Raw genomic sequence first — 112,308 nt, 5'->3', positions numbered from 1 at the left:
GGATCGCTCGCGATCTTCCGCAAGCCGCGAAACGGGTTGTCCTACGAGGAATTACTGAGCCTCGTCGAGGAACGGCTGAGCCTGGTGCCCCGCTACCGGCAGAAGGTGCGGGAGGTGGCGCTGGGACTGTCGCGGCCGGTGTGGGTGGACGACCAGGACTTCGACATCGAGTACCACGTCCGGCGGTCGGCGCTGCCGAAGCCCGGATCGGATGCCCAGTTGCACGATCTGGTCGCGCGGCTCACGTCCCGGCCGCTCGACAACACGCGACCGCTGTGGGAGATGTACCTGGTGGAGGGGTTGGCGAACAATCGCTTCGCCATCTTCACGAAGTCCCATTCCTCGCTGGTCGACGGCGAGACGGCGCTCGAGATCGGCCAGGTGATCCTGGACCCGGCGAAGACTCGGCGGCCCATGGCCGAGGAACTGTGGATGCCGAGCCCCGCCCCCAGTGAGTCCACGCTCATCGCCGGAGCGCTGGCGGAGATGGTGGCGCGGCCGGGCGAAGGGCTCGCGGCGCTGCGGATGACGTTGGGCGACATGGCGTCTGCGCTCGGCGAGACCGTGCGCGCTGTCGGCAAGGTGGCCGCCGTCGTGCGCACCGCCACGCAGGTGGCGCCGGCGAGTCCGCTGAACGCGACCATTTCCCGCAATCGGCGCTTCGCGGTGGTCAAGACCGAACTGGGTGACTACCGGAAGATTCGCGCGCAGTACGGGTGCGAGGTCAACGACGTCATCCTCGCGGTCGTGTCGGGTGCGATGCGGTACTGGCTGCTCTCCCGCGGCGAGCCGGTGGCCGAGTCGACCACGGTCCGGGCGATGGTTCCGATGTCCGTGTACGCGACGGATCCCGAGGCCGACGACGAGGCGTCACGCCGCGGCGAGTGGGCGGATCCGCGGAGCATGGTGTCGTCGTTCCTCATCGACCTGCCGGTCGGGGAACCGAATGCCGTGGTGCGGCTGTCACACGTGGCGCACGCCATGGAGGCGCACGCGAAGCAGAGTCAGCGGGTCACCGCGGAGACCTTGGTGCGTTTGTCGGGGTTCGCGCCGGCCACCCTGCACGCGATGAGTGCCCGTGTCGCGAGCAGTTTCTCGCAGCGGATGTTCAACCTGATGATCACCAACGCGCCCGGTCCGCAGCTGCCGCTGTACGTCGGGGGAGCGCGGATGCTCGAGATGTATCCGGTGTCGCCGCTGCTGAAAAACCAGACTTTGAGCATCGGTCTGACGTCCTACGACGGCAACGTCTACTACGGTTTGAATGCAGACCGTGATGCCATGGCCGACGTGGATGTGGTGGCGGCGCTGCTGTACGAATCTCTCGAGGAGTTGTTGGATGCCAGCCGGTGAGAAGTCCGCGGTGCGAATGACGGGTGACGCATGACGAGGGTGTACGTTCCCGCGACGATCGAGATCCTCCAGCGGCTCGTCGCCGACCGGGAGTTCGATCCGATGAGCCGTACCGCGTTCGCCGTCACCCCCACGCTCCGCGAGGCGTATTCGTCGGGCGACGACGAGGAACTGGCCGAGGTCGCGATGGCCGAGGCGGCCCGGGCCTCGCTGCGACTGATCGCGGGCCGGGTGGGGGAGAGCGGGAGCGACGGGGTTCGGTTCCGTCGCGCCGTGGTCGCCGCGGACGTGGACGACGTGACGCCGCGCCCGGACCTCGACGACGCCGTGGTCCGGTTGCCCGGTCCGGTGACGATCGGCACGGTCGCGTCCGTGCACGTGGATCTGGCGGAGGCGGAGCCGGACATCGAGCGGGCCGTGTCGGCGATCGACGAGGCGGATCTCGGGGACCCCGATGCCGAGTTCGTTCTCGGTGACGCGGAGGATCATGTGCTGGCGTGGTACGCCACTCAGGAGCTTCCGTTCCTGCTCGAACTACTCTGACCGGTACACCCGCTTACCTCGGGGTAACCTACGGTACCGTAACTTGATAACCTTCGGTAGCGTAGGTCACGACGGAAAAGGTGGAGGTCGGATGGGTCTGAAGGATTGGATCGAGGCGCCCGCAGCAGCGGTCGTGCCCGCCAAGCGGTCCAAGCTCAATTGGTTGCGTGGCGCGGCGGCACGGCTCACGACGCCGTTGCTGCCCGACGACTACCTGCATCTGGCCAACCCGCTGTGGTCGGCTCGCGAACTGCGTGGACAGATCGTGGAGGTGCGCGCGGAGACCGCGGACTCGGCCACGATCGTCATCAAGCCGGGCTGGGGATTCGATTTCGACTACGAGCCCGGCCAGTACATCGGCATCGGTCTGCACATCGACGGGCGCTGGCACTGGCGCTCGTACTCCCTCACGTCGCCGCCGAACTGGGACGACAAGCTCATCTCCATCGCCGTCAAGGCGATGCCCGAGGGATTCCTGTCGAGTCACCTCGTCAACGGTGTGCCCTCGGGGACGATCGTGCGGCTCGCGACCCCCACGGGCAACTTCGCGCTGCCCGACCCGCCGCCGGAGCGGATCCTGTTCCTCACCGCGGGCAGCGGCATCACGCCCGTGATGGCGATGCTGCGCACCATGAACCGGCGCGGTCAGCTTCCCGACGTCTTCCACGTCCACTCGGCGCCCACCGACGCCGACGTGATGTTCGCCGACGAACTCACCCAGCTCCACGAGGAGCACGACGACTTCCGGTGCAAGATCCAGCTCACCCGTAGTCAGGGCAAGTTCGCGTTGTCCTCGCTCGACGAGGTGTGCCCCGACTGGCGCGAACGGCAGACGTGGGCCTGCGGCCCGCTGCCGATGCTCGACGAGATCGAGACGTTGTGGCGCGACGAGGGCATCGAGAACAAGTTGCACCTCGAGCGGTTCGCCGTCTCCCGTGCGGACACGTCCGGCGAGGGCGGGACCGTCACGTTCGCCAAGGCCGACAAGACCGTGTCGATCGACGGTGCCACCACTCTCCTCGAGGCCGGTGAGCAGGTCGGGGCACTGATGCCGTTCGGCTGCCGGATGGGTATCTGCCAGACCTGTGTCGTGCCGATTCTCGCCGGGCATGCCATCGACCTGAGGTCGGGTAAGCAGCACGCCGAAGGTGACCGAGTCCAGACTTGTATCTCCGCGGCGGCAGGGGACTGCACGCTCGACGCGTAAGCGTGAGCGTGTTGTTCACCTGACTCCGCTATTCTCGGACTCTCACCAGACGGAGGAGCACGGTGGCGATCACCGACATCAAAGAGTTCGCGCATCTGACCGAAGCGGACATCGAATCGCTCGGGCGTGAGTTGGATGCGATCCGGCTCGACGTGGAGGATTCGCGGGGCGTTCGCGACGCCCGCTACATCCGCCGGGCCATCAGGGCGCAACGGCTGTTGGAGCTCGGCGGCCGGCTTGCGTTGTTCGGAAGCCGCTACCGCCCGGCCTGGCTCGCGGGCACCGCGATGCTCTCCCTCTCGAAGATCATCGAGAACATGGAACTCGGCCACAACGTGATGCACGGCCAGTGGGACTGGATGAACGATCCGGAGATCCACTCCATGTCGTGGGAGTGGGATCAGACGGGCCCCTCGGAGCATTGGAAGCGGGCGCACAACTACTCCCACCACACGTTCACCAACATCGTCGGAATGGATTCCGATGTGGGGTTCGGCATCCTCAGGATGACCCGCGACGAGGAGTGGCGGCCGATCAACCTGCTGCAGCCCTTCGCCAACATCATCCTGGCCGCCACGTTCGAGTGGGGGATCGCGCTCCACGACCTCACGTTCGCCGCCGAGCTCGAGGGTGCGGAGAAGGGGCAGCTCAATTCCCAAGCCAACAAAGATTTCGGGCGCAAGATCTTCCGCCAGGTCGGCAAGGACTTCCTCCTGTTCCCGGTGCTCGCGGGACCGGCGTGGAAGTCGACGCTGACGGCCAACGCCACCGCCAATCTCGTGCGGAATCTGTGGGCCTACGTGGTGATCTTCTGTGGGCACTTCCCGGATGGTGCCGAGAAGTTCACGGTGGACGAATACGAGAACGAGACCCGGCACGAGTGGTATCTCCGGCAGATGCTCGGCAGCGCGAATTTCGATTCCGGCAAGATCATGGGTTTCATGAGCGGGAACCTCAGCTACCAGATCGAGCATCACCTGTTCCCGGACCTGCCGAGCAACCGGTACCCGGAGATCGCGGTGAAGGTCCGGGCGCTGTGCGAGAAGTACGACCTGCCGTACACCACGGGTTCGCTCGCCAAGCAGTACCTGCTGGCTCTGCGCACGATCCACAAACTCGCCCTGCCCGACCGGTTCCTGCGGGCGACGGCGGACGACGCCCCGGAGACGTCCTCGGAACGCAAGTTCCGCGACGCCCGTGATGCGGGCGCCGCCATGGTCGAGACGTTGCGTACGGATCCCGTCACGGGGCAGCGGCGGGGTCTGCTGTCGGCGTTGCGCGCCCGCGCGGAGGCCAAGATTCCGCGACGTCGACGGTGATTTCACTCACACCTACACCCAGGTAACCTACGGTGTCGTAACTTACGGTACGGTAGGTCGAGTCAGCGCCCACGGGTGTGAACTGTCGACCCAGCCAGGAGGAGGTCCCCCATGGCGATTGCAGACGTCAAGGAATACGCACATCTCACCGAAGCCGACATCGAGTCGCTCGGACGCGAGCTCGATGCGATCCGGCGCGATATCGAAGAGTCCCGCGGGGAGCGTGACGCGCGGTACGTGCGAAACACGATCAGACTGCAGCGTTCCCTCGAAATCGGTGGCCGAGCCGTCCTCTTCGCGAGCAAGCGGCGTCCCGCCTGGCTGGCGGGCACGGCCATGCTTTCCCTCTCGAAGATCATCGAGAACATGGAACTCGGCCACAATGTCATGCACGGCCAGTGGGACTGGATGAACGATCCCGAGATCCACTCCACCTCGTGGGAGTGGGACGTGACGGGTCCGTCCGCTCACTGGAAGCAGACGCACAACTACATTCACCACAAGTACACCAACGTCCTCGGCATGGACGACGACGTGGGATACGGACTGCTGCGCGTCACGCGCGACCAGCGGTGGAAGCCGTTCAACACCGGCAATCTGCTGTACAACACGCTGCTCGCGCTGTTCTTCGAGTACGGCATCGCGGCGCAGCATCTCGAACTCGGCAAGGTCGCCAAGGGGCGCGTGCCGAGCGAGGAGACCCAGCGCAAGCTCCGCGAGGTCGGCGAGAAGGTCGGCAAGCAGATCCTCAAGGACTACGTCATCCACCCTGCGGTCACGGGTCCCGCGTGGAAGAGCACTCTCACCGCCAACATCGCCGCGAACATGATCCGCAACGTGTGGACCAACGCGATCATCTTCTGCGGGCACTTCCCGGACGGCGCCGAGAAGTTCACCAAGGCGGACATCGACAAGGAAACGCAGCCCCAGTGGTACCTGCGGCAGATGCTCGGTAGCGCGAACATCGAGGGCGGCAAGCTGATGGACTTCATGTCCGGCAACCTCAGCTACCAGATCGAGCACCACCTGTTCCCCGACCTGCCCAGCAACCGCTATTCGGAGATCGCCGTGCGGGTGCGGGAACTGTGCGACAAGTACGACCTGCCGTACACCACCGGGCCCTTCCTCGTGCAGTACGCGAAGTCGTGGCGCACCATCGCCAAGCTGTCGTTGCCGAACAAGTACCTCAAGGCGACCGCGGACGACGCGCCGGAGACGGCGTCGGAACGCAAGTTCGGTGGAAACACCACGGCGACAATCGATCCCGTGACCGGCCGCCGTCAGGGGCTGAGTACCGCGATCAAGCGCACCCGCAAGCGCCGCGGTCTGCGCGCGCTGCTGTCCCGCTAGAAAAGTTCCGCTACAGACGCGGTTCGTCCCTCACCAGGCTTCGTTGGATGCGATGGCCGTGAGGAGGTGACGGACCGCGTCGACGCGTTTGGCGGCCTTGCCCTCCAGTAGGTCGAGCGCGCATTCCGGGTCCGCGGGCGGGCCGAGGTGGGTACACCCTCTCGGGCAGTCCTCGATGGCCGCGGCCAGATCGGAGAACGCGGCCACCACGTGCTCCGGGGAGATGTGGGCCAGTCCGAACGACCGGATGCCGGGAGTGTCGATCGCCCAGCCGCCCGTCGGAAGCGGCAGCGCGACCGATTGCGTGGACGTATGCCTGCCCTTGCCGACGCCGGAGACCACGCCGACGGCCCGGTCGGCGTCGGGCACGAGGCGGTTGACGAGAGTCGACTTCCCGACCCCCGAATGGCCGATCAGCGCGGTGAGCCGGCCCGACAGCATCGACAGCACCTCGTCGACGGGATCGTCGCGACCGGCCACGACGACGGGAACGTCGAGGTCGGCGAACGCGCTCGCGAACTCCTCGGGCGGCTCGAGATCGCTCTTCGTCAGGCACACGATGGGACTCAACCCGCCCGCGTACGCGGCGACGAGCGCACGCTCGACGAATCCCGTCCGTGGCGGCGGGTCCGCGAGCGCCACGACGATCAGCAGCTGCTGGGCGTTGGCCACGACGATCCGCTCGCACGGATCGGTGTCGTCGGCGGTGCGTCGCAGCACCGTGGAGCGTTCGGCGACCCGCACGATCCGCGCCAGGGTGTCGGGCTTGCCGGACAGGTCACCGACGACGCTCACCTCGTCGCCCACCACGATGGGGGTGCGGCCCAGTTCCCGGGCGCGCATGGTGACGAGGGGACGTTCGGGGTCGCCGCCCAGCACGCAACCCCATCGGCCGCGGTCGACCGAGACGACCATCGCCGACTCCGCGGCGAGGTGTTCCGGCCGGGTCTTCGTGCGCGGGCGCGTTCCTCGGCCCGGGCGTACCCGGACGTCGGACTCGTCGTACTGCCTGCGACTCAGAAGCTCGCCTTCCGCTCGGTGCCCGCACCTGCGGACAGCATTGTGGCCCACAGGTTCTCGAAACCGGGCAGGGTCTTGGCCGTGGTGCCGACGTCCTCGATCCGGATGCCGTCGACCCGCAGCCCGACGATGGCGCCCGCGGTCGCCATCCGATGGTCGGCGTACGAGCGCCACGTTCCACCGTGCAGGCCTGCCGGGACGATCGTCAGGCCGTCCTCGGTCTCGGTGACGTTTCCGCCCAGCGAGTTGATCTCGTGTGCGAGCGCGGCGAGCCGGTCGGTCTCGTGACCGCGCAGGTGCGCGATGCCCCGCAGGTGCGACGGCCCGTCCGCGAGTGCGGCGAGCGCCGCGACGGTCGGGGTGAGTTCGCCCACGTCGTGCAGGTCGATGTCGATGCCGGTCAGCTGTTGCGGCCCGCGGACGGTGAGGTTCGCGCCGTCCAGTCGGACGTCCGCGCCCATCGCCAGGAGGATCTCGCGGATCGCGTCTCCGGGTTGCGTCGTCCTGCTCGGCCACAGGGGAACGGTCACCTCACCGCCGGTGACGGCGGCGGCCGCCAGGAAGGCGGTGGCATTCGACAGGTCGGGTTCGATCGCGCGGTCGACGGCCCGGACGACACCGGGGCTCACCCGCCATGTGTCGGCCTCCCCGCCCGTCGCCGGGGTCGTGACCTCGACGCCCGACTCGCGCAGCATCTCGACCGTCATGTCGATGTGCGGCATGGACGGGACCGTCTTGCCGTCGTGATGCACGGTGACGCCCTCGTCGAATGCGGCCGCCGACAGCAGCAGCCCGGAGACGAACTGTGACGAGCCGGACGCGTCGATGGTGACCTGTCCACCGCGCAGCGAGCCCGCACCGCGGACCGTGAACGGGAGGGAGTCGCCGTCGATGTCCGCGCCGAGACCGCGCAGCGCGTCCAGGATCGTGTCGAGGGGCCGGGTGCGCGCCTGCTCGTCTCCGTCGAAGTGAACCGTTCCGCTCGCGAGTGCGGCGACCGGCGGCAGGAACCGCATGACGGTGCCGGCCAGGCCGCAGTCGACCGCACCACCCTGGAGCGGTCCGGGGGTGACCCGCAGCGTCGTGTCGGCGCCGACCGTCTCGATGCTGATGCCGAGCGTGCGGAGAGCCTCGATCATGAGGTCGGTGTCCCGGCTGCGCAGTGCCCCGGTGAGGGTGGACGGACCGTCCGCGAGTGCGGCGAGGATCAGCGCGCGATTGGTGATCGACTTCGATCCGGGGAGGGCGACCGTCGCGACGACGGGCGCTTCGGCGCGGGGGGCGTTCCACAGGCTCAGGCTCACGGTCTCCATCTTCGCCTATCGGGCGGGTCACCGGGCGGGGTGGGCGGCGTGTCGCGGGTGTCGGTGGTTCGTGCCACTCTGGTGGGCATGTGCGGCAGGTATGCGACCACTGCGAATCCGGCGACACTCGCCGCCGACCTCGATGCGATCAACGAGGCGGGCGAGGAGGAGAGTCCGCCCGACTACAACGTGGCGCCCACCACGCAGGTCCTGACGGTGGTCGACCGTCACGACGCCCGGCGGATCCGGCGGATGCGGTGGGGGCTCGTGCCGTCGTGGACGAAGGAGCTCGGCAAGGGGCCGGTGCTGTTCAACGCGCGAGCGGATTCGGTCGACAACAAACCGGCATTCCGGAACGCGTTCAAATACAAGCGCTGCCTCGTTCCGATGGACGGCTGGTACGAGTGGCAGACCGAGGTCGATGCGGCGGCCGCGGGGAAGAAGTCGGGTAAGGCGAAGAAGATCCCGTACTACATGTCGCCGGAGGACGGCTCGCGCCTGTACATGGCCGGGCTGTGGTCGGTGTGGCACGATCCCGCGGTCGCGGAGTCGCACCCGGTCCTGAGCTGCAGCATCATCACCGTCGACTCCGCCGCCCAGCTCGAGAACGTGCACGACCGGATGCCGCTGGTGATGCCCCGCGACCGCTGGTCCGCGTGGCTCGATCCCGAGCATCCCGCGTCGACGGATCTGCTCGAGGTGTCACCCGACGCCATCGCCGACATCACCGTCCGGCGGGTGTCCACGCTGGTCAATAGCGTGAAGAACAACGGGCCGGAACTCCTCGACCCCGATGCCGCCGGTCGTGACGAGGCTCAGGTGGGGGAGCAGATCAGCCTGCTGTGACCGCCGCGGTGACGGCTCCGCTGAGCCGCACCAGGTCGGCGGGCGCGAGTTCGATCTCGAGTCCGCGCCTGCCCGCGCTGCACAGCACCCGGTCCCAGTCGAGCGCCGACGCGTCGACGACGGTCGGGAGTGCCTTGCGCTGTCCGAGCGGTGAGATGCCCCCGAAGACGTACCCGGTGGAGCGCTCCGCCTCGGTACGGTCCGCCATCACGGCCTTGCCCGCGCCCAGCGCCGCGGCCGCCGCCTTCAGCGACAGTTTCTCCGGCACCGGCACGACCGCCACCGCCAGCTTGCCGGTGTCGAGTTTGATCACCAGCGTCTTGAACACCTGATGGGCGGTGACGCCGACCGTCTCGCCCAGGGCGTCGACGGCCTCCGAACCGTACGATTCCGCCCGCGCATCGTGCGCGTAGCTGTGCACGGTGTGGTCTATGCGGTGTTTCACGAGCAGCTTCGTCGCGGGAGTGGCAGTTCCGGCCATGGACAGACACTCTGCCACGCGGTCGGGAACACAGCGGACGGGAGGCGTGTTGGTACCTGCAGAAGAACAGAGTGCATCGAAGGGAGTGGTCCGTATCGTGATGTCCTCGGTGATGGAGCCCACGTCGCGTCTGCAGTTGGCGGTAACGTTGACGCCCACGGCGACCGAAGGGATCAGCGTGCAGGAACATGACCGTCCGACGGCAGACCAGGCCGAGCCACAGGACGAGTTGATCGCGCGTTTCGAAAGGGACGCGCTCCCACTTCTGGATCAGTTGTACGGCGCTGCTCTGAGGATGACCAGGAACCCGGCGGACGCCGAGGACCTCGTCCAGGAAACGTACGTGAAGGCCTACACGGCGTTCCGTTCGTTCCGTGAGGGCACCAACCTCAAGGCGTGGCTGTACCGGATTCTCACGAACACGTACATCAACTCGTACCGCAAGAAGCAGCGCCAGCCCGCGCAGTACCCCACCGACGAGATCACCGACTGGCAGTTGGCGGCGACGGCGGAACATTCGTCGACCGGTCTGCGATCCGCCGAGGTCGAGGCCCTGGACGCGCTGCCCGACGACGACATCAAGGAAGCACTCCAGGCCCTGCCGGAGGAGTTCCGGATGGCCGTCTACTACGCCGACGTCGAGGGATTCCCCTACAAGGAGATCGCCGAGATCATGGGCACCCCGATCGGGACCGTGATGTCGCGACTGCACCGCGGGCGCAAGCAGCTCCGGGGTCTGCTCGCCGACGTCGCACGCGAACGTGGATTCAACCGTGGGGGCACCGACGACGTGCCCGGCGACAGTGTAGTGAGCGCGGAACAGGAGGTTTCTCGGTGAGCGAGCAGGACGAATTCGAGCAGCTCGACTGCTCCGCCGTCATCGCGGACGTCTGGCTGATGCTGGACCGTGAATGCGACGCGGCGTCGCGGGCGCGGCTGCAGAGGCACCTCGACGAGTGCGGGTCGTGCCTCGAGGCGTACGGCATCGAGGAGAAGGTGAAGTCTCTCGTGAACCGCAAGTGCGGCGGGGAGCACGCACCGGAAAGCCTCCGTCAGAGGCTCTCCATAGAGTTACGGCGGACGATCCTCATCACGAACACCGAACCCGACGCATAACTCGTCAGAACAGCAATCAGGGGCCGGAAAGCATCGCTGCTTCCCGGCCCCTGGTGCGTTCTACGGCGCGTCAGGCGTTGGGACGCTTGCCGTGGTTTGCGGCGTTGCCCTTGCGACTGCGCTTCTTACGACCACGCTTACCCATGAGTAGATCTCCCTTCTTTTCACCACAGTCTTCCACGTGTGGTTGGGTGTCCTTGCAACAGGGCTTTCTCGACACCCGGGAGTGAAGGATCACAATGGCAGAAGACGTGCGCGCCGAAATGGTTTCGACGGTGTATCAGGTTGTGGTGAGCGCGGGCGACGAGGTGAAGGAGGGCGACACCCTCGTCATCCTCGAGTCGATGAAGATGGAGATCCCCGTCATCGCCGAAGAACCCGGCACGGTCACCTCCGTGGACGTCAAGGTCGGCGACGTGATCCAGCAGGGCGACCTGATCGCAGTGATCTCCTGAGCTGACAGCCACCGACGATGTCCACACTGAGCGACCTGCTCGCCGAACACACCGACCTGCCCGGCGAGGCCGTCGATCATCTCCAGCGCGTCGTCGGTGAATGGCAGTTGCTCGCCGACCTCTCCTTCGCGGACGTTCTGCTCTGGGTCGGAACGGATTCCGCGGCCACCAACCCGACCGGCACCGTGATCTGCGTCGCGCACTGCAGGCCCACCACCGCGTCGACCGCCTTCCCGGAGGACGTCGTCGGGACCGTCGTGTCGGAGTCGGAACATCCGCAGGTGCTGCAGGCGCTGCTCGAGGGCCGCGTCGTGCGACCCGAGGACGGCGGCGGGCACGCCGGTCTGCCGCCGCGCGGGGAAGCGGTCCCGGTGCGGTGGAACGGCGAAGTGATCGCGGTCCTGAGCCGGGACACCAACCTGTCGCACCAGCGGGCGCAGAGCCCGCTCGAGGTCGCGTATCTCGATTGCGCCGAGGATCTGTGCCAGATGATCAGCGACGGCACCTTCCCGATCCGGGAGGCCCGGTCGGATACCAACTCGAGTCCCCGCGCCGGCGACGGCTTCATCCGCCTCGACACCGACGGCCGCGTCGTCTACGCGAGTCCCAATGCGCTGTCGGCCTATCACCGGATGGGTCTCAGCTCGGACCTGATCGGCCAGAACCTGGCGGCCACCACGCGGTCGCTCGTCACGGATCCGTTCGAGTCGCAGGAGGTCGCCGGGTACATCCGCGACACCATCGCCGACAAGCCGGGCCGCCGCATGGAGATCGAGGCCAGGGGAGCGACCGTCCTGCTCCGGGCGCTGGTCCTCAAACCCGGCGGGAAGCGCGTCGGCGCCGCCGTCGTCGTGCGGGACGTCACCGAGGTGAAGAGGCGGGATCGCGCCCTGCTCAGCAAGGATGCGACGATCCGCGAGATCCATCACCGGGTGAAGAACAATCTGCAGACCGTGGCGGCGCTCCTGCGACTGCAGGCCCGCCGCACCAACAACGAGGAAGCCCGGCAGGCGCTGAGCGAATCGGTGCGCCGCGTCACGTCGATCGCCCTCGTGCACGACACGTTGTCGATGTCGGTGGACGAGGAAGTGAACCTCGACGAGGTCGTCGACCGTCTGGTGCCGATCCTGTCCGATGTGGCGACGGTGAGTACGCCGATCAAGGTCCGCCGGGAGGGCAGCTTCGGGGTGTTCTCCGCGGAGCGGGCCACGCCGCTGGTGATGGTGCTGACCGAACTCGTGCAGAACGCGATCGAGCATGCCTTCGAACCCGGCGCTCCGGGCACGGTCACCATGAGGGCCGAGCGTTCTGCGCGGTGGCTGGACGTCGTGATCCACGACGACGGCAGGGGATTGCCGCCCGGTTTCAGCCTCGAGCGGTCCGACCGTCTCGGTCTGCAGATCGTCCGGACTCTGGTGGCCGCCGAGCTGAACGGTTCCCTCGGGCTGCACCCCGGGCCGGAGGGTGGAACGGATGCCGTGTTACGCGTACCGCTGGGCCGTCGTGGGCCGCGGTACTGATCGGCGGGCAAGCAAAAGGCCCGGCACCATGTGGTGCCGGGCCCGTCTCCTTCTGAAGTATCAGACGGTGGTGCGGGCACGCGTCCGAGCGTTGCGGCGCTTGAGTGCGCGTCGCTCGTCTTCGCTCATGCCGCCCCACACACCGGCGTCCTGGCCCGACTCGAGTGCCCACGAGAGGCATTCGGCGGTCACCGGGCAGCGGTTGCAGACAACCTTGGCATCAGCAATCTGCGCGAGAGCCGGACCGCTGTTTCCCACAGGGAAGAACAACTCGGGGTCTTCGTCGCGACAGATTGCCTTGTGGCGCCAGTCCATCCTTCTGCTCCTTAACTGGGTGCGTAATGCACCGTTTCGTCTTCATGAGTTCATGTGTGCGTAGAGAATGTTTCCGCACTGTTGCTTGTGAATGCTTTCACGAACTGGCGGGATGTCAATAGAAAACCGCCGCACCGTGGGGGAGCTCACGTTCTTAGGCTGCCCTTCGAGGTGCGCCGTCCTTTGTACCCGGTGCAGGCACTTCCCGCTAGGTGAAAACGGCAATTCTCGAGAATTGCTCAGGGTCGCGCCGGCGCGACCACATCCAGCGCCTCGGGCACCGACACGAACTCGACGACTTTGCGCAGTCCGATGTAGTCGCCGTCCATCTGCAGTCCGATGGGCTCCGACGCGGATATCCGCACGGACGGCACGTCGTCGACCCGGACCAGCTTCTTCGCCTTCGGACGGGTTCCGGGGGTCAACAGCTGGCGGGCCACCCGCAGCGTGGTGAGAATCGCGGTGGACCGCATCGCGAAGACGCCGAGGCCGGTGTCGTAGGTGGTGTCGGGATTCGTGTGGACCTCCCGCTTGTTCAGATACGTCCAGGGACTCGCGTTCGACACGAATGCGTAGTGAACGCCCTCGACGGGATCGCGATCGGGGACCTCGACGGTGAGGGTCGGCTCGGCGTATTTCGATCGGAAGAACACCCGCACCGCCGCGCGGACATATTGCGCCGGTGTGGCCGGCCGCCCGTTCTTGCGGTGCATGTCGACCGCCTCACACACCTGGGCGTCCCAGCCGAGACCGGCGTTGAACGTGAACCAGCGGCTGTCGCAGTGCGCGAGCCCGATCCGGCGCCGCTGCCTGCGGGCGAGGAGATCGATGAGCTGGTTGGTGGCGTCCACCGGGTCGGGCGCGATGCCGAGCGAGCGGGCGAACACGTTCGCCGACCCACCGGGGACGACGGCGATCGGGGGAATCGGCCCCACCGTCACGGCGCTCATCGACTTCGGTGCCGGGGTGCCGAGCAGTCCGTTGACCACCTCGTTCACGGTGCCGTCGCCGCCGTGGACGATGATCAGGCCCATCCCGTCCACGCAGGCCTGCTGCGCCAGTTCCGCGGCGTGACCGCGGTGTGTCGTGTGCGCGACCGTCAACCGCACCCGGCTCGACAGCGCGTGGGCGAGGAGATCACGCCCGGCCGGAGTCGTCGATGTGGCATTGGGGTTGACGATCAGCAGCGCGCGCACGGGGCCCAAGCCTAGCGGGGGCGGCACGTGTCACCATCCGAGGCCGCCGGCGACGGGGTGTTCTAGGCTGGCCGACGTGCCGAAGCCGTCTCTCAGCAAGTCCACGCCCACCACGGTCCGCGCGGCGGGCGCCCTGGTGTCGCTCGAGGGCGCGGTGGCGGTCGGTGTCGCCGTGGTGCTGGTCATCAGGGGACTGCTCGGGCACGACCAGAGCGTCAGCAGTGGATACGGCACCGCAGCCTGGTTCGCGATTCTCGGTGGCGCCGTGCTGGCCGCCGGGCTCGCGCTGATCTTCGGCCGGCGCTGGGGGCGGGCGATCGCGATCGTCGCCCAACTTCTCCTGCTTCCGGTGGCGTGGTCGCTGCTCACCGATTCGCACCAGCCGTTCTTCGGTGTGCTGCTCGGCGTCGTCGTCGTGGCGGCCCTCGGGTGCCTGTTCAGCAGTCCCACGTCGAAGTGGATGGCTGCCGAGTACGGCCAGGAGGCCGACGCCGACAACCCGTCGGACCGCTAGCCCACCTCGGACGCGAGGCGGCCGAGCGGCTCCCCGGTCAGCCGGTAAGTGGTCCACTCGTCCTGCGGGTGCGCGTCCAGCGACTCGTAGAACGCGATCGACGGCTTGTTCCAGTTGACCACCGACCACGACAGTCGGGTGTAGCCGTTGTCGACGCACTCCTTCGCGAGTGTGGCGAGCAGGGCCTTGCCGTGCCCGGCGCCGCGCTCGGACGGGCTGACGAACAGGTCCTCGAGGTAGATGCCGTGTGTTCCGTCCCAGGTGGAGAAGTTGCGGAACCACACCGCGATCCCGACGACCCGGTCGTCGTCGTTCACCGCGACGTGGGCGAACGTGGATGGCTGCGGGCCGAACAGCGCGTCGTCGATCTGGTCGGCGGTGACGGTGCACTCGTCGCGGGCCCGCTGATGTTCGGCGAGTTCGTAGATCATCGCGGTGATCGCGGAGACGTCCTCGGGTACTGCGCGTCGGATCATCGGGCACCTTCCTCGCTTGTGACGTTGTGGCTGACCACCTGTTGCGCCCCGTGCTCGAAGCCGAGGACGGAATACGCGCCCGGCGACATCGCGAACCGGCGCCCCTCGCTGATGGGAAGCTCCGCCCAGCGGGCGATGAGCGCCCGCGAGAAGTGGCCGTGCCCGACGAGGATCACGTCGCGGTCGACGAGTTGCGAATGCGCGACGGACAGTACGAGGTCGCACCGGGTGTGCACCTGCTCGGCCTGTTCGCCGCGAGGGCACGGATGCGTCCACACGGTCCAGTCCGGCACCTGCTGCCTGATCTCGGGAGTCGTCATGCCCTCGTAGATCCCGTAATCCCATTCGGCGAGTGCGTCCCAGGTGCGCTGGATCTTCAATCCCGCCAGCTCCGCCGTCTCCTGGGCGCGTTGCCGCGGACTGACGATGACGAGGGGGTCGCGCAGTTCGAGGGCGTCCATCGCCGGGCCCACCCGCCGCGCCTGGGCTTCACCCAGTTCGGTGAGGTGAACGTCGGTCCGACCGGTGTGTTTACCCCAACGGGCCCATTCCGTTTCGCCGTGTCGGAGGAGGACGATCCGACGGCCGCGCGGCGAATCACTGGGTGGCATCCATCCATCATGTCAGTCAATCTGCGTGTATGGCTCGCCTCCGGGGACGAAGTAGGTAAGGATCGAGCCGTGACAACGGTTCTTGCAGTGGCAAATCAGAAGGGTGGGGTCGCGAAGACCACCACGGTAGCTTCTCTCGGCGCAGCCCTCGTCGGGCTGGGCCAGAAGGTTCTGGTGGTGGATCTCGACCCGCAGGGATGTCTGACGTTCTCCCTCGGGCACAACCCGGACCGCCTGGACGCCTCCGTCCACGAGGTGCTGACGGGTGATCTGACGGCGCAGGAGGCCGTGATCGACACCGAGGACGGTGTCGCCCTTCTGCCCGCGACGATCGACCTCGCGGGCGCGGAAGCGTTGCTGCTCATGCGTCCCGGTCGTGAGTTCGCTCTCAAGCGCGCTCTGGCGCCGCTGCTGGACGACTACGACACGATCATCATCGACTGCCCGCCGTCGCTCGGTGTGCTCACGCTCAACGGGCTCACGGCGGCGCAGTCGGTACTGGTGCCGCTGCAGTGCGAGACGCTCGCCCACCGGGGTGTGGGGCAGTTGCTGAGGACGGTCACCGAGGTGCAGCAGATCACCAACCCCGACCTGGTGCTGCTCGGAGCGCTGCCGACGCTGTACGACGCCCGCACGACGCACAGCAGAGACGTACTCTCCGACGTGTCCGACCGCTACAACCTGCCGGTCCTCGCTCCGCCGATTCCGCGGACGGTGCGATTCGCGGAGGCGACGGCGTCGGGTGCCACGGTGCTGGCGGGGCGGAAGAACAAGGGTGCCCAGGCGTACCGGGACCTGGCCGAGAACCTCGCCAAGCACTGGGCGGGATCCGAGCTGGCTACATTTTCGCCTGGAAGTGCCGAGTAAGTTCTTCCGGCGTCGGATTCCACGCGGCGGGCCAATCCTGTTGGCGTAACTGGGCGTCCGTGCCCCCGTCGGCGAAGACGACGCTGCCGCAGAACAGTGTCGACCCCGGTCCGAGCAGGAACTCGACGAGCGTGGCGATCTCGTCCGGGCGTCCGCGCCTGCCCAGCGGGACCGGATAGAAGTCCAGCGCCTTCGCCAGTTCGGGGTCGAGGTCGTCCCCGCTGGTCATCGGTGTGTCGATCATGCCCGGCGCGATCGCGTTCAGTCGTATGCCGCTGCCGATCCACTCGGGCCGTACCGCTTCACGCCGAATCCACCAGGCCAGTGCGAGCTTGGACGCCGGGTATGCCGGGATGGCGGTCACCTGGTCGCCGATGCGCACCGCCTCCGCCTCGTCACCGTCGAGGCACGCGGTCACCAGCTTCTCGGGAATCCCCGGCTGCGTGGTGGTGCTGCTCGACGAGATCACCACCACCGAGGCGCCGCCCGCGCGCTCGAGGGCGGGCTTCAGTGCGGTCACGAGTTCCACGGCCCCGAAATAGTTGACCGCGACGAGTGTGCCGCCCGGGACGTGCGACAGCGACCCGAGTCCGGCGCAGCAGACGAGACCGTCCACGACGCCGCCGCTCGCCTCGGTCACGGCGTCGGCCGCCGCGGTTCGTCCGCCGGGGGTCGACAGGTCGGCGGTCACGTCGGTGTGTGCGAGGTCGACTCCGATGACGGTATGACCGCCGGACTCGAGTGTGCGGCGGCTCGCCGCCCCGATGCCCGAGGCGGCGCCGGTGATCACGTAGGTTGCCATGCCGTGAATTAGAACACGTTGCAGATCGCGGTGATGCGGACTTCGGCCTCCGATTCGCATGTGCCGGAATCCGCGTCGGCATAGTGGGCGCGCAGTCCCGTGACGCCGGGCGCCCGGTCCTCGTGCAGCACGAACCGGGCGTCGTAGTCGCCGCCGTTCTGGGAGCGGAAAGGCAACGGCGCGTCGGTGAACAGGCCGGACAGGCGATCGATCAGCCGGGCCGCGACACCGGGGTAGTGCTCGGCGGGCAACCGGTCCGCGCTGTCGATCAGGACCGGTGGCAATACGGACATCCCTGTGTACCAGAAGATTCCGTGGTGGATCGGGAACAGGACCTCGTCCATCTGGCCGTTGATCCCGCGTGGGCCTGCGCTGTCGGCGCTGCCGCCGAAACTGACGACCGTCATCGCCCGCTTGCCGGCCAGGGTTCCGTCGCCGTACCGCCGGGTGGAGCCGTCCTCGCGGCGCAGTCCGTAGCCGTAACCCTCGACGAAGACCCGGTCGAACCAGCCCTTGAGGATCGCGGGCATGCCGTACCACCACAACGGGAACTGCACGACCACCGCGTCGGCCCACGCGAGTTTGCGTTGCTCGGCGCGGATGTCGGGGGCCAGGGTGCCCTCGGTCAGGGCCTGACCCGACCGCGCGCCGACGAGGAGGCGGCGGTGGGGGTCGTGTCCGAAATCGTCTGCTGTCACCACCGGGTTCCATCGCATCGCGTACAGGTCCGATGTCCGGATGTCGTGGCCGGCCCCGCGCAGTGCCGCGAGGGCGTCGCTGCGGAGTGCTGCGTTCAGGGACTTCGGTTCGGGATGTGCCGATACCCACAGGATCTTCATGGTTCGCCTTCCGCTCGGTCGTCCTGACCTCTCCGATCATGGACGCGTTGCGGTGGCCGCGACAGTGGCCGGTGGGACGATATGTGAAACAATCGGGCCATGTCCGATTCGAGAGGCAAGCGGACGCTGCGTCGTCATCGCGTGGTCGTGTTCGTGCGCGACGGTCTGCTCCCGATCGAGTTCGGAATCGTCCACCGACTGTTCGGTGAGGCGCGATCGCGGGAGGGTGAACCGCTGTACGAGGTCCTCACGTGCACCCTCACACCCGGCGCCGTCCGGACCGACACCGACGTGACGATCACGGTCGAGCACGGCCCGGCACTGCTCGGCACAGCCGACACCGTCGTGATCCCGGCGTCCGATCAGGACTACGACCCGCCGGAGGACGGGCGCCTGCCCCGTCACCTCGCGGACGCCCTCGCGCACATTCGCCCGGGCACTCGGGTCGCATCGATCTGCACGGGTTCGTTCGTTCTCGCCGCGGCAGGCCTTCTCGAGGACCGGCGTGCCACGACGCACTGGAAGTCGGCGGACGCGTTCCGGCGGCTGTACCCGGACGTGCACCTGGACCCCGGCGTGCTCTACACGCACGACGGAGCCGTGCTCACCGCCGCCGGCGTCGCGTCCGGAATCGACCTGTGCCTGTACATGATTCGTCTCGACCACGGTGCGTCGGTGGCCAACGAGGTGGCGCGGGGGACGGTCGTGCCGCCTCATCGCAGCGGTGGTCAGGCGCAGTTCATCACCGAACCCGTCCCGGACGCCGACGGTGTGTCCACGGCGCGAGCGCGAGCCCGGGCGCTGTCGCATCTCGATCAACCGCTGTCGCTGCGGGAGCTTGCCGCGTGGGAGTCGATGAGCGTGCGCACGTTCACCCGGCGATTCCGGGCCGAGACGGGGATGTCGCCGACGCAGTGGATTCTCGAACAGCGGATCATCCGCGCCCGCGAACTGCTCGAGAACACCGACCTGCCGGTGGACGACGTGGCGGCGGCCGCGGGATTCGGCACCGCGACGTCTCTGCGACAACACCTCTCGCGCACGGTCGGCGTCTCACCGTCCGCGTACCGCGCCACTTTCCGTTGACGGCATGCTCATTCGTCCAAGTGCGGGGGAGAGCACGGCGCTAACGTCGGGGCCATGACAGTCTCGGATACGCCTCGAAGCAACACCCTGACGATGCGGGCTCAGCCGCTCCTCGCCGTCGACGACGTCGAACGCGCAGGCGAGTGGTACCGGAAGGTCCTGGACGCGCGCCGCGGCCACGGCGGACGGGACTACGAGCAACTCCTCGTCGACGGGCACATGATCCTGCAACTGCACCGGCTCGACGAGGGCCACCACCACGGCCCCCTCGGCGATCCTTCGCTCCCGCGGGGAAACGGGGTGGCGATCTGGTTCGAGACCCCCGACTTCGACGGCACCGTCGCGCGGGTGCGTGAGGCGGGTGCCGACGTGGTCATGGACGTGCACGTCAATCCCAATGCAGGACATCGCGAGATCTGGATCCGCGACCTCGACGGCTATCTCGTGGTATTCGCCGAACCTGCGTGAGGGGCGACCTCAGCGCAGCGCCACGACAGCATCGCCGCGCTGTTCGAGGACGACGTCGCCGGCCACCGTCGTGAGGATCGGCCCCGCCGCGGCATCACGCGTCACCGGAATCGTGCGAAGCAACGCGCCGGTCGACAGGTCGAGCACGGCGATGCCGGATTCCACCGGAACCAGCAGGTTTCCGGCCATCACCGCTCCCGGGCCGAGAGCGCCGGGGAAAATCCAGTGCGGTGCGAGATCGGAGGTGCCGAGCGACACCACGTCCGAACCGGTCCACCAGGTGACCACCGAACTGCTCGTCGACGTGACGGGATCCGGGCCGACCCCGAGGGTGAGCGCGTATTCGGACACGGCATTGCCGGTGCCGTCGAACAGGCCGATCCGCGGTCCGTACGACGGGCCCGCGGGTAGGTAGACGGCCGTGGTCTCGCCGGACACCCCGAGGATGCGGGCGCCCTCGACGCCGGCATCCACCCCCGCCAAGACGCTCGACCCGTACTCCTCAGGTTCCTGATTGTCCTTCGGCGACGGGTTCATGACCGTCAGACGATCGGCCACCTCGCCGGGGCAGCGCTCCAGAACAGACAGTCTGCTGCTGCTCGAACCGACGTCGATCAGCGTGCATCCGCTACGCGGCTGCTTCCTGGGATTCACGGGCGCGTCCACCCGGCCGTACTCGACGGTGCGGACGAGGTCGGAGCGCCACAATTCCAGCCGGCGGTCGCCGAGGGACGCCACATACGTACCGTCGGCCTTCAGCGTCACATCGGAATCGGCGTCGCTGCTCCGCTGCGCCAGGCGCTCGCCGGTGCCGCCGTCGAGTTCGGTGACCTGGGAGCAGCCGCGGTCGTCACGGTAGACGGCCACGACCTTCCCCCACGACGCCGTCACACCGCACAGGTCGAGATCACGCTCGTACCGCCACAGTTCGGTACCCGACATCCGGTCCCGTCCCACGACGTCCCCACCGTCGGCGGTGACGACCGCACCACCGACGACGAGGGGTGCGGAGGTGGCGGAACTGGCGGAGTCCCAGATCGGGCGCAGCGTCTCCGGAACCATCAGGGCGGTGACGAGCGCAGGCGGCGGCTCGGCGGCGGTGACCGAGGTGGTGCCCCGCGCATCGCTGCGGAACCACACCACGGTGAGGGCGACCACGACCGCAACGGCGATTCCGGCAGCGACGACGTGATCGGCGCGCGAGCGCCGCTCAGGTGCGAGCACGGTGGATGTTTACTCCGCGTTCGTCGCGGCGGCGCCGACCTTCGTGGTCCGGCGGCGGCGACGCCGGCGGGGCTTGGAGGCACCCTCGCCGTCGGTGTCCCCGCTCGGAGCGGCAGACTCGGGTGCCGTCGGCTCCGGCGACACGGACTTGGGGCCCACGGAGTCCGCGGGGCGGCCACCACGGGTGCGGCGGCGGGTGCGGGTGCGTGCCGGACGCTCCGTGCGCTCGGCCTTCTCGCCCTGCCCGGTATCAGTGTTCTCGCTCCGCTCGGCGCCCGTGTTCTCGCTCCGCTCGGCGCCCGTGTTCTCGCTCCGCTCGGGTGCGACCTTCTCCACCCGGGGGCGCTTGATCGTGCCGGTCGTGCCGGCCGGGATCGACAGCTCCTCGAACAGGTGCGGGGAGCTGGAGTACGTCTCCGCCGGATCGGGGATGCCGAGGCCGAGAGCCTTGTCGATGAGCTGCCAGCGCGGGATGTCGTCCCAGTCCACCAGCGTCACCGCGATGCCGGTGCGGCCCGCCCGGCCGGTGCGGCCGATCCGGTGGACGTACGTCTTCTCGTCCTCGGGGCACTGGTAGTTGATGACGTGGGTGACATCGTCGATGTCGATACCGCGGGCCGCGACGTCCGTTGCGACCAGCACGTCGATCTTGCCCGTGCGGAACGCCTTCAGCGCCTTCTCGCGAGCGACCTGATTGAGGTCGCCGTGGACGGAGCCGACGGAGAAACCGCGCTCGGCGAGATCGTCGGCGACCTTCTGGGCGGTGCGCTTGGTGCGGGTGAAGATCATCGTCGCGCCGCGGCCCTCGGCCTGCAGCACGCGGGCCACCATCTCCGCCTTGTCCAGCGCGTGCGCCCGGTAGATGTGCTGGCTGGTCCGGTCGTGCACCGCCGAGTCGTCGGCCTGCTCGGCGCGGATGTGCGTCGGCTGGGTGAGGAACGTGCGGGCGAGCGTGATGATCGGACCCGGCATGGTCGCCGAGAACAGCATCGTCTGGCGCTTGTCCGGCACCATCCCGAGGATGCGCTCGATGTCGGGCAGGAACCCCAGGTCGAGCATCTCGTCGGCCTCGTCGAGAACGAGGACCTCGACCTTGCCCAGGATCAGATGGCCCTGGTTGGCGAGGTCGAGCAGACGGCCCGGGGTGCCCACGACGACGTCGGCGCCCTTCTGGAGCGTCGCGATCTGCGTCTCGTAGGGGCGGCCACCGTAGATGGCGAGGACCTCGAGCTTGTTCTTCTCGCCCTTCAGGTACTTCGCTGCGCCCTCGAGGTCCTTGGTGACCTGGATGCACAGCTCGCGGGTGGGGACGATGACCAGTGCGCGGGGAGTGCCGTCGAGTGCGGCCGTCCCGGTGGTGCCACTGGAGATGCGGTGGAGCAGCGGGACGCCGAAACCGAACGTCTTGCCCATGCCCGTACGGGCCTGACCGATCAGGTCGTCGCCGGCGAGGGCGAGGGGGAGCGTCAGCTCCTGGATCGCGAACGTCCGCTCGATGCCGATCTCGTCGAGAGCGCGGACGATCTCGTCACGAACTCCGAGCTCGGCGAAAGTGGGGGCAACGTGCGTGGAGTCGAGTTGCGCCGACAGCGTGGTCTCGGTTGCGTCGTCTTCATGGTCGACAGTGATCTTGCTCAGGGGACTGGCCTTCCTCGTAGCTGCACGCACGCACGAGGTAAGGGCCAGGCCGCTGGTCGGCCCGATTTCCCAGTCGACGCTCGTCGATGTCCTCTTCCGAGTCGATCCTGCCACTGCCTCAGCGCTGAAATCGAAGATTTCGGCGAGGCGCGGCTGGGACCGTCGATCAGGTGCGCGCACATTATCGGTGGGAACCGCTGATCGGATCGTGATCGATCATCACTCAAACCGCGTTCTCCGTGGAGGCGAACGTGGTGACGAGCGGTTGCCCACGATCATTGTAGCCGGAGAACGCCCCACAACCGGTTCGCATGGCAAACATCACTGGGCAACCCACTAGGCTGTGGCGCCATGGAGCCCAACACGCCTGCATCCTCTGATTCCACCATTCCCGCTGATCACCCCGGCGTCAGTGAACTCTTCGCGGTCCTCGCGTACGGCGAGATCTCCGCGTTCTACCGGCTGTCGGAGGACGCGCAGATGGCGCGGACCCTGCAGGGCAAAGTGGCGCTCGCCAGCATGGCCGCCGCCGAGATGGGCCACTTCGAGATGCTCGAGAAGGCGCTGACCGCGCGTGGGTTCGACATCTTCGAAGCGATGGATCCGTTCGTCCGCCCCCTGAACAACTACCACGCGTCCACCACACCGTCGACGTGGCTCGAGGCATTGGTGAAGGCCTACGTCGGTGACGGGATCGCCGCCGACTTCTACCGCGAGATCGGGCACTCGCTGCCCGCCGAGGTGTCGCGGACGGTCGAGGAGGTGCTCTCGCAGACCGGCCACTCGGAGTTCGTCGTCCACGAGGTACAGCAGGCGATCAAGGCCAGCAACCGCGACAAGGACCGCCTCATGCTCTGGGGCAGGCGACTGCTCGGCGAGGCCATCACCCAGGCACAGTTCGTCCTCGCGCAGCGGGAGGCGCTCACCGAACTCGTCATCTCCGCGTCCGGCGACCTCAACGGCGTCGTCGCGCTGTTCGACCGCATGCAGGAGATGCACGCCGAACGCATGGCCGTGCTGGGTCTCGTGTGACGGCACCGCCGTCGTGCCTGGTGTGACGGCATGTTCGCTCAGGGCACAGCCCACAGACGCGCACCGGCGGCGGCCACTGCATTAGCCTGGCCAGGACAGCTGATGTTTCTCGGAGAGTTCGGAGGTTGACCGTGGAGGTCAAGATCGGTGTAATCGACAGCCCGCGTGAGCTCATCGTCAGCAGCGAGCAGACCCCGGACGAGGTCGAGACATTGGTCTCGGACGCCCTCACCGGTGGCGACGGGATCCTGTCTCTGGAAGACGACAAGGGACGCAAGTACCTCGTGCAGTCCAGCAAGATCGCCTACGTGGAGATCGGCCCGTCCGATATCCGCAAGGTCGGATTCGCTCCGACCAAGTGAACACACGGGAAGGGGCCCGCAGTCGACTCGACTGCGGGCCCCTTCCCATGCGCGGTGTCAGCGCTGTTCGGGATGCAGCGGCACGCGGGACAGACCGCCCCACGCGAGCGTGACCGTCGTGTCGACCGCTTCTTCCTTCGGGATCGGGCGCGACGCCTCGAGCCAGTACCGCGCGGTGAACTGGCTGGCGCCGACGAGGCCGACAGCGAGGATGCGGGCGCGGTAGGGATCGAGACCGGAGTCGTGGCTGACGAGGTCGAACACCGCGTCCACGCACGCCTCGGTGGCCTGCTCGACGCGGCTCTGCACCTGCGGCTCACCCATGAGGTCCGACTCGAACACGAGCCGGAAGCCCTGCGAGTCGTTGTCGACGAAGTCGAAGAACGCCTGCACCGCGGCGCGGACACGCTGCTTGTTGTCCGTGGTCGAGCGCAGTGCCTGCCGGACGCCGGAGATCAGGCTGTCGACATAGCTCTGCAGCACCGCCACATACAACTCGAGCTTGCCGGGGAAGTGCTGGTAGAGGACGGGCTTGCTCACACCGGCGCACTCGGCGATCTCGTCCATACCGGCAGCGTGGTATCCGCGTGTGACGAAGACCTCGCTGGCTGCGGCGAGTAGCTGCAGTCGCCGGGCGTCACGGGGGAGTCGCGTGCTGCGACGGGCCCCGGTGCCCTTTCCGGGCGTGGCATCGCGATCGGAGTTCGTCCGATCCGCGAGTTCAGTCATAGCGCTTCCAATCTGCACAAGTATTCCGCGTCACATTCTGTGTAACTGTCTGAACGATACCCGCGCGTAGTGAACCGTTCATGGTGGACTCGCTGGACTCGCCCGGTCAAGGATATTGCCTGACCGGTAACTGGGGTCCTGTGGGGTTCGGGGGCGCCTGGTGATCCGGGTAGCCGCGACGTTGCGGATCGCATCTGCGTGACACGCCGAATGACCTGCGGACGGTGCGGTGGGACGAGGCGGTGCCGGACTGTGAGATTCTGGGCTGCGTGACTGACCGAGGAGGACCGCGGGTTCGCGGCCGGGCTCCCCAGAGCTCCGAGGACGGGGAGCGACGATCGCGCAGCATCGACCAGCGTGACGTCCGTCCCCGCGCTTCGCAGTCGGCACCGCAGGCGCAGTCGCATCAGCCCCTCCGTGCGCAATGGGACCCGACCAGCCGCGACGTCGGCAGGCCCCGGAACCCGCGCCCCGAGCGGCAGGCGAGGAAGCAGAGCCGCATCGGCCGGTTCGTCTCCACCTACGGTTGGCGGGCCTACGCGATCCCGATCCTGCTGGTGGTCACCGTTCTCGTGGTGGTCGACGCGGTCCGGGACACCGGCAGTGGCAGCGAGACGACGGCCGAGACCGACACACCCGGATTCGGCACCCTGTCCCGCGACACCGACGGTTCGAGCGTCATCGGGATCCCGCCGGAGGCCGACGGTAACTTCGCCGCCGAACTTCCCTCGGGCGCGCTGCCCGAGGGAGGCCCGTTCACGGCGGTCGGCGCAGGCACCTGGCACGTGGTTCCCGGAAGCGGGACCAAGATCGGGCAGGGCACCGAGCGCGAATTCACGTACAGCGTCGAGATCGAGGACGGGGTCGACACGTCCGGGTTCGGCGGCGACGAGTCGTTCGGCCGGATGGTCGACCAGACGCTGTCGAATCCGAAGAGCTGGACGAAGGACCCGCGGTTCGCGTTCCGCCGCGTCGACCAGGGCGACCCCGACTTCCGGGTGTCGCTGACGTCGCAGATGACCATCCGTGAGGCGTGCGGCTACGACATCCAGCTGGAGGTGTCCTGCTACAACCCCGGCATCGATCGCGTGGTCCTCAACGAGCCGCGCTGGGTGCGGGGGGCCATTGCGTTCCAGGGCGACATCGGGTCGTACCGGCAGTACCAGATCAACCACGAGGTCGGGCACGCCATCGGCTACCAGGACCACCAGCCGTGCGAAACCGAGGGCGGACTCGCGCCGGTGATGATGCAGCAGACGTTCGGCACGGCCAACAACGACATCGCGCAGCTCGACCCCGAGGGTATCGTCCCGATGAACGGTCTGACCTGCCATTTCAATCCGTGGCCGTTCCCGAGGGCGTGAGCAGGGGCCGCCCCGCGCGACTGCCGGCGGGAGGGGAAGAATGGACCCCGTCGGAGCGTTGAACTCAGTGCTGTCCGACGCATCGGAAGCTGTCGCGCAATTGTCAGGAGTGGACCGTGTCGCTTGACCGTTCTGTGAAGACCACCGAGGCACTGCCGCCGCTGGTGGAACCGGACGCCGAACTTTCCCGCGACGAGGTGGCGCGGTACAGCAGGCACCTGATCATCCCGGACGTCGGCATGGCGGGGCAGAAGCGCCTGAAGAACGCGAAGGTCCTCGTCATCGGCGCGGGCGGCCTCGGCTCACCCGCCCTGCTGTACCTGGCGGCGGCGGGTGTCGGGACGCTCGGCATCGTCGAGTTCGACGAGGTCGACATGTCGAACCTGCAGCGGCAGGTGATCCACGGCCGGTCCGACGTGGGCCGTCCCAAGGCAGAGAGTGCGCGCGACTCGATCCGCGAGATCAACGACAACGTCGACGTCCGGTTGCACGAGTTCCGGCTCGAGCCCGACAACGCCGTCGAACTGTTCGAGCAGTACGACCTGATCCTCGACGGCACCGACAACTTCGCCACCCGGTACCTCGTCAACGACGCCGCCGTCCTCGCGCACAAGCCATACGTGTGGGGCTCGATCTACCGATTCGAGGGCCAGGCGTCCGTGTTCTGGGAGGACGCGCCGAACGGTCGCGGACTCAACTACCGGGACCTGTACCCGGAGGCGCCCCCGCCGGGAATGGTGCCGTCGTGCGCCGAGGGCGGTGTGCTCGGCGTGCTCTGCGCGTCGATCGGTTCGATCATGGCCACCGAGGCGGTCAAGTTGATCACCGGCATCGGGGAGTCGCTGCTCGGACGGCTGATGGTCTACGACGCACTCGACATGACCTACCGCACCATCACGTTGCGCCGGGATCCGGCGCGGACCCCGGTCACCGAACTGATCGACTACGACGCGTTCTGCGGCGTGGTGTCCGACGAGGGTCAGGCGGCGGCGGCCGGTTCGACCATCACGGCCACGGAGCTGCGTGATCTCCTCGATTCCGGCAAGGAGATCGAACTGATCGACGTGCGCGAGCCGGTGGAGTGGGACATCGTCCACCTGCCCGGTGCCGTGCTGATCCCGAAGGACCGCATCCTGTCGGGGGAGGCGCTGTCGGAGCTTCCGCAGAACAAGCCGATCGTGCTGCACTGCAAGACCGGGGTCCGGTCGGCGGAGGCGCTGGCCGCGCTGAAGAAGGCGGGATTCTCCGACGCCACACATCTGCAGGGCGGCGTGATCGCATGGGCGAAACAGGTGGACACCAGCCTGCCTGTCTACTGACCTCCGCCACGGCATGATTGCCGTCTCCGGGCCAGCGCGCCTTGCAGTGCCACCGGCCCACCCGGCGGTAGCGTTGAGTCCGTGAGCACAGGCCAACCCCCTCAACACGTGTGCTCCACGTTCGGCCTCCGGGAAGTCGAGCCCATCCCACTCGGTGCGGACTGGGACGGCGGGTGGCTCTGTGGAGACGTAGTCCTGTCAGCCGTCGCCGACCACGCGCGCGCCGCATGGTCGGCGAAGGTCCGCGAGACGCTCGAGGTGGACGGGGTGCGGCTCGCGCGTCCCGTGCGGTCCACCGACGGCCGGTACGTGGTGTCCGGGTGGCGCGCCGACACGTTCATCGAGGGCACGCCCGAACCGCGTCACGACGAGGTCGTGTCGATGTCGGGTCGGCTCCACGCCGCCACCTCGCAGCTCGACCGTCCCCGGTTCCTCGTGCAGCCCCCGGTCGCGCCGTGGGCGGAGGTCGACGTGTTCGTGGCGGCGGATCGGGCCGCCTGGGAGAAGATCCCGCTGCGCAGCGCGAAGGGTGCGGAACAGCTCGAGACGCCGTCCCCCGACGGTCGCAAGAGCCTGGAACTGATCACCGGACTCGCGACGCTGCGCAAGCCCGTCACGAGCCCGGACCAGCTGGTGCACGGAGACCTGTTCGGCACCGTCCTGTTCGCCGGGGCGCTCGCGCCCGGGATCACCGACATCACTCCGTACTGGCGTCCCTCGTCGTGGGCGGCGGCGGTGGCCGTGGTGGATGCCATTTCCTGGGGTGGGGCCGACGAGGCCCTCATCGGACGTTGGGAAGATCTGCCCGAATGGCCGCAGATGCTCCTGCGTGCGGTGCTGTTCAGGCTCGCCGTTCACGTGCTGCACCCACGCTCGACCGCGGAGGCGTTTCCCGGACTCGCCCGCACGGCCGACGTGGTACGCCTCCTGCTCTAGGTGAGCAGCTCCGCGAACAGATCGCGGGCGGCCGCGGTCGCGGCGGCCTCGTCTCCGTCGACCACCGCCTGGATCAGCCGCCCGTGCTCGTCGTGGAACCCTGCACCGGTCGCGTGCACGTGCCGGTCGACGGTCTGGGCGATCGAGGGCAGTAGCGAGTCGTAGAACTCCAGGTACACCGCGTTGTGACTCGCTTCGACGATCGCGCGGTGCAGGCTGATGTCCGCAGCGACGGCGGCCTCCGTGTCGGATTCGGCCCAGCACCGGGAGCGCTCGTCGAGGAGGCTCTGCAGGCGTGTGACGTCGTCCGGGGTGCGGCGCCGGGCGGCGAGAGCGGCGGCGGTGACGTCGAGCGCCTGCCGCAGTTCCGTGACGTCGCGCTCGTGCGCGCCTGCGAAGTACTTGCCGAGGGTGCCCCCGACGTCGGAGGTGGCGACGACGTATGTGCCGGATCCCTGCCGCCGTTCGAGCAGGCCGGTGTGGACGAGGGCCTGCACTGCCTCGCGGACGGTGTTGCGTCCCGTTCCGGTGAGTTCGGACAGCGCGGTCTCGGTGGGGATCTTCGCGCCGACCGCCCACCGGCCACTGCAGATCTCGTCGCGCAGCTGCTCGGTGACCTGTGAGATCAGACTCGAGCGGCGCACGGGTTTTCCAAAGGTCATCCTGTCATCCTATGATTTCTCATGTGACTCTTCTACGCGGCCGCCTCCTCGTCTTCTGTGCGATCGCCATGTCGGCTCTCGTCCTGAGGCTGGCGGTCACCTCGTTCACCCCACTTGCCTCGCAGATCCGGGAGGACATCGGATTCTCACCGACGGTCGTCGGGGTGTTCGGAATGGTGCCGACGGCAATGTTCGCGCTGTTCGGACTGGGGACGCCGCTCATCGCCAAGCGGTGGGGCCTGGAACGGACCGCCCTCGTCGCGATGCTGATGGCCGCGGTCGGCATGCTCACCAGAGCCCTGATGAGCGACACCTGGTCGTTGCTGGCGCTGTCGGCGCTCGCGCTGGCAGGCATGGGAATCGGCAACGTGGTGATTCCGCCACTCGTCAAGCGTTACTTCTCCGACCGGCTGGCCGTGATGAGCTCGGTGTACATCGTCGGCGTGCAAATCGGCACGATCGCGCCCGCCTTCGTGGCCGTCCCGCTCGCCGAGGCATTCGGCTGGCGGTTCTCGATCGGCGTGTGGGCGCTCCTCGGCTTCGTCGCGGCTGTCCCGTGGATCCTCCTCCTCACCCGTGAACGACGTCGCGTTGTCGTGACGGCGCAACCGCCCGCGGACGTTCCGGCGGACCGTCCCCACGGGAAGGCCTGGCGATCGCCCGTCGGCTGGGGAATGGCCGGCATGTTCGGGATGACGTCGATGATCACGTACTCGATGTTCACCTGGATCCCCGACATCCTGTCCGACGCCGGCGCGAGTGAGGCGTTCGGCGGTGCCATGGTGGGACTGTTCTCGTTCATGGGACTTGTCGCGGCGTTCGGCGCCCCGACGCTGTGCGCGCGTATGCGCAACCCGTTCCCTATCGTGATCGGCTGCGCGGTCTGCTACCTCGTGTCCTTCAGCGGACTGCTGCTCGCCCCGATGAGCGCGCCGATCCTGTGGATCGTGCTGCTCGGGCTCGGGCCCAGCACGTTCCCGATGTCGCTGACACTGATCAATCTCCGCACGCGCAGCCACGTCGGCTCGGCGACGCTGTCCGGTTTCACCCAGGGTGTGGGTTACGCCGTCGCGTGCCTCGGCCCGTTGCTGTTCGGGGTGTTCCACGATGCCTCCGGCGGGTGGACACTGTCGTTCGGATTCTTGACGTTCGGCGTGGTGATCCTCCTCATCGCAGCGTTCCAGGCGTGCAAGCCACGCATGCTCGAGGACAGCTGGCACGTCGATTCGGAGCCGCAGGACGCTCTTCGACACGTCTAGGAAACATGCGGGAAACCTCACATCGGCCCAGCTGAAAAGTGAGGATCAGTTGACGCTGCGGTCACCGACCGCAGCACCGCCGCAACACCGGTTTTCTACCTTTGGGTCTCCCACACAACGAGGAGGCCCGGGTGAAGAAGCACTACATCGAGCACTGGGACGCGGAAGACGTCGACGCCTGGGAGGCGGGCGGCAAGGACATCGCCAAGCGGAACCTGATCTGGTCGGTAGTCGCTGAGCACGTCGGCTTCTCCGTCTGGTCGATCTGGTCGGTCATGGTGCTGTTCATGCCGACCGACATCTACGGCATCGACGCGGCGGGCAAGTTCTTCCTCGTCGCGGTCCCGACCCTCGTCGGCTCGATTCTGCGAATCCCGTACACGGTGGCGACGGCCCGCTTCGGCGGCCGAAACTGGACGGTCTTCAGTGCCCTGGTTCTGCTCGTGCCGACGCTGTTCACGCTGTACCTGATGATGAACCCCGGCGCGTCCTACACGACGTTCATTCTCGTGGCCGCCCTCGCCGGCGTCGGCGGCGGCAACTTCGCCTCGTCGATGACCAACATCAACGCGTTCTACCCGCAGCGCCTCAAGGGCTGGGCGCTCGGCCTCAACGCAGGCGGCGGCAACATCGGCGTCCCGATGATCCAGGTGATCGGCCTGCTCGTGATCGCCACCCTGGGTAACACGGAGCCGTGGATCGTCTGCGCCGTCTACCTGGTGTTCATTGCCGTCGCCGCGGTCGGCGCCGCCCTGTTCATGGACAACCTCGGCAACCAGAAGTCCGATCTCCGGTCGATGGCCAAGGCGCTGAAGTTCTCCGACTCGTGGGTCATCAGCTTCCTCTACATCGGAACGTTCGGATCGTTCATCGGCTTCAGCTTCGCGTTCGGCCAGGTGCTGCAGATCAACTTCCTCGCCGGTGGCGCCACCCCCGCCGCGGCTGCGCTGCACGCCGCGCAGATCGCCTTCATCGGACCGCTGCTCGGCTCCATCGCGCGGCCGATGGGCGGCAAGCTCGCCGACCGCATCGGCGGCGGCAAGATCACGCTGTACACGTTCGTCGCCATGGCGCTCGCCGCCGCAGTGCTGGTCACCGCGGGGACCATCGACGACGGCACGCCCGGCGCGGCCACGGCCGGAGTGCTGGTGGCGTTCGTGTTCGGCTTCATCACCCTCATCTTGCTGGCGGGTATCGGCAACGGCTCGGTCTACAAGATGATTCCGTCGATCTTCGAGGCCAAGGCGCAGGGACTCGAGGGACTGAGCCGGGACGCCAAGGCGGCGTGGTCGCGGGCGATGTCCGGCGCCCTCATCGGGTTCGCGGGCGCCATCGGTGGTCTCGGCGGTGTCGGCATCAACCTGGTGCTGCGCGCGTCCTACGGCGGCACCGCGAAATCGGCGACCATGGCGTTCTGGGTGTTCCTCGCCTTCTACATCGCGTGCATCTTCGTCACCTGGTTCGTCTTCCTGCGCCGCCCGTCCGTCACTCGTGGGCTCACCGTCTCCGACGGCGACGACGAAAAGGTGTCGGTTTCGGCGTGACCTCGCGCAGTACCGCATGAACTCGAGTAATTCAGCTAGAAGGAGCGACGGCATGAGCCGCAAGTCAGCAGTGGTCATCGGGCACGGAATGGTCGGACATCGATTCGTCGAGGCGTTGCGTGCGCGCGACGAGTCGGACGACTGGTCGGTGACGGTGCTCTGCGAGGAGCCCCTCCCCGCGTACGACCGGGTGGGACTGTCCTCCTACGTGGGGGCGTGGGACCCCAAGGAGCTTGCGCTTGCGGGTAGCGACTACCCGGACGACGCTCACGTCGATCTCCGGATCGGCCGTCGGGCCGCGACCATCGATCGGGAGTCCCGCAAGGTCACCACCGATTCGGGCGAGGTCGTCGCGTACGACGCTCTCGTGATGGCCACCGGTTCGTACCCGTTCGTGCCGCCGATCCCCGGGCACGACCGGCCGGAGTGCTTCGTCTACCGCACGCTCGACGACCTCGACGGCATCCGGAAGCGTGCCGACGCGGCCGGTCCCGGCGCCGTCGGTGTCGTCGTCGGCGGTGGTCTGCTCGGACTCGAGGCCGCGAACGCGCTCAAATTGATGGGCATGACACCGCACGTGGTCGAGTTCGCGCCCCGGCTGATGCCGCTGCAGGTGGACGAGGGCGGTGGAGCGCTGCTCGCCAACCTGGTCACCGACCTGGGTCTCACCGTCCACACGGGTGTCGGCACCGCGGGCATCACCGAGGGTCCGGACGGGATCAGCGTCGAACTGTCCGACGGTTCGGTGATCGAGGCCGCGCTGCTGGTGTTCTCCGCGGGTGTGCGGCCGCAGGACCAGCTGGCCCGGGACGCAGGCCTCGAGGTCGGCGAGCGGGGCGGGATCATCACGGACCTCGGCTGCCGCACGTCGGACGAGAACATCTACGCGGTCGGCGAGTGCGCCGCGGTGGAGGGACGGTGCTACGGCCTCGTCGCTCCCGGCTACACCACCGCGGAGATCGTCGCGGACCGGCTGCTCGGCGGGACGGCGGAGTTCCCGGGCGCCGACCTGTCCACCAAGCTCAAGCTGATGGGCGTGGACGTCGCCAGCTTCGGCGACGCGCACGCTGAAACCCCCGGCGCCCTGGAGGTGGTGCTCAGCGACGCGGCCAAGGGCACCTACGCCAAGCTGGTCGTGTCCGACGACGCGAAGACGCTGCTCGGCGGCATCCTCGTCGGCGACGCCTCCGCATACGCGTCGTTGCGCCCGCTCGTCGGCCGTGAACTGCCGGGCGATCCGGCCTCGCTCATCTCGCCGGCGGGGGAGAAGCCCGGCGCCGGGTCCCTGCCCGACGACGCCGAGGTGTGCTCCTGCAACGGCGTCACCAAGGGTTCGATCTGCGGCGCCATCGCCGACGGTGCCTGCGACATCGCGCAGGTCAAGAGCTGCACCAACGCCGGAACGACGTGCGGCGGCTGCCTGCCGACGATCAAGCAGCTCCTCGCGTCGTCCGGCGTGGTGATGTCGAAGGCGCTGTGCGAGCACTTCGAGCAGTCCCGCGCCGAGCTGTTCGAGATCGTGCAGGTCACCGACACGCGCACGTTCTCCGCGCTCATCTCGAAGTACGGGAAGGGTTCGGGCTGCGACATCTGCAAGCCCGTCGTCGCATCGATCCTGGCGTCCACCGACTCGGACCACATCCTGCACCGTAACCAGGCGGGCCTGCAGGACACGAACGACCACTTCCTGGCCAACATCCAGAAGAACGGCACCTACTCGGTGGTGCCGCGGATGCCCGGCGGCGAATGCACGCCCGAACAGCTCATCGTCATCGGCGAGGTGGCCCGCGACTTCGGCCTCTACACCAAGGTCACCGGCGGTCAGCGCATCGACCTGTTCGGCGCCCGCGTCGAGCAGCTGCCCGCGATCTGGAAGCGTCTCGTCGACGCGGGCATGGAGTCCGGTCAGGCCTACGGCAAGTCGCTGCGCACCGTGAAGAGCTGCGTCGGATCCACCTGGTGCCGGTACGGCGTGCAGGACTCCGTCGGCATGGCGGTCGACCTCGAGAACCGGTACCGCGGCCTGCGGTCCCCGCACAAGATCAAGTTCGGTGTCTCGGGTTGCGCCCGCGAATGCGCCGAGGCGCGCGGCAAGGACGTCGGCGTCATCGCCACCGAGAACGGCTGGAACCTGTACGTCGGCGGCAACGGCGGCCAGTCGCCGAAGCACGCCCAGCTGCTCGCCGGCGGGCTCGACGACGAGACCCTGGTCCGCTACATCGACCGGTACCTCATGTTCTACATCCGGACCGCGGATCGTCTCCAGCGCACCGCGCCGTGGGTCGAGTCCCTCGAAGGTGGGCTCGACCACCTCAAGGCCGTGGTGTGCGAGGACAGCCTGGGCATCGCCGCCGATCTCGAGGCTGCCATGGCCAAGCACGTTCTGGGATACAAGGACGAGTGGGCGGGCGTGCTCGAGGACCCGGAGAAGCTGTCGCGGTTCGTGTCGTTCGTCAACGCGCCCGAGGAAGCCGATCCGACCGTCTCGTTCGACGACACGGGCGTCCGGAAGGTCCCGGTGTTGATGGGAATGCCGAAATTCGCAGCTTCTACATCGGAGTAATCCCCACTTAACGCTGCGGAAACACCGACCCCGAACGATGTATCCAAGCACGGATACACACCAGCCCGAAGGAGGACTGTGATGACCGTCGTCGACATGAATGTGCACAGTGCCAGTGGAACCAGGCGTGAGAGCGTCAAGTCAGGCCGTCTCGAATGGACGTCCGCGTGCCCGCTCAGCCAGCTGATTCCCGGTCTCGGGGTGGCGGTGCTGCTGCGGGGCGGTGAGCAGGTGGCACTGTTCCTGCTCGAGGACGGATCGCTGCGCGCCGTGGGCAACATCGACCCGTTCGGGCGCGCGGCCGTGATGTCCCGCGGCCTCGTGGGTGACCGGGCAGGCGAGCCCACCGTGGCGTCACCGCTGCTCAAGCAGGTGTTCTCGCTGGTCGACGGTCGCTGCCTCGACGACGAGTCGGTGCGGTTGCCCGTGTACGACGTGCGGGTGTGGGCCGGCGTCGTCCAGGTTCACAGCACGAACGCGTGAACGACGACACGCCGCTGTGCGGGTTCACGATCGGGATCACGGCGTCCCGGCGTGCGGAAGAGTTCGCCACACTGCTGACGCGGCGTGGTGCCACCGTGGTGCACGCTCCGGCGATCCGCATCATCCCGCTGGCCGACGACACCGAACTCGAGCGCGTCACCCGCCAGATCATCGACAACCCGCCGGAGATCGTCGTCGCGACGACGGGGATCGGCTTCCGCGGCTGGATGGAGGCCGCGGACGGCTGGGGTGAAGCGGAGGAACTGGGCCGCGCACTGGCGGCGAGCCGCCTGCTGGCCCGCGGACCCAAGGCGAAGGGCGCGATCCGGGCCGCGGACCTGCGGGAAGAGTGGTCACCCGCCTCGGAGTCCTCGGCGGAGGTGCTCGATCACCTGCTCGGTGAGGGCATCGAAGGCAAGCGCATCGCGGTCCAGCTGCACGGTGCCACCACGGAATGGGAGCCGGTCGCGGACTTCTGCGAGGTGCTCCGCTGTGCGGGCGCCGACGTGATCGCCGTCCCCGTCTACCGGTGGACGCCGCTCGAGGACCAGGCCCCGATGGACCGGATGATCGAACTGATCGCCTCCGGCGGCCTCGACGCGGTCAGCTTCACCAGCGCACCGGCGGTGGCCTCGCTGCTGACCCGCGCCAAGGAGACCGGAATGATCGAGATGGTGCTGCACTCGTTCCGGCACCGCGTGCTCGCGGCCTGCGTGGGGCCGGTGACCGCCGGACCGCTGCGCGAACTCGAGGTGCCGACGACGATGCCGGCGCGCTCGCGGCTGGGTGCGCTCGCGCGGCACATCGCCGACGAACTGCCCAGGCGGGCGAACAAGATCCAGACCGCCGGACACGAGCTGAGCATCCGCGGCGGCTGCGTCGTCGTCGACGGCGAGGTGCGGCAGCTGCCCCCCGCCGCGATGTCGCTGATTCGCACGCTCGGCGCCCGGCCCGGCCGGGTCGTGCCCCGGGACGAACTGCTCGCGGCGCTGCCCGGCGGTGGCGGCGACACCCATGCCGTGGAGACGGCCGTGGCGAGGCTGCGGGCGTCCCTGGGTGCACCGAAAGCCGTTCAGACGGTGGTCAAGCGGGGATACCGCCTCGCTCTCGACCCCGTCGACTGCGTCGATTCACGTGAGGAGGGACAGCAATGAACGAGACAGCACTGGTACTGGTGGCACACGGAACGCGGAGTCCCCGGGGCGTGGAGATGATCGCCGCGCTCGCCGACGCCGTCGCCGAGCAGGTCGGACCCACCCGGGTGTCCTTCGTGGACGTTCTCGGGCCCTCACCGGCCGAGGTGCTCCGCGACATCACCGGGCCCGCCGTCGTGGTCCCGGCGTTCCTCGCGTCCGGCTACCACGTCCACACCGACGTTCCGCGGGAAGTCGCGGACAGTGGTCACCCCTCGGTGGCCGTGACCCGGGCGCTGGGACCGGACCCCGTCCTCGCGGAGGTCCTGCTGCGGCGCCTCGTCGACGTGGGCTGGCGGCCCGGCGACGCGGTCGTGCTCGCCGCGGCCGGATCGTCCGACCCGCGGGCCCTGCGTGACGTCCGGCGCGCCGCGGCGTTGCTGTCGGAGCTCGTCGCGTCGCGGGTCCGGATCGGCTACGTGGCGACAGCGCAGCCGCGCGTCCCCGACGTGGTGGCCGGATTGCGTGCGGGCGGCGAGAAGCGCGTGTTCGTCGCGTCGTATCTCTTGGCCCACGGACTGTTTCACGCGCGCCTCGCCGATGCCGGTGCGGACGGAGTGGCCGAGCCGCTCGGTGTCGATCCGGCCATCGTCGACCTCGTGGCGGAGCGCTACCGCAGCGGAATTCCGGCCGCGCAGCGAACCCTGTCGTTCCAGCGCTGACCCGTCAGCGCGGTAGCGGCACCAGTTCGGCCAGATCACCGTCGGCCGCACCGGCAGGGACCAGCGCCAGCGCTTCGCGGTCGATCAGGCCCGCGAGATGCGCGGTGCGGATTCCGGGGTCGACGCGCCACGTGCCGTCCGGTTGGGGGACCGCGGGCAGGATGCGGGTGGCGTCACCACTGACCTCGGACGCATTCGCGATTCGCGCCAGCTGACGCGGTGCCGGGCCGCGGCCCGTGAGTGCGGCCGCGATGGACGGAACCGTGGTCAGGAGCGTCACGACCGCGGCGTACGGGTTCCCGGGCAGCCCGACTACCACCCGCCCGTCGGGCAGCAGCGCGGTGACCTGTGAACCGCCCGGGCGGCACCGCACCCGCCCCACCACGATGCGGGCCTCCGCCCGGTCGAGCGCCGCACGCAACTGGTCGGCCGCGCCGCCGCCGGTGGCCCCGACGATCACGATCAGATCCGGCTGGCGGACTTCCCTGAACAGTTCGTCGAAGCTGGCGGACGTGTCCCGCAGGTGGGTGTCCGCGACCGTCCGGATCCCGCACCACGAGAGGAACTGGGGGAGAACGGGTCCCAGAGCGTCCCGCGTCTGCCCATGGCGCAGCGGACCGTCCCGCCGGATCTCGTCCCCTGTCACCACCACGTGCGCGCGGACGGGTCCGCGGACCCCCGCGGTGGTCACCTCCGCGCTCGCAGCCGCGGAGACGAGGGCGGGCGTGACGGCCGTGCCCTCCGCCGCGAGCCGATACCCCTCGTGCCAGTCCTCTCCACGCCGCCGCGCGTCGTCGCGCACGGGGGCGTCTTCCCGGCGGGACAGTCGCGGCCCCTCGGAAGTGTCTGTGGCCACGGCGAATTCGTCGCGCACGACGGCGGTGGCGCCGGTGGGGAGGTGCGCACCCGTCGCGATCCGGGCCGCCTCGCCCTCCGCCAGTTCGAGTTCCTCGGAGCTTCCCGCGTAGCGGATGTCGTCGCGCAGCATCCACGGACCGTCGCCCGCGACGGCGTATCCGTCCATGGCGGAGACGGCGATGCGCGGGAGAGCTTCGGCGGCGAGCAGCGGCTCGGCGAGGGTGGCGCCGAGCGCTGTGCCGAGCGCCGCGGACCGCGGCGGGAGCGGGGGGACGACAGACAGGATCGCCTCCCTTGCCTCGGTGATCGTGACCGGTGCCGCCGCGGCCCTGCTCCGGGCCCACTCGACGTCCTCCGGTGTGTCGCAGTCGGTGACGCCGCGGAACAGGACAGTGTCGAACGTGTCCGGAACGAGCGCCTTCATCGGCTGGTTGACCGCCGACCCGAGCGAGCGCACACGGTCGGTCAACGCACCGACACGCCACGCGGACAACAGGAACTGCAGGCGGCCCGACTCGTCGATCGCGAACACGGTGTCGGCGTCCTGCACGGCGGCGGCGAGGGCCGCCACCATCGTGGGTTCCGCGAACGGCAGATCCGACGCGAGCAGAATCACCCGGTCGTCCGGTTCGGCGTCGAGCACGGCGAGTCCGGCGGCCACCCCCGCGACCGGCCCGGCGCCCGGCGGCGTCTCCTGTGTCTGGAGCACCGTCGAATCGAGGTCGGCGCGCCGAGGTCCCACGACGACGATGCGCTCACAGTCGTCGACGGCGTCGAGGGCGGTGTCGAGCATCCGGCGTCCGCCGACCACCACGGCCGGCTTGTCGACGCCGCCCATCCGAGTGGCTCGTCCACCGGCGAGGACGATCGCGTGAACGGGTGCGGCAGAGTTCATTCCCTCATGCTGCCGCACACCCTCAGTCGCTGTGCAGGTGGCTGCGCGGAGGTCCGGCGAGCCCGGACCGTCCGCCGCGCGCCGTGCTGACGCAGAGCCAGGCCACCGACGCCAGGCTGAGGGTCAAGAGGATTCCAATTACGAGCATGTATCGATTGTCGGGGCAAAGTGGACCGCGAATTCCAGTCCTCTGTGGAAAAGTGGCCTGTATGAGTGTCGAACCAGTCCGAAGCGTCTCGGCAACCGAATTGGCGGTGCTGCTCGGGGCGGCGCCCACCGGCGGGCAACCGCTGTACCGCGGGCTCGCCGACGCCCTCCGCGAGAGAGTGGCGGACGGGTCGATGGCCGTGGGAGTCCGGCTGCCCGCCGAACGGGCCCTCGCGGAGGAGCTCCGGCTCAGCCGGGTAACCGTCAGTGCCGCGTATCGCGAACTCCGCGAGTCCGGTTGGGCGTCGGCGCGACACGGATCGGGAACCTTCGTGGCGATGCCGTCGGGACCTCCGGCGTGGGGAAGCATGGTGGGCGCGCCGGTGGACGGTGTCATCGACCTCGTCAATGCCGCGCCGGCGGCCGCCCCCGAACTCAGGGAGGCCTACCTGGACGCCGTCGACGAGTTGCCCCGCTTCATGCCCCAGCACGGATACCACCCCGGCGGACTGACAACGCTGCGGGCGGCGATAGCAGGCCACTACACCCGCAGGGGTCGCCCGACCACCCCGGACCAGATCCTCGTCACGGGTGGCGCGGGTGATGCCACCGAAGTGGTCTTCGAGGCGCTGGTCGAGGCGGGCGATCGCGTCCTGGTCGAACACCCGACCTACCCCGGCGCGGTCGAGTCCGTGCAGGCGGCCGGCGGCAGACCCGTTCCGGTGGCGATCGATGCGACCGACCCGGACGCGTTCGTCGCCGAGGTCGACCGGGCGGCGCGGCAGAGCGCCCCGACGGTGGCGTACCTGATGCCGGACTTCTCCAATCCCTCGGGAGCCAGGGCGACCCCGGAGGGCAGGCGGCGACTGGCCGCGACCCTGGCGCGCCACGGCGTGGTGACCGTCGTGGACGAGGTGGCGGTGGAACTCGTGCTGGACGGTTCGGACGACCTCGAGCCGTTCGGCGTCCCGGTCCCGGAATCGGCGGCCGTGGCGATCGGCAGCCTCAGCAAAACCGTGTGGGGAGGTATTCGCATCGGCTGGGTGCGCGCCGAGGCCGCCCGCACCGCGCAGATGGCCAAGATCATGGCACGCAGGCAATTGTCGGTCTCGGTGCTGGATCAGCTTGCGGCCGTGCGCTTGTTCGCCCGGCACGACCGCCTGGTCGCGCAGCGGCGCCGCGACCTCCGGGTGCAGCGGGACGCGCTCGCGGCGGCGGTCGACGATCGGTTGCCCGGGTGGAACTACGTGCTGCCTGCCGGGGGACTGTCCCTGTGGTGCGCGCTCCCGGCCGGAACGGGTTCGACGGATCTCGTCGCCGCGGCACGGTCGAGGGGCTTGCTCCTGGCGCCCGGGCCCCGGTTCGGCACCGGCCATCTGTTCGACGACCACCAGCGGTTGCCGTTCACGCGGCCGGTGTCCGAGCTGACCGCGGCCGTGAATATCCTTGCCACCCTGGTCGTGTCCGGCGACGCGTCGATGTCCGCGTCGCCGACGCTCGTCGTGTGACGCGCGGGTGTCCGACGAGAAAGTACCTGTGAATCCAAGTATCAGTCAGAGACCAGTTCGGTACCGGGAAAGGGGCTGATCTTTATCGACGCTCTGGCATAGTGATGCCGTCGACCGCTCGCTGAATTGTGGGGTATGTCATGGGCTCGTTGTTCCGCAGATCCTTCGGCACCGCTGTACTCGGCTCGGTCCTCGCGCTGACTGCCGCCCTCGCGGGCGCAGGCACCTCCACGGCACAACCCCCGTTGCCGTTGCCCCCCTTGCTGTCCCCACCCGCCGCCGACGCGATCTTCCCCGTCGCCGACCCCGACCCCTTCTACATCCAGCCCGCGGACGTCGCCGACCATGCACCGGGCGAGGTCCTGAAGATCCGCCAGCTGCCGCCGTCGTACTACTTCCCCGGCAGCGCGATGTGGGAGCTGCTCTTCCGGACCACCGACTCCGAGGGCAAGCCGATCGCGGCGAACACCACATATGTGCTGCCCCCGAACCACGTCCCGGACGGACCGCTGGTGTCGTACCAGCACATCATCAATTCGCTGGGCAACAAGTGCAAGATCGTCACCGAGCTCTACACCACCGACCCCCTGCACCAGATCCGCGAGGCTGCGGGACTCAACATCGCACTCGCGCGCGGGTGGGCAGTGGCGCTGCCCGACCATCTCGGACCGAGGATGGCGTACGGCGCGGCGAAGCTCGGTGGCCAGATCACCCTCGACGGCATCCGCGCCGTGCAGCAGGTCCCGGAACTGCAGGTGCAGAACAGCAAGGTCGGACTGGGCGGATACTCCGGCGGCGGCATGGCCACGGCCTGGGCGGCGGCGCTGGCGCCGAGCTACGCCCCCGAACTGAATATCGTCGGTGCCGCCGAGGGCGGAACCCCGATGAACCTGGTGAAGATGGCGGAGGCACTCGGCACCAACCCGCACCCCGCGTTCGGTCTCGCGATGGCCGCCGCACTGGGCCTGGAACGCGAATACCCGGACCGCATCGACGTCAGCGGCCAGCTCAACGACGAGGGCCGCTGGATGAAGCAGATGATCGGCAACGGATGCACCAACGAGATCATGCTGTTCGGACTGGGGCGCAGCGCGTCACAGATGACCGACAACAAGAACTTCATGGACGATCCGGAAGCGTGGAAGGTGATGGAGGAGAACAGCTTGGAGCTGTATCCGGGCGTGCCCACCACGCCGATCTTCGAATGGCACAGCCCGACGGACGCCCTGATCCCGGTCGATTCGATCGACACCACCCTGCGGCGGTACTGCGACGCGGGCACACCGGTGCAGACGCTGCTCACTCCGACCCCCGACCACCTGTCGGCGGCGGCGCTGGGACTGCCCCAGGGGCTGGACTGGATGGACGCCCGGTTCCGCGGTGATCCTGCGCCGAGCACCTGCTGAGGCGGGCGGGACGTCAGCCGGACCGATCGAACCGGTGCCGGGCCGCCGCGAGATCCACGCGGCCGTCGCGGATGGGAACACCCTCGAGTTCGAGCTTCGCGATCTGCCGGTGCGCGAGGTGCGGTGCCGGTCGTCCCGACGCGCCCAGCACCCGGTGCCAGGGGAGGTCTGCGGAGTCGGTGCGCATGATCCAGCCGACCGTCCGCGCACTGGACAACCCTGCCGCCGAGGCGATGTCGCCGTACGTGGCCACCCGCCCGGGCGGAATCGACGCGACCAGCGCGCGGACCGCCTCGACCTGTTCCTCCGTCGTCGCGACCATCACACGACCATCAGAGGAGTGTGCGGACGAGCTCGGCGACCTCGTCGGGCCGGGCCTGCGGCACCATGTGATCGCAGTCGAGGTCGACGGCGGTGAGGTTGTCGCCCAGATGGTCGGTGAGAGCCTGGCGGAACTCGGGTGTGACGTACGGCGGTTGCACCCTCGACGCCTGCACGAGGACGGTCGGCAGGTGCGCGGGCGGCAGGACGGCCTCGCGTGCGAGCTCACCCCACGCCGTGACGACGGCGGGGGTGGACAGCCGCCAGTTGACCCGGCCGTTCGCCAGCGGCACCAGGTGTTCGGCGATCTCGTTCTCGAGGACGTCGCGGGCCACTTCACCCCACGAGCCGTGCACCTTCTCGGACCGGGCCTCCGCGACGTCGGTGTAGTCGGGGGAGGAGATGGTGAGATCCGCCACCGATTGCATCAGCTCGGGATCGAGCCCGATCGCGGGATCGAGCAGCACGAGTCCCCGGACGCGGTCGGGGACGGCACGCGACAGGTGCAGTGCCAGGGCGCACCCGAACGAGTGGCCCACCACGAGCACGGGTCCCCGGGCGTATGCGTCGAGGGTGTCGACGAGACTCGCGACGTGGGCCTCGAGATTCCACGGCGGCGCCCACGTGGAGCGGCCGTGGCCGAGCAGGTCGGGGGAGATCCAGCGGGCGTCCGGCAGTTGGTCGGTGGCCAGCGCCTCCCACCGTCTGCCGTGACCGGTGAGTCCGTGCAGGGCGAGGATCTCCGTGCCGTCCTCGGCGCCGAACAGGTACGTATTCAGTGCTGACACGTGACCCATGATGCCGGATCGGGTCGCCGCACGAGATGTCGGACCGTTCTGGTGGAATGCCACCCATGACGGAATCGGCGGTGCGCACCAGGACGTCGGTTCCCCGTGCCCGGCTCGTGCACCGCCAGAACCCGGTCCGCGAGGCCCGGGTGTGGGACGACGCCACGCAGCAGGTCCTCACCGCACCGCCCCTCGGCCTGGGCTGGAATCCCTGGCAGGTGCTCGGCGGCCCGGGAACGGGCAAGACGTCGCTTCTCGTCGACGTCGCGGTCGACCGGATCGCCGGCGGCGAGGACCCGGAGTCGGTGCTGGTGCTGACGCAGTCGAAGCGAGCGGCGGGGCGGGTGCGCGAAGAGGTCACCGCCGCCCTCATCGGCCACGACGAACACCACGGCCCCCGCGCCACGCGCGAACCGCTCGTCCGCACCGTCCACTCCTACGCCTTCGCGGTGCTGAGACTGCAGGCCGCCGCCCACGGAAATCCGCCCCCACGGCTCATCACCGGCGCCGAACAGGACGCGGTGCTGCGCGAGATGCTGCACGGCGACATCGCGGACGGCGGCGAGATGTGGCCCGAACGTCTGCGTCCCGCACTGGCGCTGGGCGGCTTCGCCGTCGAACTACGCGACCTCATGCTGCGCTCGAGCGAGCGCGGACTCGGCCCGGAAGACCTGATCAGGCTGGGGCAGCGGCACTCCCGTCCCGAGTGGGTGGCGGCAGGAATGTTCGCCGCCCGGTACGAGCACGGGATGCTGCTGCGCGGAGCCGTCGGTGTCGAGGCCCCCGAGGCCACGGCGCCCGCGCTCGACGCCGCCGAACTCATCGGTGCGGCCCTCACCGCGTTCGCCACCGACCCGGACCTGCTGCGCACCGAGCGGGCCCGGGTTCGGCACCTGCTCGTCGACGACGCCCAGCACCTCGACCCGCAGGCCGCGGAACTCGTCCGGCTCCTCGGCACCGGCACTCGCACCACGGTCGTCGCCGGCGACCCGGACCAGTCGATCTACGGCTTTCGCGGAGCCGACCCGACGTTCCTCGCCGACCTGGCCGACAAGGGCGATCCCCGGCAGGTGTTGCTGCCGGTCAACTTTCGCAGTTCGGCGGAGGTCGCGACCACGGCGGCCCGGATCACGTCCCGGCTTCCGGGACACCTGCCGCATCGGATCTGGAGCCCCGCGCAGGACGGTGGACGGACGTCGGTCCGGGTGCTGAGCACGGTGGCGAAAGAGGCCGCGCTCGTCGCCGACACCCTGCGTCGCGCCCACCTCCTCGACGGGGTGCCGTGGTCGGAGATGGCGGTGATCGTGCGCTCGGTGCCGCGGGCCCTGGCGCCGCTGCGCCGCGCCCTGCTGGGTGCGGGTGTGCCCGTCACCACCGCGGCGTCCGAGTTGCCGCTGGCCCGTCAGCACGGGGTGTCGGGATTGATGCTGGTGCTGCGGGCCCTGTCGGGTCAGGAATTCACGGGCGAGGACGCGCTCGCCCTGCTCGCCGGCCCGGTCGGCGGCGCAGAACCCGTGGCGCTCCGGCGTCTTCGCCGTGGTCTGCGGCGCGCCGAGCTGGCGTCCGGCGGCGACCGCGACTCCGCGGAGCTCCTCCGTCTCGTGCTGGTGGGCGAGACCGACAGCACCCGCAGGGTCACGGCCAAGCTGACCGACGTCGAAGCGGCATCCCTGAACCGGGTGCTGTCCGTGCTGCGCAAGGCGAAGGTTCCCCTGGACCGCGGGCGCGGCATCGAGGACGTGCTGTGGGCGGCATGGCAGGCCACCGGACTCGAACGCCGCTGGTCGGCGGCCTCCGCCCGCGGGGGTCCGATCGGCGCACAGGCCGACCGCGACCTCGACGCCGTGGTCGCCCTGTTCGATGCCGCGGCGAGTTACGTCGACCGCCTCCCGCGCGCACAGCTCGCCGGGTTCGTCGACTACCTCACCGGGCAGGCCATTCCCACCACCCGGAACGTCTCCGCCGTCCCGGTCGACGCGGTCTCGGTGCTCAGCGCCCACTCCGCTGCCGGCCGCGAATGGGACGTCGTCGCGGTCGCGGGTGTGCAGGAAGGGCTGTGGCCCAGTCTGCGGGCTCGCGGAAGCCTGCTCGGCACCGAGGCGCTGATCGACCTGACGGCCGGAGTGTCCGACGGCAGCGAGACGGCCGCCGACCGGATGTCGCGCACCGCACCTCTCCTGGCCGAGGAACGCAGGCTCTTCCTGGTGGCGTGCAGCCGGGCGCGGCGGAGTCTGCTCGTCACCGCGGTCGACTCGGCCAGCGGCGACGCCGACCTCGTCCACTCCCGGTTCGTCGACGAACTGCTCGCCGGAGACCAGGATTCGGACGTCGAGGAGGCGGTCGTGCAGGCGGAGGATCCCGCGACCCGGGTCCTGGCCCTCCCCGCCCTGGTCGCCGAGTTGCGCAGCGTGGTCTGCGATCCGGACGTCGCGGAATCCGACCCCGCCCGGCAGGAACGCGCGGCGCGCCAACTCGCCCGGCTCGCCGACGCCGGAGTGCGTGGTGCACACCCGGACCAGTGGTACGGCACCGCCGAACCGAGCACCGGCGTGGCGTTGTGGAACGAGGAGGACGGTCCGGTGTCGTTGTCGCCGTCCACCATCGACCTGCTCAACACGTGCCCGCTGCGGTGGCTGCTCGAACGCCACGGCGGGACGGACGGCGACAACACTCACGCCATCGCCGGAACGCTCGTGCACACTCTGGTGCAGGCGCTCGCCGGGCGGATCCCGCCCGATCAGGTGGCACGCGCGCTCGAGAATGCCTGGGATTCGATCGATCTGGGATCTCAGTGGTACTCGCGGCGTGAACTCGACCGCACCCGGGACATGCTCGCCACGTTCACCGCCTGGCTCGGTAACACCCGGTCCGAACTCACCGAGGTCGGTGTCGAGGTGGCAGTCGACGGCGTCCTGGAACCGCGGGAAGAGGGTTCCCCGACGATCCGGCTGCGGGGGCGGATCGATCGGCTCGAGCGCGATGCGGAGGGCAGGCCCGTCATCGTCGACGTGAAGACCGCCCGCTCACCGGTCACCAAGGACGACGCCCAGCAGCACGCCCAGCTCGCGGCGTACCAGGTGGCGGCGGCGGTCGGCGCGATCGACGGGGAGCCGGCGTCGAAACCCGGTGGGGCGCGGCTGGTCTTCGTCGCCAAACCGCACAGGAAGGAAGGCGCGACCCAGCGGGTGCAGGCACCGCTGTCGGACGAGGACCTCGAGACGTGGCTAGCGGTCATCCACGCGGCAGCGGCGGCCACCAAGGGGCCCGAGTTCCTCGCCCGCGTCAACGACGGTTGCCGGCACTGCCCGGTGCGCACGAGTTGCCCCGCGCACGACGAGGGACGGCAGGTGACGTCGGAATGACGATCCGTATCGATCCGGTGGAACTCGCTGTCGGCCTGGGGCAGCACCCACCGACCCCGGAGCAGGCTGCCGTCATCGCGGCACCCCTCGGCCCGACCCTCGTCGTCGCGGGGGCAGGCGCGGGCAAGACCGAGACGATGGCGGCCCGCGTCGTGTGGCTGGTGGCCAATGGTGTCGTCGACCCCGAGGCGGTGCTGGGGCTGACGTTCACCCGCAAGGCGGCGCAGCAGCTGACCGCCCGGATCCGGAAACGCCTTGCCCGGCTTGCAGGTTCGGACCTGCTCCGCAGGGTCGATCCGAGCGGTGACCTGCGATCGCGAATCCTCGCGGGCGAACCGGAAGTCAGCACCTACCACTCCTACGCCGGGCGACTGCTGTCCGAGCACGGGCTCCTGCTGCCCATCGAGCCGTCGGCGACGCTCCTGTCGGAGACGGAACTGTGGCAGCTGGCGCACCGGGTGGTCAGCTCGTGGGACGGCGACCTCGACACCGACCGGAATCCGGCGTCCGTCACCGAAGCCGTGCTCGCGCTGTCCGGGCAACTGGCCGAGCATCTCGTCGAACCGGACGATCTGCGGGAGGCGCACACCGAGCTCGACAAGCTCGTTCACACCCTGCCCGCCGGACCACGGCAGCGGGGCGGCCCCGGCAAGGAACTGCTCGACATCCTCGACACCCAGCACCGGCGGGTGAAACTCCTTCCACTGGTGCAGCGTCTCGCGGACACTCTGCGCCGGGAAGGTGCGCTCGACTTCGGCAGCCAGATGTCGCTGGCGGCACGGGTCGCCGCAGACCACCCCGAGGTCGGACTCGCCGAGCGCACCCGCTTCCGGGTGGTGCTGCTCGACGAGTACCAGGACACGGGACACTCGCAGCGGGTGCTGCTGTCGTCCCTGTTCGGCGGCGGTCTCGACGGCGAACTCGCGCTCACCGCGGTGGGTGACCCCATGCAGTCCATCTACGGCTGGCGTGGTGCCTCGGCGGCCAACCTGCCCCGCTTCGCAACGGATTTCCCGCTGGCGAACGGAGATCCGGCGCCGACCCTGGAACTGCTCACGAGCTGGCGTAACCCGCCGGAGGCCCTGGCGCTGGCCAACATGGCGTCGGCGTCCCTGCGCGAGCGGGGCGTGTCGGTCAGCACGCTGCGGGCACGACCACAGGCCGTCCCGGGTGATGTGCGGCTGGCCCTCACCGGTGACGTCGTGCAGGAACGCGAATGGGTGGCCGACCGCATCGCCGAACAGTACGCGGACGCCACCAGTAGGGGCGAGGATCCGCCGACCGCCGCGGTGCTGATCCGTCGCAACGCGGACGCCGCACCGATCGCGGAGGTCCTGCGGTCCCGGGGGCTGCCGGTCGAAGTGGTCGGGCTCGGCGGGCTGCTCCACACCCCCGAGGTGGCCGACGTGATCGCGATGCTCCGGGTGGTCGCCGACCCGATGGCGGGCAGTGCCGCCGTGCGGATGCTGACCGGGGCGAGATGGCAGATCGGGGCCGCCGACCTGACGGCGCTGTCGCGGCGAGCATCCGAACTGGCCATCGGAACCGGCTACGGCACCACCGGCGCCGTCACCGATTCGTCCGCTCTGGCCGACGCCGTCGGCCAGGCGTTGCCCGGTGAACACGCGGAGCAGGCCGGGCTGGCGGATGCCCTTGCGGATCCCGGCCCCGCCGAACGCTATTCGCAGGTCGGCTACGCCCGGATCACCGCCGTCGCGGCGGAGTTGGCGTCTCTGCGTGAGCGGATCGGGCAGCCACTCACCGAGCTGGTGGCCGAGGTGGAACGGGCGCTGGGTATCGGCATCGAGGCGCAGGCCCGGACACGTCGGTCGGCGCGGGGCAGTGCCGGCCGTGAACATCTCGACGCCTTCGCCGACGTCGTCGCCGGGTATGCGAGCCGCACGTCGGCCACCGTCACCGGACTGCTCGCCTTCCTGTCGGCCGCGGAGTCGGTCGAAAAAGGTTTGGCGCCGGGCGAAGTCGAGGTGGACCCGCACCGCGTCCAGGTGCTGACGGTGCACTCCGCCAAGGGGCTGGAGTGGGAAGTGGTGGCGGTACCGCACCTCACGGCAGGCGTCTTTCCGTCGCGGACGGCCTCCGGATCCTGGCTCGGTGCCGTCGGTGAACTGCCGCCCTCACTGCGCGGAGACCGTGCGCGGCCGGGGGAGTCGGCAGACGGCGTGCCCGTTCTCGAGCTCGAGAACCTGTACGACCGGAAAGACCTCGAGGAGGCCGTGAAGGCGCACAAGGCGGCGCTGGCGGCGCGCAAACTCGACGAGGACCGCCGGCTGTTCTACGTCGCACTCACCCGCACCGAACGGGTGCTGTTCGCGTCGGGTCACCACTGGGCAGAATCCGGAACCGAGCCGAAGGGTCCCTCGGAGTTCCTCACCGAACTGCGTGACACGGTGACCGACGAGGAGCACGAGGGAATCGGGATCGTCGACATCTGGGCGCCCGCACCCGAACCCGACGAGCAGAACCCGCTGACGAGTACCCCCAAGTCGGCTGTGTGGCCGCGGGATCCGCTCGGGCTCCGCCGGGAGTCGGTCGAGCGGGGCGCGGCGCTGGTCGTCGCGGCGCTGAAGCGTGCCGGCGCGCCGACACCGGCAGGAGAGGACGACGATCCCGAGAACTGGGCAGCCGACGTCGACGCGCTTCTCGCGGAGCGCGAGGCGCGGGCGAACGCACGCACCGAGGTGGTGTTGCCCGGTCAGTTGTCGGTGAGCCAGCTCGTCGAACTGGAAGCCGACCCGGACGCCCTGGCCGCCCGGCTGCGGCGTCCGCTGCCGTTCCCGCCGAATCCGCTCGCGCGTCGCGGTACCGCGTTCCACGCCTGGGTGGAGCGCCGTTTCGGGGCTACCCGGCTGCTCGACCTCGACGAGCTGCCCGGTGCCGCCGACACGGACGCGGGCCCCGACACCGACCTCGCGACCCTGCAGGATGCGTTCCTTCGCTCGTCCTGGGCCGACCGCAACCCGACCGAGGTCGAGGTGCCGTTCGAGACGTCGGTGGCGGGCACGGTGCTGCGCGGCCGGATCGACGCGGTGTTCACCGACCCCGACGGCGGGTGGACGGTGATCGACTGGAAGACCGGCGCCGAGCCGAGCGCGGCCAACGAGAAGGCCGTCGTGATGCAGCTGGCCGCGTACCGGCTGGCGTGGGCCGAACTGATGGACGTTCCGATCGAGCGGGTGCGCGCCGCGTTCCACTACGTGCGGACCGGGCGGACGATCGCGCCGGACCACCTGCCCGACGCCGACGCGCTCGCCCGTCTGCTCCGTTCCGCCGGTTCTCCCGACGAGGAGATCAGGCCTGACGCCGAGCCTTCAGCGACTCGGTGACCAAGGGGATCTGCAGCGGAAGGCGCAGCAGCACACCGGCTTTCTGTACATTCGTCGTCTTGGAGCTCGTCAGCCAGTCCACTGCCATGGTGACGTTGGCGGGGAAGACGGCGACGAACAGGAGAGCAGCGAGGCCGCCACCGAGCCTGCGGGTTCGCGGCACGGCGAGCGCGGTGCCGATGGCGAGCTCGGCGACCCCCGACACGTACGTGTAGGTGCGGGCCTCGCCCGGAAGTTGGGTGGGGACCGTGGAGTCGAAGAACTTGGGGGCGACGAAGTGCATGGTGCCGGCGCCGAGCAGCAGCGCGGCAAGGCGGAGTGCGGGCTTCTGGCTCGGTCGTGGTGTGTGGCTCTCTCGTTGCATGACGTCAGCTTGCCCGAGCAACTCGGTTCGCGACAACGAGGCTCCGACGTGTCACCGATGGGACAATCGGGGTTAGGCTGCCAGCCGATGTCGGAGTTCAGTGCAACGTGGGGACGAACATATGGCCGGTAGGCTGCGTGAGAGATTGACCAGGTCGGACACCCTGACCGACCGGCCTGACTTCGCGTTGGTGGGGGTGCTCCGGATTCCGGAGCTGCAGACCAGTCCGGCGCGGGCGATCTACCGCCGCGTGGGTATCGCCCTGGCGGCGTTGATGTTGGCGGTTCTCATCGTCTACATCGACCGGGCGGGCTACCGCGACGCGCAGGACAACGAATTGTCGCTGCTCGACTGCATCTACTACGCGACGGTGTCGTTGTCCACGACGGGCTACGGCGACATCACGCCGTTCACACCGTCCGCGAGGCTCGTCAACGTTCTCCTGATCACGCCTCTTCGAATCTTCTTCCTCATCGTCCTCGTCGGTACGACTCTCTCCGCGCTCACGCAGAGCTCCCGGCAGGCGTTCAAAATCCAGCGTTGGAGGCAGCACGTGCGCAATCACACCGTGGTGATCGGCTACGGAACCAAGGGACGCACCGCGATCGACGCGATGCTCGGCGACGACGTTCCGCCGTCGGAGATCGTGGTGGTCGACACCGATCATGCGGTGCTCGACTCGGCGGCCAGCAAGGGGCTCGTCACGGTCCACGGGTCCGCCACCAAATCGGACGTGCTGCGGTTGGCGGGCGCGCAGAACGCGTCGGCGATCATCGTTGCGGCCAACCGTGACGACACCGCGGTGCTGGTGACGCTGACGGCGCGGGAGATCGCACCGAAGGCGAAGATCGTCGCGGCGATCCGCGAATCCGAGAACACGCATCTGCTCCGGCAGTCCGGCGCCGATTCGGTCGTCGTGTCGTCCGAGACCGCGGGCCGGCTCCTCGGCATCGCGACGAAGACGCCGAGCGTCGTCGAGATGATGGAGGACCTCCTGACTCCGGAGGCGGGTTTCGCGATCGCGGAGCGCCCCGTCGAGCGGGACGAGATCGGCGGCTCCCCACGTCACCTCGCGGACATCGTGCTCGGTGTGGTGCGGGACGGGCGGCTGATCCGGGTCGGCTCTCCGGAGGTCGATTCGATCGAGGAGAACGACCGACTGCTGTACATCCGTCGGGTCGCCAACTGACCGGCAGTAGTGTCGAGGGCGTGACTGAATTCCGGCTCAACGACACCCCGCTCCTGTCCCGCTCCGCCGTCGGGCGGGCCGAGGAATTGCGTTCGGACACGGACGCCCTTCGAGCGGGCTGGCGGGATGCGCTGCTGCTGCGCGTCAATCACCGCGGACAGGTGCGGGTGGGGGACGACGGCCTCGTGTTCGCGGAGGCCACCGAACTCGGCCCCGAACCGCAACGCGGGGCGGTCTTCCTCGGCATCCGCAAGGACCGGCACGTATGGGCGGTGCGGGTGCAGGCGCTGACCGGCGAGCTCGCCGATCTCCGGATTCTGGGCGGGACGCTGGACGACGCGGACGCGGGCGTACTCACCGGGGCCCTCGCGATGCTCAACTGGCACGACAGCGCAGGCTTCAGCGCGCTCGACGGCGCGCCGTCCGAACCGACGATGTCGGGGTGGTCGCGGATCTCGACGAGCACCGGGCACGAAGAATTTCCCCGCACGGATCCGGCGGTCATCTGCCTCGTGCACGACGGCGGAGACCGCGTCCTGCTGGCCCGGCAGCCCACGTGGCCTGCGCGGCGGTTCTCGATCCTGGCCGGATTCGTCGAGGCCGGTGAATCGCTGGAGACGTGCGTCGTCCGGGAGATCAAGGAAGAAGTGGGTGTCGACGTTCGTGACGTGCGCTACCTGGGCAGCCAGCCGTGGCCGTTTCCCCGGTCGGTGATGATCGGGTTCGCGGCCGTCGGCGATCCCGACGCCCCGCTGACGTTCGCGGACGGCGAGATCGCCGAGGCCCGGTGGTTCACTCGGGACGAGGTGCGGACGGCACTCGAACTCGGCGACTGGGCGTCGGACACCGACGCCCCGCTGCTGCTCCCGGGCTCGATTTCCATCGCGCGGGGAATCATCGAGTCCTGGGCGGGAGCAGCGACGGAGTCCTAGGCGTCGAGGAGCTGCTTGACCTGCGCCAACGACGGGTTGGTCGCGGTGCTGCCGTCGGCGAACTTGACGGTGGGGACGACGTGGTTGCCGCCGTTGACGCTGCCGACGAACTCCGCCGATGCCGGGTCGTCCTCGATGTCGATCTCCACGTAGCCGATGCCGGATTCGTCCAGCTGGGTCTTCAGGCGCCGGCAGTAGCCGCACCAGGTGGTGGAGTAGATGGTCAGGGCGGGGGTGTCGGTAGCAGTCACGGCGGATATAACACCACGACTCCGTCGTGTGTTCCCACTGCGGTGTTCGTCCGCTTCGCGCCGTGTCGGTTGCCCCTGTCATGATGGACGCCATGTCAGCAGCCGGCGCAGCAGAGGTGACGAGTACCGGTCTCGATCCCGAACAGTCCGCAGCGGTACTCGCTCCCCGGGGCCCGGTGTGTGTGCTGGCGGGGGCCGGAACAGGGAAGACCCGGACCATCACCCGGCGTATCGCGCACCTCGTGGCCAGTGGGCACGTCGCCGCGGGGCAGGTGCTGGCGGTCACGTTCACGGCTCGCGCGGCGGGCGAGATGCGCGGCCGGCTGCGCAGCCTCGGGATCGGCGACGGGGGAGCGCAGGTTCAGGCGCGCACGTTCCACGCCGCCGCACTGCGACAGCTGAGGTACTTCTGGCCGCAGGTGATCGGCGACACGGAATGGCGGCTGCTGGACCGCAAGTTCGCGGTCGTGTCGTCCGCCGCCGGACGGGTCGGGTTGTCCACCAGCACGGAGAGCGTCCGCGACCTGGCGAGCGAGATCGAGTGGGCCAAGGCCTCGCTGATCGCGCCGGAGGACTACCCGCGTGCGGTGGCCAAGTTACGCAGGGAGGCGCCGGTCGACGCCGCGAAGGTCGCCGAGGTCTATCACGGCTACGAGCAGCTCAAGGCCCGCGGCCAGGACGGGATGCTCCTCGATTTCGACGATCTCCTGCTCCACACGGCGGCGGCGCTCGAGGAGCATTCGGCTGTCGCCGAGGAGTTCCGCGACCGGTACCGATGCTTCGTCGTGGACGAGTACCAGGACGTCACCCCGCTACAGCAGCGTGTCCTCGACGCCTGGCTCGGGGAGCGGGACGACCTCACCGTCGTCGGTGACGCCAACCAGACCATCTACTCGTTCACCGGCGCCACACCCAACTACCTGCTCGACTTCTCGCGCCGGTTCCCCGAGGCCACCGTCGTGCGCCTCGAGCGCGACTACCGTTCGACCCCCGAGGTCGTGTCGATGGCGAACCGGGTGATCGGAGCGGCCCGCGGCAGGATCGCGGGCACCCGTCTGCAGCTGATCGGGCAACGCGACTCCGGACCGGAGCCGAGTTTCGTCGAGTTCGACGACGAGCCGGCCGAGGCCGCCGGGGTGGCGCGCACGATCAAGCGGCTCATCGCGTCCGGCACTCCGGCCGCGGAGATCGCGGTCCTGTACCGGATCAACGCCCAGTCCGAGGTGCACGAGCAGGCGCTGACGAAACTCGACATCCCGTACCAGGTCCGGGGCGGAGAGGGATTCTTCACGCGCACCGAGGTGCGTCAGGCCGTGGCGGCACTACGTCAGGCCGCAGGTCGCGACGACCTGCCGGATGCGGTCGGCGCCGACCTGGTCACGCTCGTCCGCGCGGTCCTCGTTCCGCTGGGGCTGACCGACGCGGAACCGGCGGGTGCGCAGGCTCGCGAACGGTGGTCGTCGCTGTCGGCGCTGGTCGCGCTCACCGAGGAGCAGCTGACCCAGGACCCGGAGTTGACCCTCGACGCGCTGTTGCGTGAACTGAGCCTGCGGGCCGAGGCGCGGCACCCACCCGTCGTGCAGGGTGTGACGCTCGCGTCCCTGCACGCCGCCAAGGGGCTCGAATGGGACGCCGTGTTCCTCGTCGGGCTGACCGACGGAACGCTGCCCATCCAGCACGTGCTCGGCGACTCCAATTCGGCACCGGACGAGGCCGCCGTCGAGGAGGAGCGCCGGTTGCTGTACGTCGGCGTGACCCGCGCCCGGGAGCACCTGCAGATGTCGTGGGCGCTGTCCCGGAACGAGGGCGGCCGCAAGTCGCGGCGCCGTTCGCGGTTCCTGCACGGCCTCATCCCCGAGGATTCACCTGCCTCGCGGATCGCGGCGCCCGCCAAGAGCACCAAGAAGCGTCCACGGTGCCGGCTGTGCGGAAAACAGCTGATCGGGACGACCGCGACCATGCTCGGTCGCTGTGAAGGGTGCCCGTCGAACGTCGACGTGGAACTGCTCGAATCGCTGCGGTCGTGGCGGCTCGAGAAGTCGCGGGAGCTGAAGGTTCCGGCGTACGTGGTGTTCAGCGACAACACGTTGACGGCTCTCGCCGAGCAGCGACCGCAGGACGATCGCGGGCTCGTCGCGATCCCCGGAATCGGTGCGAAGAAGCTCGAGCAGTTCGGTGAGGACGTCCTCGGTGTGATCAAGGGAAGCGGTAGTCCCTGAACGACTCCCGCGCGGTGAGTGAGTAGTGCGCATCACTGCAGGTCAAAAATAGGTTGTGCGGTTCTGGAGAATTGCCTACTGTGGTTTCAGTGCGCGGGGAGACCCGTGTGGTTCACATCGGATCGAGAAGAAGTGGAGGTGGCAGTGAAATGACGAAGTACCAAGCACATGAGACGGCAGTCGCTGCTGCCTCCGCACTGTTCGGCATGAACGCGGCGGAAGCGGCACCGGCGATTGTCTGGTCGGCAGCCCGTCGTCGTCCCGCAGCAGCAGTCGAGTCCGTGTATCGGAGTTGTCGAGGAATTCCTCGGTAGGCCAACTCCCACCGTCTTTTCAAGGCCACGGACCCGCATCGCGGACCGTGGCCTTTGTAGTTCGAGCACCTTTCCCGCTCGCAGCCTCGGCTCTGGTTCGCACCCACTTCATCGAACCGAAGAATTGACCGTCGCAATGAGAGCAGAGGAGAAGGACGTGTCTACCGTGACATGCCGAGGGGTATCCGAAACCTCAACCGCCACAAGCGGATTTGTTCAGATAGTGTCCGCGCGTGGTGACCTGCCCTGCCGGGTCGACGATCCCGACCTGTGGTTTGCGGATTCTCCCACCGAGCTGGAACAGGCGAAGGCGCTGTGCGCGTCCTGCCCGATCCGCTCCCGCTGCCTCGACGCGGCCCTCGATCGGGGTGAGCCGTGGGGCGTGTGGGGTGGGGAGATCTTCGACCAGGGTGTCGTGATCGCCCGCAAGCGTCCCCGGGGACGTCCGCGCAAGACTCAGACTCTGGTCTGTGCGTAGAAACCGGTACGGGGCGGGAGAATTCGGGCGTTCGCCCGGCCACTCACACGAGTGGTCCGGGCGAACGCCCGTTCTGTGTCTTCGAGGTCAGACGGTGTCTTCGTCCTCGGGTGCAGGCTCGGCGAACCCGGGGAGCCACCGCGTGAGGATCTCCATGTACGGCGCGTACGCGTCCAGCTGAGCGCAGATTCCCACCGAGCCGACGAGAACCCGGAAGATCATCAGGTACTCCGCCGGCAGATTCAGTGCCCGGGCCGTCCGGAACTGCGCACTGTTGAAGTCGGTCGCGGAACCCGCGGCCTTCTGCAGCCAGGCACGGGTGAAGTGGAACGATTCGGTGCGGATCGGGTCGGTGACGGGACGCAGGTAGTCTGCGATCTCCTTGTCGGTGACCGTCCGGCCGGGCAGAACGAATCCGTTGGCGTGCAGCAACTCCGTCAGTTCGTCGAACTGCTCGTGGAGCGCCAGCCGGACCATGGACCCGAGCACCGGGGGAAGACCGTGCGGAAACGGTGCCGCGGCACCGAAATCGATGACACCGAGGCGGCCGTCGCTGTGCAACATGAAGTTGCCCGGATGCGGATCGCAGTGGAGCAGGCCGACGCGGGTGGGGGAGGCGAAGTGGAACTCCGCGAGCAGTGCACCCGCGGTGTTGCGTTCCTCGGGGGTGCCGTCGGCGATGATGGCCGACAGCGGCTTCGCCGACATCCACTCGGTGACCACCACCTTGGGGGCACTGGCGACCACGTGCGGAACCGCGAATTGTGGATCCCCGTCGTACACCTTGGCGAAGCGGCGCTGATTGTTCGCCTCGATCCGGTAGTCGAGTTCTTCCTCGGTGCGGGCCGTGAACTCGTCGATGACCGGGCGCACGTCGACGCCGGGCATGACCGAGGCGAACAGTCCCGCGAACCGGCCGAGCGTCTTCAGGTCGGCGCGCAGCGCCTCGTCGGCGCCGGGGTACTGAACCTTGACGGCCACGTCGCGACCGTCGGCCCACACCGCGCGGTGCACCTGGCCGATGCTGGCCGATGCGGTCGGGGTGTCGTCGAACGACTGGAACCGGTCACGCCACTTGGTGCCCAGCTGCTGGTCGAGCATTCTGTGGACGGCCCGCGCGGGCAGGGGAGGCGCCTGCGCCTGCAGCTTGTTCAGCGATTCACGGTAGGGTTCCGCGAACTCCTCGGGGATCGCCGCCTCCATGACGCTGAGCGCCTGCCCCAGTTTCATGGCGCCGCCCTTGAGTTCGCCGAGGACCGCGAACAATTGCTCGGCGGCCTTCGCGCTCAGCTGGGCGTCGATCTCGTCCTTGTCACCGCCGGTCAGCTTCCGGCCGAAGCCCATCGCGGCACGCCCCGCGATCCCCAACGGGATGCTCGCGAGTTTGGCGGTGCGGGCGGAACTCCTGCGGGGGATGTCGGACACCCCACCATCATGCATCATGACCGAAGCCGGTTCGATTCGCCCACGGCGGGTGCCAGATACGTGCAGCTGCAGCTCGCCTGCCGTGGCCAGCGCCGGGTCGATAGCCGGTGCGCGCCGAGATCGATCTCGAGCGTCGCGTCGAGGCTGCTGGGCGGCGCGCCTCGCGGAGCGGCCAAGACGGCTTCGAGTTGGCCGAGGGCGACTGCTGCCGTGGCCATGATCACGGCGGGGCTCGCGTGCCCGACCGTCCCGAGGAGCTGAGCGGACAGGTGCGGCCAGTCCTCGTCGTACGCGGCACGGAGGAGGTCGGCGCACCGTAGGCAGCTGGTGTGGCCCGGGAGCACCAGAGGGCCGACCACACCGCGGCCGTCACGCAGCCGGACCTGCAGGTGCGGTATGCCGTTCTGGACCAGATCCGCGACGAGCCGAGGTTCTGCCACCAGATCGTCCGCGAGTACGACGCACAGAACGTTCCACCGCCGGACGTCGCTGTCGGCGGAATAGCGGAAGGAGCGGGAGACCCGGATACCGCCGTCCGTGAGCCCGGCCGACACCGCATCCGACAGCGGGCCGCGCCCGTGCACGCGAATCGGGATCGTGTCCGCGACGGGGGACGTGCCTGCGACATCGATCAGACCGGCCCGGTCGAGGTCGCCGAGCAGTTTCGACACGTCTGTGGGCGCCAGGCCGTACCCGACGGCGGTCCACAGGATGTGCGGCCGCGAGTTCTTGCCGTCGAGCAGTCGGACGACGGCCAGGAGTTGCTCGGTCCGGACCCCGGGCGGCGGGGCGAGTACGAGCGCGCGTTCGGGATCCCAGCCGAACTGCACCCGCCCGTCGGGGCGGACGAGTACGGCGATCCGGGGATCGAGAGTGACACCGACGTGGGGTGTGGGCTGGATGGTCACACGCTGAGGATCGCAGGCCACGACCGGGCATCAGCGCCGAAAACGCGGGTTGTCCACAGGCCGAAACATACCTCGACCTGCAGACTTCCCGCTATCGAAAATTGGTGGGATCGGAAGGTCAGGACTCGGACTCGTCGTCTTTGCCGGACTTGCCGCGTTCGGCTTCCTCGGCCCGCTCGCGCGCCTCGGTTGCCTCCAGCTGTGCCATCGGATTGTCGAAGTCGCCGCCGTCGCCGCCGCCTAGCACACGTTCGACGAACGCATCCGGGCTGTCGAGATCGGATGAGTCGGGCAACAGGTCGGGGTGGGCCCAGACACCGTCACGGGCATCGACGGTCGACTCGGACGTGAGGCGAGTCCACAGCTGCGCGGCCTCCCGGACCTTGCGAGGACGCAGTTCGAGTCCGACGAGCGTCGCGAACGTCTGCTCGGCGGGTCCGCCGGTCGCACGCCTGCGGCGCAGCGTCTCGGTGAGGGCCGCGACGCCGGGGAGTCGGTCGTTCAGTGCCGACGCGACGACGACCTCGACCCAGCCCTCGATGAGGGCGAGCAGCGTCTCGAGTCGCTCGAGAGCCTGCTTCTGCTCGGGTGTGGTCTGCGGTTCGAATGCGCCCTGCTGCAGGATGTTCTCGAGCTGCGACGGATCGGTCAGTGCAGACGGGTCGAGTCCCTTCGCCATGTCCTCGATGGCCGAGAAGTCCATCGTGATGCCGCGGGCGTACTCCTCGACGGTGGCGAGAAGACGCTGACGCAGCCACGGGACGTGGCTGTACAGGCGCTGGTAGGCGGCCTCCCGTGCGGCGAGGAAGACGAGGATCTCGCGGTCGGGCTGTTCGAGGCCCTTGCTGAACCGCTCCACCGCGGCGGGGAGCAGTGCGCCAGTGCCTGCCGGACCGAGGGGGAGACCGATGTCGGTGGAGGTGAGCACCTCCTTGGACAGCTGCCCCAGGGCCTGGCCGAGCTGGGAGCCGAACGCGAGGCCACCCATCTGGCTCATCATGCCGATCATCGGGCCTGCCATCTGCTGCGCTTCCTCGGGCAGCCCCTGCACCCACATGCCGGACACCTTCTCCGCGACCGGGTCGCACAGCCGCTTCCAGGTGTCGAGAGTGTTGTCGAGCCAGTCGTTGGGCGTCCACGCGACGGTCTTCGTTGCGCCCGCGGGCAGCGTCGTCGCGGCATCGAGCCACAGTTCCGCGAGCCGTGAGGCATCGGCGATCGCCTCGGAGTTGCCCTGGGTGATGGGAGCGACGGACCCCATCTGCTGGCGCGCGAGCTTCTTCGCGATCTCGTAGTTGACCGGGCCGGTCTGCTCACCGGAGCCCATCGACGTGCCCATCCCGCTCAGCATCTGGCCGAACTGGGTCAGCATCTGGCCGAGGGCGGCCGGGTCGAAGCCCCCGGCGGGGAAACCACCCGCCCCGAAACCGAAGTCGTCGGAACCGCCCGCGTTCTTGTCGCGGTCGGGCCCGTTCTGATCCCCCGTGTTCTTGTCACGATCGGGATCGTCGTCGGGTTTGGAGAAGCCGAAGGGCGGATTGCTCATGACTCAACGGTACAAGGCGCGTGGTTCCGTGGTGTCCACCTCGTCACGCTGACGGCGAACACGCGGACGGCCGACAACGGTGTCCACGGGTTCGCGCTCTACGCTGGTCCAGGTGAATCGACGGATCGTGACGCTTCTGGCTGCGCTGGCCCCGATCGTGGTACTCGGAATTCTCGGCACGGTGATCACGGTGCCGTACGTGGCCCTCGGGCCGGGACCCACGTTCAACACACTCGGCGAAGTGGGGGGTGAGGAAGTCGTCGCCATCGAGGGAACGGAGGTCGACGACACCACCGGCCACCTCAACATGACGACGGTCGCCGTGCGCGACGACCTCAACGTGTTCGAAGCGTTCGGGTTGTGGGCCAGTGGGCGTCAGGGCATCGTCCCCCGCGAAGAGGTGTACCCGCCGGACAAGTCGAAGGACGAGGTCAAACAGGAGAACGACGCCGACTTCCAGCAGTCGGAGGACAGCGCCGAACTCGCTGCGCTCCACTTCCTGGGTAAGCCGGTGGACCTGCGGATCGCCAAGGTCGGTGAGGACGGACCGTCCCAGGGACTGCTGCGCGAGGGCGACGTAATGGTGAGTGTCGACGGAAAGCCGGTCTCGACGGTCGGTGGCGTGCAGGAGGCGGTGGCCGATGTGCCCCCGAACACGGAGGTGCCGATCGTGATCCGGCGCGACGGCGCCGAGACGACGGTGCGGGTGGTGCTCGGCGCACGCCCGGACGACGAGTCCAAGGGCTACCTGGGGATCACTCCCGAGGAGATCCCGGACGTCCCGTTCACGATCGACTTCAACCTCGCCGACGTGGGCGGCCCCTCGGCAGGGCTCATGTTCACCCTCGCCGTGATCGACAAACTCAGCCCGGGCGAACTCAACGGCGGCAAGTTCGTCGCCGGCACCGGCACGATCGACTCCGACGGCGACGTCGGCCCCATCGGCGGCATCAAGTACAAGTTGATCGCCGCGGAGGAGGCGGGTGCCGAGACGTTCCTCGTGCCGGCGAAGAACTGCGACGAGGCACGCCAGGGTGCGCCCGACGGGCTCCGGCTGGTGAAGGTCGAGAACCTCGACGGCGCCGTCGACGCGCTCGAGGCGATCAATACCGGAGCCGACGCGCCGCACTGCTGAGCGGTCAGTCCTCCTCGGTCGCGTCGAGGGTGGCGTACAACGCGCTGATGAGATTCGGCGCCAGATCCTCGTAGGTGAGCAGTTCGATCCCGGCGTACGGGTCGGCGTCCTCGTCGGGGCGCAACTGCATCAGGCACAACGACGGTCCGTCGCGCAGCACGGCGGCGATCAACCGGGCGGACCGGCGGTCGGGATGCGACTCGGCCGCGGCCCGCGCGGCGTCGTCGGCGGCGTCGCGATCGGACAGCAGGGGGACGAGCGCGTCGTCGAGGTCGGACTCCGCCTCGGGCGGCAGAACGACGATCTCCTGCACGAGGGCGCACCCCACCACGGACTCCGGCCAGCTGGTGGTGGCGAGGAACTCGTCGAGTGCGCGCGACCCGCCGTCGATGTCGTCGGGGAACGGATCCTGTTCCACCGGGGTCAATTCCGAGCCGTCGGCGAGCTGGTCGAGCAGGCTCGGTTCGGCGGCCGCGAGCAGTTCGGTCGGGACGAGTGCGAACATCTGGGGCGGCTGATCCCACCCTCCGGCATCGACGAATTCGACCACCTCGCGCACACAGCGGGCGAGGGCGTCCGTCTCTCTGTTCACATTCTCTTCACTCACGAGACCCATCTTCGCACCCCCGGCACAGGACCGACGGCCGCATCTCCCGGTTGTTACGTAGAGTGGGACGAAACGGTCACGCCCTTGCTGTTCGGGTGTGGACGAACGAACGGTGCAGTTGATCGCGGCGCGACAGCGTCGCCGAGTTCTTGGAGTGTGGCACGTGGGCATGCGGCCCCCCGCAGGTTTACCGTCGTTGTCCAAACGCAGCCGAGTGCTGCTGGTGCTGGCGCTTGTCGTCGCGGCCCTGTTGCTGGTGGGTCCTCGGCTCATCAGTACCTACACGGACTGGTTGTGGTTCGGTGAGGTCGGATTCCGGGGTGTGTTCACCACGGTCCTGATCACCCGTCTGCTCCTCTTCCTCGTAGTCGGTGTCGTGGTCGGCGGAATCGTCTGGCTGGCACTGCTGCTCGCCTACCGTTCGCGGCCGGTGTTCGTCCCGGTGTCGGGTCCCAACGATCCAGTGGCGCGGTACCGCACCACGGTGATGACTCGGCTGCGCATGTTCGGCCTTGCCATTCCGATCGCGGTGGGGCTGCTCGCCGGGCTCATCGCCCAGTCCAGCTGGGTGACGGTGCAGCTGTTCGTCAACGGCGGCGCGTTCGGCGTCGCCGATCCCGAGTTCGGCCTCGACGTCGGCTTCTACACCTTCGATCTGCCGTTCTACCGTTTCGTCCTCAACTGGCTGTTCGTCGCGGTTCTGCTGGCGTTCTTCGCGAGCCTGGTGACGCACTACATCTTCGGCGGGCTGAAACTGGCGGGCCGGGGCGGGGCACTGACCAATGCGGCGCGAGTCCAGTTGGCGGTGCTCGCGGGAACCTTCATTCTCCTCAAGGCCGTCGCGTACTGGTTCGACCGTTACTCGCTGCTGTCGAGCAGCCGCAAGGAACCCACGTTCACCGGTGGTAGCTACACGGACATGAATGCGGTGCTGCAGGCGAAGCTGATCCTGCTGGCCATCGCGGTCATCTGCGCGGGCGCCTTCTTCGCGGCGATCTTCCTGCGCGATCTGCGGATTCCCGCAATGGCGACAGCGCTTCTCGTGCTCTCCTCCATCCTGGTCGGCGCGGTGTGGCCGCTCGTGGTCGAGCAGTTCTCGGTGCGTCCCAACGCCGCCGACAAGGAGAGCGCGTACATCGAGCGGAACATCGCTGCCACGCGGCAGGCGTACGGCATCACCGACGACAAGGTCGAGTACCAGGACTATCAGGGGTATGGCACGAAGCCGCCGCGGGACGTGCCTGCCGACGTCATGACGATCGAGAACACGCGACTGCTCGATCCGAACATCCTGTCGCGGACGTTCACCCAGCAGCAGCAGTTGAAGAACTTCTACGGCTTCCCGCCGACGCTCGACATCGACCGGTACGACATCGACGGGCAGTTGCGTGACTACATCGTCGCGGCCCGCGAGTTGTCGTCCAAGAGCCTGACGGGTAACCAGACGGATTGGATCAACAAGCACACCGTCTACACGCACGGCAACGGACTGGTCGCAGCCCCCGCGAACCGGGTGAACGCCGCTGCCGGCGAGTCCGCGGAGGAAGCCGCCAACAGCAACAGTGGTTACCCCGTCTACATGGTCAGCGACATCGCCTCGCAGGAGGCAGGTAATCAGGTCATTCCGGTCCAGCAGCCGCGCATCTATTACGGCGAGGTCATCGCCGACACGGACGCCGACTACGCGATCGTCGGCGGATCCGGAGGTTCGGACCCGCGCGAGTACGACACCGACACCTCGCGCTACACGTACACCGGTTCCGGGGGTGTGCCGATCGGCAACTGGTTCAACCGGCTGGCGTTCGCGGCCAAGTACACCGAGCGCAACATCCTGTTCTCCGGTGCCATCGGTTCGGATTCCAAGATCATCTACAACCGGGACCCACGGGACAGGGTCACGCACGTCGCCCCGTGGCTGACCGCGGACGGCGACTCGTACCCGGCCGTCGTCGACGGCAAGGTCGTGTGGATCGTGGATGCCTACACCACGTTGCAGGACTACCCGTACGCCCAGCGCAGTTCGCTCGACGGACTCGTCGAGGACAGCATCGACCAGAACACCGGCCGCCTGCTGCCCCGTAAGGAGGTGTCCTACATCCGCAACTCGGTGAAGGCCACCGTCGATGCGTACGACGGCACCGTGAAGCTCTACCAGGTGGATCAGAACGATCCGGTGCTCGACGCATGGATGGGTGTGTTCCCGGATGCGGTTCAGCCGGCGGATTCGATTCCCGACGAACTGCGAGCGCACTTCCGCTATCCCGAGGACCTGTTCAAGGTGCAGCGCGAGATGCTCGCCAAGTACCACGTGGACGATCCCAAGGAGTTCTTCACCAACAACGCGTTCTGGTCGGTGCCGAGCGATCCCACGATCGACACGAGCGCGAACCAGCCGCCGTACTACGTGCTGGTCGGTGATCCCGAGACCGGGAAACCGTCGTTCAATCTGACCAGCGCGATGGTCGGTTACAGTCGCGAATTCTTGTCCGCATATCTGTCGGTGAAATCGGATCCGGAGAATTACGGCAAGTTCACGGTGCTCCAGTTGCCGACGGACACGCAGACCCAGGGTCCGCAGCAGACGCAGAACTCGATGATCTCGGATCCACGGGTGGCGTCGGAGAGAACCCTGCTCGAGAGATCGAACAAGATTCAGTACGGCAACCTGCTGACCTTGCCGATCGCGGACGGCGGCATCCTCTACGTCGAACCGATGTATACCGAGCGAAGTTCGACGGGTCCGAACACGTCGACGTTCCCGCAGCTGTCGCGAGTGCTGGTGAGCTACCGCGAGCCGCCGCCGAGTAACAGTGTGCGCGTCGGGTACGCCCCGACGTTGGCGCAGGCGCTCGACCAGGTGTTCGGTGCCGGCACAGGCTCGGTGGCGACGGCACCCAGTGCGGAAGAGGGGACACCTCCGGAGACCGGCACCACGCCGCCGGTCGATCAGGGTGCGGCACCGGCGCCGACCGCCCCGGCGACGCCGCCGTCCGGCACGGATGTCTCGGCGGCCGTGGCGGAGTTGGACGCGTCGCTCGACGCCTTGACGTCGGCGCAGCGCAGCGGTGACTTCGCGGCGTACGGCGCAGCCCTTGCCCGCGTCCAGAAGGCGGTCGCCGCGTACGAGGCGATCCCGAAGTAGAGGCGCTTCAACGCAGAACGAGGCCCTGTCATCCGAACCGGATGACAGGGCCTCGTCGTATCTGATCGGAAGATCAGCGCAGTGCGTCGACCAACTGCGGGTTGGCGTCCACCAGCTGCTGGAACTGCTGTCCGTAGCCGTTCTGATCCGCGACCTGACGCGCGGCGTCGAGCGCCTGCTGTGCGGCGGGCTGGACCGGGGCGGGTGCCTGGACCTGAGCCGGAGCCGCGGGGGCGGGAGCCGGGGTGGGCTCCGGAGCGGGTGCGGGAGCCTCGGCGACGTCGCCGCCACCGGTGGACAGGTACTGACCGCACACCGGCCATGCACCCTGACCCTGGGTCGCGAGAACGTTCTCGGCGACGCGGACCTGCTCGGCCTTGCTGGCGCTCGATGCCGAGCCGGTGCCGCCGTTGGCCTCCCAGGTGCTCTGCGAGAACTGCAGACCACCGTAGTAGCCGTTTCCGGTGTTGATTCCCCAGTTGCCGCCGCTCTCGCACTGGGCGACGCCGTCCCAGTTGTGGGAAGCGGCGGAGGCAGTGCCGGTGCTCAGTCCGAGCGGGACGGCGACGACGGCTCCGGTGACGGCGATCCAGCCGAGGGCACGCTTGCTGATGCTGTGATTGGTCATGCGGGGTCAATCCTCTCCGCGCTTGCTGGCGTGGCCGGCCTGCGGGTGACGACGTCTGCGTCGTCACGCCGGGCTGCGATTCTGTGCCGCGTCCCTGCCCCTCGAAGGTTTCGGGGATTCCGAACCCGCGGGGCAGAGCTAGCAGCGGCGGGCCGGCTTTCGCCCGGTTGTTTCGGGCCGAGAGCGACCGTACGGGAGCTTCGGCCGCAGTTCACCTGGCGAAAATGGTGGACAGCTGTCTGGCGCCGAAGGCGAATTCACCCTGTCTGTGCAGGTCAGTCCGCCTCGATATCGTTTCGGAGTCTATTCGTTACCCCGCTGTTATGTGTCGCGGATCACCACTATTTTGTGCAGCGGCTCACGTCGAAATGGCAGGAAATCGGGTCCCGGTGGTGTATCGCGAGGCCACGCGATGCAGGAGTGCCCCGCGCGCAGTCGTGCTGCGCGCGGGGCACTCCCGAAAATGTGCTGCGGATCAGAGGTACTGTCCGCAGACCGGCCAGGCGCCGGGGCCCTGGGTCGCCAGGACGTTCTCGGCGACGCGGATCTGCTCCTCGCGCGAGGCGTTGGCCGGCGAGCCGCTGCCGCCGTTCGCTGCCCAGGTGCTGTCGGTGAACTGCAGACCGCCCGAGAAGCCGTTTCCGGTGTCGGCGCCCCAGTTGCCGCTGCTCTCACACGCTGCGACGGCGTCCCAGTCTCCGGAAGCAGCCGATGCGGTGCCGGTGCTCAGACCGAGCGGCACTCCGATGACTGCTCCGGTGAGTGCAATTGCGCCCATGGTCCGCTTGACGATGCTGGAATTGGTCATGTGGTTGATTCCTCTCCGCGCCTGCTGACGAGGTTGTGGTGTGCGGTAACGGCTGGTGTGCCGACCCGGTGGTCGATCTGTCCTCGTCCCTGCCCCTCGAGGTGTCGGGATTCCGAATCCCGCGGGGGCAGGTCGAGCTGCGGCGGGTCGGCGTTGCCCGGTAGTTTCGGGCTGGCAACGAACGTACGCGGTGATCACGGAATGGTCACGGGTCGATTTTCTGTGACGGGCGTCCAAATACTGGGACGAACGACCGGTGTTTTCCCAGGTCGTCCTTGAAATTTGAGGTTTCGGCAGCGTTACAGATTTCGCCTAGAATGTGACGAGCGTCATAACTTTTAGGTAACAGATGTGACTCTAGTGGTGCTGAAAGGTTGCTACTCGGACTCTTTCCGGGCGATTTGCAATCCGTTCGTTCGCTCGTGTAACTTTGTTCATGCAACGCGGGGTGGAGCAGCTCGGTAGCTCGCTGGGCTCATAACCCAGAGGTCGCAGGTTCAAATCCTGTCCCCGCTACCACCGAAGAACCGGTGTCCTGGATTCCAGGACACCGGTTCTTTTTTGTCTCCGCTCGTCCCCCGGTCGAGGGGGCGGTTCTCACATACGCGTCGTCCGTATCAGCAATCCCGCCACATGTGCGCACGCTGCTGCCCGCGCCCCGACCGCATCTCCGGACTCGATGGCCCCGACGATCCGCTCGTGTTCGGTGACGGCGAGTCTCCGATTCAGATCCGCACTCCACATGTCCGACCGGTACAGGTGCGATTGCCCGTCCAACCGCAGGAGGGCTTCGCTCAGCGGCTTGTTGCGGGCGGTTTCCCGGATGAGGGTGTGGAATTCGAGGTCGAGCCGTGAATCGCGACGCTGATCGGCGGGACCGTCCAGCAGTTCACGTTGGACCTGCACCATCTTCTTCAATTGCTGCACCGTCTCATGGGTGGCAGCGGCAGTCGCGTGAAATGCAGCCAGTCCGTCGAGTACCTCGCGGACCTCGAAGACGGCGCGGATCGAGTCCGCGTCGAGCGAATCGACCTTGGCGCCCGCGTTGCGGGTGTAGACGGCGATGCCCTCGTAGATGAGTTGCTGCACGGCCTCCCGGACGGGGGTGCGGCTGACGTTCAGTTTCGCGGCCAGCGCCGGAACGCTGAGGGGCGTGCCGGGGGGCAGTTCGCCGGAGAAGATCTGTTCACGAAGAGTGTCGTGAACGGATTCGGTGAGCAGGGCTCGTTCCGTGTGTGTCATCGATCCTTCCGAACCCTTCCCTCGGGGCGGGTCGTGACCTCGCCGCCCGGCCCGGCTCCTGCGTCGACTCTATTCGATCGCCGGCGGGAGGGCCTCCCACCGGCTGATCCCGCTAGTGGGCGGACAGCACCCGTGCGGCTTCGCGAAGTGCCGCAGCCGGTTTGACGCCTGCCTTCAATCCGGCGACCTTGGCCGCGATGTTCTCCGCGGCCGTGATCGGCGGGTATCCCGGCTCCCCGTCGACGAGCGTGCCGGGGAGCGGTGCGATCACGGCGTCGTGGTTCCCGTCGAAGAAGAACGCCGCGGATCGCCGGCGAATGATCTGTCCGTCGGTGATGGGCGGATTCACCCGGTGCACGGTCGAGCGCCACCGGTCGTGGGTCCACCGGGCCATGGCGTCGCCGAGGTTGATCAGCAACGCGTCGTCGGCGGGCTGCGTATCGTGCCACGTGTTGTCGGAGCCGAGGACCTGCAGGCCGGGAACCTGATCGGTCCAGAGAATCGTGAGAATTCCGAAGTCGGTGTGTGCGCCCATGCCGGTGGCATCGCCGTCGAATGCGGCCTCGCCCTCGGGGAGCGCATAGTTGTTCATCTTCAATGCATTGATCGAATGGTCGACCATCGCGTCGAAGTATCCCGGTTCCACCCGAAGGGCATCGGCGAACGCGGCCAGGAGAATTCGTGCAAGTACCTGGGCGCGCGCGAAGTATTCCTCCACGCCGCTGCGGAACGCCGGGGCGTCCTCCGGCCAGGTGTTGTGGCGTAGCTGGTCTCGGGGAGTTCGAGTTCGGGGTACTCGGTGGTCTCGGTCCCGACGATGAAGGCCTTGTAGAAGTCGTTCATCATGTTCGCGGACTCCACCCCGAGACTCATGCTCAGGGACTCGGACGCGGGCGGCGAGTACCCACGGTTCTCGGCGGAGGAGCGCCGGTACTTCTTCTTGGTCACGAGCGGGAGTCCGAAGAATTCGTCGAGCGCACTGGTGAGGCGGTCGACCGTCGCTCCGGGATCCGGTGACCGACGATCTGGACGAAGCCGACCTCACGGCACGCGGTGTCGAGTTCCGCTGCCACACGAGCGCATTCGGCGCTGTTGTGGGCGCGCGCTCCCTCGGCGAGATACGGGCTGATGTCGACGGTCGGGACGATGAACGGGGAAGTGGGCATGACGGCCTTTCGGGGAAGCGGTGGTCAGGACTTGTGGCCGGACGCGTGCCAGCTGCCGACGAGCAGTCGGGACAGGATGCCGAACGCGGAGAACACGGCGACGCCGAAGACTGATGCGATCACGATCGCGGCGATGAGATCCTCGGATTGGAGCCGGCTGCGGAACACGTCGAGAAGCGTGCCGATGCCGGGCTCGCCCTTGGCGAAGAACATGTCTCCGATGATCGCGCCGACGACGACGAGGCCGGACGCGGTGCGGATGCCGGCGAGGACGCCGGGCAGTGCCGCGCGAAGTTCCAGTTTTACCAGGCGATCCCATCGGGATGCCCGGCCGAGTGTGAACAGTTCGTGCAGGCCGCGGTCGACGGACTGGAGTCCGAAGTGAGTGTTGGTGATGATGGGAAAGGCCGCGATGAGGACGCACACGAGTGTGCGGGCCGTCATTCCGTAACCGAACCAGAGGCCGATCAGCGGGACGATCGCGAGGATCGGAATCACCTGGAGCACCACGGCGTAGGGGTAGATGATCCGTTCGATCCACTTCGCGCGGCTCATCAAGACTCCGGTACCGACTCCGACGAGCACGGCCACGACGAAGCCGACCAGCGCGACGCGGGCAGTGACGGCGAGCGCCTCGAGCATCGGGGACAGGTGTTTCCAGTCCAGGAGCGACTGCGTGAGAACACGATTCGGCGGAGGAAGGAGGAATCGCCGTTCGGGGGAGAGGACGAACCAGCTCACCGCGGACCACAGTGCGAGTGCTCCTGCCAGCGACAGCACGGGAAACAGCAGGCCCGTGGCCACCGTGACCGTTCGCGGTCGCCGCGCCTGCGAGCCCGTGGCCGTCACGGCCGGGGTCCGCGCGGTCGCGACAGGAAGGGGCAGGACGGCAGGTGCTTCGGTCATCGTGTGCTCCCGTGCAGGCAGGTCGAGATCTGGGCGACGTACTCGGTGTATTTCGGGTCGAATCGCAGTTGGGGGCTTCGCGGGTGAGGGAAGTCGATGTCGACGACCGAGGCGATCCGTCCGGGCCGCGCGGTCATGACGACGACCCGGTTGGCGAGGTACACCGCTTCCGACACCGAGTGGGTGATGAACATCGACGTGAACCCCCGGTTGCTGTACAGCCGGTGGAGTTCGACCTGCATGTCGAGCCTGGTCATCTCGTCGAGGGCCCCGAACGGCTCGTCGAGGAGCATCACCTCGGGTGCGAGCGTGAGGGCGCGGGCGAGGGAGACGCGCATCTTCATTCCGCCGGACAGCGACCGGGGTAGCTGGTCGGCGAAACCGTCCAGCCCGACGGCGGTGACGGCCTCGGCCGCGCGTGCCTTCCGGACCGCCGCGTCGCCCAGGCCGAGTTCGGCCGAGAGTTCCACGTTGGCGCGCACGCTCCGCCAAGGCAGCAGTGTGGGTTCCTGAAAGATGAACCCGACGGAGTCGGTGGCCAGGGTCACGGATCCTTCGGTCGGACGTTCCAGTCCCGCGGCCATTCTCAGCAGTGTCGACTTCCCGCAGCCCGAAGGTCCGACGACTGCGACGAAGTCGCCGCGGTGAACGTCGAGGTCGATGCCGTCCAGTGCGACGGTTCCCGTGTCGAACCGTTTGACGACGCTGCTGAAGGCGATCGCGACGTCGTGTGTGAGCCTGCGGGCGTCGACGTCCCGCGTCGTGTCGGCGAGTCTCATCCCAACCTCCAGTGACTAATGCATGCAACGAATGGGTCCTTTCGATCGGAATAGTCTCGATTACATGTATGTCGTACGGGTTGCGAAGTGTGAACACCGGGTGACATGTGGCCGATCCTGCGCAAAACGTCGAGTAGGTGGCGTGATAGCGAGCACCAAGGCGGTCGTTCACGTGACCGAAACAAAATTGATATTGCATGTAATCAGTTCGCGTGCACACTGGGCGCACCGGCCGCCGACGCGTCGAGCCGGCACCGAATTCCCTTGGTCGTCACGAGTGTTCGCCGCACCTCCGCGGTGCCGGCGACCACCGTCATCGATTGTGTTCGCGAGGAGAACAATGAACCGCAACATCAGGACCCTCCGGCAGGCGGGCATGTCCGCCGTCGTGCTGGCCGCACTCGGCCTCTCGGCGTGCAGCTCGGCCGACGGCGGCAGCGCCGCCGGGATCACCCTCGAACCCGCCGCCGAATCGCAGACTCTCGCCGGGGTGTGCCCGGAAAACGTCGTGGTCCAGTTGCAGTGGCAGCCGCAGTCGGACATGGGCGGGTTGTTCCGGATGCTCGGCGCCGGATACGCCGTCGACGCCGACGAGAAGTCCGTGACCGGACCGCTGGTGGCCGGCGGTAAGGACACGGGTGTGGATCTGACACTCCGCGCCGGCGGTCCGGCGATCGGCTTCCAGTCGGTGACGTCGCAGATGTACGTGGACGATTCGATCGCACTCGGCGTTGTCCACGGGGATCAGGTGATCGCCGCCGCCGCGAGCCAACCGGTCGTGGCGGTGACGCCGCTGCTGAAGTACAGCCCGGCGATCCTGATGTGGGATGCGCAGACCCACCCGGACTGGCGGACCGTGGCCGACATCGGGCAGTCCGATGCCTTCGTGGTGGTCTCGAAGGAACAGCTGTTCCCCCAGTGGCTGGTGGCCCGGGGTCTGCTGAAGGAGTCCCAGATCGACACGAGTTACGACGGCGCGCCCTCCCGGTTCGTCGGGGATCCCGCGATCGCGCAACAGGGTTTCGCGAACTCGGAGCCGTACACCTACGAGTACGAGACTCCCGCCTGGGACAAGCCGGTCGCCTACGACCTCCTGAAGGACTCGGGCTTCGACATCTACGCGTCCAACATCTCCGTTCGCGCGGACAAGCTGGAGTCTCTGACGCCGTGCCTGCAGAAACTGGTGCCGATCATCCAGCAGTCCACCGCCGATTACATCACCGCTCCCGGGGTCACCAACGAGGCCATCGTGGACGTCGTGTCCCGGGACTCCTCGTTCTCGCCCTACTCCGAGGGCGAGGCGGAGTTCAGTGCCCAACTGCTGAAGGACGAAGGGCTGATCGCGAACGAGGCCGACGGATCGGTCGGAACGTACGACATGGCGCGAGTGCAGGGGACGGTCGACGAACTGAAACCGATCCTCGTTGCCGGGGGTGCCGCGATCCCGGATTCGCTGACGGCGGAACAGATCTACACGAACCGGTTCACCGATGCCGCGATCGGGATCAGCTCTCCGTGACGTCCATCTCGATCAGGACGCGACGCAGCAACTTGCCCGTCGCGTTGCGGGGGAGTTCCTCGATGAAGATGATCTCGCGGGGCACCTTGTACCGCGCCAGGTTCGACTTGACGTGGGCCTTCAACTCGTCGGCGTCCTTCGCGGACCCCGGACCGGGTACCACGAAAGCCCTGAGGCGATGGCCGAATTCGGGGTCCTCGACACCGATCACAGCAGCCTCGAGCACGTCCTCGCGGTCGGCGAGCAGGTTCTCGACCTCGAGGGGGTAGACGTTCTCGCCGCCGGAGACGATCATGTCGTCGTCCCGGCCGTCCACGAAGAGGAGGCCGTTGCGGTCGAAGTGGCCGACGTCGCCGGTGGACAGCAGACCGTTGATGCGCTCCTTGTCGCGACCGTCGGTGTAGCCGGCGAAGCTGAGACCGCTGGCGACGAAGATTCGTCCGACGGTCTCGGGTTCGGTGATCCGTTGACCCGACTCGTCGTAGAGTTCCACGTGGCAGGTGACGGGTGCCCTCCCCGCGGTGCCCGGCGCCAGCGCGAGGTCGGCCGGAGTCGCGACGGTGGCGACGGCGACCTCGGTCGAGCCGTACAGGTTGTGGAGCACCTCGCCGAAGGCGGCGGTGGTGCGCTTGCAGAGGTCGGGGGAGAGTGCGGACCCGGCCGCGAAGATGATCTTCAGGCTCGACGTGTCGTACTTGGCCAGGGTCTCGGGCCCGAGGTCGATGATGCGCTGCAGCATGGTGGGAACGACGACCAGTGTGTCGCACCGGTGCTTCTCGACCAGGCGGATCGTGTTCTCCGGGTCGAACTTGCGATGCATCACCACGGTCTGGCCCAGCGCCAGCGCGAGCGCGAACTGGGAGACTCCCGTCCCGTGGAAGGCGGGGGCCGCCATCATCATCGTCTGCCCGCGTCGCAGCGGAACCCGGTCGAGGAACTGGGCCGACGCGAGCGGCGACGTGTGTCCGCGGGGAGCGCCCTTCGGTGTGCCCGTGGTGCCGCTGGTGAGGAGGACGAATCCGCCCTGCGTGGACGGCGCGGGGAGCGTACTGCGGTCTCTGCCCTCCATCACGTCGTCGAGTGTGCGGACCTGGGATGTCGAATCGTCCTCCACCCAGGAGCGATAGGCGATGACCTCGTCCGGGAGGGCCTCGGCGACCGCGTGGAACTCGTCGTCGTACACGAACGCCTGAACCTGTTCGCGGGCGGCGACGTCCACGAGTTGCGGCCGGGCGAACCCGGTGTTCATCAGCACCAGCTTGGTGCCGTTCTTGGCGGCGGCGAGCATCGTGAGGACCAGGCCGCGATGATTGCGGCACATGCATCCCATGACCGAACCGGGAGTGATGCCGTCGGCCTGCCAGGCCCGCACCAGGGCGTTGGACTGCTCCTCGATGTCGGTGTAGGTGAGCGGGCCGCGCTCGTCGATCAGGGCCACCGCATCCAGCCCGGCCTCGGCATTCGCGTGGACGGGCCCGGCGAACGGACCGTACTTCCGCACGGCCAGGATCGAGCGGACGCCCTGGTCGACGCGGGGGAAGGGAACGAGGCCTGCGCGGTTCATCACCCGCACAGCTCCCACGGTGTCCGTGATCTTGGTGAGGAAGTGCTGAGCTGGCATGGCGAACCCCTCCGGCTGCAGTGACGGATTTCCCGTTCAGCGTAGATGAAGAGGCCGGTCCGGCCACGCGGTCCGGCGAAGCCGGATGTCCCGCACGAAGAAGCCCCCGCCGCAGGTGAGCGCGGCGGGGGCTACACCCCTCGATGAAAGTCCCCCTCGAGCTGCTACTTCAGCTCGGCGGACGACTTTCCGAGCAGACGGCGAGCGACGATCAGCTGCTGGATCTGCTGCGTTCCCTCGAAGATGTCGAGGATCTTGGAATCGCGCGCCCACTTCTCGAGCAGCGGGCGCTCCGAGTAGCCCAAGGTCCCGGCGAGTTCGACGGCCTTGAGGGAAATGGCGGTTCCGGTGCGACCGGCCTTCGCCTTCGACATGGATGCTTCGAGTGAGTTCGGCTTCTTGTTGTCCGCCATCCACGTTGCGCGCAGAGCGAGCAGGTAGGCGGCTTCCCAGTCGGCCTCGAGCTGCAGGAACTCGGCGGCGGCCGCGTGCTGGTTGTACGCGGGGGTGTCGTAGGAGATCTCCACACCGGCGTCGGAGAGGATGCTGCGCAGTTCTTCGAGCGCGGCGCGGCCGAGGCCGACCGCCATGCCGGCGACGATCGGTCGGGTGTTGTCGAACGTCTGCATGACGCCGGCGAAGCCCTTCTCGACGTTGACCTCCGGCGTGCCGAGCAGGTTGTCCTTGGGGATCCGGCAGTCCTGCAGCAGCAGTACCGCGGTATCGGACGCCTTGATGCCCAGCTTGTGCTCGAGGCGGGCGACACTCAGGCCCGGGGCGTCGCGCGGGACGACGAATGACTTGATCGCGGCGCGGCCCTTCGTCTTGTCGACGGTGGCCCACACGACGATGTGCGTGGAGCGCTCGCCGGCCGTGACGAAGATCTTCTCGCCGTTGAGCACGTACTCGTCGCCGTCGAGGACCGCGGTGGTGGTTACGGCGGCGGAGTCGGAACCGAAGCCGGGTTCGGTGATGGCCATCGAGGCCCACACCTTGCCGAAACGCTCGAGCTGCTCGTCGGTGGCGACGGCGGCGATGGCCGAGTTACCCAGGCCCTGGTACGGGATCGCCAGTGTGAGACCGACATCGCCCCAGCAGGTTTCGATGACGTTCATCAGCGACGACATGTTGCCGCCGTTGACGTTCCCGATGACCTTCGGCTCGTCTCCTCGTCCGAGGGCGGCGCCCGCCGCACCCTTACCGGAGTCGTTGAGTCCCTCCACCATGGCGGCCATGGTGTCGAGTTCCTTGGGGTAGGCGTGCTCCGCGAGATCGTACTTGCGGGAGATCGGCCGGAAAATTTCCGCGGCGACCTGGTGCGCCTGATTCGCGGAGGCTTTGAGCTTCTTGGGAAGTTCGAGGTTGATCATGACAGTTTCCTTAGTTCGAATCCGGCCGCTCAGATCAGGACGATGCCCTCGGCGACGCCGATGGCGCGCAGATCGCGGTACCAGCGCTCCACGGGATGTTCCTTGGTGTAACCGTGGCCACCGAGCAGCTGGACGCCGTCGAGGCCGATCTGCATGCCCTTCTCGGATGCCAGCTTTCGGGCGAGGGCCGATTCGCGGGCGAAGGAGAGCCCCTGCTCGGCGCGTGAGGCGCCGCGCAACGTCACCAGACGCAGGCCGTCGAGTTCGATGCCGATGTTCGCGACCATGAACGCGACCGCCTGACGGTTGCTGATCGGTTCGCCGAACGCGACCCGCTCGTTGACGTACGGGATCACGTAGTCGAGAACGGCCTGTCCGGTGCCGACGGCGAGCGACGCCCAGCCCAGGCGGGCGAGCCGGATGGCGTCGGCGTACTCGGACTTCCGCACGTCGGCGTCGGCGTCGCCGAGCAGACCCGACTCGGGCACCGCGACATCGGTGAGGTTGAGCCGGCCGAGGCCCGCGGCGCGCAGCCCCATGCTCGGGTCCGCCTCGACGACGAGTCCCTTGGTGTCGGCCTCGACGATGAAGAACGAGGGCTTGCCGTCGAGTTCGGCTGCCACGATGAACAGCTCCGACGAGGCGGCGGCGGGAACGAGGCTCTTGACGCCGTTGAGCTTGTAACCGCTGGGGGAGCGAACCGCTTTGGTCTGCAACGCGAACGGATCGAACAGTGCGCGTGGCTCGTTGACGACTACGGCGGCGTTCGGAACCTGCTCGCCCGTGAACGAGGGCAGGTAGGTCTTCTGCTGGGAGTCGGTGCCCCACTGGGTGAGGGCGACGGCGACGCCGCTCGGCGCGAGGATCGGCAGGGCGAGCCCCATGTCGCCGTGGGCGAGAGCCTCGGCGACGAGGGAGTTGGTGACGGCCCCGCGCTCGCTGGCGGCCCCGTCGAGTTCCTCGGGAACGTTGATGAGGGTGATGCCCAGTTCGGCGGCGCGCTTCACGAGATCCGCCGGGGCCGCCGCGGCGGCGTCGGCGTCGTGGCCCGCAGGTCGCAGGATCTCGGCCGCGAACTCACGCACGGTCTCGACGATCATCTGCTGCTCGTCGCTCGGAGTGAGGTCGAAGTAGCCGGCCTTGGCGGTCGGGTTGTCGGGGAGGCGCTTCGGCGCACCGCCGCCGGACACCTTCTGGAACCCGCGGGTCGCGGCGCCAAGTGTCTTGAAGCCGGTCTTCGTGCCTTCGTAGGTCACCCGGTCGATCGTCTGGCGCAGGTTGTACTTCTCGGCCAGCTCGGAACCGGTGATCTTGGTCAGCACACGCATCGCGGCACCCATGGCGTCGCGCTTGACCGGATTCAGTCCGACGGCGGACGTGTCGCGGGGCTTCCGCTTCGCGCTGTCGTGGGGGGCAACAGTGTCTTGCTTGCTCATGATCACCAGCTGTTTCTCGGTGTTCGGGCGTGGACACGATCTATCTTACTCAGCGGTAAGGTGGGTGTCTACTATCGAGTAAGTTCGAATGCCTGCAACCGTCCGCGAAACGCCCCGCTCCTTCTCGGGGAGGAGGTGGCGGCAAATCCGCTCACCTACGGTGAAGCGGTGATCGAGATCCCCGCGATTCGCCGGCTCCGTTCCTGCGTACGTCTCACGCCGATACGTCTCGCGCCCCTGCTGCTCGCGCCGATGCTGCTGCTGGCGAGCACGTTCCCCGGCGAGTACCGCGTACCCCCGAGTTACTGGCTGCTCGCGATGACGGCCGCCGTCGTGTTCGCCGCCGGGGGCCGGTGGCCGCTGCCGGTGTCGATCGTCACGTCCGTGCTCGCGGTCCCGATGTTCGCGGCGCACGCCTGGGGGCTCTCCGAACTGGTCCCCTACCTCGGCGCGGTCGCGCTGGTCGACGTCGCGATGCGCGCCCGGCGGAGGCCGGCGATCCTCGCCGCCACGCTGTGCTGGACGGCAGCGGTGGTGGCCGGTCTGTGGTGGGACTCCTACAGCACGTTCTGGCGGGTGGCCACCGTCGTGTCCACCGTGGCGTACGTCGGACTGCCGCTGCTGCTCGGTCTCTATCTGCGCGCGCAACGAGATCTCGCCGCGACGTACCGGCTGCGCGCCGCCGAGGCCGAATCCCGCAGGCTGGAGGACCGGTCCCGCGCCGTGGTCGCCGAGCGCAACGCTCTGGCGCGGGAACTGCACGATCTCGTCGCACACCACATGGCGTCGATCGTGCTCCGGATCGGGGTGGCGCAGCACGTGCTGACGGATGTGGACGGCCGGACGGGTGCTGTCCTCGAGGACGTGCACCGCACCGCATCCGATGCGCTCGCCGACATCCGGCGACTGCTCGTCGGGTTGCGCGATCCCTCGATGGGCGACGTGACGCTCGTGGAACCCGAGGCGCTGTCGATCGAGATCGCCGCTGCGGTCGACCGAACGCGGGCGGCGGGCTTCCCGGTGGCGGCGGAGATCGACCCCGGCATCGCCCCGCTCGACGCGATCGGCCGGCTGACCCTCTTGCGTGTGGTGCAGGAATCGCTGACGAATGCGATGAGGCACTCCGCTCCCGGTGGCGCCGTGTCCGTGACACTCGAACCGAACGCCGGCGGAATCGCCCTGCGGGTAGCCAGCACCGGTCACCGCGCCATCCCCGCGGATCGCTCGGAGGGTCACGGCATCATCGGCATGGGCGAACGGGTGGAACTCGCGGGCGGCACCCTCGGAGTGACGGATACCGTGAACGGGTGGGTGGTCGATGCCTGGCTGCCCGGTCGTGTCGGCGACGACACCGGCACGAATGAGGTTGTGGGCTAGTGATACGGGTACTGATAGTCGACGACCAGCGGCTCGTCCGCGCGGGACTGCGGATGTTGTGTGAGGCGACGGACGACATCGACGTGGTCGGTGAGGCGTCGAACGGGCTGGAGGCGGTGCGACTCGTGGCGGAGCGCTCACCCGATGTGATCCTGATGGACCTGCGCATGCCGGGACTCGACGGGATCGCGGCGACCCGGCAGATCGCGAGCTCACATCCCGCAGTGAAGGTTCTGGTCCTCACCACGTTCGACGACGACGACCACTTCTATCCGGCACTGGCCGCGGGGGCAGCCGGATTCCTCGTCAAGGACACCGATCCCGGCGAACTCCTGAACGCGATTCGCCGGACGGCAGCGGGCGACACGATCTTCACACCCGCGCTGCTCCGCCGCCTCGTCGACCGGGCGCTGGACATCGCACCTCCGGACGGGCAGTCCTCGACGTCGATCGCACTGACGGGGCGGGAGCGGGAAGTGCTGACCCTGGTGGGAGAAGGGCTGGGCAATCAGGAGATCGCGGCCCGCCTCTACATCGGTGTCACGACGGTGAAGACGCACGTGGCGAACCTGATGGAGAAGACGGGCTGCGACAACCGGGTTCGGCTGGCCGTGTTCGCCCACACCCGGCACTAGCCACCGTGGTGGTCGTTCGACGGCATCGCCATCGTCATCGGGGCCGGCCGCTGACCGGGCTCCAGGACGAGGAACTGTCCCATCATTCCGCGGTCCTCGTGGAGCAGAAGGTGACAGTGGAACATGTACGGATACGTCGCGTCGGTGTAGTCGATGAAACGCATCGCCAGCCGGATCTCGGTTCCGGGAGGCGTGTAGACGGTGTCCTTCCAGCCGGCCAGCGCCGGTGGTGGCGGGGAGCCGTCGATGTCGACGATCTGGAATTGCACGTCGTGAACATGGAAGTTGTGTGGCCAGTTGTCGACGTTGCGCACCGTCCACACCTCCGTGGTGCCGACGGCGGGGGAGAAGTCGATGCGGTTCATGTCCATTCGTGCTCCGTTGATCATGAACCACCGCAGTTCGAAACTCCGTTCCGCGGCAGCGGTGGCCGGGTCGAGTCGCGGGACGGCCACCAGCCTGGGCGGAATCGGCCGGGAGGGGAGCGGGCGGCGGTCCGGCCGCAGTTCGAGGATGTCGAACGTATCCTCGAGGCCGTACCCGGCGGCGTCGCCGCGGTCGACGCCGCCCCGGCCCTCTATCGGATGCGAACGCAGCATCACGGTGCGCCCGTCACCCGCTGCGACGACGAGTTCGATCCGTTCGCCCGGACTGACCTGGATCCGGCGAAGGGGCACCGGTTCGCCGAGGAGACCCCCGTCCGTCGCGACCAGGCGGAACTCGCGGTCGTCGGAGAAGCCGAGGTTGTAGAGGCGGCCCGACGAGCCGTTGAGGACACGCAATCGAATCAGCCCGGTAGCGACGGGAAGGTGCGCACCGGCGATTCCGTTGGTGACGATCGTGTCGCCGAGCAGGCCGACGTCCGTCGGGTCCGATTCGTCCAGCGCACCGTCCGCGGTGAACCGCCTGTCCTGAATGATCAGCGGAATATCGTCCAGACCATACGTTTTCGGTAGATCGAGGGCGTCGGTCGCGTCGTCGTCGATGAGGAAGAGTCCGGCGAGGCCGCGGTAGACGTGCTTCTCGGTGGAGCCGTGCGGGTGGGGGTGGTACCAGAGAGTGGCGGCCGGCTGGTTCACCGTCCATGACGGCTCCCACCGTGCGCCGGGTTCGATCGACTGGTGCGGTCCGCCGTCACACCTGGCCGGGACGTGCATGCCGTGCCAGTGCACCGACGTCGACTCGGGTAGTTCGTTGTCGATCGCGAAGGCGACCGCTTCACCCCGTCGGGCGCGGAGGGTCGGGCCGAGCATCGATTCGCCGTAACCCCAGGTGGGGGTCCCGCGACCGGGCAGGATCTCGGACGTGCCCGCTCGTGCGGTGAGCGTGAAGTGCCGGACGCCCGCATCGTCCACCGTGGACGCGGCCAACGGCGGAATCGGGAGTCGCCGGGCGAATCTCCCGTCGACGGGGGCAGCGGAGTCCGATCCTCCGGAGGCGCAGGCAGCAGACAGGACGAACGGCGCGGACGCCAGTCCCATCAGAAAGGTACGTCGGGCGAGGGCAGTCACGATTCTCCTGGGTCCTGTCGCCGCAAGGATCGCGGCGGGAATTTGGCTCAGGAGAAATTCTTCGTGACGGACACCGGCGCGCCGTCCTCCTCGGGGCCGAGGATGGCGGAGCCGGACTCCTCCGTCGGAGTCTTGTCAGGAACTGCTTGCTGTGCTATCGCCGGCGTCAGTTCGAGCGCAGGCGGGACAGCGCCTCTTCGTGGAGCAGCGTGTTGGTGGCCAGTGCGCTGCCTCCGTGCGGGCCGTCGGCGCCGGCCAGGTTGGTGAAGCGGCCGCCGGCCTCGCGCACCAGAACGTCGAGGGGCGCGAGGTCCCACAGCGACACCTCGGGTTCCGCGGCAATGTCGACGGCGCCCTCGGCGAGCAGGCAGTAGGAGAAGAAGTCACCGAACCCGCGGACCCGCCACACGTCGTCGGTGAGGGAGAGGAACTGTTCGCGGATACCCAGTTCCTTCCATCCCGACAGGCTCGAGAACGTCAGGCTGGCCGATCCCAGTCGGTCGACGGCGGAGACGGCGAGACGGGCGGGCTCGGACCCGTCGAACGTCGACCAGGCGCCCGCGCCCGACGCGGCCCACCAGCGGCGTGCGAGTGCCGGGGCGCTGACCACGCCGACGGTGGGAACGCCGTCCTCGAGCAACGCGATCAGCGTGGCCCAGATCGGGACGCCGCGGACGAAGTTCTTGGTCCCGTCGATCGGGTCGACCACCCACTGGCGTCCCGCGAACTGCGCGTCGCCGCCGAACTCCTCACCCAGCACGGCATCGGCGGGTCGCTCGGCGTCCAGCGTCGCGCGCACTGCCCGTTCCACGGCCAGGTCGGCGTCGGTGACCGGCGTGAGGTCGGGCTTGTCGTCGACCGACAGGTCGAGCGCCCCGAATCGGGCCCTGGTGATCGCGTCCGCCTCGTCGGCGATTCGGAGGGCGAGCTGCAGGTCGGCGTGGAGGTCGGTCACGGTCGCCCAGATTACTCGTACCGCCGACTCGTACCGCGCCAGCGCGAACTCAGTCGATCTTCACTTCCGCGAGCTTCCCGGTGGCGACGTCGAACACGAACCCGCGGAGGGACGTGGTCGCCGTGATGAACGGGCTGGACTGGATGCGGCGCAGCGACTGCCGGACGTCCTCGTCGAGGTCGGAGAACGCCTCGGCCGACCAGGCCGGCTTGATACCGACCTCGTCCTGGATGGACTTCTTGAAGTCGTCGTCCGTGAACGTGAGCATCCCGCAGTCCGTGTGGTGGATGAGGATGATCTCGGTGGTGCCGAGCAGTCGCTGGCTGATCGCGAGCGACCGGATCTCGTCGTCCGTCACCACACCGCCGGCGTTGCGGATGACGTGCGATTCACCCTCCTGGATGCCGAGGACCCGGTAGACGTCCAGACGCGCGTCCATGCAGGCGAGGACCGCGACGTGCTTGCTCGGGGGGAGGGGGAGTGGCCCGGTGAATCCGGCGGCGTACTCCTCGTTGTTCTTCAGGTACTGGTCGGTCACGGTCATTTCGACTCCGTCCGGAATGGCGGCACAAACATGTGCGTACTCGTGCATGTAACAAGGGGTGTCCGGGGTCCGCAAGGGTTCGACTCGACGTGATCCGAAGGGGTGACTTCGGCTGGGAAGCAGGGGTGAGAGGGCCCGGGTGCGCACCCGGTAGCCTTGGGAACCGTGCATCCCGACGTATCCGCAGACCTCAGCGAGCTCGACACCACCCTCCGTACCGTCGAATCGGTGCTGGACGTGGAGGAGTTGCGCCGCCGCATCGACGAGCTCGAACACCAGGCCGCCGATCCGGAGCTGTGGAACGACCAGGAGCACGCCCAGCAGGTCACCAGCCAGCTCTCGCATTCCCAGGCCGAACTGCGCCGCGTCGAGGAACTGCGGACGCGGCTCGACGACATGCCGGTGCTCTACGAACTCGCCGAGGACGAGGGCGCCGACGCCATTGCCGACGCCGACGCCGAGCGGCACAGCCTGCGCGAGGACATCGCCGCGATGGAAGTCAAGACGATGCTCTCCGGCGAGTACGACGAGCGTGACGCACTGGTCAACATCCGATCCGGCGCCGGTGGCGTCGACGCCGCCGACTGGGCCGAGATGCTGATGCGCATGTACGTCCGCTGGGCGGAGAAGCACGGTTACGGGGTCGAGGTCTACGACACGTCCTACGCCGAAGAGGCCGGCATCAAGAGCGCGACGTTCGCGGTCAAGGCGCCCTACAGCTACGGAACGCTGTCCGTCGAGATGGGCACGCACCGGTTGGTCCGGATCAGCCCGTTCGACAACCAGGGTCGCCGGCAGACGTCGTTCGCCGAGGTCGAGGTTCTGCCCGTGGTCGAGACCACCGACCACATCGACGTCAACGAGAACGACGTCCGCGTCGACGTGTACCGCTCCTCGGGTCCCGGTGGGCAGTCCGTCAATACCACCGACTCCGCGGTCCGGTTGACACACATTCCGACCGGCATCGTCGTGACCTGTCAGAACGAGAAGTCGCAGCTGCAGAACAAGGTGTCGGCGATGCGCGTCCTGCAGGCGAAGCTGCTCGAGGTCAAGCGCAAGGAGGAGCGCGCCGAGATGGACGCGCTCAAGGGCGACGGCGGCAGTTCCTGGGGCAATCAGATGCGGTCCTACGTGCTGCACCCGTACCAGATGGTCAAGGATCTGCGCACCGAGTACGAAGTCAACAACCCGTCGGCGGTGCTCGACGGTGACATCGACGGTTTCCTCGAATCCGGCATCCGGTGGCGGATGCGCGAGAATCAGGCGTCCTAATACCTATGGAAGCGACGGCGGCGATGTTCGCTCCCACCCAGAACCTGCTCGACTGGCTCTCGTCGACGGGGCTTGCTGTGTCGCTCACCGTCCTCGGAGCGATCCTGATGGCGCGATTCGTCAATTGGGGCGGCAGCAAGGTCACCGACCGGATCGACAGCAACTACATGCAGGGCGACGCCCTCGTCCGGTCCGAGGCGACGAAGCACCGGCACTCGGTGGCGCAGGTGATCACCTGGGTGATCATCACCATCATCTACGTCATCGCGACGATGAAGGTGCTGGACCAGTTGAGCCTGCCGATCGGTAGCCTGGTGGCCCCGGCCACCGTGCTCGGTGCGGCACTCGGTTTCGGCGCGCAGCGCGTGGTGCAGGACATCCTCGCCGGCTTCTTCATCATCACCGAACGCCAGTACGGCTTCGGTGACACGGTGCAACTCGCGGTGACGGGGTCGTCGGAAGACGCCGAGGGCGTGATCGAGGACGTCACACTCCGGGTCACCCGGATGCGGAACTCGGACGGTGAGGTCATCACCGTTCCCAACGGCCAGATCGTCAAGGCGATCAACCTGTCCAAGGACTGGGCGCGCGCCGTGATCGACGTGCCGGTCCCGGCCACGTCGGACATCAACCGGGTCAACGAGGTGCTGCACCAGGTCGGTGTCGAGGCCTTCGCGGATCGCGGGCTGAAGAAGCTATTGCTCGACGAACCGACGGTGATGGGAGTGGAGAGTCTGACGGTCGACGAGGTCAGCGTTCGCGTCGTGGCGCGAACCCTGCCGGGTAAGCAGTTCCAGGTCGGTCGCGCGCTGCGCGTGCGCATCGCCACCGCGATGAGACGGCAGGGGATCACCGTCGAACCGGACCTCCAGACGGTCCGGGCAGCGGAGGGCGAGGGATGACCGACGAACCCCGGCGCGGACTGGACCGGATTCTGCACTCGTCGTTCCTTCCCGCCAAGATCTTCGGCGGACGGGTACGGACGTCGACGCTGGTGCTGTGCATCCTCTGGGTGGTGCTGTACACGCTGTACACGTATCTGAACCCGGCCGAAGAGGTGGTCCAGGGCCCTGTCGCGCCGGCTGTCGTGCCCACCCGGGAGGCGCCCCTTCAGGAGACCACGCTGCCGACGTCCGAGATCGAGCCGACGACCGAGTCGACGTCGGAGACGGTCACGACCACCGAGACGACACCCGAGGCGATCCCGCAGGAGACGGAGCCCACCGGGACGAGTCAGGTGACGTCCACCCCGACGTTGCCGTTCGGGATTCCCAACCCGTTCCCGCCTCCGCCGACGGGCACACCGCCGACCACGTCCTCCGTCCCGACGACGTCGCAGAGCGGACGATGACGTCCGCGCGTCGCTCCATTTGGTCACTGTTCGATAACGTCTAGACTGGCTCCTCGTGATCAGCGTCGAGAATGTGTCGAAGTCGTACAAGACCTCCACGAGGCCCGCCCTGGACAAGGTGAGCGTCGAGGTGGACAAGGGCGAGTTCGTCTTCCTCATCGGCCCGTCGGGGTCGGGAAAGTCGACGTTCATGCGCCTGCTCCTCAAGGAGGAGTCGCCGACGTCGGGTGACATTCACATCGCGGACTTCCACGTCAACAAGCTTTCTGCCCGGCGCGTGCCGAAGCTGCGGCAGAGCATGGGCGTCGTCTTCCAGGACTTCCGGCTCCTGCAGAAGAAGACCGTGTCCGAGAACGTCGCGTTCGCGCTCGAGGTGATCGGGAAGCCGCGCGCGATGATCTCCCGGACCGTCCCCGAGGTGCTCGAGATGGTCGGGCTGTCCGGGAAGGCGGACCGTCTCCCCACCGAACTGTCGGGCGGTGAGCAGCAGCGCGTCGCGATCGCGCGGGCGTTCGTGAACCGGCCGCTGGTGCTCCTGTGCGACGAGCCCACCGGAAACCTCGACCCGGAGACGAGCCAGGACATCATGCTGCTGCTCGAACGGATCAACCGCACCGGAACGACGGTGGTGATGGCCACCCACGACCACCACATCGTCGACTCGATGCGCCGTCGCGTGGTGGAGCTGGACCTCGGCAGAGTGGTGCGCGACGAGGCTCGGGGTGTGTACGGCGTGGGGCGTTAGCCGCCCTCCCTGCACTCCAGCTTCAGTACTGTCCCCAAGCCTCCTACGAAGGACTCTGATTCCCCGATGCGTGCCAGTTTCATTTTCAGTGAGGTCCTGACCGGACTCCGTCGCAACGTCACCATGACCATCGCGATGATCCTCACCACCGCGATCTCGCTCGGCCTGTTCGGCAGCGGGTTGCTGGTGGTGCAGATGGCCGGCAAGACTCAGCAGATCTTCCTGGACCGCGTCGAGGTGCAGATCTTCCTCACCGACGACATCTCCACGTCGGACCCTGGCTGCGAGGGGGAGATCTGCAAGACGCTGCGCACGGAACTGGACGAGACCCCGTCGGTGGTGTCGGTGGAGTACCTCAACCGGGACGACGCCGTGAAGGACGCGACGGAGCGGGTGTTCAAGGATCAGCCCGAGCTCGCCGCGCTCGTCAGCCCCGACAGCTTCCCGGCCTCGTTCAAGGTCAAGCTCAGCGACCCCGAGCGGTTCGGCGTGATCAACGAGAAGTTCGGCACCCGCCCGGGAGTCGAGAGCGTCCTCAACCAGCGCGAGCTGGTGGAGCGGCTCTTCAGCGTCCTCAACGGTGTCCGCAACGCCGCGTTCGCGATCGCGATCGTCCAGGCCGTGGCGGCAATCCTGCTGATCGCGAACATGGTTCAGATCGCCGCGTTCACCCGGCGCACCGAGGTCGGCATCATGAGGCTGGTCGGTGCCACCCGCTGGTACACGCAGTTGCCGTTCCTGCTCGAGGCGGTGGTCGCCGCGCTGGTGGGTGCCGTCCTCGCCATCGTCGGCCTGTTCACCGCGAAGAACATGTTCATCGACGACGTGCTCGCCGACGTGTACGAGGCCAACATCGTGGCCCGGATCTCCAACAGCGACGTGCTGTTCGTCTCACCGGTGCTGGTGCTCGTGGGCGTCGGAATGGCGGCCGTCACCGCGTACGTGACCCTGCGCTTGTACGTCCGCGAATAATTCGGTTTGCCTCTTCTCCTATGCTGGAGGTACGAACTGTTCACCTCGGACATCGCGGACTGAAAGGCCCGGAACGTGAAGGAAAAGGGCCGCAAGGTCATTGCGACCAATCGCAAGGCGCGTCACAACTACACCATCCTCGACGTCTACGAGGCGGGGATCGCCCTCGTCGGTACCGAGGTGAAGAGTCTGCGCGAGGGCAAGGCGTCGCTGGTCGACGCGTTCGCCACCGTCGACGACGGTGAGGTCTGGCTGCGCTCCCTGCACATTCCCGAATACACGCAGGGCACGTGGACCAACCACGCGCCGCGCCGAACCCGGAAGTTGCTGCTGCACAAGCAGGAGATCGAGCATCTCGTCGGCAAGACGCGGGAGGGAAACCAGACCCTCGTTCCCCTGTCGATGTACTTCTCCGACGGCAAGGTCAAGGTGGAGCTCGCGCTCGCGAAGGGTAAGCAAGACTACGACAAGCGCCAGGATCTGGCCAGGCGAACCGCCGAGCGTGAGGTGACCCGCGAACTCGGCCGCCGAGTCAAGGGCATGCGCTGACATCGATCCTGCTCGCGCTCGTGGCCGCGATCGGTTACGGCGTGAGCGATTTCATCGGGGGAGTCGCGTCCCGCCGGGTGGCGGCGCTTCGCGTCGTCATCGTGTCGTACCCGCTGTCGCTGCTGATCGTGCTCGCGATCGCCCCGTTCGCCGGGGGCACCCTCACCTCGTCCTCCCTCGTCTGGGGTGCTCTCGCGGGAGCGGCCGGTGGCGTGGCGGTCTGGTGGTTCTACCTCGCACTGGCGTCGGGACCGATGTCGGTGGTGTCGCCGTTGACGGCCGTGCTGGTCGCGGGGATTCCGGTGCTGATCGGGCTCGCATTCGGTGAGCGGCCCGGGCCCATCGCGTACGTCGGGATCGTCGTGGCCCTCGTCGCCGTGGTCCTCGTCAGCCGGGAATCTCCCGACGAGACCGCGGGGGAGGTGGCCGGAGGCAGGGTGCTGCGCTTCACCCGGACCGTGGCGCTGCTGACCGTCGGATCCGGCATCGCGTTCGCGCTCTCCTTCGTGTCCTTGCACCAGATCGGTGACGACGGCGGGATGTGGGCGCTCGCCGTGTCCCGTGCCGCGGCGACCGCGGTGGTGTGGCTCGTCGCGTTGTCGGCCGGCCACTTCGTGCTCCCGCACGGCGAACCCCTCAAGCTCGCCGTGTACGTGAGTTTCCTCGACGTCCTCGCCAATGCGGCCATGATGTATGCGTTCCAGGGCGGGCTGCTGTCGCTCGTCAGCGTGATCGGATCGCTGTACCCCGCCGCCACCGTGCTGCTGGCGATGGTGATGCTCGGTGAACGGGTGAGCAGAATGCAGCAGGCGGGGATGCTCCTCGCCCTCGCGGCCGTCGGAATGATCGCCGTGGCCAGCTGAAATACGGCCGTCGACACTCGGGAGGAAAACCGGGATGAAACCGGACCGGGTTCGCGTTACACTAGGTGGCCCCGCGAGACTCGTGGGGCACGTACGGGGCTGAACGGTTTCGACTGCGTACGTTGAGGTAGGGGAAGCGTGTCGGTGCAGGCAAGAGACCACCGTAAGCGTCGCTGCAAACATATAAGCGCCGATTCCAATCAGCGCGACTACGCACTCGCTGCCTAAGTAGCGACTGCGTGTCTGTCAGTCCGGGTTCGCCCTCGGCCCGGGTACTGGCATCAGCTAGAGGGCTTTACCGTTCGACTCGGTCGCGGAGTCGAATGGGACAACCAACAGCGACTGGGATCGTCATCCTGGCTTGTTTGCGAGACTGGGAGATCCAAGTAGAGACATAGCAAACTGCACACGGAGAAGCCCTAGCTTTGCTGCGGAGGACCCGGGTTCAATTCCCGGCAGCTCCACCAGATCCGGGCCGGACACCACCAGGTGTCCGGCCCGGACTTTTTCGTGCCCGGCGGAGTTCGAACACCCCGCCCCGCCGCCGTGACACGATGTGTGCCGTGTCCCTGACGAAACCGGTGGCCGTGGTCGCCCTGGGTGGTGCGCTCGGTGCGTCCGCGAGATTTCTGCTGGCCGAGCTGTGGCCGGGCATCTGGACCGTCCTTCTGATCAACGTGGTCGGGTCACTGCTGCTCGGCTACCTCGCCGAGACGGTCGGGCCGGACCGGTTGTCGCGACTGTTCCTGGGCGTCGGCGTCCTCGGCGGTTTCACCACGTTCTCGACGTTCGCCGTCGACGCGGTGCGGGAGGACGCCGTCACCGCGACGCTCTACGTGGTGGCCACCCTGATACCTGCCCTGCTCGCGGCGCGGCTGGGGATGCTCGCCGGTCACCGGCATCGGCTGGCCCGGAAGGCGGTGGCATGACCGTCCTGCTCGTGGCCCTCGGCGGCGCGCTCGGTGCGACGACGCGATACCTCACCGGCCGGTACGTCGACTCGTATCGCAGCTTTCCGGTGGCCACCTTCCTCGTGAACGTCGCCGGGTGCCTGATCCTCGGACTGCTGTCGGGGGCATCGCTGTCCGAGCAGACGTTCGCCTTGCTGGGCACGGGCTTCTGCGGCGGACTGACCACGTACTCGACGTTCGCGGTGGAATCGGTGGGACTGCTGCGGATCCGGCGGGCGCTCACGTCCGTCGTCTACGTGGTCGCGAGTGTGGCGGCCGGACTGGCCGCCGCCTGGCTGGGATTCCGATTGACGTCTTGAGGGCAGACTCCGGTGCGAGGGTGCAGGATGGGTGGGTAGTCGAGTTCGATCCCGATGAGTTTCCAGGAGGTCTCGTGGCGCACGACAGAGCGGGTCAGGTGGCACTGCCGGAGGATCTCGTAGACATCGCGCACCTGGTGACCGCGTACTACAGCGGCGTGCCCGACCCCGAGAATCCCTTGCAGCAGGTGGTGTTCGGGACATCGGGGCACCGGGGGTCGAGCCTCGACAACGCCTTCAACGAGGCGCACATCCTGGCCACAACCCAGGCCATCGTCGAGTACCGGGCGTCCCAGGGCATCGACGGACCGCTGTTCGTCGGGCGCGACACCCACGCCCTGTCGGAGCCGGCGTGGACGTCGGCTCTCGAGGTGCTGGCCGCGAACGACGTGACGGTGCTGATCGATTCGCGGGACCGGTACACCCCGACCCCCGCGGTCAGTCACGCGATTCTCCGCTACAACCGCAGCGGCCCGGAGTCGCAGGCCGACGGCATCGTCGTGACGCCGTCGCACAACCCGCCGCGCGACGGCGGCTTCAAGTACAACCCGCCGCACGGTGGCCCCGCCGGCTCCGAGGCGACGACGATCATCGCCGACCGTGCCAACGAGTTACTCCGCCGGGACCTCTCGGGTGTGCGGAGAGTGTCCGCGGACCGGGCGATCCAGCGGGCCGAGCGGTACGACTTCCTCCGCTTCTACATCGACGACCTGCCGAGCGTCCTCGATCTCGAGGCCATCCGGAGCGCCGGAGTCCGGATCGGCGCCGACCCGCTGGGCGGAGCGAGCGTCGACTACTGGGGTGCGATCGCCGACACCCATCGGCTCGATCTCGAGGTCGTCAATCCGCTCGTCGATGCCACGTGGCGGTTCATGACCCTCGACACCGACGGCAAGATCCGCATGGACTGCTCGTCGCCCGACGCCATGGCCTCGCTGATCGGAGCCAAGGACCGGTTCGACATCTCCACCGGAAACGATGCCGACGCGGACCGGCACGGGATCGTCACTCCCGATGGGGGACTGATGAATCCCAACCACTACCTCGCGGTGGCCATCGACTACCTGTTCTCGCACCGCACGGGGTGGGGTTCGACGGTGAAGGTGGGCAAGACGCTCGTCAGTTCGTCGATGATCGACCGGGTGGTCGGAAGCCTCGGCCGCGAACTGCTGGAGGTGCCGGTGGGATTCAAGTGGTTCGTCCCCGGACTTCTCGAGGGCTCGCTCGGCTTCGGTGGCGAGGAGAGTGCGGGTGCGTCGTTCCTGCGCCACGACGGCGGGGTGTGGACCACCGACAAGGACGGGATCATCCTGGCCCTGCTCGCCTCGGAGATGACGGCGGTGACCGGCAAGACACCCTCGGTGCGGTACCGGGAACTCGCAGAGCAGTTCGGCAGCCCCGCCTACGCGCGCATCGATGCCCCCGCCACCCGGGAGCAGAAGGCGGTGCTGGCCAAGCTGTCGCCCGAACAGGTGTCGGCCACCGAACTGGCGGGGGAGCCGATCACCGCGACGCTGACGAGTGCCCCGGGTAACGGGGCCGCCCTCGGTGGGCTGAAGGTCACCACCGAGTCTGCGTGGTTCGCGGCGCGGCCGTCGGGCACCGAGGACGTGTACAAGATCTACGCCGAATCGTTCAAAGGCCCGGACCATCTCGCGCAGGTGCAGGCGGCGGCCAAGGAGCTGGTGGCCGACGTCCTGAAGTAGACGTTCGGCCGGGGTAGGTGCTGCCGCCGAAGGTGGGGCACCTACCATCGGATTCAACTATGAACACTCGCGCAGCCGGGCTGCCCGCCGGGCGCAGCCCGCGGCTCCCCTCGGAAATCTGGGTGCTGGTCTCGGCCAGCTTCGTCATCGCACTCGGATTCGGGATCGTCGCACCCGCCCTCCCGCAGTTCGCCCGCAGCTTCGACGTGAGCGTGACGGCGGCCACCGTCGTGATCTCGTCCTTCGCGTTCATGCGCTTGGTCTTCGCCCCGGTCAGCGGCCGGCTCGTGCAGAAACTGGGGGAGCGGCCGGTCTACATCACCGGACTCCTGATCGTCGCCGCCTCGACCGCCGCCTGCGCGGTCGCGGGGGACTACTGGCAATTGCTCGTCTTCCGCGCACTCGGGGGCATCGGCTCGACGATGTTCACGGTGTCGGCGATGGGCCTGGTGATCCGCATCGCACCGGTGGACAGCCGCGGTCGAGTGTCGGGGCTGTACGCGACGAGCTTCCTGATGGGATCGATCTCCGGACCCCTCGTCGGCGGGCTGCTCGTCGGATTCGGGCTCCGGGTTCCGTTCGTCATCTACGCGATCGCCCTCGTCATCGCGGCCGCGGTCGTCTTCGTCAGCCTGCGGGGTTCGCACCTGACGGCGCCCGACGCCACCGCCGCCGGAGCCGCCATGACGCTGCGGGAGGCCCTCGGGCAACCCGTCTATCGCGCCGCGCTCGGCTCCAATTTCGCGTTCGGTGGGGTGATCTTCGGCGTGCGGGTGGCGATGGTCCCGCTGTTCGTCGTCGAGGCGCTGCACCGCGACGCCGCCCTCGCCGGCATCGCCCTCACCGTCTTCGCCGTCGGCAACGCGCTCGTCCTCATCGTGTCCGGGCGGTTGTCCGACGTCTACGGCCGGAAGCTGTTCGTCCTGCTCGGACTGCTGGTGTGCGGCGCCAGCACCGTCGGGATGGGCCTCAGCGAGAACCTGCTCGTGTTCCTGGTGCTGTCCGGCATCGCAGGCGTCGGTTCCGGAGTGATGAGTCCCGCGCAGCAAGCCGCGGTCGCCGACGTCGTGGGCGCGAAGTCCCGCGGCGGTCCCGTGCTGGCCACCTTCCAGATGGTCGCCGACGTCGGCGGAGTCCTCGGACCGGTCGGGGCGGGTCTGCTCGCCCAGCACTTGTCGTACGCGGTCGCATTCGGCGTGACCGGCGGGGTCATGCTCCTCGCCGCAGTGGGCTGGCTGCTCGTGCCGAACAAGCCGGCGCCCAAGGTGTCGGTCGAGGCGGTCTGACCGGCGTCTTCGGTACGCTCGTTCGGGTGTGGATCAAGGTCGTCTCCCTTCTCGCCCGGCTGTCTCTCGCCGCCGTCTGGCTGGTCTCCGGCGCACTCAAAGTCGCCGACCCCGCCCAGACGATCATCGCGGTCCGCGCCTACCAACTGCTTCCCGAGGACCTCGTCCGGCCGGTCGCGAACACGCTGCCGTTCTTCGAGATCGCCCTCGGACTGCTTCTACTGATCGGGCTCGCCGTCCGCGCCACGGCCGCGGTGTCCGCCGCGCTCCTGCTCGTGCTCATCGCCGTGATCGTCTCGGTGTGGGCCCGCGGACTGTCCATCGACTGCGGATGCTTCGGCGGCGGCGGTGCGGCCGACGTGAACGGCTGGGACTACGCCAAGGAAATACTCCGGGATGTGGGATTCCTCGCACTGGCCGTGTGGCTGATCGTCTTCCCCCGCAGCCCGTCCGCGCTGGGGCTCGGCTCCCGCACCACTTTCTCAGTGACCCCTCAGCAGACGGTGGCAGAGTAAGCATTCGGTAAATCGATCCGACGTCGAAGGACTGCATCCACGTGAGCTCGAAGAACAAGTACAACCCGCAGCCGGAATCCAGCCGGTCCACCTACATTCTCGGTGGGCTCGCCGTACTGGTCATCGCCGTACTGGTCATCGGTGGTGTGATCTGGCAGAGCAACCGCAGCAAGCCGCGCAACGACGGTTACGGCGGGGTCCAGAACTCCGAGGTCCAGGTGGCGCTGCAGGATGACGGCGTCGTGCGTCTCGGCCGCCCCGACGCGGCCACCACGGTCGATCTGTTCGAAGATCCCATGTGCCCGTACTGCGCCGAACTCGAGAACAAGAACGGCCAGGAACTCGCGCAGGCCATCGACGACGGCAAGGTGGCGGTCCGCTATCACGTCCTGAACTTCCTCGACCAGCTCTCGGCCAGCGGTGACTACTCCACCCGCGCCGTCGCGGCGTCCGAGTGCGTCGCAGAAACCGGTGACGCCGTGGCATATTCGGCGTTCCACGCGGCGCTGTTCTCGCCGTCGAACCAGCCGAAGGAGAACGGCAGCTCCGATCACACCAACGAGGAGCTCTCGCAGATCGCCGGCGACGCCGGAGCGTCCGACGAGGCCGTCCAGTGCATCACCACCGGTGCGAAGGTCGAGCAGGCCCGTGCGCACGCCGAGGCGGGCCGTCAGGCCCTCGCCGCGAGCGGCGCTACCGGCACCCCTGCCGTGGTCAAGGACGGCACCGTGATCGATGCACTCTCCAACGAGAACTGGGTGTCGCAGCTGTAGGCGGCTCCGCCGCCCGTGCGCGGTTGACGAGTGTCTGGACTCCTTAACCACGCACGGGCGCGAAGCGCCTCTGACCAGGCGATTTGTTGGCCTGGTCGGCAATGGTGTAACTTTCTTCGAGCACGGAGGAAGTCATTCCGAGTGCAGAGAACAACCGAATACGGGGCTATGGCGCAGCTGGTAGCGCACCACACTGGCAGTGTGGGGGTCAGGGGTTCGAGTCCCCTTAGCTCCACTTTCGAGAGAAGCCTCTCATCCGCAGACCATGCGGGTGGGAGGCTTTCCTCGTTCATCCCCTTGTCCCGGTGGGACACTGGCGTCATGACATTCACTGTGACGCATCGATCATTCGACCAATTGGCGGAGTTCGCCGTCACCGACTTCGGCGACGACGACAGCTACAGCATCCACGAGTCCGGGGCGCTCGTCATCGTCCGTGCCGCCCGGGAGCTGATCTACGCCCCCGGGAGCTGGTTCCTGGTGGAGCGGGAGGACGGGCAGGAGGACGGGTCGCCCGGCAACTACATGTGACCGCCCACCGCAGCGACGGCGGTCCGGGTCGAGCTCGCACATATGTTCGATCGCGAGGTAGGTTGGGCGTGTGGCCGCCAGAACCGAAACCGCGCCGGGGCGCTGTCCGAACGGGCACGCGCTGGCCGCCAACACGTGCCTGGTGGGGTGGGAGGTGTGTGGGTGCGCGACGTCGACCAACGGTGGGCACCGCACCCATTTCTGCCGGCGCTGCGGCGCGACCGTCCGGACTCCGCCGTGTAGTGGCACGGCGTCCGGCGACGGTCGGTGAGCGGGCGGTTATCGGATCGGTTGCCTCGCGGCCGTGGGGTTGCCCCAGATCGTGTCGGATTCGTCCTGGAGCACGAGGGCGACCAACCTCTCGGCACCTGCGGTGAACGTGGACGCCGCGACGCGCACCCAGATCCAGTGGCCTTCCCGGTGGCGGATGCGCAGATGTGCTGTCGCGCTGGTGCTTTCCGTGCCCAGAACCCGGGCGAGCATGGTGCCCCACAGCTCGGCGTCGTCGGGGTGGAACAGTTGCTCGTGTTCGAGGTCTGCGAATTCGGCGGTGTCGTAGCCGATCAGGGCCGCGCAGGCGGGGTTGCTGAACACGAGGTTTCGTTCCCGGTCGTGAACGCTGATCGCGTGGGGGATGGACTCCATCAGTGCAGCGAATCCGTCGCTATCCAGTTGTCTCACTGTCCCCCCTCGGGCATCTTCGTTGGCGCCCACATCGTACGCCGCGCCTCGGATCTTCGGGCGGTGTCGCAGTTAACGACGAGCAACTTCCGGTATCGAACCGGCACCGTGGCGATAGGGTGACGGGATGCGGTTCGTCACCATCGTCCAGGCCTCCGCGTTCGTCCCCGTGTGGCTTCGCGTTCTCCTGCTGATGGCGGCGGGCGCGAAAGTGTGGGGAGCCGGTATCTATTCCGGCTGCTATTTCGGCAGCAGGGACGTCACGATGGGGCTGGGGACGTTCGTCAACCGCGGAGTGCTGTTCGACGGCACCGCGCCCATCACGCTCGGCAGGCAGGTTGCTGTCGGGCACCGCGCGCAGTTCATCACGAGTACTCACGAGATCGGTCCGAGCGACGGCCGGGGCGGGCGGGTGGTCGACCGTCCGATCGTGGTCGGCGACGGGTGCTGGATCGGCGCGGGCGCGATCATCCTTCCCGGAGTGACGGTGGGGGACGGATGTGTCATCGGGGCGGGCACGGTGGTCACCCGCGACTGCGCGCCGAACGGGCTCTACGCGGGGTCGCCCGCGCGTCGTGTCCGCGACCTCGACTCCGCGCCGTCCGTGCGCTGAGCGCCGGCCTGGCGTTCGACGGTGACCGCACGGTTCACGCCGTCGAGAAACCGTGAAATGGTGGCCCTTTCGGGGGCGTCGAAGTCGTCGAGGACGGAGGCCGTCCGGTCGATGAGCGGCCCGAAGAACGTCCGACCGAGGTCGACGGCGCGGGGTGTGACCGCGAGCAACGACCTGCGGCGGTCGTCGGCGTCCCGGTCGCGCCGGATCAGGTCTGCCTTCTCCATGCGGTCGAGCAGGGCGGTGACCGAGGCGGAGTTGATGCCGAGCTGACTTCCGAGCCATCCGGGTGTGGCGACGAGTCCCGCCCGGTCGGCGTCGAGGATGCAGATCAGGGCGCGCAGATCGGTGGTGTGCAGTCCGTGCAGTTGCGCGAATTCGGCGCCGAGCAGATTCAGCTCGACTGCCAGTGCGCGAAGCCGGTGCACGGTCTGCGCGCCTTCGTCCGGGTCCACGCTCTGTAATCTACTGCGACTTTTCCTTCGTTTGTCTAGTATCTCGATTGTCGAGATAACCGAGGAGGGCTGATGAAGGCAGTCGACGACTTCTTCGCCGCCTACGACGCGCTGCTGGACGAGTGGCCGGTGGACGTCACCCCCGTCGACGTCCCGACGCGGTTCGGGTCCACCCGGGTGAACGTGTGCGGACCCGAGTCGGGGGCGTCGCTTCTGCTGCTGCCCGGGGGCGGGGCGACGTCGACCGTGTGGATCGGGAACGTCGCGGCCCTCGCCCGCAGTCACCGGGTGTTCGCGGTGGACGTCATGGGCGATGTGGGGCGCAGTGTGAACGACGGTGCACCGCTGCGCACGGCCCTGAACCTGTTCGAGTGGCTGGACGCGGTGCTCGACCACCTCGGGGTGAACGTGTCCGCGGTGGTCGGTCATTCGTACGGCGCCATGATCGCCCTCGCCTACGCGCTGCACGATTCCCGTCGCGTCGACAGCCTGGTGCTGCTCGACCCGACGTCCTGCTTTGCGGGCATGAGCCCGAGGTATCTGCTCCGTGCGGTGCCGGCGCTGATCAGGCCGACGGAGAAGCGGCAGCGGAGTCTGATCGGCTGGGAGACCGCGGGCACCGGAGTCGACCCGCGGTGGCTGGCCGTGAGCGCGCTCGGGGCGGCCGCTTTCGGCCGCACTGCGCTCATGGTGCCGCCGCGCCCGAAGGCCGAGGCGCTGGCGAGGCTGACCGCGCACACTGCCGTGGTGCTTGCCGGGGGCAGTCGGGCGCACGATCCGGGCAGGGTGGCGGCGAACGTCCGCCGGTTGCTCCCGTCGGCCACGGTCACGACGATTCCCGGCGCCACACATCACGCGCTGCCGATGACGCCCGCTGCCGACGTCGACGCGGCGATCCTCGCCGCGGGGGCGGGACGCTAGGATGGGCGCCCGGTAGATCGTCGAGGTCCCACGGAGGTCGCAGCGTTGGCGAAGAAGCGGATTCCCGTCGTCATCGTCGCCGGATTCCTCGGTTCGGGAAAGACGACACTGCTCAACCACGTGCTGCGCAACAACCGCGGGGTCCGGGTCGGCGTCATCGTCAACGACTTCGGCGCCGTGAACATCGATTCGATGATGGTGGCCGGTCAGGTCGATTCCATGGTGTCGCTGAGCAACGGCTGCATGTGCTGCGCCGTGGACGTGAGCGACATGGACGAGATGCTGGACCGCCTCGCCCATCCCACGTCGCAGATCGACGTCATCATCGTCGAGGCGAGCGGACTTGCCGAGCCGCGCAACATGATTCGGCTCGTTCTCGGCAGCACCAACCCGCACGTCGTGTACGGCGGCCTCGTCGTGATGGTCGACGGTGAGCAGTTCGAGGACATGTCGGCGCAGCACCCGGACCTCGGCAAGCACGTCACGCTCGCCGACCTCGTGATCCTGAACAAGACGGACCGCATCGACGACGGCCGACGCGCCGCCGTGCAGGCGATGGTCCGCGACTACAACGACCGCGCGCCCGTCCTGACCACCGCGCACGGCAGGATCGAGCCCACCCTGCTGTTCGACCGTGAACCCGGGCGTGAACCGGCGGCGGGGGAGCAGCTCACCCTCGACCAGCTCCTGCTCGACCAGCACGATCACTGCGAAGACCACGATCACCTGCACTCGTCCTACGAGGCAGTCGATTTCGCCTCCGACGACCCGATCGATCCGCGTCGGCTCGTCGAGTTCCTCGAGAAGCGACCGGTCGGGATCTACCGGATCAAGGGATTCGTGCACTTCGCGGTGCCCGGACAGTCGCGGAAGTTCGAAGTGCAGACGGTCGGCCCGCACATCAGATTCACGTCGACGCGCTGGGAACCCGGCGAGGAGCGGGCGACCCAGCTGGTGCTCATCGGCGCCGACATCGAGGCCGAGCACGTGCGGACCCGGCTCGCGGACTGCGTCGTGGCGGAGGGAGACGAGGCGGACCCCGGCGCGATGCTGGGCGTGCACCGCTATACCGTGACCGCGTGACCGAGTCTGTGTGTAGTCCTGAAACGAATCCCGAGCCAGCGCTGTCCGTGTACGACGCGATCCGTCGTCGCCGCGACGTGCGGGCCGAGTTCACCGGGGAGCCGATCGCGGCCGCCGTGCTCGACCGCATCCTGGGTGCGGCGCACTGCGCCCCCAGCGTGGGCAACACGCAGCCGTGGGATTTCGTCGTCGTGCGCGACACCGCGACGCTGACCACGTTCGCCGATCATGTGGCCGGCGCCCGGCGGCGTTTCGCGGACTCGCTGCCCGAGGACCGGAAGAAGAAGTTCGATCCCATCAAGATCGAGGGGATCTGCGAGAGCGGTATGGGAATCGTCGTCACCTACGACCGGAGCCGAGGGGGCGAACACATCCTCGGCAGGCACACGGTCGACGACACCGGTCTGTTCTCCGCGGTGCTCGCGATCCAGAACCTGTGGCTCGCCGCGGCAGCCGAGAACGTCGGCGTCGGCTGGGTGTCGTTCTACGACGAGCCGTATCTCACCGAACTGCTGGGCATCCCCGACCCGGTGCGCCCCATCGCCTGGCTGTGCGTGGGGAAGGTTGCCGAGTTCCAGCAGGTGCCGGACCTCGAGCGCTTCGGGTGGCGGGGGCGCCGGCCACTGGCCGACGCCGTCCACCTCGAAAAGTTCTAGCCCTGACGGCGGCGTGAGCCGGCCGCGGACGCCGTGCGGGTTCCACCGCCCGTGGACGACGCGGCGCGCGGGCGTCCGGCACCGCCGGAGCGGGAGCGACGTGCCCCGCCGCCCTGGCCGTGTGCGCGACCGTCCTGACCGCCGCGTCCACCCTGGGCGCCGCCCGGTCGCTGATTGCGTCCGCCGCCGTTCGACGCCGGCGCCGCCGCCTTGGGGGCGGGGGTGACGTGCGGTGCGATGGCGCCGACCAGGTCGAGCACGTGCGCGGAATCCGCGGTGCTGCGGAGGGGGGTCACCTTGATCGCGGCCTTGCGCATCAGGACCGCGAGGTCCTTGCGCTGCTCGGGCAGCACGACCGTCACGACGTCGCCGGCGCTGCCCGCGCGTGCGGTGCGACCGGAACGGTGCAGGTATGCCTTGTGCTCGGCGGGCGGATCGACGTGGACGACCAACTGCACGTCGTCGACGTGGACGCCGCGCGCTGCGACGTCGGTGGCCACCAGCACGCGTGCCTCACCGGCGGAGAACGACGCGAGGTTGCGGTCACGGGCCGCCTGCGACAGGTTGCCGTGCAGGTCGACCGAGGGGATTCCCGCCTCGGTGAGCTGACGGGCCAGCTTGCGGGCCTGGTGCTTGGTGCGCATGAACAGGATCCGGCGTCCGGTTCCGGACGCCAGCCGCTCGACCAGCTTCCGTTTGGCTTCGACGCCGTCCACGTCGAACACGTGGTGCGTCATGGCGGCGACGGGCGAGTTCGCCTCGTCGACCGAGTGCAGGACCTCGTTCTTCAGGAACCGCTTCACCAGCTTGTCGACGCCGTTGTCCAGCGTGGCGGAGAACAGCAGCCGCTGCCCGTGCTGGGGGGTCGCGGTGAGGATGCGGGTGACGACGGGCAGGAAGCCGAGGTCGGCCATGTGATCGGCCTCGTCGAGCACGGTGATCTCGACGGCGTCGAGGCTCACGAACTTCTGCTTCATCAGGTCTTCGAGCCGTCCGGGGCACGCGACGACGATGTCGACGCCGGCCTTGAGAGCGCTTACCTGACGGTTCTGGGAGACACCACCGAAGATGGTGGTGACCCGCAGGTCGTAGGCGGCGGCGAGGGGCTCGAGGGCTGCGGTGATCTGCGTGGCGAGCTCACGGGTGGGGGCCAGGATCAGGCCCATCGGGCGGCCCGGGCGGCGCTTTCCGCCGGACAGTTCGCCCGCGAGGCGGGACACCATCGGAATGGAGAAGGCGAGCGTCTTACCGCTGCCCGTCTTGCCCCGGCCGAGCACGTCGCGGCCCGACAGCGTGTCGGGGAGGGTGTCGACCTGGATCGGGAACGGGGAGGTGATCCCCTTGTCGGCGAGTGCTTTCACCAGTGGTTCGCGGACGCCGAGCGCAGCGAACGTCGTGTCGGGAGTATGTGTGTCAGACAAGTGGTCAGGCCTTTCGGGCACAGGGTTGTGCCCGGAGGGCCGATACGGAAGGTCTCCGTCGGAGCTCGAGCACAGGTTGGCGGCGTTGCCGGTCGGCAAGCTTCTTCGCCGTAAGAAGAGCGGATGCGGTGGTGCACATCCAACAGGATTCGGGTGACCGAACTGAATGCGTTCTACGACGCTCGATGACCGTCGTGGTCACCTAGTGATCGCCACTCTACCCGGTGACAGCCGACCGGTCCGACCGAGGACTCACAAACCGACCCATTCCGAGGCCCCGTCGGCGAACTTCTGCCGCTTCCAGATGGGTACCTCGTGCTTGATCCGTTCGACCAGTTCGGCGCACGCGGCGAACGCCTGGGCGCGGTGTGGTGCGGCGACCGCGGCGACCACCGCGAGGTCGCCGACGGTGAGGGACCCGACCCGGTGGACGGCGGCCACGGGCAGTCCGGTCGACGCCGCGACCTCCTCGCAGACGGTACGGAGGAAGCGCTCGGCGTCCGGGTGCGACTGGTACTCGAGGGCCGAAACGGATTGTCCGCCATCGTGGTTGCGGACGACGCCGGTGAACACCACCACGGCGCCGTGCTCGGGCCCGGCCACGGCGGCGTCGACGACGGCGGGATCGAGGGGCTGATCCGAGATCTGGGCGAGGATGTCACTCATCGTGCGCACCTCCGCCTGCGACCTGAGCGAGAAGGTGGTCGACGATGGGGTCGAGGACGGACAATCCGTCCTTGACGCCACCCGGTGAGCCGGGCAGATTCACCACGACTGTGCCGTTCGCCACACCGGCGAGTCCGCGGCTCAGCGAGGCGTGCGGCGTCACCTCCGTCCCGCGGTTCCGGATGGCGTCGGCCACACCGGGGAGTTCTCGGTCGAGCACCGCGCGGGTGGCCTCCGGGGTGGCATCCGTGGGGGAGACGCCGGTACCGCCGGTACTGATGATCAGCGCCGGATTGCCGGACAGGGCGTCGGCGAGGCCGGCGGCGATGTCGGCGTCCGCATAGACCAGCGGGCCCCGGGTGGTGAAGCCGCGGTCCTCGAGCCACGCGGCGATCACCGGGCCGGTAGTGTCTGCCCGTGTGCCCTTGGCGCCGCCGGTCGAGGCGACCAGTACGGCCGCGGACCGCGGTGTCACCGTGGGGGTTTCGGGACTCTGCTGCTCACGCGTCCAGTGTCCGCGTTTGCCGCCGTCCTTGGTGAGCAATCGGACACCGTCCAGTGTCGCGGCGGGGTCGACGGCTTTCACCATGTCGTGCAACGTCAACCCGGCTACCGCCACGGCGGTGAGGGCCTCCATCTCGACGCCCGTCGGGCCCTTCGTCTTCGCGGTGGCCTCGATCGTGATGGCGTCGCCCGTGAACCCGAACTCCAGTTTCACCGACGACAGCGCGAGCTGATGGCACAGCGGAATCAGCTCGGACGTCTTCTTCGCCCCCGCGATCCCGGCGATCCTGGCCGTCGCGAGAACGTCCGCCTTGGGCAGATCGTCGGCGCGGACCAGTTCGATCACCGCGGGTGTGGTGACCAATTGCCCGGCGGCCACCGCAATTCGGGTCGTGTCCGCTTTCGCGCTCACATCGACCATGCGGGCGCGGCCCTCACTGTCGAGGTGCGTCAGGTCGCTCATAGGGGGATCACCTTCACGAGTTGTCCGGCGTCGAGCGCGGTGACGTCGGCGGGAACGTCGAGGAGGACGTCCGCCCATGCCATCGCGGCGACGAGATGGGAACCGGGGCCGGACACGAGTTCGACTCCGGCGTCGGTGCGGCGTGCGCGGAGGAATTGCCGCTTGCCGGGAATGGAGGTGACGGCCGCGGCAAGCGGCAGCTCCTCGGGTTCGGTCGGGGGGAGCCCGGCCGCGCGCCGGATCTCGGGACGCGCGAACACCTCGAACGAGACGAGGGTGCTCACCGGGTTCCCGGGAAAGTTGAGGACGGGCGTTCCGTCCACGACGGCGGTGCCCTGCGGGCCGCCCGGTTGCATCGCGACGTGACCGAACTGTGCGCCGAGCGGCGAGAGCGTCTCCTTGACCACCTCGAAGTCGCCCATCGACACCCCGCCGGAGGTGAGGACCAGATCGGCGGTGGTGGTCGCCTCCGCGAGCAGGGTCCGGAACTCGGCCGGGTCGTCGCCGCTGCGGGTGATCGAAACGACCTCGGCGCCGTTGGCCCTGGCGCTCGACGCGAGGGCGATTCCGTTGGAGTCGTAGATCTCTCCGGGGTGCAGTGTGGTCCCCGCGTCCACCAGTTCCGCGCCCGTGGTGATCACGGCGATGCGGGGACGCGGACGCACCGGGACACGCTGCAGGCCGACGGCGGCGAGGACGGCGATGTGCCGGGCGGCGAGAACACTGCCGACGGGCAGCAGGAGCGTGCCCTCCCGGACGTCGCTGCCGCGCTCGCGCACGAATTCGCCCGTGGTGCGCGAGCGTTCGATGCGGACCTGTCCGTCCGTGGTCTCCGTGTCCTCCACCGGGACGACGGCGTCGGCGCCGTCGGGGATCGGCGCACCGGTCATGATCCGGTAGGCGGTCCCGGGTGTGTGGGTGGTGGCGCCGGCCGGTCCCGCGGCGATCACGCCCAGCACCGGCAGCACGGCCGGGACCGACGCGACGGACGCGGCGTCGACCGCGTATCCGTCCATCTGCGAATTCCGGAACAACGGCAGGTCGACGGGGGAGTGGACGTCGGCGGCGAGGGCGCGCCCGAGCGCCTCGCCGAGCGGAATCTCCTCGGCCGGGCGCTCATGGAGCGTCGCGAGGAGTTCGGCGACGTGCTGGGCGTGCTGCTCCACAGAGCGTGCGGTCACGATGTTCCTCCGGCCATGGTCACCAATCCTAGGCATCCCACCAACCGGGCGACGGGCACCGCGCCGGACAACGGTCACCCCCTCGCGGCATACTGGACAGATGCAGGGAAAGGCAACTCGATGACGGCGGTGGCGATGGGTATCCCGACCGTCCGGTCGTCGGTCTCGCTCGACGGGAGGCCCGACGTCGACCAGCTGGTCGACCGGTTCGGCCGAGTCGCGCGTGACCTGCGGGTGTCCATCACCGAGAAGTGTTCGCTGCGCTGCACGTACTGCATGCCCGAGGAAGGCCTGCCCGCCATTCCGGCGGAGAACCTCCTCACCGCGAACGAGATCGTCCGGCTCGTCGACATCGCCGTCCACCGGCTCGGTGTGCGTGAGGTGCGGTTCACCGGGGGCGAGCCGCTGATGCGGGTGGATCTCGAGCAGATGATCGCCGGGTGCGCCGAGCGTGCACCGGGGATCCCGCTCGCGATGACCACCAACGCGGTCGGTCTCGAGCACCGCGCGGCCGGGCTCGCCCGCGCCGGACTGACGCGGGTCAACGTCTCCCTCGATTCGGTCGATCGTGAGCACTTCGCGAGACTGACGCGGCGCGACCGGCTGCCGTCGGTGATCGCCGGTATCCGCGCCGCCGCCCGGGCGGGACTGGCGCCGCTGAAGATCAATGCGGTGCTGATGCCCGAAACGCTCAGTGGAGCGGCCGATCTCCTGGAATGGTGCCTGAGCGAGGGCGTCGCGCTGCGGTTCATCGAGGAGATGCCGCTCGACGCCGATCACGAGTGGGCACGCGAGAACATGGTTGCCGCCGACCGGTTACTGGCCGTCCTCGGCGAGCGATTCACCCTCACCGAACACGGGAGAGAAGATCCGTCGGCGCCCGCCGAGGAGTGGCTCGTCGACGGCGGACCGGCCACGGTCGGGATCATCGCGTCCGTCACCCGCTCGTTCTGCTCGGACTGCGACCGCACCCGTCTCACGGCCGAGGGAACGGTACGGTCGTGCCTGTTCAGCGACCAGGAGATCGACCTGCGGGCGGCCCTGCGGTCGGGGGCGGGCGACGAGGAATTGGCGCAGTTGTGGCGCGGCGCGATGTGGAACAAGTGGGCAGGCCACGGAATCAACGCGGACGGCTTCGCCCCGCCGCAACGCAGCATGGGAGCTATCGGTGGTTGACGTGACAGGCATTTCCGTTCGGTACTTCGCGGCCGCCGCCGACGCGGCGGGCTGCACCAAGGAAACTCTCGACCTCCCGGCCGGCGCCGACCTCGGCCAGGTGAAAGAACATCTCCTGGCCAAGTACGGCCCCGACATGCAGCAGGTGCTGTCGGTCTCCGCTTTCCTGGTGGACTCCGAGCTGACGCGCGACCTGACCCGCAGCGCCGGCACGCAGGTGGACGTCCTGCCGCCCTTCGCAGGCGGCTAGCGGGCCGCGTTCACGGAGTCGGCCAGCCACCGGTCGAACGTGATCGTTCCGAACCGATTGTCGGGCACCAGGTTCGACCCGTCCCGAAAGAACTGACCCATCGCGCCCGGAAGGGGCACGGTCACGACGAATCCGTGCGTCCCGGTGGCCTTCTTCCATGCCGCAGTCAGATCGCGGGCGGTGCGAACCTCCGGTCCACCGATCGTGATCGTCCCCTCCGGCGCCGGTTCGGCGGCCAGGGCGGCGTCGACCAGCGCGGTCGCGACATCCCTGGTGTCGATGGTCTGGAAGCTCGTCTTGGAGAACGCGGGGATCAACCCGGCCCGGCTCGCCGGCTTCGCGATCATGGGAATGATGTCGTGGAACTGGGTCGCCCGCACGATCGACGTCTCTACCGCGGCGCTCTCGTAGACCCGTTCCTGCTTCCGCTTCGCCTGGTAATAGGGGAACGCGCTGCGGTCGACGTTGACGATGGAGAGCAGCACGGCGCGTCCGACTCCCGCGCCGTCCGCGGTGGCGAGGAGGTTCTCGGCGCCCTTCTCCAGCACGGCCCGGGTGCCGCGGGTCTTGCCGTCGGTGGTGTCCACCACGACGTCGACACCGTCGAGTGCCTCCGCGAGGCCGTCACCGGTGACGAGATCACCATGGAAATGGGCGATCTCGCTGCCCGGCGCACCGCCGTGCCGGGTCAGGACACGGACGGAGTGACCGCGCGCGAGGAACTCCTTGACCACCTGCCTGCCTGCAGTGCCGGTACCGCCCGCGACGAGCGCCTGGACCATCGGGTCACCGCCACCACGTGTCGAGCGGGGTCACCGGGACCGCCCGCTTGTGGCGGGTATTCAGGAACATCGTCTCCAGCTTCTGCGCGACGGCGTCCGGCACGTCCTTGCCTTCGAGGTAGTCGTCGATCTGGGCGTACGTGACTCCCAGCGCTTCCTCGTCGGGGAGGGCGGGCCGATCGTCCTCGAGGTCGGCGGTGGGGACCTTCTTCCACGTGCTCTCGGGTGCGCCGAGTTCTCGCAGGAGCGCGGCGCCCTGACGCTTGGACAACCCGGTCAGCGGGGTGACGTCCACGCCACCGTCGCCGAACTTGGTGAAGAAGCCGGTGATCGCCTCGGCGGCATGGTCGGTGCCGACGACGAGATATCCGAGCTGGCCGGCGATCGAGTACTGGATCACCATGCGTTCGCGGGCCTTGATGTTTCCGCGGACGAAGTCGCGGAGTTCGCCGCCGTCGCCGATGATGTGGCGCAGCGCCTCGGACGACTCCTTCGCGGTGGCGTCCGCACCGGGTTTCACGTTGACGACCACCGACCGGTCGGGCTTGATGAAGTCGAGGGAGATCTGCGCGTCGGACTCGTCTGCCTGGGTGCCGTAGGGCAGCCGCACGGCGACGAACTCGGCGTCGTGGCCCTCGTCGCGCAGTTCGCTCGCCGCGAGCTGGGCGAGGCGTCCGGTGAGGGTGCTGTCCTGACCGCCGCTGATGCCCAGGACGAATCCCTTGGCCGGGGTCGACAGCAGGTAGTCCTTCAGGAACTGAACACGTTTGCGGATCTCGTCGGCCGCATCGATGGTGGGCCGGGCACCGAGTTCCTCGAGGATCTGCGCACGTAGATTAGCCATGACAGAACTCTAGCGAGTGCCCCTGACGAACGCAGGGTACGGTTCCGCGCATGAGTAGATCGGACGTTCTGGTGGTCAGCGCGACCAAGGCGGAGGCCGTGCACGTCCCGTCCGAGTTCGAGGTCTTGATCACCGGGATCGGCAAGGTGAGCGCCGCCGTGGCCGTGGCGTCCGCACTCGCCGACTATCCGCGAACGGACAAGCCGCTCGTCGTCAACATCGGCACCGCCGGTGCGTTGCACGAGCATCACAGCGGCCTGTTCACGCCGTCCACCGTCCTCAACCACGACATCAGTGGCGACGCCATCCGGGCACTCGGGCACGACGTGGCCGATCTCCTCGCCCTGCCGGACGGCGACGGTTCGGTGCTCGCGACCGGCGATCTGTTCGTGTCCGACGCCGGCGTGCGCGACGTGCTCGCCCGCAGAGCCGACCTCGTCGACATGGAGGGTTTCGCCGTCGCCTATGCCAGCGCTCGCGGCGGCGCCCGGTGCCGGCTGGTCAAGCACGTCAGCGACACGGCCGACGACTCGGCACTGGACTGGCCCGCCCGGATCGATGCGAGCGCCCGGGAACTCGGTCGCTGGCTGGCGGATCTCTAGCTCGCCCGCAGTGTCAGTCCGATCCCGTCGCTGTTGACCAGTCGCAGCGAGTCCGAATGGACGCTGTAGCTCGTCTCCCCGGTCAACGCGGCGAGTACGGCACGCTCGACCTCGGACACGTCCGGGGGGCATGCCATCCGGGTGGTGGCCCAGGGCCCGAACGAGATCGAACTCCGCTGCACGTCCGCGGTTCCGGTCATGCGGTTGCAGCCGGTGAAGCCGGACGCCGAACCGTCGCCGGCGATCAGCAACTGGGGTGCCGTCCTCTCCAGCGCCGCCGTCGTCGTGACCGCGTCCGGACTGATCAGGGCGGTCACCGTCCAGGTGGTCCCGACGACGGGCCGATTCGGCCGGACGACCTTCTCGTCCGTCAGCGTCACCGAACCGGTGGGCGTGGTGAGGGTGAGTGTGTCGCCGCCGAGCGTCCAGTTCGGCTGCGCGTCCAGCAGTGCCGCCACCCAGGCGTCCGCGCCGGCGGCCTCGCCCGGACAGGCCATCAACGTCATCGCGAGCGGACCCGCCACGACCTTCCCGCCGGACAGGTCGACGTCGGCGCTGCCCTGATTGCATCCGGCCTCGACGGAGAGGCGTCCGGTGTCGGTGAAGCCGAGCACGAGCGGCCCACCGCCGGGAATGGGATCGCCCTCGACGGAGGTGGACACGAAGGTGCGGCCCGCCGGATCCGGCGGCCCGGGCTGCACGTCGCCGCCGCAGGCGGTGAGCGAGGCGAACGTCAGAAGGCCGAGAACGGTGGCGGTGGTGCGCATTCCCCGAGGTTAGACAAATTGTCCCGATTCGGGATCAACATCGGGTGACGCGCCGGATCAGGTCCTCCCAGGCGGCGCCGAGCCGTTCGACGGACATCCCGAGGTCGCGCAATTCGTGCAGTACCAGCGTGGCCTCGAGGGGTGCGAGCAGTGAACAGGCGAGCAGTTCGTGGTCGCACTGCACCCCGGCCGCGCGAAGCAGCGACACGACGTGGCGCACGGACACCGCCCGGGCGGGTGCGGCGAAACGGAACTCGACGGAGTTCTCGGCCGCGCGCTGGACCTCGCCCTGCACCTCCACGATTGCGATGCGCGCGTGCCCGTAGGCGATCAGCCGGTCGATCGGGTCGGCGCCTGGCCCGAGCGGCGGTGGACCGAACATGAACGACTGCTGGAGTTCCCGTTCGGTGTGGTCGAGGAGTGCGTGCATGAGGCCCGACCGACTGCCGAACCGGCGGAACACTGTGCCCTTGCCCACACCGGCCTTGCAGGCGACCGCGTCCATCGTGACGGCGTCGACGCCGCGTTCCGCGACCAGCAGGGCCGCAGCATCGAGCAGAAGACGCCGGTTGCGGGCGGCGTCTCCGCGTTCCGGGGGATCGACCCCGATCTGGGGTAGCAGGGGACTGGTCACGCTTCGCATCCTACCGTGACGGGAACATAAGTGGACCGCGGTCCGTTTAGTTGCTATACATGTTCACGAGTCGCCCTACGCACCATCGAAGGATCATTGACATGTCACAGACCAACGTTCTCGTTCTCGTCGGCAGCCTGCGCGCCGCCTCGGTCAACCGTCAGCTCGCCGAGACCGCGATCGCCGTGGCGCCCGCGGGTGCCGAGGTGACCGTGTTCGACGGCCTCGGAGACGTCCCCTTCTACAACGAGGACATCGACGTCGCCGGTTCCATCCCCGCCGTCGAGGCGCTGCGTGAGGCCGCCGGCCGCGCCGACGCGCTCCTTCTTCTCACGCCCGAGTACAACGGCACCATCCCCGCCGTCCTCAAGAACGCCATCGACTGGATTTCCCGGCCGTACGGCACCGGAGCCGTGAAGGACAAGCCCGTCGCCGTCATCAGCGCCTCGCCCAGCGGCAACGGTGCACAGTGGGCGCACGAGGACACCCGCAAGGCCGTCCGCATCGCCGGCGGCAAGGTTCTCGAGGACGTCACCCTCGCCATCGGCGGCACCATCGACAAGTTCGGTGACCGGCACCCGCGCGAGAACGCTGAGGTCGCGCAGCAGGTCGCCGACGTCGTCGCCAGCCTCGTCGACGCCACGAAGCAGCTCGTCGACGCCTGACGATCCGCTCGCACGCGCCGCCGTCGCCGCTACAGCCCGGTCCGATCCAGGGCTGCGTCGACGGCGTCGCGCACCGAGTCGAAGTCGTCACCGGCCGCCAGGGCGCAGTCCCTGGCGGCTTCTATCTGTTCACGCACCGTCTCGTACCGCGCGACCCACTCCTCCTTGTTGTCGCGCCAGTAACCGATGACGTCGTATCGGTCCGAGTGCCAGTCCAGGTCGTGGCGCAACCAGCGCCGCACAACCCGCGACACCTTCGCCTCGCCCGCGAACCACACGTATCCCGGTCCATCCGGTCGCGACCAGTCGCGGGCCGCGTCGGCGAGCAGACTGTCGCCGGCGCCGTTGCCGCTCCCGTCCAGCCACGTGACGGTCACCCCGGCATCGGTGGTGAACTGCTGTCGGTCCTCGGGGGTCGTGACCTCCGCGATGACGTGCACCCGCGACGAGCCGGGTAGTTCCTCGAGTATCCGGCCGACGGCGGGCAGTGCCGTCATGTCGGCGAGGAGGAGTTGCCACTCGGCGTCGGCGGGTGGCGCGTGCCACCCCGAGGCGGTGGAGAAGCCGAGCGTCTCACCCGGGCGCGCGCGTGCAGCCCAGTGCGCCGCGGTTCCGCCCGCGTGGACGGCGAAATCGATGTCCATCTCCAGGGCGTCCGGGTCCCAGCGGCGGACGGTGTAGCTGCGCTTCTCCGCGCCGTCCGGGGGGAAGGCCAGGAGCAGGCGCTCGTCCGGCCGACCGCTGGACTCGAATCGACCGAGATCTCCGCCCGCGAGGGTGATCCTCTGCATATTCGGCGTCACCCGCGTCGTGCGCGCCACGGATGCCGACCAGGCGAGGTGTTCCAGGGGGTCGTCGGACATGCGCTCACGGTACCGGGACCGGCAGGCAGTTACCGGCCGGCAAGCATGGGGAGCGGGTCGTGTGCGACGCCCGGTGTGCCCGGCCGCGGGCGGTCGGGGAGCGGCGTCTCCGGGTGGGACGAGGGCTGCGCTCGGAGGGGTGCTGCCACGGTCCTGCGGAGTCGTCTCCGGCCGGTCCGGACGGTGCTCTCCCGGGGCCGGCACCGCGGATGCGGGCGTGTCTGCGGAGGTGACGTAAGCTCCCGGAGCCTCCAGTGCACGAGCGCGATGCGAGGGGTGTTCCTCGTCACGCCGAAAATGTGATGTGCGACACGCCGGAGCGAGCATGAAATTTATGGTCCGCGGGATGACGACCTGGGAATTTCATCAATGTGACTCACAACATCTCGGGTTAAGTGTTTCTGTCGGCCACTAGGTGTAGTGTCTTGAGCACTGAGAGACCACAACGAGAACCGACTCGGTGAGCATCTCCATCGGGGGTCACCGCCATCTCGATCCGGGGAAGTCTCAGTGCGCTGAACACACACTTCGTCAGCTCCATTCGGCAGTGGAAAGAGGGACTTCATGAGCATCACCGTCTACACCAAGCCCGCTTGCGTTCAGTGCAATGCCACCTACCGGGCCCTCGACAAGGCGGGTATCGAATACTCCGTCGTCGACATCACCGAAGACCCCGAAGCCCGGGACTACGTCATGGCACTGGGATACCTGCAGGCGCCCGTGATCGTGGCCGGTGACGAGCACTGGTCGGGCTTCCGCCCCGACCGCATCAAGACCCTCTCGGCAAACGCTGCTTGAAGCGAGGCGATCGCACCGCCCGAGGCGGAGATCGAACCGATTCCCGGGCGGCAGTAAACGGTAGTACTAGTCCAGATGGTGGAAACCGATGACATCGCTGGTGTACTTCTCCAGCGCCTCGGAGAACACGCACCGATTCGTCCAGCGGCTCGGGCTGCCTGCGACGCGCATACCCATTCATGACCGCGAGGGGACCTTCGAGGTTCGCGAACCCTACGTGCTGATCGTCCCCACCTATGGCGGGGGAACGACGGCCATGGGCCGCGACACCAGTTACGTCCCGAAGCCGGTCATCCGATTTCTCAACAACACGCACAACAGGTCGCTGATCCGAGCAGTGATCGCGGCAGGAAACACCAATTTCGGTGAATCCTATTGCTTTGCAGGAAACATCATTTCTCAGAAATGCCACGTTCCCTACCTCTACCGCTTCGAACTCATGGGCACAGCCGAGGACGTCGAGCGGGTCAGGGCCGGTCTGGGTGAATTCTGGGATCACTTAGACGACGAGGAGCACGAGAAGTGGCGCCGACCATCACAGACACCATCGACGCGGGGAGCGTAGAGCGCGACGCGCGCGGTGGAGACTCGACGAACGGTCTCGATTACCACGCACTCAACGCCATGCTCAACCTGTACGGCCCCAACGGTGAGATCCAGTTCGACAAGGACGTCGCCGCCGCCCGCCAGTACTTCCTGCAGCACGTCAACCAGAACACCGTCTTCTTCCACAACCTGGACGAGAAGCTCGACTACCTCGTGGAGGAGAACTACTACGAGCCCGAGGTCCTCGACCAGTACTCGCGCGCGTTCGTGAAGTCGCTGATCGATCACGCCTACGCCAAGAAGTTCCGCTTCCCGACGTTCCTGGGCGCGTTCAAGTACTACACCTCGTACACGCTGAAGACGTTCGACGGCAAGCGCTACCTGGAGCGGTTCGAGGACCGTGTCTGCATGGTCGCGCTCACGCTCGCCGCCGGCGACGAAGAGCTGGCGACCAAGCTCGTCGACGAGATCATTGCCGGCCGGTTTCAGCCCGCCACCCCCACGTTCCTCAACTCCGGCAAGAAGCAGCGCGGCGAGCCCGTGTCCTGCTTCCTGCTGCGTATCGAGGACAACATGGAGTCGATCGGCCGCTCCATCAACTCCGCCCTGCAGCTGTCCAAGCGCGGCGGCGGAGTTGCGTTGCTGCTCAGCAACGTTCGCGAGCACGGTGCCCCGATCAAGAAGATCGAGAACCAGAGCTCCGGTGTCATCCCGATCATGAAGCTGCTCGAGGATTCCTTCTCGTACGCCAACCAGCTCGGCGCGCGTCAGGGCGCGGGCGCGGTGTACCTGCACGCGCACCACCCGGACATCTACCGCTTCCTCGACACCAAGCGGGAGAACGCCGACGAGAAGATCCGCATCAAGACGCTGTCGCTGGGTGTGGTCATCCCGGACATCACGTTCGAGCTGGCGAAGAAGAACGAGGACATGTACCTGTTCTCGCCGTACGACGTCGAGCGCATCTACGGTGTCCCGTTCGCGGACGTCAACGTCACCGAGAAGTACTACGAGATGGTCGACGACAAGCGGATCCGCAAGTCGAAGATCAAGGCGCGCGAATTCTTCCAGACCATCGCCGAGCTGCAGTTCGAGTCGGGCTACCCGTACATCATGTTCGAGGACACGGTGAACCGGGCCAACCCCATCGAGGGCAAGATCACCCACTCCAACCTGTGCTCGGAGATCCTGCAGGTCTCGACGCCGTCGCTGTTCAACGACGACCTCTCCTACAGCGAGGTCGGCAAGGACATCTCCTGCAACCTCGGTTCGCTGAACATCGCGAAGACCATGGACTCGCCCGACTTCGCGCGCACCATCGAGGTGTCGATTCGCGCCCTCACCGCGGTGTCCGATCAGACGCACATCTACTCGGTTCCGTCGATCGAGCAGGGCAACAACGACTCTCACGCCATCGGCCTCGGGCAGATGAACCTGCACGGGTACCTGGCCCGTGAGCGGATCTACTACGGCTCCGACGAAGGCATCGACTTCACGAACATCTACTTCTACACCGTCGTGTTCCACGCGGTGCGGGCGTCCAACCGGATCGCCATCGAGCGGGGCACCCACTTCAAGGGCTTCCCGCAGTCCAAGTACGCGTCCGGCGAGTACTTCGACAAGTACACCGATCAGGTGTGGGAACCGAAGACGGAGCGGGTGCGTCAGCTGTTCGCCGAGTCCGGTGTGCACATCCCGACGCAGGACGACTGGCGCGAGCTGAAGGCGTCCGTGCAGAAGTACGGCATCTACAACCAGAACCTGCAGGCCGTCCCGCCGACGGGCTCGATCTCGTACATCAACTACTCCACCAGCTCCATCCACCCGGTGGCGTCGAAGATCGAGATCCGCAAGGAAGGCAAGATCGGCCGCGTCTACTACCCGGCGCCCTACCTGACCAACGACAACCTGGAGTACTACCAGGATGCCTACGAGATCGGGTACGAGAAGATCGTCGACACCTATGCCGCGGCGACGCAGCACGTCGACCAGGGGCTGTCGCTGACGCTGTTCTTCAAGGACACCGCCACCACCCGCGACATCAACAAGGCGCAGATCTACGCGTGGCGCAAGGGCATCAAGACGCTGTACTACATCCGGCTGCGTCAGATGGCTCTGGAGGGTACCGAGGTCGAAGGTTGCGTTTCCTGCATGCTGTAGGCGGCTCCGCCGCCCGTGAGTACTTATTAACCGCCGGCGGTTAATAAGTACTCACAGCCGAACGAAGTGAGGAATCAATGGTCAAGCTGGTGAGTCGCGTATCCGCGATCAACTGGAACCGCGTCCAGGACGAGAAGGACGCCGAGGTGTGGGACCGTCTCGTCGGCAACTTCTGGCTGCCCGAAAAGGTGCCGGTGTCCAACGACATCCCGTCGTGGGGGACGCTCACGCCGCAGGAGAAGCAGCTCACGATGCGGGTGTTCACGGGGCTGACGCTCCTCGACACCATTCAGGGCACCGTGGGCGCCGTCAGCCTCATCCCCGACGCCATCACCCCGCACGAAGAAGCGGTGTACACCAACATCGCGTTCATGGAGTCGGTGCACGCCAAGAGCTACAGCTCGATCTTCTCGACGCTGTGCTCCACCCGCGACATCGACGACGCCTTCCGCTGGTCCGAGGAGAACCCGAACCTGCAGCGCAAGGCCGAGATCGTCATGGACTACTACCAGGGCGACGAGCCGCTCAAGCGCAAGGTGGCCTCCACCCTGCTCGAGAGCTTCCTGTTCTACTCCGGCTTCTACCTGCCGATGTACTGGTCGTCGCGGGCGAAGCTCACCAACACCGCCGACCTCATCCGCCTCATCATCCGTGACGAGGCCGTGCACGGGTACTACATCGGCTACAAGTACCAGAAGGGCCTCGAGCAGCTCACCGAGGCCGAGCGCGACGACCTCAAGAACTACACGTTCGAGTTGCTCTTCGAGCTCTACGACAACGAGGTCGACTACACCCAGGACCTCTACGACGAGGTGGGCCTCACCGAGGACGTCAAGAAGTTCCTGCGGTACAACGCGAACAAGGCGCTGATGAACCTCGGCTACGAGGGTCTGTTCCCGAAGGACGAGACGGACGTCAACCCGGCGATCCTGTCGGCGCTCTCACCCAACGCGGACGAGAATCACGACTTCTTCTCCGGCTCGGGCAGCTCCTACGTCATCGGCAAGGCCGTCAACACCGAAGACGAGGACTGGGACTTCTAGAGCAACCCAGCCTGTCGCGTCGCCCGATGTCAAACCTGTTCAGTTCGACTGCACCGGTGTGACATCGGGCGAACTGCGTTCAGCGGCGGAACCACGCCTCGGGCTCGTCCTGCAGGGCCTTGTCGAGCCGCAGTCGCGACGACAGGGTGAGATCCGGCGGCAGTTCGTCGGGGGAGAACCAGGCGACGTCGTGGTTTTCGTCGTCCGACACCGTTGCCTGCCCGCCGATGTACCGCGCGAGGAAGCACACGTCCAGATACTGCGCGACGTCGCCGTTGGGGTAGGTGATCGGGTCGGTGACGTCGACGCTCGTGATCCGGACCAGTTCAGCGAGCACGCCGGTTTCTTCGCGTACCTCACGCAGCGCCGCGGGTCCGGGCTCCTCCCCGGGTTCGAGGATGCCGGAC

110 protein-coding genes, 2 tRNA genes, 1 other RNA gene and 2 pseudogenes (2 of these 115 only partly in view) are annotated in these 112,308 nt (G+C 68.0%); 67 read left to right on the top strand and 48 right to left on the bottom strand.

Annotated elements, in window-relative coordinates; translation table 11 throughout:
* The 5 genes from JVH1_RS04640 to JVH1_RS04620 form a co-directional block, all read left to right on the top strand.
* Positions 1 to 1,353: the 3' portion of a wax ester/triacylglycerol synthase family O-acyltransferase gene (locus JVH1_RS04640; RefSeq protein WP_009479536.1), read on the top strand. It extends 72 nt beyond the left edge of the window; the window shows 1,353 of its 1,425 coding nt (coding positions 73–1,425); its start codon lies off the left edge, out of view; it ends in the stop codon at positions 1,351 to 1,353.
* Positions 1,354 to 1,383: 30 nt separating this feature from the next.
* Positions 1,384 to 1,896, top strand: a complete 513-nt coding sequence (locus JVH1_RS04635; protein WP_009479537.1) for a hypothetical protein — start codon at positions 1,384 to 1,386, stop codon at positions 1,894 to 1,896.
* A gap of 91 nt (positions 1,897 to 1,987) precedes the next feature.
* On the top strand, positions 1,988 to 3,103 hold the full coding sequence (locus tag JVH1_RS04630; protein WP_009479538.1) for a ferredoxin reductase: 1,116 nt from the start codon (positions 1,988 to 1,990) through the stop codon (positions 3,101 to 3,103).
* A 62-nt stretch (positions 3,104 to 3,165) separates the two neighbouring features.
* Positions 3,166 to 4,422: an acyl-CoA desaturase gene (locus JVH1_RS04625; RefSeq protein WP_009479539.1), complete on the top strand. Its 1,257-nt coding sequence runs from the start codon at positions 3,166 to 3,168 to the stop codon at positions 4,420 to 4,422.
* A 111-nt stretch (positions 4,423 to 4,533) separates the two neighbouring features.
* The gene (locus JVH1_RS04620) at positions 4,534 to 5,772 is read left to right on the top strand and encodes a fatty acid desaturase (RefSeq protein ID WP_009479540.1); all 1,239 of its coding nucleotides are present in this window, start codon (positions 4,534 to 4,536) and stop codon (positions 5,770 to 5,772) included.
* Between the two features lie 30 nt (positions 5,773 to 5,802).
* On the opposite strand, the gene rsgA is transcribed toward JVH1_RS04620, so the two are convergent.
* Positions 5,803 to 6,843, bottom strand: a complete 1,041-nt coding sequence (gene rsgA, locus JVH1_RS04615; protein WP_083849886.1) for a ribosome small subunit-dependent GTPase A — start codon at positions 6,841 to 6,843, stop codon at positions 5,803 to 5,805.
* Positions 6,789 to 8,105, bottom strand: coding sequence for a 3-phosphoshikimate 1-carboxyvinyltransferase (gene aroA, locus JVH1_RS04610; RefSeq protein WP_043782198.1), 1,317 nt, complete (start codon positions 8,103 to 8,105; stop codon positions 6,789 to 6,791). Before aroA ends, rsgA begins: the two co-directional genes overlap by 55 nt.
* A gap of 78 nt (positions 8,106 to 8,183) precedes the next feature.
* Between aroA and JVH1_RS04605 the strand changes: the two genes are divergently transcribed.
* Complete coding sequence (locus JVH1_RS04605; RefSeq protein ID WP_029539454.1) at positions 8,184 to 8,942, top strand: SOS response-associated peptidase; 759 nt, start codon at positions 8,184 to 8,186, stop codon at positions 8,940 to 8,942.
* Here JVH1_RS04605 and ybaK read toward each other — a convergent pair.
* The gene (gene ybaK, locus JVH1_RS04600; protein ID WP_043782200.1) at positions 8,929 to 9,423 is read right to left on the bottom strand and encodes a Cys-tRNA(Pro) deacylase; all 495 of its coding nucleotides are present in this window, start codon (positions 9,421 to 9,423) and stop codon (positions 8,929 to 8,931) included. The two genes, JVH1_RS04605 and ybaK, sit on opposite strands and share 14 nt — an antisense overlap.
* A gap of 100 nt (positions 9,424 to 9,523) precedes the next feature.
* Between ybaK and JVH1_RS04595 the strand changes: the two genes are divergently transcribed.
* Positions 9,524 to 10,261, top strand: a complete 738-nt coding sequence (locus tag JVH1_RS04595) for a sigma-70 family RNA polymerase sigma factor (protein ID WP_050787536.1) — start codon at positions 9,524 to 9,526, stop codon at positions 10,259 to 10,261.
* Positions 10,258 to 10,539 (top strand): mycothiol system anti-sigma-R factor, encoded by a 282-nt coding sequence (rsrA, locus tag JVH1_RS04590; protein WP_009479546.1) that lies wholly within the window; start codon positions 10,258 to 10,260, stop codon positions 10,537 to 10,539. Before JVH1_RS04595 ends, rsrA begins: the two co-directional genes overlap by 4 nt.
* A 70-nt stretch (positions 10,540 to 10,609) precedes the next feature.
* On the opposite strand, the gene JVH1_RS04585 is transcribed toward rsrA, so the two are convergent.
* Entirely contained in the window at positions 10,610 to 10,684 is a 75-nt protein-coding gene (locus JVH1_RS04585) for a 50S ribosomal protein bL37 (protein ID WP_022597109.1), read from the bottom strand.
* A gap of 94 nt (positions 10,685 to 10,778) precedes the next feature.
* Here JVH1_RS04585 and JVH1_RS04580 point away from each other — a divergent pair, with 94 nt between their 5' ends.
* Positions 10,779 to 10,994, top strand: a complete 216-nt coding sequence (locus tag JVH1_RS04580; protein ID WP_005240095.1) for a biotin/lipoyl-binding carrier protein — start codon at positions 10,779 to 10,781, stop codon at positions 10,992 to 10,994.
* 17 nt (positions 10,995 to 11,011) lie between these two features.
* Positions 11,012 to 12,514: a sensor histidine kinase gene (locus JVH1_RS04575; protein WP_009479547.1), complete on the top strand. Its 1,503-nt coding sequence runs from the start codon at positions 11,012 to 11,014 to the stop codon at positions 12,512 to 12,514.
* Between the two features lie 60 nt (positions 12,515 to 12,574).
* Here the strand turns inward: JVH1_RS04575 and JVH1_RS04570 are convergent, their stop codons facing one another.
* Both JVH1_RS04570 and JVH1_RS04565 read right to left on the bottom strand, forming a co-directional pair.
* Positions 12,575 to 12,829 carry a WhiB family transcriptional regulator gene (locus JVH1_RS04570; protein ID WP_005240099.1) on the bottom strand — a complete coding sequence of 85 codons (255 nt, stop codon included), beginning with the start codon at positions 12,827 to 12,829 and terminating at the stop codon, positions 12,575 to 12,577.
* 239 nt (positions 12,830 to 13,068) lie between these two features.
* On the bottom strand, positions 13,069 to 14,025 hold the full coding sequence (locus JVH1_RS04565; RefSeq protein WP_009479548.1) for a diacylglycerol kinase family protein: 957 nt from the start codon (positions 14,023 to 14,025) through the stop codon (positions 13,069 to 13,071).
* A 76-nt stretch (positions 14,026 to 14,101) separates the two neighbouring features.
* Between JVH1_RS04565 and JVH1_RS04560 the strand changes: the two genes are divergently transcribed.
* A complete protein-coding gene (locus JVH1_RS04560; protein ID WP_005240102.1) occupies positions 14,102 to 14,539 on the top strand; it encodes a hypothetical protein in 438 nt (145 codons plus the stop codon).
* On the opposite strand, the gene JVH1_RS04555 is transcribed toward JVH1_RS04560, so the two are convergent.
* Positions 14,536 to 15,015 (bottom strand): GNAT family N-acetyltransferase, encoded by a 480-nt coding sequence (locus JVH1_RS04555; RefSeq protein WP_009479549.1) that lies wholly within the window; start codon positions 15,013 to 15,015, stop codon positions 14,536 to 14,538. The genes JVH1_RS04560 and JVH1_RS04555 overlap by 4 nt on opposite strands.
* Entirely contained in the window at positions 15,012 to 15,626 is a 615-nt protein-coding gene (locus tag JVH1_RS04550) for an acid phosphatase (protein ID WP_029539453.1), read from the bottom strand. The genes JVH1_RS04555 and JVH1_RS04550 overlap by 4 nt, the downstream gene beginning before the upstream one ends.
* Positions 15,627 to 15,695: 69 nt before the next feature.
* On the opposite strand from JVH1_RS04550, the gene JVH1_RS04545 reads away from it, so the two are divergent.
* On the top strand, positions 15,696 to 16,493 hold the full coding sequence (locus JVH1_RS04545) for a ParA family protein (protein ID WP_009479551.1): 798 nt from the start codon (positions 15,696 to 15,698) through the stop codon (positions 16,491 to 16,493).
* On the opposite strand, the gene JVH1_RS04540 is transcribed toward JVH1_RS04545, so the two are convergent.
* Positions 16,465 to 17,295, bottom strand: coding sequence for an SDR family oxidoreductase (locus tag JVH1_RS04540; protein ID WP_009479552.1), 831 nt, complete (start codon positions 17,293 to 17,295; stop codon positions 16,465 to 16,467). The two genes, JVH1_RS04545 and JVH1_RS04540, sit on opposite strands and share 29 nt — an antisense overlap.
* Before the next feature lie 8 nt (positions 17,296 to 17,303).
* Positions 17,304 to 18,134: an NAD(P)H-dependent oxidoreductase gene (locus JVH1_RS04535; protein WP_009479553.1), complete on the bottom strand. Its 831-nt coding sequence runs from the start codon at positions 18,132 to 18,134 to the stop codon at positions 17,304 to 17,306.
* A 99-nt stretch (positions 18,135 to 18,233) separates the two neighbouring features.
* Here JVH1_RS04535 and JVH1_RS04530 point away from each other — a divergent pair, with 99 nt between their 5' ends.
* On the top strand, positions 18,234 to 19,220 hold the full coding sequence (locus JVH1_RS04530; RefSeq protein ID WP_009479554.1) for a GlxA family transcriptional regulator: 987 nt from the start codon (positions 18,234 to 18,236) through the stop codon (positions 19,218 to 19,220).
* 54 nt (positions 19,221 to 19,274) lie between these two features.
* A complete protein-coding gene (locus tag JVH1_RS04525; RefSeq protein WP_043782202.1) occupies positions 19,275 to 19,688 on the top strand; it encodes a VOC family protein in 414 nt (137 codons plus the stop codon).
* A gap of 9 nt (positions 19,689 to 19,697) precedes the next feature.
* Here the strand turns inward: JVH1_RS04525 and JVH1_RS04520 are convergent, their stop codons facing one another.
* Complete coding sequence (locus JVH1_RS04520) at positions 19,698 to 20,912, bottom strand: hypothetical protein (protein WP_009479556.1); 1,215 nt, start codon at positions 20,910 to 20,912, stop codon at positions 19,698 to 19,700.
* Positions 20,913 to 20,921: 9 nt separating this feature from the next.
* A complete protein-coding gene (locus tag JVH1_RS04515; RefSeq protein ID WP_043782230.1) occupies positions 20,922 to 22,580 on the bottom strand; it encodes a DEAD/DEAH box helicase in 1,659 nt (552 codons plus the stop codon).
* 321 nt (positions 22,581 to 22,901) lie between these two features.
* Between JVH1_RS04515 and JVH1_RS04510 the strand changes: the two genes are divergently transcribed.
* The gene (locus tag JVH1_RS04510) at positions 22,902 to 23,582 is read left to right on the top strand and encodes a ferritin-like fold-containing protein (protein ID WP_009479559.1); all 681 of its coding nucleotides are present in this window, start codon (positions 22,902 to 22,904) and stop codon (positions 23,580 to 23,582) included.
* A gap of 131 nt (positions 23,583 to 23,713) precedes the next feature.
* Positions 23,714 to 23,944 carry a DUF3107 domain-containing protein gene (locus tag JVH1_RS04505; RefSeq protein WP_009479560.1) on the top strand — a complete coding sequence of 77 codons (231 nt, stop codon included), beginning with the start codon at positions 23,714 to 23,716 and terminating at the stop codon, positions 23,942 to 23,944.
* A 57-nt stretch (positions 23,945 to 24,001) separates the two neighbouring features.
* Here the strand turns inward: JVH1_RS04505 and JVH1_RS04500 are convergent, their stop codons facing one another.
* Positions 24,002 to 24,673 carry a TetR/AcrR family transcriptional regulator gene (locus JVH1_RS04500; protein WP_009479561.1) on the bottom strand — a complete coding sequence of 224 codons (672 nt, stop codon included), beginning with the start codon at positions 24,671 to 24,673 and terminating at the stop codon, positions 24,002 to 24,004.
* Positions 24,674 to 24,897: 224 nt separating this feature from the next.
* Here JVH1_RS04500 and JVH1_RS04495 point away from each other — a divergent pair, with 224 nt between their 5' ends.
* The 3 genes from JVH1_RS04495 (at position 24,898) to JVH1_RS04485 (ending at position 28,292) form a co-directional block, all read left to right on the top strand.
* Positions 24,898 to 26,037, top strand: a complete 1,140-nt coding sequence (locus JVH1_RS04495) for a DUF3152 domain-containing protein (RefSeq protein ID WP_016883160.1) — start codon at positions 24,898 to 24,900, stop codon at positions 26,035 to 26,037.
* Positions 26,038 to 26,171: 134 nt separating this feature from the next.
* Positions 26,172 to 27,356, top strand: coding sequence for an adenylyltransferase/sulfurtransferase MoeZ (moeZ, locus tag JVH1_RS04490; RefSeq protein WP_016883159.1), 1,185 nt, complete (start codon positions 26,172 to 26,174; stop codon positions 27,354 to 27,356).
* Positions 27,357 to 27,437: 81 nt separating this feature from the next.
* Positions 27,438 to 28,292, top strand: a complete 855-nt coding sequence (locus JVH1_RS04485; RefSeq protein ID WP_011598286.1) for a TIGR02569 family protein — start codon at positions 27,438 to 27,440, stop codon at positions 28,290 to 28,292.
* Here JVH1_RS04485 and JVH1_RS04480 read toward each other — a convergent pair.
* Positions 28,289 to 28,954, bottom strand: coding sequence for a FadR/GntR family transcriptional regulator (locus tag JVH1_RS04480; protein ID WP_009479566.1), 666 nt, complete (start codon positions 28,952 to 28,954; stop codon positions 28,289 to 28,291). The genes JVH1_RS04485 and JVH1_RS04480 overlap by 4 nt on opposite strands.
* 11 nt (positions 28,955 to 28,965) lie before the next feature.
* Between JVH1_RS04480 and JVH1_RS04475 the strand changes: the two genes are divergently transcribed.
* From JVH1_RS04475 to JVH1_RS04450, 6 genes are all read left to right on the top strand, one after another.
* On the top strand, positions 28,966 to 30,213 hold the full coding sequence (locus JVH1_RS04475) for an MFS transporter (protein WP_011598287.1): 1,248 nt from the start codon (positions 28,966 to 28,968) through the stop codon (positions 30,211 to 30,213).
* A gap of 131 nt (positions 30,214 to 30,344) precedes the next feature.
* Positions 30,345 to 31,757 (top strand): MFS transporter, encoded by a 1,413-nt coding sequence (locus JVH1_RS04470; protein WP_009479568.1) that lies wholly within the window; start codon positions 30,345 to 30,347, stop codon positions 31,755 to 31,757.
* Between the two features lie 52 nt (positions 31,758 to 31,809).
* Positions 31,810 to 34,320, top strand: coding sequence for a nitrite reductase large subunit NirB (nirB, locus tag JVH1_RS04465; RefSeq protein ID WP_009479569.1), 2,511 nt, complete (start codon positions 31,810 to 31,812; stop codon positions 34,318 to 34,320).
* A gap of 81 nt (positions 34,321 to 34,401) precedes the next feature.
* Positions 34,402 to 34,803, top strand: a complete 402-nt coding sequence (nirD, locus tag JVH1_RS04460) for a nitrite reductase small subunit NirD (protein WP_011598289.1) — start codon at positions 34,402 to 34,404, stop codon at positions 34,801 to 34,803.
* The gene (locus tag JVH1_RS04455; RefSeq protein WP_009479571.1) at positions 34,800 to 35,957 is read left to right on the top strand and encodes a uroporphyrinogen-III synthase; all 1,158 of its coding nucleotides are present in this window, start codon (positions 34,800 to 34,802) and stop codon (positions 35,955 to 35,957) included. Before nirD ends, JVH1_RS04455 begins: the two co-directional genes overlap by 4 nt.
* Positions 35,954 to 36,658 carry a sirohydrochlorin chelatase gene (locus tag JVH1_RS04450; RefSeq protein ID WP_009479572.1) on the top strand — a complete coding sequence of 235 codons (705 nt, stop codon included), beginning with the start codon at positions 35,954 to 35,956 and terminating at the stop codon, positions 36,656 to 36,658. Before JVH1_RS04455 ends, JVH1_RS04450 begins: the two co-directional genes overlap by 4 nt.
* 4 nt (positions 36,659 to 36,662) lie before the next feature.
* Here JVH1_RS04450 and JVH1_RS04445 read toward each other — a convergent pair whose 3' ends face one another.
* Positions 36,663 to 38,411: an NTP transferase domain-containing protein gene (locus JVH1_RS04445; RefSeq protein WP_009479573.1), complete on the bottom strand. Its 1,749-nt coding sequence runs from the start codon at positions 38,409 to 38,411 to the stop codon at positions 36,663 to 36,665.
* A 22-nt stretch (positions 38,412 to 38,433) separates the two neighbouring features.
* On the bottom strand, positions 38,434 to 38,559 hold the full coding sequence (locus JVH1_RS04440; RefSeq protein ID WP_272942765.1) for a hypothetical protein: 126 nt from the start codon (positions 38,557 to 38,559) through the stop codon (positions 38,434 to 38,436).
* Between the two features lie 61 nt (positions 38,560 to 38,620).
* Here JVH1_RS04440 and JVH1_RS04435 point away from each other — a divergent pair, with 61 nt between their 5' ends.
* Together JVH1_RS04435 and JVH1_RS04430 are read left to right on the top strand one after the other, a co-directional pair.
* On the top strand, positions 38,621 to 40,066 hold the full coding sequence (locus tag JVH1_RS04435; protein WP_043782206.1) for a PLP-dependent aminotransferase family protein: 1,446 nt from the start codon (positions 38,621 to 38,623) through the stop codon (positions 40,064 to 40,066).
* Between the two features lie 140 nt (positions 40,067 to 40,206).
* A complete protein-coding gene (locus JVH1_RS04430) occupies positions 40,207 to 41,472 on the top strand; it encodes a lipase family protein (protein ID WP_009479576.1) in 1,266 nt (421 codons plus the stop codon).
* Between the two features lie 13 nt (positions 41,473 to 41,485).
* Here JVH1_RS04430 and JVH1_RS04425 read toward each other — a convergent pair whose 3' ends face one another.
* Together JVH1_RS04425 and JVH1_RS04420 are read right to left on the bottom strand one after the other, a co-directional pair.
* Complete coding sequence (locus JVH1_RS04425) at positions 41,486 to 41,794, bottom strand: MGMT family protein (protein ID WP_009479577.1); 309 nt, start codon at positions 41,792 to 41,794, stop codon at positions 41,486 to 41,488.
* Positions 41,795 to 41,804: 10 nt separating this feature from the next.
* The gene (locus JVH1_RS04420) at positions 41,805 to 42,590 is read right to left on the bottom strand and encodes an alpha/beta fold hydrolase (RefSeq protein ID WP_011598294.1); all 786 of its coding nucleotides are present in this window, start codon (positions 42,588 to 42,590) and stop codon (positions 41,805 to 41,807) included.
* Between the two features lie 56 nt (positions 42,591 to 42,646).
* On the opposite strand from JVH1_RS04420, the gene JVH1_RS04415 reads away from it, so the two are divergent.
* Complete coding sequence (locus tag JVH1_RS04415; RefSeq protein WP_043782208.1) at positions 42,647 to 45,943, top strand: ATP-dependent DNA helicase; 3,297 nt, start codon at positions 42,647 to 42,649, stop codon at positions 45,941 to 45,943.
* On the top strand, positions 45,940 to 49,287 hold the full coding sequence (locus tag JVH1_RS04410; protein WP_043782211.1) for an ATP-dependent helicase: 3,348 nt from the start codon (positions 45,940 to 45,942) through the stop codon (positions 49,285 to 49,287). Before JVH1_RS04415 ends, JVH1_RS04410 begins: the two co-directional genes overlap by 4 nt.
* On the opposite strand, the gene JVH1_RS04405 is transcribed toward JVH1_RS04410, so the two are convergent.
* On the bottom strand, positions 49,253 to 49,651 hold the full coding sequence (locus JVH1_RS04405) for a MauE/DoxX family redox-associated membrane protein (protein ID WP_011598297.1): 399 nt from the start codon (positions 49,649 to 49,651) through the stop codon (positions 49,253 to 49,255). The two genes, JVH1_RS04410 and JVH1_RS04405, sit on opposite strands and share 35 nt — an antisense overlap.
* A 121-nt stretch (positions 49,652 to 49,772) precedes the next feature.
* Here JVH1_RS04405 and JVH1_RS04400 point away from each other — a divergent pair, with 121 nt between their 5' ends.
* Positions 49,773 to 50,840: a TrkA family potassium uptake protein gene (locus tag JVH1_RS04400; protein WP_009479578.1), complete on the top strand. Its 1,068-nt coding sequence runs from the start codon at positions 49,773 to 49,775 to the stop codon at positions 50,838 to 50,840.
* Between the two features lie 20 nt (positions 50,841 to 50,860).
* Entirely contained in the window at positions 50,861 to 51,772 is a 912-nt protein-coding gene (gene nudC / locus JVH1_RS04395) for an NAD(+) diphosphatase (protein ID WP_009479579.1), read from the top strand.
* Here nudC and JVH1_RS04390 read toward each other — a convergent pair.
* Complete coding sequence (locus tag JVH1_RS04390; protein WP_009479580.1) at positions 51,769 to 52,023, bottom strand: mycoredoxin; 255 nt, start codon at positions 52,021 to 52,023, stop codon at positions 51,769 to 51,771. The two genes, nudC and JVH1_RS04390, sit on opposite strands and share 4 nt — an antisense overlap.
* Positions 52,024 to 52,103: 80 nt before the next feature.
* On the opposite strand from JVH1_RS04390, the gene JVH1_RS04385 reads away from it, so the two are divergent.
* Both JVH1_RS04385 and JVH1_RS04380 read left to right on the top strand, forming a co-directional pair.
* Complete coding sequence (locus JVH1_RS04385; protein ID WP_009479581.1) at positions 52,104 to 54,242, top strand: ATP-dependent DNA helicase UvrD2; 2,139 nt, start codon at positions 52,104 to 52,106, stop codon at positions 54,240 to 54,242.
* 450 nt (positions 54,243 to 54,692) lie between these two features.
* Positions 54,693 to 55,034, top strand: coding sequence for a WhiB family transcriptional regulator (locus tag JVH1_RS04380; protein ID WP_016883149.1), 342 nt, complete (start codon positions 54,693 to 54,695; stop codon positions 55,032 to 55,034).
* A gap of 87 nt (positions 55,035 to 55,121) precedes the next feature.
* Here the strand turns inward: JVH1_RS04380 and JVH1_RS04375 are convergent, their stop codons facing one another.
* From JVH1_RS04375 to JVH1_RS04365, 3 genes are all read right to left on the bottom strand, one after another.
* Positions 55,122 to 56,477, bottom strand: coding sequence for an AarF/ABC1/UbiB kinase family protein (locus JVH1_RS04375; RefSeq protein ID WP_009479583.1), 1,356 nt, complete (start codon positions 56,475 to 56,477; stop codon positions 55,122 to 55,124).
* On the bottom strand, positions 56,474 to 57,367 hold the full coding sequence (locus JVH1_RS04370) for a hypothetical protein (RefSeq protein ID WP_009479584.1): 894 nt from the start codon (positions 57,365 to 57,367) through the stop codon (positions 56,474 to 56,476). Before JVH1_RS04370 ends, JVH1_RS04375 begins: the two co-directional genes overlap by 4 nt.
* A 118-nt stretch (positions 57,368 to 57,485) precedes the next feature.
* Entirely contained in the window at positions 57,486 to 58,913 is a 1,428-nt protein-coding gene (locus tag JVH1_RS04365; protein ID WP_009479585.1) for a zinc-dependent metalloprotease, read from the bottom strand.
* Between the two features lie 112 nt (positions 58,914 to 59,025).
* Here JVH1_RS04365 and JVH1_RS04360 point away from each other — a divergent pair, with 112 nt between their 5' ends.
* Positions 59,026 to 60,048, top strand: coding sequence for a PDZ domain-containing protein (locus JVH1_RS04360; RefSeq protein ID WP_009479586.1), 1,023 nt, complete (start codon positions 59,026 to 59,028; stop codon positions 60,046 to 60,048).
* Between the two features lie 4 nt (positions 60,049 to 60,052).
* Here the strand turns inward: JVH1_RS04360 and JVH1_RS04355 are convergent, their stop codons facing one another.
* Complete coding sequence (locus JVH1_RS04355; RefSeq protein ID WP_009479587.1) at positions 60,053 to 60,664, bottom strand: PPA1309 family protein; 612 nt, start codon at positions 60,662 to 60,664, stop codon at positions 60,053 to 60,055.
* Between the two features lie 154 nt (positions 60,665 to 60,818).
* Between JVH1_RS04355 and JVH1_RS04350 the strand changes: the two genes are divergently transcribed.
* The gene (locus JVH1_RS04350) at positions 60,819 to 63,797 is read left to right on the top strand and encodes a UPF0182 family protein (RefSeq protein WP_083849888.1); all 2,979 of its coding nucleotides are present in this window, start codon (positions 60,819 to 60,821) and stop codon (positions 63,795 to 63,797) included.
* 73 nt (positions 63,798 to 63,870) lie between these two features.
* Here the strand turns inward: JVH1_RS04350 and JVH1_RS04345 are convergent, their stop codons facing one another.
* Both JVH1_RS04345 and JVH1_RS04340 read right to left on the bottom strand, forming a co-directional pair.
* The gene (locus tag JVH1_RS04345) at positions 63,871 to 64,425 is read right to left on the bottom strand and encodes a transglycosylase family protein (protein ID WP_009479589.1); all 555 of its coding nucleotides are present in this window, start codon (positions 64,423 to 64,425) and stop codon (positions 63,871 to 63,873) included.
* 478 nt (positions 64,426 to 64,903) lie between these two features.
* Positions 64,904 to 65,233, bottom strand: a pseudogene (locus tag JVH1_RS04340) (transglycosylase family protein); the annotation flags it as partial.
* Between the two features lie 442 nt (positions 65,234 to 65,675).
* Here JVH1_RS04340 and JVH1_RS04335 point away from each other — a divergent pair.
* Positions 65,676 to 65,752 (top strand) — tRNA-Met (locus JVH1_RS04335).
* A 78-nt stretch (positions 65,753 to 65,830) separates the two neighbouring features.
* Here the strand turns inward: JVH1_RS04335 and JVH1_RS04330 are convergent.
* The 4 genes and pseudogenes from JVH1_RS04330 to JVH1_RS04315 all read right to left on the bottom strand — a co-directional run bounded on the left by JVH1_RS04330 (position 65,831) and on the right by JVH1_RS04315 (position 69,326).
* On the bottom strand, positions 65,831 to 66,475 hold the full coding sequence (locus JVH1_RS04330; RefSeq protein ID WP_009479591.1) for a GntR family transcriptional regulator: 645 nt from the start codon (positions 66,473 to 66,475) through the stop codon (positions 65,831 to 65,833).
* 112 nt (positions 66,476 to 66,587) lie between these two features.
* Positions 66,588 to 67,641: pseudogene (locus JVH1_RS04325) on the bottom strand (isopenicillin N synthase family dioxygenase).
* 24 nt (positions 67,642 to 67,665) lie between these two features.
* The gene (locus JVH1_RS04320) at positions 67,666 to 68,547 is read right to left on the bottom strand and encodes an ABC transporter permease (protein WP_009479594.1); all 882 of its coding nucleotides are present in this window, start codon (positions 68,545 to 68,547) and stop codon (positions 67,666 to 67,668) included.
* Positions 68,544 to 69,326, bottom strand: a complete 783-nt coding sequence (locus JVH1_RS04315) for an ABC transporter ATP-binding protein (RefSeq protein ID WP_009479595.1) — start codon at positions 69,324 to 69,326, stop codon at positions 68,544 to 68,546. The genes JVH1_RS04320 and JVH1_RS04315 overlap by 4 nt, the downstream gene beginning before the upstream one ends.
* A 340-nt stretch (positions 69,327 to 69,666) precedes the next feature.
* On the opposite strand from JVH1_RS04315, the gene JVH1_RS04310 reads away from it, so the two are divergent.
* The gene (locus JVH1_RS04310) at positions 69,667 to 70,845 is read left to right on the top strand and encodes a hypothetical protein (protein ID WP_009479597.1); all 1,179 of its coding nucleotides are present in this window, start codon (positions 69,667 to 69,669) and stop codon (positions 70,843 to 70,845) included.
* On the opposite strand, the gene JVH1_RS04305 is transcribed toward JVH1_RS04310, so the two are convergent.
* The 3 genes from JVH1_RS04305 to JVH1_RS04295 form a co-directional block, all read right to left on the bottom strand.
* Positions 70,832 to 72,466 (bottom strand): acyl-CoA synthetase, encoded by a 1,635-nt coding sequence (locus JVH1_RS04305; protein ID WP_009479598.1) that lies wholly within the window; start codon positions 72,464 to 72,466, stop codon positions 70,832 to 70,834. The genes JVH1_RS04310 and JVH1_RS04305 overlap by 14 nt on opposite strands.
* Positions 72,467 to 72,630: 164 nt before the next feature.
* Positions 72,631 to 73,836: an acyl-CoA dehydrogenase family protein gene (locus JVH1_RS04300; RefSeq protein WP_005240205.1), complete on the bottom strand. Its 1,206-nt coding sequence runs from the start codon at positions 73,834 to 73,836 to the stop codon at positions 72,631 to 72,633.
* Between the two features lie 29 nt (positions 73,837 to 73,865).
* A complete protein-coding gene (locus JVH1_RS04295) occupies positions 73,866 to 75,278 on the bottom strand; it encodes an acyl-CoA dehydrogenase family protein (protein WP_009479599.1) in 1,413 nt (470 codons plus the stop codon).
* Between the two features lie 129 nt (positions 75,279 to 75,407).
* On the opposite strand from JVH1_RS04295, the gene JVH1_RS04290 reads away from it, so the two are divergent.
* Positions 75,408 to 76,649: a sensor histidine kinase gene (locus tag JVH1_RS04290; protein WP_009479600.1), complete on the top strand. Its 1,242-nt coding sequence runs from the start codon at positions 75,408 to 75,410 to the stop codon at positions 76,647 to 76,649.
* Entirely contained in the window at positions 76,649 to 77,284 is a 636-nt protein-coding gene (locus JVH1_RS04285) for a response regulator transcription factor (protein ID WP_009479601.1), read from the top strand. Before JVH1_RS04290 ends, JVH1_RS04285 begins: the two co-directional genes overlap by 1 nt.
* Here JVH1_RS04285 and JVH1_RS04280 read toward each other — a convergent pair.
* The 3 genes from JVH1_RS04280 to JVH1_RS04270 form a co-directional block, all read right to left on the bottom strand.
* Positions 77,281 to 78,795, bottom strand: coding sequence for a multicopper oxidase family protein (locus JVH1_RS04280; protein WP_009479602.1), 1,515 nt, complete (start codon positions 78,793 to 78,795; stop codon positions 77,281 to 77,283). The genes JVH1_RS04285 and JVH1_RS04280 overlap by 4 nt on opposite strands.
* 166 nt (positions 78,796 to 78,961) lie before the next feature.
* Positions 78,962 to 79,750 carry a histidinol-phosphatase gene (gene hisN / locus JVH1_RS04275; RefSeq protein ID WP_009479603.1) on the bottom strand — a complete coding sequence of 263 codons (789 nt, stop codon included), beginning with the start codon at positions 79,748 to 79,750 and terminating at the stop codon, positions 78,962 to 78,964.
* A gap of 49 nt (positions 79,751 to 79,799) precedes the next feature.
* Positions 79,800 to 80,294 carry a carbonic anhydrase gene (locus JVH1_RS04270; protein WP_009479604.1) on the bottom strand — a complete coding sequence of 165 codons (495 nt, stop codon included), beginning with the start codon at positions 80,292 to 80,294 and terminating at the stop codon, positions 79,800 to 79,802.
* A 165-nt stretch (positions 80,295 to 80,459) separates the two neighbouring features.
* Between JVH1_RS04270 and prfB the strand changes: the two genes are divergently transcribed.
* The 16 genes from prfB (at position 80,460) to JVH1_RS04190 (ending at position 92,127) form a co-directional block, all read left to right on the top strand.
* Positions 80,460 to 81,566 carry a peptide chain release factor 2 gene (gene prfB, locus JVH1_RS04265; protein ID WP_009479605.1) on the top strand — a complete coding sequence of 369 codons (1,107 nt, stop codon included), beginning with the start codon at positions 80,460 to 80,462 and terminating at the stop codon, positions 81,564 to 81,566.
* 5 nt (positions 81,567 to 81,571) lie between these two features.
* Positions 81,572 to 82,468, top strand: a complete 897-nt coding sequence (locus JVH1_RS04260) for a mechanosensitive ion channel family protein (protein WP_005240218.1) — start codon at positions 81,572 to 81,574, stop codon at positions 82,466 to 82,468.
* Positions 82,465 to 82,917: a hypothetical protein gene (locus tag JVH1_RS04255; protein WP_009479607.1), complete on the top strand. Its 453-nt coding sequence runs from the start codon at positions 82,465 to 82,467 to the stop codon at positions 82,915 to 82,917. The genes JVH1_RS04260 and JVH1_RS04255 overlap by 4 nt, the downstream gene beginning before the upstream one ends.
* Positions 82,918 to 82,972: 55 nt before the next feature.
* Positions 82,973 to 83,662, top strand: a complete 690-nt coding sequence (gene ftsE / locus JVH1_RS04250; RefSeq protein WP_005240222.1) for a cell division ATP-binding protein FtsE — start codon at positions 82,973 to 82,975, stop codon at positions 83,660 to 83,662.
* Between the two features lie 66 nt (positions 83,663 to 83,728).
* Positions 83,729 to 84,634 carry a permease-like cell division protein FtsX gene (ftsX, locus tag JVH1_RS04245; protein ID WP_009479608.1) on the top strand — a complete coding sequence of 302 codons (906 nt, stop codon included), beginning with the start codon at positions 83,729 to 83,731 and terminating at the stop codon, positions 84,632 to 84,634.
* Positions 84,635 to 84,709: 75 nt separating this feature from the next.
* Entirely contained in the window at positions 84,710 to 85,183 is a 474-nt protein-coding gene (smpB, locus tag JVH1_RS04240) for an SsrA-binding protein SmpB (protein ID WP_009479609.1), read from the top strand.
* Positions 85,184 to 85,191: 8 nt separating this feature from the next.
* Complete coding sequence (locus tag JVH1_RS04235; RefSeq protein ID WP_081437489.1) at positions 85,192 to 86,046, top strand: DMT family transporter; 855 nt, start codon at positions 85,192 to 85,194, stop codon at positions 86,044 to 86,046.
* A 95-nt stretch (positions 86,047 to 86,141) separates the two neighbouring features.
* Positions 86,142 to 86,513: a transfer-messenger RNA gene (gene ssrA / locus JVH1_RS04230) on the top strand.
* Positions 86,514 to 86,600: 87 nt separating this feature from the next.
* Entirely contained in the window at positions 86,601 to 86,975 is a 375-nt protein-coding gene (locus tag JVH1_RS04225) for a CrcB family protein (RefSeq protein ID WP_011598316.1), read from the top strand.
* The gene (gene crcB / locus JVH1_RS04220; protein ID WP_043782217.1) at positions 86,972 to 87,316 is read left to right on the top strand and encodes a fluoride efflux transporter CrcB; all 345 of its coding nucleotides are present in this window, start codon (positions 86,972 to 86,974) and stop codon (positions 87,314 to 87,316) included. Before JVH1_RS04225 ends, crcB begins: the two co-directional genes overlap by 4 nt.
* Before the next feature lie 74 nt (positions 87,317 to 87,390).
* Positions 87,391 to 89,022: a phosphoglucomutase (alpha-D-glucose-1,6-bisphosphate-dependent) gene (gene pgm, locus JVH1_RS04215; protein ID WP_009479611.1), complete on the top strand. Its 1,632-nt coding sequence runs from the start codon at positions 87,391 to 87,393 to the stop codon at positions 89,020 to 89,022.
* Positions 89,023 to 89,081: 59 nt separating this feature from the next.
* A complete protein-coding gene (locus tag JVH1_RS04210; protein WP_009479612.1) occupies positions 89,082 to 90,308 on the top strand; it encodes an MFS transporter in 1,227 nt (408 codons plus the stop codon).
* 26 nt (positions 90,309 to 90,334) lie between these two features.
* Positions 90,335 to 90,823, top strand: a complete 489-nt coding sequence (locus JVH1_RS04205) for a MauE/DoxX family redox-associated membrane protein (protein WP_009479613.1) — start codon at positions 90,335 to 90,337, stop codon at positions 90,821 to 90,823.
* Positions 90,824 to 90,864: 41 nt separating this feature from the next.
* Complete coding sequence (locus JVH1_RS04200; RefSeq protein ID WP_009479614.1) at positions 90,865 to 91,596, top strand: DsbA family protein; 732 nt, start codon at positions 90,865 to 90,867, stop codon at positions 91,594 to 91,596.
* Positions 91,597 to 91,758: 162 nt separating this feature from the next.
* A tRNA-Ala gene (locus JVH1_RS04195) sits at positions 91,759 to 91,831 on the top strand.
* 86 nt (positions 91,832 to 91,917) lie between these two features.
* Positions 91,918 to 92,127: a hypothetical protein gene (locus tag JVH1_RS04190; RefSeq protein WP_011598322.1), complete on the top strand. Its 210-nt coding sequence runs from the start codon at positions 91,918 to 91,920 to the stop codon at positions 92,125 to 92,127.
* A 279-nt stretch (positions 92,128 to 92,406) separates the two neighbouring features.
* Here the strand turns inward: JVH1_RS04190 and JVH1_RS04185 are convergent, their stop codons facing one another.
* On the bottom strand, positions 92,407 to 92,808 hold the full coding sequence (locus JVH1_RS04185; protein ID WP_011598323.1) for a PAS domain S-box protein: 402 nt from the start codon (positions 92,806 to 92,808) through the stop codon (positions 92,407 to 92,409).
* A 127-nt stretch (positions 92,809 to 92,935) separates the two neighbouring features.
* Between JVH1_RS04185 and JVH1_RS04180 the strand changes: the two genes are divergently transcribed.
* Entirely contained in the window at positions 92,936 to 93,421 is a 486-nt protein-coding gene (locus JVH1_RS04180; protein WP_016883133.1) for a DapH/DapD/GlmU-related protein, read from the top strand.
* On the opposite strand, the gene JVH1_RS04175 is transcribed toward JVH1_RS04180, so the two are convergent.
* Positions 93,361 to 93,876, bottom strand: coding sequence for a MarR family winged helix-turn-helix transcriptional regulator (locus JVH1_RS04175; RefSeq protein ID WP_009479617.1), 516 nt, complete (start codon positions 93,874 to 93,876; stop codon positions 93,361 to 93,363). The two genes, JVH1_RS04180 and JVH1_RS04175, sit on opposite strands and share 61 nt — an antisense overlap.
* Positions 93,877 to 93,948: 72 nt before the next feature.
* On the opposite strand from JVH1_RS04175, the gene JVH1_RS04170 reads away from it, so the two are divergent.
* From JVH1_RS04170 to bluB, 3 genes are read left to right on the top strand one after another with little or no spacing between them, the layout of a single operon-like run.
* Positions 93,949 to 94,797, top strand: coding sequence for an alpha/beta fold hydrolase (locus JVH1_RS04170; RefSeq protein WP_009479618.1), 849 nt, complete (start codon positions 93,949 to 93,951; stop codon positions 94,795 to 94,797).
* Positions 94,798 to 94,842: 45 nt separating this feature from the next.
* Positions 94,843 to 95,880 carry a GTP-binding protein gene (locus JVH1_RS04165; protein WP_009479619.1) on the top strand — a complete coding sequence of 346 codons (1,038 nt, stop codon included), beginning with the start codon at positions 94,843 to 94,845 and terminating at the stop codon, positions 95,878 to 95,880.
* A complete protein-coding gene (bluB, locus tag JVH1_RS04160; RefSeq protein ID WP_051033799.1) occupies positions 95,877 to 96,536 on the top strand; it encodes a 5,6-dimethylbenzimidazole synthase in 660 nt (219 codons plus the stop codon). The genes JVH1_RS04165 and bluB overlap by 4 nt, the downstream gene beginning before the upstream one ends.
* On the opposite strand, the gene JVH1_RS04155 is transcribed toward bluB, so the two are convergent.
* From JVH1_RS04155 to glp, 4 genes are all read right to left on the bottom strand, one after another.
* Positions 96,533 to 97,957 (bottom strand): DEAD/DEAH box helicase, encoded by a 1,425-nt coding sequence (locus JVH1_RS04155; protein ID WP_009479621.1) that lies wholly within the window; start codon positions 97,955 to 97,957, stop codon positions 96,533 to 96,535. The genes bluB and JVH1_RS04155 overlap by 4 nt on opposite strands.
* Before the next feature lie 252 nt (positions 97,958 to 98,209).
* Entirely contained in the window at positions 98,210 to 98,623 is a 414-nt protein-coding gene (locus tag JVH1_RS04150) for a molybdenum cofactor biosynthesis protein MoaE (RefSeq protein WP_009479623.1), read from the bottom strand.
* Complete coding sequence (moaCB, locus tag JVH1_RS04145) at positions 98,616 to 99,590, bottom strand: bifunctional molybdenum cofactor biosynthesis protein MoaC/MoaB (protein WP_009479624.1); 975 nt, start codon at positions 99,588 to 99,590, stop codon at positions 98,616 to 98,618. Before moaCB ends, JVH1_RS04150 begins: the two co-directional genes overlap by 8 nt.
* A complete protein-coding gene (glp, locus tag JVH1_RS04140) occupies positions 99,587 to 100,771 on the bottom strand; it encodes a gephyrin-like molybdotransferase Glp (protein ID WP_009479625.1) in 1,185 nt (394 codons plus the stop codon). Before glp ends, moaCB begins: the two co-directional genes overlap by 4 nt.
* Positions 100,772 to 100,891: 120 nt before the next feature.
* Between glp and moaA the strand changes: the two genes are divergently transcribed.
* A complete protein-coding gene (moaA, locus tag JVH1_RS04135) occupies positions 100,892 to 101,947 on the top strand; it encodes a GTP 3',8-cyclase MoaA (RefSeq protein WP_043782234.1) in 1,056 nt (351 codons plus the stop codon).
* The gene (locus JVH1_RS04130; RefSeq protein ID WP_009479627.1) at positions 101,940 to 102,197 is read left to right on the top strand and encodes a MoaD/ThiS family protein; all 258 of its coding nucleotides are present in this window, start codon (positions 101,940 to 101,942) and stop codon (positions 102,195 to 102,197) included. Before moaA ends, JVH1_RS04130 begins: the two co-directional genes overlap by 8 nt.
* Here the strand turns inward: JVH1_RS04130 and JVH1_RS04125 are convergent.
* Both JVH1_RS04125 and nadE read right to left on the bottom strand, forming a co-directional pair.
* Complete coding sequence (locus tag JVH1_RS04125) at positions 102,194 to 102,979, bottom strand: SDR family oxidoreductase (RefSeq protein ID WP_009479628.1); 786 nt, start codon at positions 102,977 to 102,979, stop codon at positions 102,194 to 102,196. The genes JVH1_RS04130 and JVH1_RS04125 overlap by 4 nt on opposite strands.
* Before the next feature lie 4 nt (positions 102,980 to 102,983).
* The gene (gene nadE / locus JVH1_RS04120; RefSeq protein WP_009479629.1) at positions 102,984 to 103,823 is read right to left on the bottom strand and encodes an ammonia-dependent NAD(+) synthetase; all 840 of its coding nucleotides are present in this window, start codon (positions 103,821 to 103,823) and stop codon (positions 102,984 to 102,986) included.
* A 50-nt stretch (positions 103,824 to 103,873) separates the two neighbouring features.
* Here nadE and JVH1_RS04115 point away from each other — a divergent pair, with 50 nt between their 5' ends.
* The gene (locus JVH1_RS04115) at positions 103,874 to 104,425 is read left to right on the top strand and encodes a nucleosidase (protein ID WP_009479630.1); all 552 of its coding nucleotides are present in this window, start codon (positions 103,874 to 103,876) and stop codon (positions 104,423 to 104,425) included.
* Here the strand turns inward: JVH1_RS04115 and JVH1_RS04110 are convergent.
* A complete protein-coding gene (locus tag JVH1_RS04110; protein ID WP_009479631.1) occupies positions 104,422 to 105,192 on the bottom strand; it encodes an META domain-containing protein in 771 nt (256 codons plus the stop codon). The two genes, JVH1_RS04115 and JVH1_RS04110, sit on opposite strands and share 4 nt — an antisense overlap.
* A 34-nt stretch (positions 105,193 to 105,226) precedes the next feature.
* Positions 105,227 to 105,826 (bottom strand): TetR/AcrR family transcriptional regulator, encoded by a 600-nt coding sequence (locus JVH1_RS04105; RefSeq protein WP_009479632.1) that lies wholly within the window; start codon positions 105,824 to 105,826, stop codon positions 105,227 to 105,229.
* A 101-nt stretch (positions 105,827 to 105,927) separates the two neighbouring features.
* On the opposite strand from JVH1_RS04105, the gene JVH1_RS04100 reads away from it, so the two are divergent.
* Positions 105,928 to 106,491 (top strand): NAD(P)H-dependent oxidoreductase, encoded by a 564-nt coding sequence (locus tag JVH1_RS04100; protein WP_009479633.1) that lies wholly within the window; start codon positions 105,928 to 105,930, stop codon positions 106,489 to 106,491.
* A gap of 29 nt (positions 106,492 to 106,520) precedes the next feature.
* Here JVH1_RS04100 and JVH1_RS04095 read toward each other — a convergent pair whose 3' ends face one another.
* On the bottom strand, positions 106,521 to 107,354 hold the full coding sequence (locus tag JVH1_RS04095; RefSeq protein ID WP_009479634.1) for a siderophore-interacting protein: 834 nt from the start codon (positions 107,352 to 107,354) through the stop codon (positions 106,521 to 106,523).
* Positions 107,355 to 107,918: 564 nt separating this feature from the next.
* Between JVH1_RS04095 and JVH1_RS04090 the strand changes: the two genes are divergently transcribed.
* From JVH1_RS04090 to nrdF, 4 genes are all read left to right on the top strand, one after another.
* The gene (locus tag JVH1_RS04090; protein WP_005240286.1) at positions 107,919 to 108,152 is read left to right on the top strand and encodes a redoxin NrdH; all 234 of its coding nucleotides are present in this window, start codon (positions 107,919 to 107,921) and stop codon (positions 108,150 to 108,152) included.
* Between the two features lie 88 nt (positions 108,153 to 108,240).
* On the top strand, positions 108,241 to 108,717 hold the full coding sequence (nrdI, locus tag JVH1_RS04085) for a class Ib ribonucleoside-diphosphate reductase assembly flavoprotein NrdI (RefSeq protein WP_005259574.1): 477 nt from the start codon (positions 108,241 to 108,243) through the stop codon (positions 108,715 to 108,717).
* Positions 108,675 to 110,858, top strand: coding sequence for a class 1b ribonucleoside-diphosphate reductase subunit alpha (gene nrdE / locus JVH1_RS04080; RefSeq protein ID WP_009479636.1), 2,184 nt, complete (start codon positions 108,675 to 108,677; stop codon positions 110,856 to 110,858). Before nrdI ends, nrdE begins: the two co-directional genes overlap by 43 nt.
* Positions 110,859 to 110,935: 77 nt before the next feature.
* Positions 110,936 to 111,901: a class 1b ribonucleoside-diphosphate reductase subunit beta gene (nrdF, locus tag JVH1_RS04075; RefSeq protein ID WP_005240291.1), complete on the top strand. Its 966-nt coding sequence runs from the start codon at positions 110,936 to 110,938 to the stop codon at positions 111,899 to 111,901.
* A gap of 79 nt (positions 111,902 to 111,980) precedes the next feature.
* Here the strand turns inward: nrdF and JVH1_RS04070 are convergent, their stop codons facing one another.
* A protein-coding gene (locus JVH1_RS04070; protein ID WP_009479637.1) for an NUDIX domain-containing protein crosses the window boundary here: on the bottom strand, positions 111,981 to 112,308 show its 3' portion. The gene runs 146 nt beyond the window's last position; 328 of the gene's 474 nt are visible here — the last part of the coding sequence; the start codon falls outside the window, past its right edge — the gene reads right to left on this strand; the stop codon is at positions 111,981 to 111,983.

The sequence above is a fragment of the Rhodococcus sp. JVH1 genome, assembly GCF_000280725.2.
In the GTDB taxonomy this organism is placed as follows: domain Bacteria; phylum Actinomycetota; class Actinomycetes; order Mycobacteriales; family Mycobacteriaceae; genus Rhodococcus_F; species Rhodococcus_F jostii_A.
This window is presented reverse-complemented; position numbering and strand designations above follow the sequence as displayed.

Excerpts from the sequence above, each read along its gene's own strand:
- JVH1_RS04580 (WP_005240095.1), top strand. The coding sequence starts at position 10,779 with ATGGCAGAAGACGTGCGCGCCGAAATGGTTTCGACGGTGTATCAGGTT.
- ybaK (WP_043782200.1), bottom strand. The coding sequence starts at position 9,423 with ATGGCCGGAACTGCCACTCCCGCGACGAAGCTGCTCGTGAAACACCGC.
- JVH1_RS04315 (WP_009479595.1), bottom strand. The coding sequence starts at position 69,326 with ATGAGACTCGCCGACACGACGCGGGACGTCGACGCCCGCAGGCTCACA.
- JVH1_RS04415 (WP_043782208.1), top strand. The coding sequence starts at position 42,647 with ATGACGGAATCGGCGGTGCGCACCAGGACGTCGGTTCCCCGTGCCCGG.
- aroA (WP_043782198.1), bottom strand. The coding sequence starts at position 8,105 with ATGGAGACCGTGAGCCTGAGCCTGTGGAACGCCCCCCGCGCCGAAGCG.
- JVH1_RS04110 (WP_009479631.1), bottom strand. The coding sequence starts at position 105,192 with ATGCGCACCACCGCCACCGTTCTCGGCCTTCTGACGTTCGCCTCGCTC.
- JVH1_RS04365 (WP_009479585.1), bottom strand. The coding sequence starts at position 58,913 with ATGAGCAATCCGCCCTTCGGCTTCTCCAAACCCGACGACGATCCCGAT.
- JVH1_RS04300 (WP_005240205.1), bottom strand. The coding sequence starts at position 73,836 with ATGATCAACCTCGAACTTCCCAAGAAGCTCAAAGCCTCCGCGAATCAG.
- JVH1_RS04445 (WP_009479573.1), bottom strand. The coding sequence starts at position 38,411 with ATGAACTCTGCCGCACCCGTTCACGCGATCGTCCTCGCCGGTGGACGA.
- JVH1_RS04380 (WP_016883149.1), top strand. The coding sequence starts at position 54,693 with ATGAGAGCAGAGGAGAAGGACGTGTCTACCGTGACATGCCGAGGGGTA.
- nrdF (WP_005240291.1), top strand. The coding sequence starts at position 110,936 with ATGGTCAAGCTGGTGAGTCGCGTATCCGCGATCAACTGGAACCGCGTC.
- JVH1_RS04480 (WP_009479566.1), bottom strand. The coding sequence starts at position 28,954 with ATGACCTTTGGAAAACCCGTGCGCCGCTCGAGTCTGATCTCACAGGTC.
- JVH1_RS04535 (WP_009479553.1), bottom strand. The coding sequence starts at position 18,134 with ATGAAGATCCTGTGGGTATCGGCACATCCCGAACCGAAGTCCCTGAAC.
- JVH1_RS04475 (WP_011598287.1), top strand. The coding sequence starts at position 28,966 with ATGATTTCTCATGTGACTCTTCTACGCGGCCGCCTCCTCGTCTTCTGT.
- JVH1_RS04500 (WP_009479561.1), bottom strand. The coding sequence starts at position 24,673 with ATGACTGAACTCGCGGATCGGACGAACTCCGATCGCGATGCCACGCCC.
- JVH1_RS04440 (WP_272942765.1), bottom strand. The coding sequence starts at position 38,559 with ATGCTCGTAATTGGAATCCTCTTGACCCTCAGCCTGGCGTCGGTGGCC.
- JVH1_RS04100 (WP_009479633.1), top strand. The coding sequence starts at position 105,928 with ATGTCACAGACCAACGTTCTCGTTCTCGTCGGCAGCCTGCGCGCCGCC.
- JVH1_RS04305 (WP_009479598.1), bottom strand. The coding sequence starts at position 72,466 with ATGCCAGCTCAGCACTTCCTCACCAAGATCACGGACACCGTGGGAGCT.
- JVH1_RS04420 (WP_011598294.1), bottom strand. The coding sequence starts at position 42,590 with ATGGGTCACGTGTCAGCACTGAATACGTACCTGTTCGGCGCCGAGGAC.
- JVH1_RS04090 (WP_005240286.1), top strand. The coding sequence starts at position 107,919 with ATGAGCATCACCGTCTACACCAAGCCCGCTTGCGTTCAGTGCAATGCC.
- JVH1_RS04355 (WP_009479587.1), bottom strand. The coding sequence starts at position 60,664 with ATGGGTCTCGTGAGTGAAGAGAATGTGAACAGAGAGACGGACGCCCTC.
- JVH1_RS04555 (WP_009479549.1), bottom strand. The coding sequence starts at position 15,015 with ATGATCCGACGCGCAGTACCCGAGGACGTCTCCGCGATCACCGCGATG.
- JVH1_RS04115 (WP_009479630.1), top strand. The coding sequence starts at position 103,874 with ATGAGTAGATCGGACGTTCTGGTGGTCAGCGCGACCAAGGCGGAGGCC.
- JVH1_RS04525 (WP_043782202.1), top strand. The coding sequence starts at position 19,275 with ATGACAGTCTCGGATACGCCTCGAAGCAACACCCTGACGATGCGGGCT.
- JVH1_RS04430 (WP_009479576.1), top strand. The coding sequence starts at position 40,207 with ATGGGCTCGTTGTTCCGCAGATCCTTCGGCACCGCTGTACTCGGCTCG.
- crcB (WP_043782217.1), top strand. The coding sequence starts at position 86,972 with ATGACCGTCCTGCTCGTGGCCCTCGGCGGCGCGCTCGGTGCGACGACG.
- nirD (WP_011598289.1), top strand. The coding sequence starts at position 34,402 with ATGACCGTCGTCGACATGAATGTGCACAGTGCCAGTGGAACCAGGCGT.
- JVH1_RS04510 (WP_009479559.1), top strand. The coding sequence starts at position 22,902 with ATGGAGCCCAACACGCCTGCATCCTCTGATTCCACCATTCCCGCTGAT.
- JVH1_RS04310 (WP_009479597.1), top strand. The coding sequence starts at position 69,667 with ATGAACCGCAACATCAGGACCCTCCGGCAGGCGGGCATGTCCGCCGTC.
- JVH1_RS04125 (WP_009479628.1), bottom strand. The coding sequence starts at position 102,979 with ATGGTCCAGGCGCTCGTCGCGGGCGGTACCGGCACTGCAGGCAGGCAG.
- JVH1_RS04530 (WP_009479554.1), top strand. The coding sequence starts at position 18,234 with ATGTCCGATTCGAGAGGCAAGCGGACGCTGCGTCGTCATCGCGTGGTC.
- JVH1_RS04540 (WP_009479552.1), bottom strand. The coding sequence starts at position 17,295 with ATGGCAACCTACGTGATCACCGGCGCCGCCTCGGGCATCGGGGCGGCG.
- JVH1_RS04210 (WP_009479612.1), top strand. The coding sequence starts at position 89,082 with ATGAACACTCGCGCAGCCGGGCTGCCCGCCGGGCGCAGCCCGCGGCTC.
- JVH1_RS04375 (WP_009479583.1), bottom strand. The coding sequence starts at position 56,477 with ATGATGCATGATGGTGGGGTGTCCGACATCCCCCGCAGGAGTTCCGCC.
- JVH1_RS04095 (WP_009479634.1), bottom strand. The coding sequence starts at position 107,354 with ATGTCCGACGACCCCCTGGAACACCTCGCCTGGTCGGCATCCGTGGCG.
- moaA (WP_043782234.1), top strand. The coding sequence starts at position 100,892 with ATGACGGCGGTGGCGATGGGTATCCCGACCGTCCGGTCGTCGGTCTCG.
- JVH1_RS04225 (WP_011598316.1), top strand. The coding sequence starts at position 86,601 with ATGTGTGCCGTGTCCCTGACGAAACCGGTGGCCGTGGTCGCCCTGGGT.
- JVH1_RS04180 (WP_016883133.1), top strand. The coding sequence starts at position 92,936 with ATGCGGTTCGTCACCATCGTCCAGGCCTCCGCGTTCGTCCCCGTGTGG.
- JVH1_RS04150 (WP_009479623.1), bottom strand. The coding sequence starts at position 98,623 with ATGAGTGACATCCTCGCCCAGATCTCGGATCAGCCCCTCGATCCCGCC.
- JVH1_RS04570 (WP_005240099.1), bottom strand. The coding sequence starts at position 12,829 with ATGGACTGGCGCCACAAGGCAATCTGTCGCGACGAAGACCCCGAGTTG.
- JVH1_RS04320 (WP_009479594.1), bottom strand. The coding sequence starts at position 68,547 with ATGACCGAAGCACCTGCCGTCCTGCCCCTTCCTGTCGCGACCGCGCGG.
- JVH1_RS04450 (WP_009479572.1), top strand. The coding sequence starts at position 35,954 with ATGAACGAGACAGCACTGGTACTGGTGGCACACGGAACGCGGAGTCCC.
- moaCB (WP_009479624.1), bottom strand. The coding sequence starts at position 99,590 with ATGAGCGACCTGACGCACCTCGACAGTGAGGGCCGCGCCCGCATGGTC.
- JVH1_RS04425 (WP_009479577.1), bottom strand. The coding sequence starts at position 41,794 with ATGGTCGCGACGACGGAGGAACAGGTCGAGGCGGTCCGCGCGCTGGTC.
- JVH1_RS04255 (WP_009479607.1), top strand. The coding sequence starts at position 82,465 with ATGACCGACGAACCCCGGCGCGGACTGGACCGGATTCTGCACTCGTCG.
- ftsX (WP_009479608.1), top strand. The coding sequence starts at position 83,729 with ATGCGTGCCAGTTTCATTTTCAGTGAGGTCCTGACCGGACTCCGTCGC.
- JVH1_RS04385 (WP_009479581.1), top strand. The coding sequence starts at position 52,104 with ATGATGGACGCCATGTCAGCAGCCGGCGCAGCAGAGGTGACGAGTACC.
- JVH1_RS04400 (WP_009479578.1), top strand. The coding sequence starts at position 49,773 with ATGGCCGGTAGGCTGCGTGAGAGATTGACCAGGTCGGACACCCTGACC.
- nrdI (WP_005259574.1), top strand. The coding sequence starts at position 108,241 with ATGACATCGCTGGTGTACTTCTCCAGCGCCTCGGAGAACACGCACCGA.
- JVH1_RS04435 (WP_043782206.1), top strand. The coding sequence starts at position 38,621 with ATGAGTGTCGAACCAGTCCGAAGCGTCTCGGCAACCGAATTGGCGGTG.
- nirB (WP_009479569.1), top strand. The coding sequence starts at position 31,810 with ATGAGCCGCAAGTCAGCAGTGGTCATCGGGCACGGAATGGTCGGACAT.
- JVH1_RS04595 (WP_050787536.1), top strand. The coding sequence starts at position 9,524 with ATGTCCTCGGTGATGGAGCCCACGTCGCGTCTGCAGTTGGCGGTAACG.
- JVH1_RS04330 (WP_009479591.1), bottom strand. The coding sequence starts at position 66,475 with ATGACACACACGGAACGAGCCCTGCTCACCGAATCCGTTCACGACACT.
- JVH1_RS04260 (WP_005240218.1), top strand. The coding sequence starts at position 81,572 with ATGGAAGCGACGGCGGCGATGTTCGCTCCCACCCAGAACCTGCTCGAC.
- JVH1_RS04620 (WP_009479540.1), top strand. The coding sequence starts at position 4,534 with ATGGCGATTGCAGACGTCAAGGAATACGCACATCTCACCGAAGCCGAC.
- JVH1_RS04410 (WP_043782211.1), top strand. The coding sequence starts at position 45,940 with ATGACGATCCGTATCGATCCGGTGGAACTCGCTGTCGGCCTGGGGCAG.
- JVH1_RS04605 (WP_029539454.1), top strand. The coding sequence starts at position 8,184 with ATGTGCGGCAGGTATGCGACCACTGCGAATCCGGCGACACTCGCCGCC.
- JVH1_RS04405 (WP_011598297.1), bottom strand. The coding sequence starts at position 49,651 with ATGCAACGAGAGAGCCACACACCACGACCGAGCCAGAAGCCCGCACTC.
- JVH1_RS04345 (WP_009479589.1), bottom strand. The coding sequence starts at position 64,425 with ATGACCAATCACAGCATCAGCAAGCGTGCCCTCGGCTGGATCGCCGTC.
- nadE (WP_009479629.1), bottom strand. The coding sequence starts at position 103,823 with ATGGCTAATCTACGTGCGCAGATCCTCGAGGAACTCGGTGCCCGGCCC.
- JVH1_RS04635 (WP_009479537.1), top strand. The coding sequence starts at position 1,384 with ATGACGAGGGTGTACGTTCCCGCGACGATCGAGATCCTCCAGCGGCTC.
- JVH1_RS04270 (WP_009479604.1), bottom strand. The coding sequence starts at position 80,294 with ATGACCGTGACCGACCAGTACCTGAAGAACAACGAGGAGTACGCCGCC.
- JVH1_RS04170 (WP_009479618.1), top strand. The coding sequence starts at position 93,949 with ATGAAGGCAGTCGACGACTTCTTCGCCGCCTACGACGCGCTGCTGGAC.
- JVH1_RS04550 (WP_029539453.1), bottom strand. The coding sequence starts at position 15,626 with ATGCCACCCAGTGATTCGCCGCGCGGCCGTCGGATCGTCCTCCTCCGA.
- JVH1_RS04190 (WP_011598322.1), top strand. The coding sequence starts at position 91,918 with ATGACATTCACTGTGACGCATCGATCATTCGACCAATTGGCGGAGTTC.
- JVH1_RS04575 (WP_009479547.1), top strand. The coding sequence starts at position 11,012 with ATGTCCACACTGAGCGACCTGCTCGCCGAACACACCGACCTGCCCGGC.
- JVH1_RS04630 (WP_009479538.1), top strand. The coding sequence starts at position 1,988 with ATGGGTCTGAAGGATTGGATCGAGGCGCCCGCAGCAGCGGTCGTGCCC.